Below are 114,125 nucleotides of genomic sequence, written 5' to 3'. Positions count from 1 at the left end.
GAGCGCAGCAGCAGGCCGCGTTCGAAGCCGGCGGTGGCCATGCAGACCTTCCAGCCTTCACCCTCGCCGCCGAGCCGGTCGGTCACGGGCACGCGGACCTCGTCGAGGAACACTTCGGCGAAGACCTGCTCGCCGTCCATCCGCTCGATCGGACGGCGGGTGACGCCGGGGGCGTCGAGCGGGAACAGGATCAGGCTCATGCCCTTGTGCCGCTCGCTGCCCGGTTCGCGGAACAGGCCGAAGGCCCAGTCGGCGAAGACCGCGCGGCTTGACCAGATCTTCTGGCCGCTGAGCACGTAGTGGTCGCCGTCTCGGGTGCAGGTCGAGCGCACGCCGGCCAGGTCGCTGCCCGCGCCGGGCTCGGACCAGGCCTGGGCCCAGATGTCGTCGCCCGCCGCCATGCGCGGCAGGAAGCGTGCCTTCTGCGCGGGCGTGCCGAATTCCATGAGGGTCGGGCCGAGCAGGAAGATCCCGTTCTGGTTGACCCGCGTCGGCGCCTGCGCGCGGTAGTATTCCTCCTCGAAGATCAGCCAGCGGATCAGGTCGAGCCCGCGACCGCCGAGTTCTTCGGGCCAGGTGACCATCCCCCAGCGGCCTTCGTTGAGCTTGCGCTCCCAGTCGCGGTGCGCCTCGAAGCCTTCGCGGGTGAGATCGAACGAGGGCAGCTTCTCGCGCGGGACGTTCGCTTCCATCCACTCGCGCACTTCCTGGCGGAAGGCGCGCTGGTCGGGGGTATATTCGAGGTTCATACTTCCAGATCCTCCCCCACCGGGGGAGGGGGGCCGCCGGCGAAGCCGGTGGTGGAGGGGGCGAGGGCATGCGTGAGGTTGGCGGTGGTCCGCGCCCCCTCCGTCATCGCTGCGCGATGCCACCTCCCCCGGTGGGGGAGGATCTTCATGCTCCTCATTCCCCTGCATCCTTCTTGTTCGCCGCCGCCGCCGACTTGCCGCTGACCCCGCCGATCGAACTGCCGGTGACGAGATCGTTCTGGGCGTGGGCGAAGTGGTGCATGTGGAACACGGCATCCATCGCCGCGCGCTTGCCGCGCAGTTCCTCGACGTGGTTGACCGCCTGCTTGGTCAGCCAGTTGCCGAGGCGGCCCTGGCCGGCGAGCTTCTTCGCCCAGGCCTCGGTCGCCTCGCGCAGTTCCTCGCGCGGGACGACCTTGTTGACCATGCCGAAGTCGTATGCCCGCTGTGCCTTCATCCGCTCGCCCAGCAACAGGAATTCCTTGGCGACGCGTGGCGGCAATTCATAGGCGTGGGCGAAATATTCGACCCCGGGGATGCCCATCAGCGGGTTCACCGGGTCCTGGAAGAAGGCGTCTTCGCTGGCGACGATCAGATCGCAGATCCAGGCCAGCATCAGCCCGCCGGCGATGCACGCGCCCTGGACCATCGCAATGGTCGGCTTGGGAATGTCGCGCCAGCGGCGACACATGCCGAGGTACTGTTCCTGCTCGCGCGTATAGAGCAGCTCGGCCGCGGGCTTGTTGGTGTGGCCGGGCAGAATCTCGCGCTTGTCGAACTCGTGGTGCAGGTCGCGACCCGGCGTGCCGATGTCGTGGCCCGCGGAGAAGTGCTTGCCATTACCGGCGAGGACGATCGCGCGTACCGCGTCGTCGTTGGTCGCGCGGCGGAACATGTCGTCGAGCGCATAGGTCATCTGCCCGTTCTGGGCATTGTTGAACTGCGGGCGGTTCATCGTGATCCAGGCGACGCCGTCCATCACCTCATAGAGCACGGGCTCCTCGGTCTCGTAGACGATGTCGACCTTCTGCGGCTGGACCAGATCGTCGCTCATGCCGGCTCCTCCACTTTGGCTTCGGCCTCATTGAGCAGCACCAGCGCATCGACCGCAACCGCGCCTTTCCCTTCGGGCAGGACCAGCAGCGGATTGATCTCGACCTCGCGCAGGCGCTCGCCGCCCGCGAGCACGGCTTCGCCCAGTGCCGCGATAGCTTTGGCGGCGGCGGCGACGTCGGCCCTGGGCGCGCCGCGATAGCCATCGAGCAGCTTGAACCCCTTGAGGCTGCGCAGCATGGCCTCGGCCTGTGCGGCGTCGACGGGTAGCAGCGCGTGGGTGGCGTCCTGCATCAGCTCGGTCCAAACCCCGCCGAGCCCGACCGTCAGCATCCAGCCGAACACGGGATCACGGGTGACCCCGGCCAGGATCTCGACCCCGCCCTGGAGCATGGGTTCCAGGGTGACGCCCTCGATGCGGACTCCCGACATCGACAGGGCCTTCGTCATCATTTGCCGGAAGGCCAGGGCCACGGCATCGGCGTCTTCGAGGCCAAGCCGGATGAGGCCGTGCTCGGTCTTGTGCGCGATGTCCGGGCTGACGAGCTTGGCGACGAGCGGATAGCCGATCTTCTCGGCTGCCTCGCGCGCCTCGGCTGCGGTCTGCACCAGCGCGTCGTGGACCACGGGCACGCCGAAAGCGGCAAGCGCGTCCTTGCCTTCGGTTTCGGACAGGGCGTTGCGATCGGCCGGGAGGACGGGCCAATTCGCCTTGGGCTTGGGAGAGGCGACCGTGGCGCCGCCGGCCTTCTTCCACGCGCCATAGGCGGCGATCGCCCGCGCGGCGCGGTCGAAGTCGTCGAAGTAGCCGATGCCTGCGGCCGCCAGCCGATCGCGATCGGCCATGGCGAAGGTGTCGATCACGACGATCGCCTTGTTGCTGGCCGCAGCGGCTTTCTCGACCTGGTCGAGCGCAAGGAAGGCGCCCGGGGTGTAGAGCAGCAGCAGGTCGATGTCGTCGGGGCTCAGCGCGAGGCGGATGCATTCGCTGAGGAAGTCGTTCGAATTGACGATGTTGCCGGTCATGTCGATCGGGTTCGAGACCATCGAATGGCCCGGAATCTGTTCGCTGAGCGCGGCCTGCAACTGGGCGGGCAGGCTGGGCACTTCGGCGCCGTTCAGTGCCAGCGCATCGGCCAGGATTGCGCCGGCCGCGCCCGAGATCGACAGGATCGCGCAATTGCTGCCGCCGATCTTGCCACCGAGCCCGTGCAGATAGGCGAGGTCTGCCAGCACCGACAGTTCGCCCGCCCGCGCCACCCCGGCGCGCGCAAAGGCGGCGTCGTATGCGGCGCTGTCTCCAGCGAGCGCCGCGGTGTGCGAGCGTGTCGCTTCGGCGCCCTTTTCCGAGGCGCCGACCTTGTAGACCGCGAGCAGCTTGCCCGCCGCGCGGAACTTCGCCGCGGCGGCGAGGAACTTCGGTCCGTTGCGCAGTTCCTCGATGTAGCAGAGCGCCGAGCTGGTGGCAGGATCGTCGGCGAGGTGCTCGAGATAGTCGCTGAGCTCGACGCTGGCCTCGTTGCCGGTGTTGATCACCTGGCTGAAGGTCACGCCGGCGCGGCGGGCCAGACGGAACACGGTCGCGCACATGTTGCCGCTCTGGGTGACGAGCGCGGTCGCGCCTGCGGGCTCGCCGGGCTGGAACGACTGTCCGAAGGTGGTGAACACGCCGGCCGAGAAGTTCGCGTTGCCCATGGCGTTCGGGCCGGCGATCTTCATGCCGCTGGCTCGCGCGAAGGCGGTCAGCGCCTCCTGCCGGGCCAGGCCTTCGGGCTCGTTGGTCTCGGCATAGCCCGAGGCGAAGACCAGCGCCGCGGGAATGCCCAGCGCGTGGCAGCGTTCGAGATAGGGCAGCGTGGCCTCGGCCGAGAGCGCGACGATGACGAGATCGACCACTTCGGGCACGGACTCGATGTCGGCATAGGCGGTCAGGCCCTGGACCGTCGCGTTCTTCGGATTGACCGGATAGAGCCGCGCGAAGCCCGCGCGCTTGAGCAGGTCGACCGGCACGCCGCCGATCCGCTTGGGATTGTCCGAAGCGCCGACCACTGCGATCGACTTCGGGCTCAGCAGGGCGTCCAGGCTCATGCCTCCGCTCCCGTCTTGATCTCGTATTCGTCGGTGTCGAACGTGGCGGTCATGTTGCGGTAGCGCGAGAGTCGCCAGGGATTGTTGGTCACGACGCGGCCGGCCTTGTTCTTGTACCAGTTGTTCACGCCCGGATGGGTCCAGACCAGCTTCTCGTGCTCGGCGTCGAACTCGGCCTGATAGGCCTCGAACGGCTCGCGGCGGACCTCGAGGCTGCTCGCCTCGCGTTCGATCAACTCGCGCAGCGCCAGCATCGTGTAGCGGACCTGGCATTCGGAGTTGAACACCGCGCTGCCGCCGTGGCCGCCGTTGGTGCCGGGGCCGTAGAGGATGAACAGGTTGGGGAAACCGGGCACGGTGATGCCCAGGTGCGCGCGCGGATCGTCGTCGCCCCATTTGTCGCGCAGCGATCCGTCGGTGCCGACGATCTCCATCGGGTAGAGCGGCGCCTGGGCCTTGAAGCCCGTCGCGAGGATCAGGACTTCGGCCGGATGCTCGACGCCATCCTTGTCGACCACGCCGGTCGCGGTGACCTGCTTTACCGAGCCGGTGACGAGTTCGACATTGTCGCGGGTCAGCGCGGAGAACCAGTTGCTGTCGCGGAGCATGCGCTTGCCATAGGGCGGGAAGCTCGGCGTGACCTTGGCCAGCAGTTCCTCGTCGCCTTTCAGCTGCTCGCGCATGTGCGCGATCAGCTGCTCGCGGATCGCCTTGTTGAAGGCGTTGAGCGAGGTTTCGGGCTCGGGCCAGTTCGGATCCTTGCGCAGGTGCGGCAGCATCCCGTCCGAGGTCGCGTAGAGCAGCTGGAAGCGCCACCACTTGGTGTAGAACGGGACGTGCTCGAGCCCCCATTTGAGCCCGTCGCTGACCTTGGCATAGAGCAGCGGGTTGTGCCGCGCCCAGTGCGGCGAGCGCTGGAAGATCGTCAGGTGCTTGGCGATCTCTGCGACCTTGGGGCCGAGCTGCATGCCACTGGCGCCGGTGCCGATCTGGACGACGGTCTTGCCGGTGAGGTCGATCGAATGGTCCCAGCGCGACGAGTGGAACTTCGGCCCTTGGAAATCGTCGAGCCCGGGAATGTCGGGGATCGACGGACGGTTGAGCAGGCCCGTGCCGCTGATCAGCGCATTGACCTTCATCTCGTATTCCGAGCCGTCTTTGTCCCGGATCGTCACGGCCCAGCGCTGGTCCGCCTCGTTCCAGGCGGCGCGCACGACTTCCTGTTCGAAGCGCATGTGATCGGCCAAGTCCGCCTCGCGGTAGACCGTGCGGATGTACTCGATGATCTCCGGTCCCTGGGCGAAATAGTGGTCCCAGTCGGACGAGGTGCGGAAGGAGTAGGAGTAGAAGTGGTTGGGCGTGTCGACCGCGACGCCGGGGTAGCTGTTCTCGTACCAGGTCCCGCCGACGTCGTCGTTCTTCTCGATGACGGTGAAGGGAATGCCGGCTTCCTTGAGCTTGATCGCCATGGCGAGCCCCGAATAGCCGGCGCCAATCACGAGAACGTGATAGCCATCCATCACCACCGGCGGGACGGGCTTGCGCCAGGCTACCGACTTGGCGTCGCCCGTGCCGAAGTTCAGCTCCTCGAGCACCATCGGCAGATATTCGGGCGGGACCTCCTGGCCGACGGCGACGTCGCACATGCGCTGGAGCATTCCGGCATCGGGTGCGGGCGGCAGCGGGCGGCGGTTCCGGGCGTAGTCGTGGAAGGTCGCGGTGATCTTCGAGCGCAGTTCGGCCTGCAGATCCTCGGGCACTTCGGCCTCGAAGGACCATGCGCCCTTGATATGCGGACGGAACTCTTCGAGCAGCGATTCGTCGCCCGACAGATGCGTGTAGACCAGCAGCAGCGGCACGGGATCGAGCGCGGCGAGATGGGCTTCGAGCACCTCGGGCGGGCTTGCCACGAGATCCTGGAAGGCATGGGAATCGGGATTGCTTGTCATGTCGATCCAGCTCGCGAATTCGGACGGCTCTCGCACATGGCACTAGCCGCTGCTGGACATATTGCAATAGCTCGTGTTCATTCTTTATGGGCATCGTGCCGGCGCTGGAGCAAGGTCAAGCAGGGCCGCGGCGCGAGGCAAGTCCGGGGCGGCATGAGAGTTGGTCAAACAGCGAAATACGGGCTAGGTCACGATCCTGTCGCCAAAGCGGAGCCGAGATGAAGCGATCCGAGCAGTCCCCCGTTGCCAGCCAGCGCGTCGCCGACGTCGTCGCCGAGCGCATCCTCACGGGGCAGTTGAAGCCGGGCGACCGCATCAAGCAGGACGAACTGGCGAGCGAGCTCAATCTCAGCCGCATCCCGGTCCGCGACGCACTCCGCATCCTCGAGACGCGCGGCCTGGTCTCGCTCAAGGCCAATGCCGGTGCGCGCGTCGCGAGCCTCGGTCTGCGCGACATGGAGCTGTCGTATCAGATCCGTGAAATGCTCGAGCCGATGCTGCTGGCGGAGTCGATCCCCAACCTCACCGAGGCCGATTTCGCGGCCATGGCCGAGACCAAGGCGCGGCTCGAACGCGTGACCCATGCCGACGACTACATGCCGCTCGCGCGCGACTTCCACTGGACCGCGTTTCGTGGCCACCAGGTGCCGTTGCTCGCGCAGATCGTCGAGCGGCTGTGGGACACGACGCACCATTACCGCCGCGCCTATGCCGTGGTCGTGCTGCAGAACGCCGAACTGCTCGAAGTCATGCGCGCCGAGCGCGACCTGCTGTTCGGCGCGATCCAGCGGCGCGAGATCGACCTCGCCCCGCGCATCTTGGCCGCGCACATCCGCCGCACGCACATCGGCCTGCTCGAACACAGCGAAGCGCTGGAACTGGGTGAGGCCTGAGGGCGGGCCAGTCCCTTGTTGCTCTGGAAAGCTCGATAAGCCCGCGTCTCAGAGCGACTTGAGAAGCTTGAGTTGTATTTCGGGTGTCCGTCGCCGCGAGATCGCTTCCTGGGCAGATGGCGCGATCAGGCGCTGTCGCGTGAGGCGGGGAGAGCGGAAGGTTGCCGATAACGACAGCGTCCGGCCGAAGCTGTGGGTGTAGGACAAGCTCGCCTCCGTCCAAGCCAGCTCGGTGACCTGGTAGTCGCGCGAAGCGCTGTTGTAAGACCACTGGATCTGAGCCACGTCGCCGGGCACGCTGCCCCGATCGGGCAGTGTCCACTCGAGCGTACCGTTGGTCGTGTAGCGTAAGTCGCTTTGAACCCGCGGGCTGGTGAGCGCATCGACGGGGTTCCGCTGATTGAACAGATTGACGCTCGCGCTGACCTTGAGGCGGCGATTGAGCGGCGAACTGATGTCGAACTGAGCGCCGGTGTTGCGGCGGCTGCCGGCATTCACATAGCGGTAGACGACCGTTCCTGACGGATCGACGGTATAGGTTCTGCTCCATAGATCGCTGGTATCGCGCCAATAGGCGACCACTCCGGCCTGGAGCTTGCCCGATCGAAATTGCAAGCTCAGCTCATAGGCGTGGGTGCTCTGATCTTTGAGTTCAGGGTTGCCCTGGAATATCGTGACGGGGTCCTCGACCAGGCCATAGGGACGCAGGATTTCGAGCCGCGCCCTTTCGATCCGCCTGCTGTAGCTCGCACTCAAATCCAGTTTCGTGCCGAACGAGCGCTTGACGTGGAAGGTCGGGAACAGATCCGAGCGATTGATGACTAGGTCAGCCGTCCCCGGGCTCGAAATGCGTCGGGTGTTGTGCTCCCACCGCAGGCCGGGCGTCAGGATGATCTTTCCCAGCGGGCGTTGGAACGTGGCATAGGTCGCGATCGTGCTGTTGGATCCGTTATAGGCATCGACGGTGTCCGGCCCCAGCGAGCCGCCGGCGTTACTGCTCGTGAACTGATAATTCTGAGTGGTGCCGTCGAGGCGCCAGGTGCTGCCGACCGACAGGATCTGGCCTCCGCGGATCGGTCGCTTCCAATCGATCTGGGCATCGACCGAATAGGAGGGTTTGCTGACGATGGTGCGAAAGAGCCGGCCGTCGCTGAAAAGCGCGTCGGTCGTATCCAGTACCTGAGGATTGCCGTAGAACTGCGCAGACAGGCTGAGCGTTTCGCCTTTGGCCTTCCCGCGATGGAGGATGCTGAAATCGCCGGTCACATAGCTGCCGAGGCTGCTCATGCTCCGGTGTTCGTAGAACGACGGGAAATCCGCGGTGAGGCCCAGGTATCGCCCCTTGTTCGTCACGATGTCGTGGCCGCCGCCGCCGCCCAGGTGAGCGGAGACGGTGGTCTTGGGATCGAGATCGTAGGTCACCCTGCCGCTGAGGCGACCCACGACGCCGTCATAGGTGAACTGTCCGTTTTCGGAATTCACGGTCGCCGGGCCGCCGCTTGTCGTTTCGACCGTTCGCAGCTTCCGGTAGGTCGTGCGCACCATGGTGCCGACGTTCCCACCCGCCTTGACCTCGTAGGCCCATTTCCCCCGCTTGTAGTTTATGGTCGTGTCGACGAGGCTATATCCATAGCTCGACGACTGAAGGCTGGCGTTGCCCGATGTACCGGCGGTCTCGTTCTTGCGCAGCACCACGTTTATGATGCCGCCGGTCCCTTCCGCCGAGAACTGGGCGGAGGGATTGGTAATGACTTCGATACGGTCGATGTCGCTGCCGTGGAGGGTGCGCAGATATTGTTTCGCGTCGCCGATATAGGGGCGACCGTTTATGTAGATGTTGGCATTGCCAGCGCCCAGTAGCAGGATCCGGTCGTCGGGCGTGACGGTGATGGCGGGCAGCCCCCGGAGCAACTGGACCGCGTCTTTCTGGATCGAGTGCGGTGTTTGCTGGATCTGGAAGGTCCGCCTGTCGATTTTCTCGGATTCTTCGCCCCGGGCGCCGATCACTTCGATGACGTCGGCTTGGCTCTCGGTCGGTGCACTTTCGAAGGTTTCTGGCAGATAGGCTGCGGGCATGGGTTCTCCGTCGCGACCGACGCACGTCTATACCAGCCGCGGAATGACGGCGAACACCGGAATGCTCCGATCTGACCACGAAGGGGGATAGTGCTTCGGACGCTACCGCAAAGCCAAAGGCAGAAGCCGTCGACTTTCGGAGCCTTGGCTCACCGGTAGCGAAAAATCCCGCGGTCGATCACGACGCGTTCGCCGTTGGCCAAGGTCTGGAACTGCGCGCCGCCCTCGGTCAGCCAGATCCGCGTGTCGAGCCGGTCGCCGGGAAACACGGGTTGCGAGAAGCGGCCTTCGAAGGCGCCGAAGCGATCGACGTCGCCGTCGCACAAGCCCTTGAGGATCGCGCGGCTGGCGAAGCCGTAAGTGCCGAGACCAAAGAAGATCGGTCGGTCGAAGCCATCCTCCTTGGCGATCGCCGGATCGGTGCCGTGCGGGTTGCGGTCGCCCGAGAGGCGGAAGATCAGCGACTGACCGATCGGCAGCGGCAGCGAAACGGTGAGGTCTGGCTCGCGTTCGAGCTTTTCCCAGGGCAGGGCATCGGCCGGCTGGCGCGGACCGCCGAAGCCGCCCTGGCCGCGGACGAACAGGCCCATGCGCGTGGAGCCCAGCGGCTCGCCGGTGTCGGCGAGGGTGGCGTGGGTGTCCGACACGCAGAGCGCGCCCGAGCCTTTGTCGAACACGCCGACGAGCACCTGGCGAACTTCGACCGTGCCCGCCGCGGGGATCGAGCGGTGCAGGGTGACCGACTGCTCGCCGTGCAGCAGGCCTTCGGGATAGCCGTCCCATTCGCGCGCGGGGAAGCCGAGCTGCTTGATCCAGCCGCCGCCGGCCGAGGCCATCTGCGTCATGAAGGTCGGCACGACCTGCTGTTCGACGCCGCGCGTGTTCTCGGTGGTGAACTGCAGCTCGTCGAGCGGATCGCTGAGCCCGGCACCGACGCCGATCGCGTAGAGCAGCGTACGATCCGAGGTCCAGGAGAAGGTGCCCGCGGCGACCTCCTTGCCGACCAGTTCCTCCCAGGCCGCCACGATCAGGCGGCCGGCCGGCCGAGGCGCTGCGCCACGAGCGCGGTGACGTCGCGGCGCGAGACCTTGTTCGAATGGAGCAGCGGCACTTCGTCACGCTTGATCTGCACGTAGGCGCGCGGGACCTTGTAGCTCGACAACTGCTTGCGCAGCTTGCCTTCGATCTCGGCAAAGTCGAGCTCGACGGCCTCGTCGCGCGGCACCACGGCGGCGACGAGTAGCTGGCCGCGCTCAGGATCAGGCAGGCCGACGACATAGGCGTTGTGAATCCCATCGAGCGCCTGCATTTCCATCTCGACCTCGGCGGGCGCGACGTTGGAGCCGGCGGTCTTGATCATGTCTCCGTTGCGGCCGATGAAATGGACGCGGCTGCCGTCACGCAGGCACATGTCGCCCGTGTGGTAATAGCCGTCGGCGGTGTAGTAGACCGACTGCTCGACCTTGTGCAGTGAAGATGCCAGCGGATAGCCGCGCACCTGCATCTCGCCGATATTGCCGTCGCCGACCTCCTGGTCGTTCTCGTCGGCGATGCGGATCTCGTAGCCGTCGGCGAAGTGGTCCATCGGCGAACAGACCGGGCGGCCCGGCGCGCGCACTTCGTCACCGAAGGAATAGGGCCCGAGCGTCTCGCTCATGCCCAGGCCCCAGAATGGCGGCTTCTGGTTCTTGAGCATGGCCAGATCGTCGTCGGCCAGGGTCGAGCCCATGGCGATACGGCTGTTGCTCATCGTGCGCTCGGTGCAGGTGGTGGTGGCGCCGACTTCCCAGTTGGGCAGCAGCGACATCATCAGGCCGCCGACCCAGAACATCGGCAGGAAGGCGCTGTATTCCTTGCCGCGTTCCTGGCCGATCATGCCGCGCAGGTAATGCGTGCGGAACAGCACGGGGCCGTGGTGGTGCTTGACGCCCTTGGGCAGCGCCATCGAGCCCGAGGTGTAGATCTCGACCATCTGGTCGGTCGGGTGGACCTCGCTCTCGATCTCGCGGAGGAAGTCTTCGCCGATCGCAGCGCCTTCGGCGATCAGGCCGTCGAGCGTGCCGAAGCTCGCGGGCAGGCCCTCACCGGTCGAGGCCAGCCAGCGCAGGTAGGGGGTCTTGGTCAGGCGCAGCGCCGGGCCGCTCTCGCGCAGCTCGGGCAGCGCGTCGCACAGGCGCTCGACATAGTCGGTGTTGAGGAACTTGCGTTGGACGATCAGGCCCGAGACGTCCGACTGGCGCAGCACGCGCACCAGCTCGTTGGCGCGGATCATCGTGGAGATGGGAATAGCGATCGCGCCGATGCGCGCCGCGGCCGCGAGCATGATCGCGAAGCCCGGGCCGTTGCCGTAGATGAAGCCGACGCGCGCGCCCTTGCCGATGCCGCGCGCGATCAGGCCGCGGGCGATCTCTGCCGACTGGCGATCGAGGTCGTTGAAGCTCGCGGTCTCGTCGGGAATCGTCTCGCCGGTCAGCGTGACCGCGGGATCGTCGCCATAGGCTGCGGCCGCGGCGCGGATCAGTTGCGGAAAGGTCTTGGCTGCGCGCGGATCCGTCCAGACGTCGCTCTCAGTGCTCACCGTTCTCGTCCCTCTCGCCGCAGCATCGCGATTCGATGCCGTCGTTGCGCATCAGCACTAGCCCGTGAGGGCCGGGCGTCAATCGGGCGAGAGTGTCGAAATGGAGGATTTTTGTTCGATGAACGGAAACTTCCACCAGGCTGGCGCTTCCGCGACGCGATCGAGCGCCTTGGCGGCGGACTTGATCAGGCGCTTGCGGCTTGGGCCGTGCTGATCGAGCAGGGTGGCTAGCTGGGCGGCGAGCCCCGCTGCGGTGATCGGCTCCCTGCCGGCGAATAGCCGCGCGCCGTTGTCTTGCGCGACCGCGAGATCGTGGACGCTGCCGAGGCAGTCCTGGACCTTGCCGAGCGCCTTGGTGAAAGCGCGGCGATCCTTGGCGCTCTTCTTGTCCGAATAGAGCGCGCCGAAGAATTCGGCGGCGTAACGCAGCTTCTTGCCCTTGATCCGGAGCGCGTGGAGCGCCTCTTCGGACAGCTTGTCGAGCGCGGGGCTCTTGGTGAGCTTGCGTCGCCGACGGCCCAGCGTGCGCGCGGCGAATTCGCCCAGCGGCTCGGACGATTGCGGCACGTCGCGCTCGATCCATTCGGCGAAACCGATCAGGAGCTGCTGGAACGCGGCGGCCGATAGCGCCGCCTGGGCCTTGCGCGTCGCCCGCTTGCGTGCGGCGTGCAGGTGCTTGAGCAGGTCGGCGGTGTCGTCTTGCGGGTCCTGTTGGGCGGCTTCGACCCGTTCGATGAGGACGTGGAGATCGCGCGCCGGGCCGAGCGTATCGGCCGCCGCCTTCCACTCGGCGCGGAACACCGGGCTGCGCTCGTCGGCGACATGATCGCCGAACAGGCTGAAGGCCGCGCGCAGCCGGCGGATCGCGACGCGGCTCTGGTGCACGGCGTCGGGATCGCCGCTGGCCAGGACCTCGCGGTAGTTGCCGAGCAGCTGTGCCAGGCAATTCCAGGCGATCGCCTGGAAACCCTGGGTGACGGTCATGTCGGGCGTCAGCGCCACCTCGCTCGCGCGCGCCGCGGCGAAGGGCAGGCGCAGCGCCAGGACGTGACCGCGCTCGCCCTTGCTCTCGGTCGACCAGCCGAGCTCGGGCCCGAGCGGCAACTGTCCGGCCAGCGCGAAGAGGTCGGCAGCCGCTCCGCCGATCAGTTCGAGCTCGAGTTCGGAGATCGGCTGGCTGCGTCGGCCGGCCTCGACCGTTCCGGCATCGAACGCCGCCTCGATCGTCGAAGCGCCGAACTTGAGCCGCCGTGTCGTACGTTCGATGCGCGTGGTCGCCAGCGGGCGGAGCTTGGCCTCGCCCAGCAACGGTTCGATCAGTCTGCGCGCGGTCGCGGGGAAGGCCTGCGGATCGGGCGTCTCGCCATCGACCTTTGTGTTCCATTCGCCGCGGCGCAGGCTACCGCTGCCGTTCTTGAAGGTCTGCTCGCGCTTGACGCCAGCCTCGGGCATGGCCCCGGTCTCGCGGATCCGCAAGGTGGCCCCCTGCGCGTGGAGCGCGGCATCGGCGGTATCGAAATAGCGCGTGACCAGCGTCAATGGCTTGTCCTTACCGGCGAGCAGCGGATGGTCGCGCAGCTGCGCGAGCATGGCCGGCGAAGCTGCCAGCTTCAGTTCGGTTTCCTGGCCATCGGCCATGTGAATTCGCACCCCATCTGGCCGATGCCCCGGCCGCCTTGGAGACCCGATTGTCCCGATGCGCGCCTTAGGAGGCGCTCCCAGTCCGCCTCCACAGATAACCCATGTTGTCACGAAAGCGTAACAATGATGCGGAAGGCTTCATCGTATTGACTTGCGCGGCGTCCATTCTGCGCGCTGAATGTGCCCGTGGAGAGAGCCATGAAACCGTCGCTTCCGATCGCCGCAACCGTCGCGGCGCTGTTCCTTGCATCGTCCGTGCCCGCTTTCGCGCGAGCCGATCAGCTCGCGGTGACGCGCGTCGCGCCCGACAAGGTCAGCGTCACCTGGTCCGCCAAGGGCCAGGTCGACCTGTTCCAGGCCGATCGACCGGTGACCGACCCCGCCCAGGCCAAGCTGGTTTCGGCCGGAGATCGCGACGGCAAGCAGGAGGTCTCGGTCGATGTCGCGGCACGTCCCTATTTCCTCGTCCGCGACAAGGCCGACGGCAGCGTGGTCGACGTCGCCGAGCGGCTGGTGCCGCTCGATCAGGGATCGAACTTCCGCGACATCGGTGGCTATCGCACGGTCGACGGCAAGGCGGTCCGCTGGGGCCGAATCTACCGCTCGGGCGCTTCGGCGATGCTGACGCCGGGCGATCTCGCGCGGGTCCAGGCGCTGGGTCTCGCCGACATGGTCGATCTGCGATCGAGCGAGGAACGCGTGCTCGCGCCGACGAAGATCGAAGGCGTGCGCTATGCCGCAGTCGGCTATTCGATGCAGGAGATCCTGCGGATGACCATGCAGGGACCCTCGGGCGCGCTCTATGCGAACCTGCCCACCATGCTGAAGCCGCAACTGCGCATGGTCTTCGATCTGCTCAAGCGCCACGAGGGGCCGATCGCCTACAATTGCTCGGCCGGGCAGGACCGCACGGGCTTCACCACGGCGATGGTGCTGTCGGCGCTCGGCGTGCCGCGCGAGACGATCCTCGCCGACTATCACCTGTCGACGACCTATCGCCAGCCGCGCTGGGAAATGCCGCCGATCGACCTCGCCGCCCATCCCAACGATCCGGTCGCGCAGGTCTTTTCGCGTGGTGCCGCGGCCGGCGATCGCAAGCCGACGCCGCTCTACGACGCCGAGGGCAAGTCGCTGCTGCTCGGCTCCTTCGCCTCGATCGACGCGAAGTACGGTTCGGTCGAGGGCTACCTCGAAAAGGAGATCGGCGTGACCGCGGCCGATCTCGCCGCGCTGCGCGCCACCTATCTCGAATAGCCACCTATCTCGAATAAACCGTCATCGAAGCATAATCGGACTGCAAGCGGTGTGTCACAGCCGCTTGCTATCGAGGCCGAATGCAGCGGGACTTGTGTTCAGTCGTAGGCCAGCGTCGGTTGTCGCTGCGTCTCGTGCAGGACGAGCGGGAGCTCAACGCGGTCCAGCGGCTGCGCTGGCGCGTGTTCTACGCCGAGATGGGGGCGGATGCCGGGGCTCCCCGGCCCGAGCATCTCGACGCCGACGTCTACGATCCGCTCTGCGACCATCTGCTGGTGATCGACGAGGATGCATCCGCGGGAGAGCAGGTGGTCGGCACCTATCGCCTGCTGCGCGAGAGCGTCGCCAAGCGCAGCTTCGGTTTCTATTCGGCCGGCGAATTCGATCTCGCGCCGCTCGCGCATTTGGGCGGCTCGGGCGAACTGCTCGAACTCGGTCGCTCCTGCGTGCTGCCGCCCTATCGCACCAGCGGCACGATCTCGCTGCTGTGGCGCGGCATCGCCGACTATATCGCGCGGCACGACATCGCGCTGATGTTCGGCTGTGCTTCCTTCGCGGGGACGGACGTCGATGCCCACGCCGCGGCACTGTCCTATCTCCACCATCGCCATCTCGCGCCGGCCGAGTGCCGGCCGTCGGTGCTGCCGGGCAAGGGTGTGGCGATGGATCGGCTGGCGCCCGGTTCCTACGACGAACGCCGTGCGTTGATGGAACTGCCGCCGCTGGTGAAGGGCTACATGCGCGTCGGCGCGAAGTTCGGTGAGGGCGCCTATGTCGACCATGCCTTCAACACGATCGACGTCTGCGTGGTGATGCCCGTCGAGGCGATCGCCGACCGCTACGCCGCGCGTTTCAGCGCCGCCGCCTGAACCTCCACCAACCGCGCGGCAATGCGGCGGCGGCTCTCCTGGGCCGCGTGCTTGCGGTCATGCGGCGCGAAGCTCTCTTCGAACCAGACGTCGACGGTGATCCCGCCCGATGCCGCCAGCGCTAGGGCGTGCGGCAGTAGCGCGTCGTCGTCCACCCAGGCCACGGCGCGACGCTCGGCTGGAGACAGCGGCGCCCCGTCCGCGCGGCGATAGGCGATCGTCACCGGCTGGACGCGCGGCCAGCGCTCGCTGGCGGCGAAGAGCCCGCTGTGGAACGGCAGCACCACGTCGCCAAGCCCGGTGGTACCCTCGGCGAAGAGCACGAGGCTGTGGTCGGCCGGATAGGCGTTCATGTCGGCGGCCAGACGGTGCGTTGCGGTGCGGCTGTCGCGGGCGATGAACGGGCAGCCGTAGCGCCGTGTCAGCGCGCCGATGATCGGCCAGCCGGCGATCTCCGACTTGGCGACGAAGCCCGCGTCGAGCAGGCGGCCGAGAACGGCGATGTCGGTCCACGAGATGTGGTTCGCCACGGTCAATGCGCTGCCCGTCGCGTCCGGGGTGCCGTGGCAGCGCAGGCGCACGCCGAAGCCTGCGAGCAGCAGCTTCCAGGCCAGGCATTCGATCCGACGCGAGCGGATGCAGAGCCAGGGCAGGGCAAGGAGCAGCAGCGCCAGGACCGCCGCCACGGCGCGTGCCTGGCGGAGCGCGCGGTCAGGCAACGCGGCGCTCGCCCTGCACGATCCGCTCGTAGTCGGCGAAAAGCGCGGCGAAGTGATCGCGCATCGAGCGTGCATGCGGTGTGCAAGGCGGCTGCGACTGGCCGAGCAGCGCGAGGATCGCTTCGGCCGCGGCCAGGGCATTGCCCGCGCGGTAGGTGAGGCCGGCGCCGCCCTCGGCATGGTCGGCCGCGCCGCCCTCGTCGGGAACGATGACCGGCACGCCGCTGGCACGCGCTTCGGCCGGCGCCATGCCGAAGGTCTCCGAGGTGCCCGCGTGGATCAGCGCATCGGCGCTGGCGAGGATCGTGGCGAAGCGCGCGCGATCGCGCTCGGGTGCGAGCAGGCGGATGTGCGGGTTGCCGGCGATGTGCTTGGTCAGCCGCTTGGCTGCGCCGCCCTCGCCGAGCAGGACCAAGCCGATCGGCCGGGTCAGGCTGGCGCGCATGACCGCGTCGATCGCCACCGGCCAGCGCTTCTCCGCGCAGAACCGGCCGACGCCGATCAGCAGGTGCGCGTCTTCGGGCAGTTCGCAGAGCGCGAGCAGTTGGCGCCGCACTGCGGGATCGCGCCGCTGCGGCCCGAACAGCGCGGTGTCGACCCCCATCGGGTGCAGCGCCGTACCCGCGACCCCGCCGCGCGCGAGGCGGCTGCGCAGTTCGCGGCTGGCGCAGACGACGCGGTCGTAGTCGTGCCCGAGCGCGCGCATGTGCTGCCAGAGGAAGTCGATCCGGCGGTCGATCGTCTCGCGCCGTAGCCAGGGCTCGAGCCAGCGGTACGCGTAGACCGAGAACGGATCGTTGTGCATCACCAGCGCGCGCGGGACCTGGCCCTGCCAGCGGGCGACGTAGGACGGGCTGCGCCAGGGCGAGCCGACTTCGACGAAATCGGGTTCGAGCGCGTCGAGCGCGGCGTGCAGCGCGGGCTCGTCGCCGAAATACCAATACTTGCGATCGAACGCGAGCCGCGGCGAGGGGATCGTGACGATCCGTGCCATCGGCCCGCGCTCGATCACCGTATGTTCGTCACCGGGGGCGAGAATGACGATCTCGTGGCCGAGTTCGGGCCCGATCGCCAGCTTCTGTTCGACATAGGTTCGGACGCCGCCGCCGTGCGGCGAATAGAAGGCGCAGACGTCGACGATTTTCAACGCCGCCTCCAGGATTCGACCAGATCCGACGTGGCGAAGCTCGCGCCGACCACGAGATGGCCAGCGAGGACCAGTCCGCCCATCATCGCCAGCAGCGCCGCGACCTGCTCGTGATGGCCGAGCAGGACCACCGAGATGCCGGCGAAGACCACGTCCTTGTTGGGCACGAGCGGCAGGCGCGAGACCAGCATGCGCAGGGTCGAAAGCACCAGCCAGAGCCCGACCGCGACCTGCGGCAGGACCAGGTACCAGAGCAGCGCGCCGAGCCCGGTCTTGGTGGCGATGCGCGCCAGGTGCAGCGCGGCGATGAAGCGCAGCTCGCGCCCGGGCAGGGTGAAAAGCTTCTGGCGGAACAGCAGGATCACGAAGGAACTGACCAGCACCACGCCGAGCGAGACGAAGGTCGATTGCATGCCCAGGCCGATCTTGCCCGAGAAGACCAGCGGCCAGGCCACGGCCAGCATGACCAGGGTGGTGACGTTGCCGGTCAGCGCCGAGAGAATCGTCACGTCCTTGATCGCGCCGAACGGCGCTGCGGCAAGCTGTTGGCGCGCGCGCACCCAGGCGTAGAACTGCGCCTCGCCGAGATAGCCGAGCAGCAGTTCGTTCGAGACCATCTTGCGCATCAGCGCGCCGATGCCGGTGACCGGGATCTGCCAGAGGCGGCGATAGATGATCCATTCGCTGACCGGCCCGGCCAGGTACCAGACCGCGAAGACCGTCCAGAACAGCGGGCTCGTCGGGATCAGCGCGACGACGTGGCGCATGTCCATGTCGCGGAGCTGGGCGGCGACCGCGACGAGCAGCGCGAGCGAGACGAGAGCGCTGAACCAGGCCGCCAGGCGGCTGTTGCCGATGCCGTCGGCCTTATGCAGTTTCATATCCGGGCCTGCCGTCAGCTCGCCCGAAGCGAAGCTGTCTTTGTACATGGATCACGGCCCTTCGACTGCACGCGAGGCCCGCTCCTGCACCCCGGGTGTTACAGCCCGATGCCAGAGCGATGACGGTTTTGTTATGCCGACCCATCCCTTTGGCGGTCATCCGCGCGTCATCTGGCAGACCTAGTTCGTGCGACATGCACGAAGCCTTCGAGCCGCGCTGGTCGGTGGTCATCCCCGTCTACAACGAGCGCGATTTCCTGCCGCGGACCCTGTTGTCGCTGGCCGCGCAGACTGTGCCGTTTCGGCTGATCGTGGTCGACAACGGCTCGACCGACGGCTGCATCGCCGAGGCGCGGGCGCTGGCGGCCGAGCACGGGCTCGATGTAGAATTCCTCGACGAGCCGCAGCCGGGCCAGGTCCATGCGCTGGCGCGCGGGATCGCCGCCGCGCGCGGCGAGCTGATCGCGATCTGCGATGCCGACACTTGGTATCCGCCCGACTATCTGGCGCGCGCGACCGCGCTGTTCGACGCGCGCGGGCCCGATTGCGTCGCGGTGGCCGCCTGCAATCCGCCGACCGAACGCGGCTGGCGGGCGCGGCTGGCGATCTGGCACAAGGTCCTCGCAGGCCGGGTGCTGCCGTGGCAGAACCACACGAGCGGCGCCTGCCATTGTTTTCGCCTCGACGCGCTGCGCCGCGCCGGCGGCTACGACGCGCGGCTCTGGCCCTATGTGCTCAAGGACCACGAGCTGATGAACCGCGTGCTTCGGCTTGGCTCGCAGGCCTATGACCGCAGGCTTTGGTGTGTACCTTCGGACCGGCGCCGCGACCGCGGCGGCGTGCGTTGGACCCCGGGCGAGCGGCTGCTCTACCACGTCACCCCGTTCCGCTGGCAGGACCGGTTGTTCCACAGGATCCTGGCGCCGCGCTTTGCCGCGCGCGGTCTCGGCGATACCGTGCTACGCGCCCAGCCTTGGCAATCGATGAGTGAGTGACGAATGCGAAAACTGATGCTTCTCGCCCCGGCGGCCGTGCTGCTGACGGCGGCGGGTCCCGTGCCGCCCTACGAGCAGCGCGGGCGGCAGGATGCCGACTGCCGGGCGAACGAGCCGGGGCCGGCGCTGCGCGTCGAAGTGGTCGGCCTCAAGGATACGCGCGGCAGGCTGCGGCTCGAGCTCTATCCGGCGAACCAGCAGGACTATCTGGCCGACGACACCGATCTGATCGCCGCGGGCAAGGTGTTCAAGCGCATCGAGGTGCCGGTGCCGCACCAGCCCAATCCCGTGCTCTGCATCCGTGCGCCGCGGCCAGGCACTTATGCGATCGCCGTGGTTCACGATCGCGATTCGAACCGAAAGTTCAGCCCTTTCACCGACGGCGTCACTGCGACGGGCAATCAGCCGAACCTCGGCCGCAGCAAGCCGCGGCTTGCCAATTCTACCGTGCAGATCGGCCAGGGCGTGGCTCAGGCGCGCGCGACGATGCAGTATCTGCGCGGCTTCGGCTTCGCGCCTCTGTCCCGCTAAAGCCCGTGTCCCGCTAGCTTCGTTCGCTAGCCCAGGAGCCGCCGCGCCGCGGCGACGACATTCTCGACCAGCGCCGGCTTGTCGATGAACACGCTGTCGCTGACGTCGCGGCCAGGGGCGGGGGGATTGGCCGAGACGTAGATCACGCCGATCGCATCGTCGATGTCGCGCGCCTCGGCGGCGAGATCCCAGCCGGTGAGCATGCCGGTCAGACGGATGTCGGTGACGAGGAGGTCGATCCGCACGCCGCCGCCGTGGCTCGCACGCAGCACGTCGCGTGCGTCCTCGGCAGAAGCGGCCTCGACGATAAGGCAATGCTCGTCTTCGAAGGCTGTCGCTAGTTCCATGCGGACGAGCCATTCGTCCTCGACTATCAGAACCCTTCGGTTCGCGAGTCCCGTCACCTGTGCCCCCGGCCCTTCCGCCCTGTATCTTGCGGTCCTGAATCTTGTATTCGATAGGAAACCATCTGGGCGCTTGATCGTTCCCGAACCGGCGCGCAAATCAAAATGCGCTTGGGGGTCGCGGATGAACGATTTGTCGCAGGGCGGCGCAGACGCGTGTAACGATCCGGGGGTGATCGACATCAAACAGGAATCCGCCCTCGAGGCTGCGCTGCTCTTGGCCGCGATCGTCGAGAGTTCGGACGATGCGATCGTCTCCAAGCTGCTCGACGGCACGATCACGAGCTGGAACGGCGCGGCCGAGCGGCTGTTCGGCTATCGCCCGCAGGAAATCATCGGTCAGTCGATCCTGACGCTGATCCCCGACGATCGCCGCAGCGAGGAAACCGACATCATCGATCGCCTGCGTCGCGGCGAGCGGGTCGAGCATTTCGAGACGAAGCGCCGGCACAAGTCGGGCCGGCTCATCGACATTTCGTTGACGATCTCGCCGATCCGTCGGCCCGACGGCGCGATCGTCGGTGCTTCGAAGATCGCGCGCGACATCACCCAGAAGAAGCAGGCCGAAGAACTGCTCCATCGTCAGGCCGGCCGGCTCGAGATCCTCAACCGCGTCGCGCGCATCATCTCGCAGGATCTCGATCTCGAACGCATCGTCCAGGCCGTCACCGACGAGGCGACGGCGCTCAGCGGCGCGCAGTTCGGCGCCTTCTTTTACAACGTGCTCGACGCCGAGGGCGAAAGCTACGTGCTCTATGCGCTGTCGGGCGTCCCGCGCGAAGCCTTCGACAAGTTCGGCATGCCGCGCAACACCGCGGTTTTCGCGCCAACCTTCGAAGGCCGCGGCATCATCCGTTCGGCCGACATCCGCAAGGACCCGCGCTACGGCCTGAACACGCCGCACAAGGGCATGCCCGAGGGGCACTTGCCGGTGGTCTCGTACCTCGCCGTCCCGGTGATCTCCTCATCGGGCGAGGTGATCGGCGGGCTGTTCTTCGGCCATGCGGAGCCCGACCGCTTCGCCCCCGAAACCGAGGCGCTGATCGCTGCCATTGCCGGCCAGGCCGCGGTGGCGATCGACAATGCCCGGCTGCATAGCGCCGCGCAGACCGAGATCGTCAACCGCAAGGCGGCCGAAGACGCGCGAGAGCTGCTGCTGCACGAGGTCAAACATCGCGTGAAGAACACCCTGGCGACGATCCAGGCGCTGGCTTCGCAGACGCTCAAGGGCACGCCCCCGACCGAGAAGGAGGCTTTCATCAGCCGCCTGCACTCGCTGTCGGGCGCGCACGACCTGCTCACGCTCAGCGATTGGCAGGAGATCGGCATTGCCGCGCTCGCGCAGCGCTCGCTGGCGGCCTTCTCGGCCAAGGGCGCGCCGCGCGTGTTTTTCGAAGGGCCCGATGTCGGCCTCTCGGCCAACAAGGCACTGCTGCTGACGATGGTGCTGCACGAGCTCGGTACCAATGCGGTCAAGTATGGTGCGCTGTCGGTCGAGCAGGGGCAGGTGGCGATTACCTGGTGCCTGGCCGAGGCCGATCGGCCGACCTTGCGGCTCGAATGGTGCGAGAGCGGCGGCCCGCCGGTCGTGGCGCCGAGCCACCGCGGCTTCGGTTCGCGGATGATCGCCGCCGCGCTCCACGGTAGCGACGGTCATGTCGCCTTCGACTACCGCCCCGAGGGCCTGCTGCTGACGCTCGATCTGGTGGTTTAGGGGGGGCGAGCCCCGAGTTCCTCCCCTGCAAGGGGAGGTGGCATCCCGGAGGGATGACGGAGGGGTGTCACCGTCACCGAGAAGGTGACACCCCTCCACCACCAGCTACGCTGGCGGTCCCCCTCCCCTTACAGGGGAGGATCGCTTCATCGTCAGAACTTGACGCGGACCCCGCCATAGGCGGCGGCACCCGGCGTGGCGTAGCTGAACACCTCTTCGTAGTTCTCGTCGAACAGGTTCTCGACGCGGCCGAACAGCGTGATCGCGCCGGTCAGCTTGTATTCGGCGTTGAGGTTGACCAGCACGTAGTCGTCCAGGGTCACGTTGACCGGCACGAAGCTCGGATCGGTGAAGGCGACGTCCTGCTGGCGGCCGTTGTAGCGCACGGTCAGCGTGGCCGAGAGCTTGTCGTCGGCCGTCGTCCAGGTCGAGTTGAAGCTGGCGATGTGCTTGGCGCGGCGCACTTCGACCGTGCCGTTTTCGTCGGCGTCGAGCCAGGTATAGGTCGCGTCGATCCGCCACTGTGGCACGGGCTGGGCCGAGAGTGCCACTTCGATGCCGCGCTGGCGCGACTTGGTCGTGCGGTTGGCCGGCGTGGCGATGAAGGTCGGCGCGGGGAAGGTGGTGAAGATCTCGCCCTTCAGGCGGTTGTCGGACCAGGTCGCGCCGATCGTCGCCACCGTGCCGAACCGCTGCTCGAGCCCGGCTTCCCAGCCCTCGGACTTCTCGGGGCGCAGGTTCGGGTTGCCGATGTACTGGCCGTCGACGAAACCGTAGAGTTCGAAATAGCCGGGGTTCTTGACGCCCGTGCCATAGGCCGCGTGCACGCGGGTGTCGGTGGGCAGCGTGTAGGAGCCCTGGACACGCCAGGTCGTGGAATCGGCGAAGCGATTGTTCCAGTCCTGGCGGATCGAGGCGCCGAAGCTGGCGTTGTCGTCGACGGTCAGCTCGTATTGGCCGACCAGGCCGACATTGGTCGTGTTGCGCCGGCCGGTGAAGGCGAAGCCGCCGGGCGTGGTGTTCTGGAACTCCTCGCGCTCGACGTCGAGCGCGCCGGTCAGCTTGTGGACCACGACCTCGTCGCCGAAGCGCAGGCTCGATTCGAACGAGCCCTTGTAGCGGCGGCCGTTGCTGCCGCTGTCGCGCAGCGCGCCAGCATAGCCCTTGCGCGTGACGTCGGCGTACTGGCCGGTCAGGGCATTGACCCAGCGGCCGTCGAGCGCGGTCAGTTCGGCGCGCAGCAGGCCGTAGAGGCTTTCCTTGGTGGCGCGGGCGCCGGGGCTGTCGACGACATAGCCGAACAGCGGGCTGGCCGGGTTCTGCTCGGTGTTGGCGACGTCGTAGTCGTTCCACATGTAGCGGGCGACGCCGGTCAGCTTGAAGCTCTCGCTCGGCGTCCAGGCCAGCTTGACGTTCGCGCCAGCGGTTTCCGAGCCGACGTCGAGCTTGCCGTTGCGCGCCACGGGCGTGCCATCGGTGCGGTAGTAGCCGCCCGAGACGACGTAATCGAGCTGGTCGGTCGCACCGGCGAAGCGCGCGGCGCCGTCGAAGGTGTTGAACGAACCGCCCTCGGCGCGCGCGGTGAAGCCCGGGGCCTCGGCGCCGCTCAGGGTCAGGTAGTGGACCACGCCGCCGATCGCGTCGGAGCCGTAGAGCGAGCTCTGCTGGCCGCGCAGCACTTCGATGCGCACGTCTTGGTCGGCGATCAGGCCGTTGAAGTCGAATTCGCCGTTGAACGGATCGCTGGCCTCGATGCCGTCGATCAGCACCAGCGCGTGGTTGGCCTCGCTGCCGCGCAGGCGGATCTGGGTGAGGCCGCCGATCGCGCGGCTGACCGCCACGCCGGGGACGTCGCGCAGCACGTCGGAGACGACACGCGTCTGGCGCTGCTCGATCGCCTGGGCGTCGAGGACGGTAACCGAGGCGCCGAGGCGATCGGCGGCGATGCCCTCGTTCGAGCGCGAGGCGGTGACGACGATCGTCTCGCCTTCGGCATTGGTGGCGGGCTGACTCGGGTTCGAGCTGGCGAAAGCGGGCGTGGTCGCGGCGAGCGCGAGCAGCGAAACAAGAGTGGTCCTCATGGGTATTCTTCCCTCCGCGCCGGGCAACGAGGGCGGGGGCTGCCGGGGCGTTGATGCCCTCGACCGACGTGCCGGGCACGGACTGGCGCAATCGGCCCATCCCCGGCGCACCACAGCGGCCCCGCCGCTTGGTCGTCGCTCAGACGGAGAACCGTGCCGCGACCGATCCCTGGGCCGGGGCAAGAGCGACCATGCGCCGGCCGGTCTCCTGGCTTGCGGGTCACGGCACGATGCACGGCCTTCCCAAGCGTTTCGGCTCAGTGGCGGCTCCAGGGGGAGCCTCGTGCATCGCGCTATCCGCTCACAGTTGCAGGGACAGCCTCGGCTTGGGCGGGCCAAGAAACGCTTGGGTCCGCCTTACCGTGTTCCCGGATTAAGCCCCGTTGGGGCACCGGCGCGATCTTCGACGCGGTTTCCCGCGATCGGCGCGCGCCTTAGGCCGCTTCGCTGCCCGTGCCAACGTCGTGGGCTCCGTCTCGGAGCATTGATCCTGCCGGTGCGGTATAGGCGCCACACTTTACCGCCACCGGGAGCGGCAGCATCCTTCGCGGAAACAAGGAAGGCACATGCCATGCCGATGGGAGCCGAACTCGACCTGCCCTACCTGACGATGGAGGAGGACGCCTTCGCTGCCGATCCATTCCCGCACTTCGCCAGGGCACGGGCGCAGCACCCGTGGTTGGCGCGCTGGCAACTCGGCTATGTCGTCACCGACTACAAGGCGATGCGCGATCTATTCGCGCGCGAGGATCGCATGCGCATGATGTACGACGACATCGTCGCGATCATGGAGGCGGAGGATACGCCCTGGGGCGACTTCCAGCAGCGCCACATGCTGTCGATGGCAGGCGCGACGCACAAGCGCGTGCGCGATGTGCTGGCGCCGGCCTTTACGCCACGCCAGGCCAATGCGCACCGGCCGCTGATGCGCGAGGTGATTTCCGACCTGCTCGATGAATGGGCGCCGAAACGCGCGTTCGATTTCGAGGAATTCGCCTCCTACTTCCCGATCACGGTCATGTGCCGGCTGATCGGCGCTTCGCCCGACGTCATTCCCGGCCTGCGCTCGGCGATGGAGGCGATCGGGCTCTCGACCTCGATGGACAAGCGCTGGCTGCCGGCAATGCAGGAGGGCGTCGTCACGATGGAGCGCTTCGTCGACGGGCTGATCGCCGAGCGCCGTGCGGAGTCGCGCGAAGGTATGGAGCCAGACCTGCTCGACGTGCTGCTACGGAGCCAGGGGGGCGAGGCGAAAGAGGGCAGGCTCACCGATCGCGAACTGGCCGACCTGCTGATCTTCCTGTTCGTTGCCGGCTACGACACCTCGAAGAACATGCTGACCCTGACCTTGCGACTGCTGCTCGACCGGCCCGAGGTCTACCAGCGCTGTGCCGAAGACCATGCCTTCGCCCGCCAGGTGATCGAGGAGTCCTTCCGTTACGGCAGCACCACCTCGAACCAGCGCGTGCTTAACGAGGAAGTCGAATATCGCGACGTCGTGCTCGAGAAGGATGCGATCGTCTGGTTCCCGCTGAGTATCGCCGCGCACGACCCGCGCTATGCCGAAGCGGCCGATCGCTTCGATCACGAGCGCGAGCAGAAGAGCCCGCACATCGGCTTCGGCCTTGGCGCGCACATCTGCCTCGGCCAGTACATCGCCCGCGCGCAGATCCACGAAGGCCTGCACCTGATCGCCCAGCGCCTGCTGAATCCGCGCTCGCCGGGACCCGAGGGTTTTCGTCCGTTCCCCGGCACCTGGGGCCTGCGCGGGCTGCCGATCCAGTTCGACCTGCCCGGCGATTGAATAAAAACCAAGCGTTTGCTACACATCGATGATGATCGAGATTGCCGACCTCATCGACAGCACCGCGCTGATCGGCGATGCCCAGGCCTTGCGGCGGCGCTACCTCGACGACGGCGTGGTCTATCTGCGCGGGGTGATCGATCCCGAGCTGATCGCCTGGGGCCGCGAGAAGTACCGCGAAGCGCTCGCCGCCGAGGGGTTGATCGATCCCGCGGTTGAGGCACCGGTCTGGACTGGACGGAAGACCGAGACCTGGCGGCCCTGCGACGCGATCGGCACGACCGTCTGGCACGAGGTGGTCAAGCAGCCGCGGCTCAACCAGGTCATGCGCGACGTGCTGGCCGACGATCCGGTGTGGATCCCGATCGCCGCGCACCGTTCGGGCATGCCGACGGGGCCGATCGCGGAGGGGCAGGATCTGTTCGCCGGGCGTCACCAGGACGGTTTCTACAACGAGGGTATGCTGTTCACGATCTGCTGGATGCCGATCCGCGATGTCGACCGCGATCACGGCAGCTTCGCCGTGGCGCCGGGCACGCATCACCGCGGCAGTCTTCACGACACCACGCTCAAGGGCAATGCCATCCCGCGCGAAGCGATTGCCGACGACGCCTGGCGCTCGGCCGATTTCCGCGTCGGCGACGTGCTGATCTTCAACTACCTGACCGCGCACACGGCGCTGCCAAATCCCTCGAACGAGATCCGCATGTCGCTCGACGTGCGCGCGATTCCCGCCTCGGCACCGCAGCCGGTGATCGGTGCGGTCGAGCGGGTGGAGGCCCGTGACGTGACGATCCGCACCGAAGAGGGTGAACGCGTCACCGTCCACCTCTCCGAAGAGACCTTGATCCGCGACATGAACCCTTGGCCGCGCGTGCCGCTCGCCGAGGTCGAGAAGATCGCCTATCCGGGCGCGCACGTCATGGCGATGGCGCGGCCCGATCGCAGCGTCACCGTGCTGCGGCGCAATTTCTACTGAGCGCCGCGCAGCTTCAGGTCGAGCAGCGCGAGGGTCGAGGCCCAGGACAGCCGGTCCGCCAGCGGATCGTAGGCGCGGCCGTGTTTCGGATCGTCGGCTGCGGGGTCGGTGAAGGCGTGGTAGGCATTGGCATATTCGGCGATCTGCCAGTCGGCCTCGGCGGCGATCAGTTCGGCGCGCAGCGCGGCGACGTCGGTGGCGGGGACATGCGGATCGCGCCCGCCGGTGTGGACCGCGACATGGGCTTTGACCGCGCCCCTGGCCGCGGGTGCGCCCGTGGTGAGGATGCCGTGATAGCTGACGACCGCGCGCACGTCGCCGCCGCCGCGCGCGAATTCGAGAACACACATGCCGCCGAAGCAATAGCCGAGCGCGGCGATCCGATCGGCGGCCACCTCGGGCCGCGCCTTGAGCGCTTCGTGCCAGGCGCCCATGCGCGCGCGCAGGCGCTCTGAATTGCCCCAAAGCGGCGCGACGAAGCCGCCGACTACGCTCTCGTCCTCGCTGTAGACGCCGTCGCCGTACATATCGACCGCGAGCGCGACATAGCCTTCGCCGGCGAGGTCGGCGATCACCTGCCGCATGTGCGTGCCCAGACCGAAGGCGTTGTGCACCACCAGCACGGCGGGATGCGGCCCCGCGCCGGAGGGCAGTGCCAGTTCGCCGCGCAGGGCCCGACCTTCATGTTCGCAGATCACGATCTCGAATTCGCTCACGGACCCCATTTCCTCTCCGCCGGTAAGATTTCGTTTACCATGTAAGCCTAGCTAAAAGCCCATGGAAACTGCCAAAGCGCTCCCGCTCCCGATGCCCGGAATCATCACCCCCGCGAACGCGGTGAAACCGCCGGTCGTGGTTGATGAGACGCCGCCGTGGCTGATGGAAGAGACGACCCCGGTGCCGCGTCCGCGCAAGCCTGCGGTCGCAGTGGCTCGGGCGCGCAAGGCCGAGCCACTGCACTGGGGTGTGGTCGCGCTGACCGCCTTCACCGCGATCGGCGTGCTGTTCGGTTCGCATGGCCCCTCGCAATCCAAGGAACTGCTGCCGGTGATGATCAAGATCCCGGTGCGCTGAACCCTGCCGCTCAGGGATCGACGAAGTTCGCCGGCCGCTTCTCGGTCTGGCTCATCATCGCCTCGATCTGATTGCGCGTGCCGAGCAGTCGCTGCTGCTCGAAGCTTTCCGCGGCAAGAATGTCGTCGAGCGGCAGGTCGCCGCTGCGATTGAACAGCGATTTCGCTGCGCGCACCGCGCTGGGGCTACGTCGTGCGATGTCCTGCGCCAGCGCCACGGCTCGGGCCACGGGATTGGCGTCGACCACTGTCGCGAAACCGAATTCGAGCGCTTCTTCGCCCGAGAACTCGCGGTTGGTATAGGTCAGCTTGCGCAGCACGTCCTCGCGCACGCAGCCGCGCCACAGCGCGAAGCCGCCCATGTCGGGCACCAGCCCCCATTTCATTTCGAGCACGGCCATGCGCGTTTCGGGCGCGACGACGCGGATGTCGGCGCCGGCGGCGATCTGCAGTCCGCCGCCCATGCAGACGCCGTGGACCGCGGCGATCACCGGCACCGGCAGCTTGCGCCAGACCAGCGCAGCTTGCTGGAAGTGGTTGGCATTGCCGTGGGTGCGCTGGGTCAGCGGCAGGGCCTTGCCGCCGAGTGCGGCCTCGAAGGTCGCGAGATCGAGGCCGGCGCTGAACGCCTTGCCTTCGCCCGAGAGCACCACGCAGCGCAGCCCGGGCAGGTCGAACAGCGCCTGGCCGGCGGCGATCGGCGCTTCGAACATCGCGGGGTCGAGCGCATTGAGCTTGTCGCCGCGGGTCAGGGTGACGCGGGCGACACCGTCTTCGTCGACGAGGATGGCGACCCGGTCGCTGACGGGCAGGGGGTGGGTCATGGGCCGTGGTCTCCGATCGCTATCCCGTCGGGGCTGCCGACGATGAGATCATGCCAGCGCCGATCGATGATGGCCATCGGCACGGCCGCCGTTTCTGCTTCGCCTGCGACGGCCAGCATGTAGCCGCCGCCGGGCGCCGTGCGAACCAGGTCGCGCAACCCGGCGGCAGCCAGCTTGGCGCGCAGGCGGAAGATGTGGACCGCCAGGCTGTTGGTGTCGGGGACGTGGCCCAGCCGCCAGACCTCGCGCAGCAGCGTGCGCTTGCCGACGGGCTGACCCGGGCTATCGGCCAGTCGCCAGAGCAGCGCGAACTCGCGCGGATGCAGCGCCAGCGGACGATTGGCGACGATGCCGTCGCGCGTCAGCAGGTCCAGCCGCAGCGGTCCGATCGCGCGGCGGCCGGGCAGCATCTGCGCGTGTCCGGCAACCCTTGCCGCGCGCGCTTCGACTTCGGTCAGCGCGGGGGCTTCGCCGAGCACGTCGCCAAAGCCGAGGCCGAGCAGGCGCGCGCGCTCGCCGCTGTCGGCGACGCCGAGCAGCAGCACGCGATCATGACGCGGCCGGGGGTAACTGCGATGGAGCTGGGACCAGGCGTGCTCGTCCATGCCCGCGACATGCGCGAGCGCCACCGACTCGCCGGGTTCGGCGGCGGGCTCCGGCCGGGTCAGGTGCCAGCCGCAGCGCCGCAGATCCCAGGCGGCCGGGATTTCGGTTGCGCACAACCAGTGAAAGTGGCGCACTCCACGCCCCCATCGGCCTTATGTTCTTTGCTGTCCCGAGCCATGGCGCGTCGAATCGGCGCCATGACCGGGAAAGAACACCGCAAGTCGGATGCGTTAACAATACCGACGGGGGTGGGGTGCGGCCATCAGGCGGCCGAGCTGTTCACACCCATACTGGACAGGTAGCGCTTGATGTTGCGCGCGGCCTGGCGGAGGCGCTGCTCGTTCTCGACCATGGCGATGCGGACGAAGCCTTCGCCGTCCTCGCCATAGCCGACGCCGGGGGCGACGGCGACTTCGGCATGGGTCAGGAGCTGCTTGGAAAACTCCAACGATCCCATATCCTTAAGTGCCGGCGGCAGCGGTGCCCAGGCGAACATCGAGGCCTTGGGGGCAGGGATTTCCCAGCCCGCGCGACCGAAGGCCTCGACCATCACGTCGCGGCGCTTCTGGTAGAGGTTGCGGTTCATCTCGACGATGTCCTGCGGGCCGTTCAGCGCCGCGCAGGTGGCCGCCTGGATCGGCGTAAATGCTCCATAATCGAGGTAACTCTTCACGCGCTTGAGCGCGGCGATCAGCCGCTTGTTGCCCACGGCGAAGCCGACGCGCCAGCCGGCCATCGAGAAGGTCTTCGACATCGAGGTGAATTCGACCGCGACGTCCTTGGCGCCGGGCACCTGCAGGATCGAGACGGTCGGGTTGCCGTCGTAGTAGAGCTCCGAATAGGCGAGGTCGGACAGGATCCAGACCTTGTTCTCCTTGGCCCAGGCGACGAGGCGTTCGTAGAAGGCCAGGTCGACCGTCTCGGCGGTCGGGTTCGACGGATAGTTGACGATCAGGATCGACGGGCGCGGCACGGTGAAGGCCATCGCACGGTCGAGCGCACGCCAATAGTTCTCGTCGGGCGTCGTCGGCACCGAGCGGATCGTCGCGCCGGCGATGATGAAGCCGAAGGTGTGGATCGGGTAGCTCGGGTTCGGTGCGAGCACGACGTCGCCCGGCGCGGTGATCGCAGTCGCCATCGAGGCGAGGCCTTCCTTCGAACCCATGGTCATCACGACCTCGGTGTTGGGATCGAGATCGACGCCGAAGCGGCGGCCGTAATAGTTGGCCTGCGCCTTGCGCACGCCGGGGATGCCCGCCGAGGCCGAATAGCCGTGCGCATCGGCCTTCTGCGCGACTTCGCACAGCTTGTCGACGATGTGCGCGGGCGGCGGCAGGTCGGGATTGCCCATGCCGAGGTCGATGATGTCCCTACCGGCGGCGCGGGCTGCGGCTCGCATGTCATTCACTTCGGCGATGACATAGGGCGGCAGTCGCTTGATGCGGTAGAACTCGTCTTCCATGACTTCTGGCAATCCAGTTTCCATGCGGCGGAATTGCCGCAGGGAAACGCTCTAGGCGGATAAACGGGCGCTGGCAAATGGCTGTCGCCGGGCTATCTTGCAAAGCGGATGGAGAGGACTCGATTGTTTCCCGCGGGTCACACCACGGGGCTAGCGGAATGCCAAAAGGAGTCCTGTGGTCATGGCAGACAAGTCGCGTTCGGACGGGGGCGCGCCGGACATTTTCGCTGAACTTCTGCGCAGCCAGACCGAGGCGGCCTCGCAGGTGTTCGGCCAGCTCTTCGCGCCGGTTCTGCCCAAGGGCACGGCCGAGGCCGCGCCTCCGCCCTGGGGGGACGTGACCGAATCCCTGCAGGCGATGTGGGGGCAGTTCCAGAACGTGCCCGCGGCCGACTATGCCGATCCCGCGAAGTTGACCGGCTTGCTCGAATCCTGGCACCGTCAGGTGCCCTTCGCCGACCTCGATAACCAGAAGCGCCTCTGGGGCGATAGCCTCCAGCTCTGGCAGTCGGTGCTGGGCCAGTACGGCATCGGCCCGCTGACGCAGGACGACAGCCCCGACGGCGAAGCCAAGCTGCCGCGCAGCGACCGTCGCTTCGCCGATCCCAAGTGGCGTGAGCAGCCATTCTTCGCGCTGATCCACCAGGCCTATCTGCTGTTCGCCGAACAGGCCGAGGCTCTTGCCGACGGCGTCCAGGGGCTCGACCCCGCCCGGCAGCAGCAGCTCCGCTTCCTGACGCGCGCGATCGTCGACGCGCTGAGCCCGGCGAACTTCGCGCTGACGAACCCGCTCGCGCTCGAACGGGCGATCGAGACCCAGGGCGAGAGCCTGACCAGGGGGCTCGAGCACATGATGGCCGATCTCGGCCGCGGCCAGCTGACCCACACCGATCCCGAAGCCTTCAAGCTCGGCGAGAACATCGCGGTGACGCCGGGCAAGGTCGTCCACGAGACGCCGCTCTACCAGCTGATCCAGTACAGCCCGACGACCGACAAGGTCTTGGCGACGCCGCTGGTGATCTTCCCGCCGTGGATCAACCGCTTCTACATCCTCGATCTCAACCCGGCGAAGAGCTTCGTGCGCTGGGCGGTCGAGCAGGGCGTGACCGTGTTCATGGTATCGTGGAAGTCGGCCGACGCGAGCATGGCCGAGGTCGTTTGGGACGATTACGTCCGCGCGCAGATCGACGCGATCGACACCGTCCGCGACCGGCTCAAGGCGCCGTCGACGCATGTCATCGGCTATTGCGTCGCGGGCACGACGCTGGCCGCGACCCTAGCCGTGCTCGCGCGGCGCGGCGAGGCCGACAAGGTCAAGAGCGCGACCTTCTTCACCGCCCAGGTCGATTTCGCCGACCCCGGCGACCTCAAGCACTTCGTCGACGACCAGCAGATCGAGACGATCGGCACGCTCGCGCCAGAGGGTTTTCTGGATGGCCGCTATATGGCGGCAACCTTCAACCTGCTGCGCGGCAACGACCTGATCTGGTCCTACGTCACCAAGAACTACCTGATGGGCGAGGACTATCCGGCCTTCGACCTGCTCCACTGGAACGGCGACGTCACCAACCTGCCGGCCAAGTGGCATTGCGCCTATCTGCGCGACCTGTATCGCGACAACCGCCTGGTCGAGCCCGATGCGCTGAGCGCCGACGGCACCCCGATCGACCTGCGGCTGATCGCCACGCCGGCCTATATCCAGGCCGGGCGCGAGGATCACATCGCCCCGCCCGAGAGCGTCTGGAAGCTGACGCGCCAGCTCAAGGGCCCCTGGACCTTCCTGCTCGCCGGCTCGGGCCACATCGCCGGCGTGGTCAATCCGCCCAGCTCGAAGAAGTACGGCTTCTGGACCAACGACGCGCCGGGCGACACGCTCGAAGGCTTCATCGCCGGGGCACAGGAGCATCCGGGATCGTGGTGGCCGCACTGGCTCGGCTGGCTGCGCGGGCAAGACTCGGCGGAGGTCAAGGCCACCGGCAAGCGCGTTCCGGGCGCACGCGGCGACAAGGTCATCGAGGATGCCCCTGGGCGCTACGTCAAGACGCGGTGAGCCGTGGCGGGCTAGCGACGGTTATGTTGCTGCTATGTTGCACTGCACAATAATAGCTTGACCGGCTCGCTGCCGAGTTTATTGTGCAATGCAGCAGGGCTGTCGCGCGCCAGTGCGGGGCTCCTGTCGCATCAGCCGAGGATTCCTACCGCATGGCCGATTCAGACGAGACCAAAGCCGAAGCCTCGGCCGAGAAAGCCTACGCCGCCGCCTCCGAAGCCGTCGGCGAGAAGATCGCTCCCGAAAGTCCGCTCGAAACCGTCGCCGTGCCCGAACAGGTCGTGCCTGAAGCGGTTGCGCCTGCAGAGACGAGCATCGCTCCCGTCGAATTTCCGGCCAAGTCCAAGCGCGAACGCAAGCCGCGTCCGGCTGCAGTGGTCACGCCCGAGCCGGTCGAGGCCGCCGCGCCGCCGGCCCTCGTCAAATCGGCCGCCAAGCCGGCCCGTCCCCGCGCGCCCGCCAGCAAGACGATCCGCGCGACGAAATCGGTGGCCAAGCCCGCGCCGAAGCCGGCGATCAAGCGCGCTGCCGCCAAGGCTGCGGCGCCGAAACCGAAACCCGTTGTCGCGAAGACGGCCAAGCCTGCCAAGGCGCCGGTCCGTCCCGCTGTGAAGCCGAGCACCCCTTTCCTCGCCCAACTCAAGGAAATCCCCATGGACGTGACTGCATCGATCAAGGAAGCCGTCAACGGCGCTCAGGAAAAGGCCAAGGACGCCTTCGCCAAGACCAGCGCCGCCGCCAGCGAATACGGCGAATTCGCGAAGGGCAACGTCGAGGCTTTCGTCGAGTCGGGCAAGATCCTCGCCTCGGGCCTCCAGGAAATGGGCAACACCTTCGTCGCCGACAGCAAGGCGGCCTTCGAGACCGCCACCGCCGACGTGAAGGCCTTCGCCGCGATCAAGTCGCCGACCGACCTGTTCAAGCTGCAGACCGAACTGCTGCGTCGCAACTTCGACACGGCCGTGGCCTACAGCACGAAGACCGGCGAAGCCGTCGCCAAGCTGACCAACGACGCTTTCGCGCCGATCTCGGGCCGCGTCAGCCTTGCGGTCGAGAAGCTGAAGAAGGCCGCCTGATCCTCCGAACCCGCGCCTCGGCGCGCGGTTCGACGTAAAAAACGGACCGGGCGGCGCGTGGCCGGCCGGTCCGTTTTGCGTTTACCACCTTCGATGGCTTGTCGTTTGCCCCTGGCTTGCGATATTCTCCCGCGATGCATCACGATTTCGGCTTTCTTGATTCCCTCTCGCCGCTGCGCGTGCGCGCCGGCGATGACGACGATGCGGGCGGCAACGGCGATGCCGGCGGCCAGGACCAACTCGGTGTCGCCACCAAGACCCGCGCGAAGCCCAAGAAGCCGAGCCAGTTCAAGGTGCTGATGCTCAACGACGATTACACGCCGATGGAATTCGTCGTGATGTGCCTCAAGCGCTTCTTCAACATGGACCTCGAGCAGGCGACGCGCGTCATGCTCCACGTCCACCAGAAGGGCGTCGGCGTCTGCGGTATCTTCCCTTACGAGATCGCCGAGACCAAGGTTAACCAGGTGATGGATTTCGCCCGGCAGAACCAGCACCCGCTGCAGTGTACGCTCGAAAAGGCCTGACCCGACCGTTCCGGGCGCCGCTCGGCAGGCCCGTCTTGGCCTAAGATATTGGCACCGAAGGCGCAGTTCGCGCGTTTTGGCGCGATGGTACGGCTTTCCGCATGCAAAACCGCTTCCGCCCGCCGCCTGGCGGCGATAGGGGTTTTGCGCAAAGGCTCATCATCCCGGCCGACGGAATCGCCACACCCGTGAAATTCTTCACCGCCATTGACCGCTACATCTTCAAGTTGACCTTGATGCCGATGCTCGCGGTCTTCGCGATCGCGGCCTCGCTGCTGATGCTCGACAAGATGCTCAAGCTGTTCGACTTCGTCGCGGCCGAGGGCGGACCCGTGGGCGTCGTGTTCAAGATGCTGGCGAACATGCTGCCCGAATATGCCAGCCTGGCGATCCCGCTGGGGCTGATGCTCGGCGTGCTCTTCGCCTTCCGCAAGCTGGCCACGTCGAGCGAGCTCGACGTCATGCGCGCGGTCGGGCTCAGCTATACGCGGCTGCTGCGTGTGCCTTATCTGATGGCGCTGGTGCTCGTCGCGGTGAACTTCGCCAATGTCGGCTATCTCCAGCCGCTGGCGCGCTACTACTACGAGCAGCTCCAGTTCGAGCTGCGCTCGGGCGCGCTCGGAGCGGCGATCAAGGTGGGCGAGTTCACCACATTGCAGGACAAGATGGCGCTGCGCATCGAGCAGAGCCGCGACGAGGGCCGCCAGCTGATCGGCATCTTCGCGCGCCTCGCCGACGACAAAGGCCAGGTCCTGTCGATTTCTGCGCGCGAAGGGCGCTTCCTCGCGTTGCAGGGCCGGCCCGACACGATCATCCTGCGCCTCGTCCAGGGCCAGATCGTCCAGGAGGTACCGAACGAGACGCCGCGCGTGCTCAGCTTCACGCGCCACGACCTACCGATCGACCTGCCGGCGATCGAGCAGTTCCGCGCCCGCGGCGAGAAGGACCGCGAATATATCCTGCCCGAACTGCTCAAGATCGGCTGGAACGATACCCTGCCCGAGGACGTGAGGATCAAGAGCCAGGCGAGCTTCAATTACCGCATGGTCGAGGTCGTGATGATGCTGCTGGTGCCGCTGCTGGGTCTCGCCCTGGCGATCCCGCCCAAACGATCGAGCTCGGCACTCGGCATGTTCGTCTCGGTGGTGATGGTGACCGTCTACCACAAGATCAACGAGTACGGGCAGAATGTCGCCTCGCTCGGCCGGATCGACCCGACCCTGGCGCTGTGGGGACCTTTCGTGATCTTCGCCGCGCTGATCGTGTGGATGTACTGGCGCGTCGCCTATGTCCCCGGCGGCCAAGCCATCGGCTGGCTCGAGACCGGATCGCAGAAGCTGGTCAAGCGCGTCCAGGCGCTGATCAAGCGGCGTCAGCGACAGGCGGCCTGAGGAACATGGTGCAGCTCGATTTCTTCCCCTCGCGAACCCTGACGCTCTATCTCGCGCGGCTGTTCATCACGCGCGTGCTCGGCGTGCTGCTGATGCTCGTGCTGGTCCTGCAGATGCTCGACCTGCTCAGCGAGAGCGGCAAGATCCTCGAATACCAGGGCAACGGCCAGGCGCAGCTCTGGACCTACGTGACCCTGCGCGCGCCGCAGCTGATGGCGCGCTTCCTGCCCTATTCGGTGCTGCTGGCGACGATCGTCACGCTGTTCACCCTGAACCAGAACAGCGAGGTCATCGCGATGAAGGCGGCGGGGCTGTCGGCGCATCAGGTGCTGGCGCCGCTGTTCCTCACCGCGATCGTCGTCGCGGGCCTCAGCTTCGCGTTCAACGAGCGCGTGGTGACCCGCGCCAATGCCACGCTCAAGGTCTGGCAGAGCGCCAACTATGGCCCGTTGCCCAAGGACTCGGGGGTGCGCAGCAACGTCTACGTGCGCGACGGCGCGAACATCCTGATGGCGGGGACGGTGACCGGCACGGGGCGCGACATGGTGCTCCAGAACGTGTCCTGGTACCGCCGCGACGCGCAGGGGATGGTGGTCGAGCAATTGCGCGGGCCGCGCGCCACTTTCGTCGGCCCGGGCTGGCGACTGGAAAATCCGGTGCGCTTCGACGTGAAGACGACGATGACCCAGACGCTCGCCTCGCAGGTCATCGCGCAGAGCGTCGAGCCCGGTCAGATCGCGATCAGCGCGGTCGATGCCGATGCGCAGAGTCTGTTCGAACTGTCGGATTCGATCGCCGATCTGCGCGCCGCCGGACGCCGCACGACCGAGCTCGAGGGCAAGTGGTGGCACAAGATTTCGGGACCGCTGTCCTCGGTGCTGATGCCGCTGCTCGGTGCGCTCGCGGCCTTCGGTCTCGCGCGTTCGGGTCAGGTATTGATCCGCGCGATCATGGGCATGGCGCTGGGCTTCACCTATTTCGTCATCGACAACGCCGCGCTCGCGATGGGCAATTTCGGCGGCTACCCGCCGCTGGTCGCAGCCTGGGCGCCGTTCCTGCTGTTCGCGCTGATCGGCGAGACCGTGCTCATCCGCACCGAGGAATAGGCGCTGTCCTTGCTTCCGCCGTGAGGCGGGCGGATTCTAGCCGTCAGGCGGCCTTGCGTCCCATCGTGCTGCGCACCAGCCGCGCCATCAGCGGCCACAGGCCGGTATAGCTGGCCTTGTGATAGGTCCCGTCGAGGTCGAAATGCGCCGATATCCGGCGGTGCGCCTCGGCCAGCGAGTGGTAGGGCATCGACGGCAGCAGGTGGTGCGTGGCGTGATAGCGCAGGCCGACGGGCGCCCACAGCTCGGCGATCGGGCCCGGCGGCGGGACGTCGACCGAATCGAGGAACTGCGCGGTCACCGTCATCGGCTCACCCTCGTTGACCCAGAGGTGCGCGACGAGCGTACGGATCTGGTTCAGCAGCGCGGTGGCCGCGACGACGGCGATCGCGATCAGCAGCGGTCGCCAGCCCCAGGCCCAGGAGGCGGCGATCACGGCAATCGCCCAAGTGCTGGCGCCCAGCTCCAGCCAGAAGACCCGTCGCGCGAAGGCACCTTCGGGCGGACGGCGGCGAAAGGCGGGGTTGATCGCCAGCGCCGAGGCGCTTTCCCACACGCGTTTGCGCAGCGCCGGAAAGATCGCACCCAGCGGCACCAGCAGCGCCGATCGCAGCAGCAGACCGGGCGGCAGCAGGATGGCCAGCAGCGCGAAGGTCGGCAGCGAGGCCGGCTTCATCCGCGCGAGCGGCAGGTATTCGGGATCGTCCAGGGTGCCGTAGCGGGTGCGGGCATGATGCAGCGTATGCACGCCCTCGTACATGAACGAGGGGGTGAGCAGCGGGATACCGACCAGCAGGTTCCAGCCCAGGCGAAAGCCGGGCAGGGCGTCCTTGTGGATGTGGGTCAGCTCGTGGATGAACAGCAGCGCGCGGTACAGCGCCAGCGCCGAGATCAGCCCGGCGGCGGTCGCCGCCCAGGGATTGTCCAGCAGGATCGCCGCCGCCAGCGCGGCATAGCCGAGCGCGGCCGAGCCCAGCATGTCGGTCCAGTAGATGGCGGGACGCGCCTCGGCGATGTCGCGGGTCAGCTCGACCGCAGCCCGGAGCATCGGCATGTCGTCGGCAATGCGCGACGAGCTTTCATCTGTCTTGGGGCTGGTCTCGATCGCTTGGTATGCCGTCATTCAATCAGTTCCGGTGGGTCCTAGGGCCTGTCGGGATTGAGCACGTACCCACTCTTTGCGCCGAAATTGCGGCCCGGCTGGAATTCGCTGCCGGGATGGTCCACAACGCAGGCCAATGCAAGGGCCAAGGGGCAAAGGCGCAGCTCGCCCGCTTCCGCGTGCCTCGATCGCAACAGAGAAAGTGATATAGTGGCCTCTGCCGAAGTTTCCATCCTCCCGGTGACCACCAAGGCCGATCGCAAGGCGTTCATCGATCTTGCCTATCGGCTCAATGCGAGCGATCCGCACTGGGTCCCGCCGCTGCGCGCCGACGTCGAGGAACTGCTCAACCCCGCGAAGAACCCGTTCTTCGAGCATGCCGAAGTCCAGCTGTTCCTCGCCTACCGCGGCGGCCAGGTGGTAGGCCGGATCTCGGCGCATTTTGACCGGCTGGCCTGGACCCTGCCGCCCGAGCAGGGGATGGGGCCGGGCACCGGCAACTGGGGCCTGTTCGAGGCCGAGGACGAGGCGGTCGCCGCCGCGCTGATCGAGACCGCCGAGGAATGGCTGCACCAGCAGGGCATGACGCGCGTGCTCGCGCCGATCAGCCTGTCGATCTGGGACGAGCCGGGCCTGCTGGTGAAGGGGTTCGATCACGATCCGGTGATCATGATGGGCCACCATTCGCCGCGCTATCGCGCCTGGATCGAGGCACGCGGCTATGGCCATGCCAAGTCGCTGCTGACCTACGACCTGCCGATCGCCGACGGTTTCCCGCCGCTGATCAACCGCATCGTCGCCTCGGGCGAGAAGAACCCGCGCATCCGTATCCGCCGCGCCGACAAAAGCCGCTTCAAGGAAGAGGCCGAACTGGTCTTCCACATCCTCAACGATGCCTGGTCGCAGAACTGGGGTTTCGTGCCGATCACCCAGCGCGAGATCGACTACGTCGCCAAGAAGATGAAGCCGATTATCCGCGAGGACCTGCTGATGATCGCCGAGGTCGACGGCGAGCCGGTCGCCTTCATGCTGACCTTCCCCGACCTCAACCGCGTGATCAAGCCGTTCGGCGGCAAGCTGTTCCCGTTCAACTTCATCAAGCTGTTGCTCTGGGCGCGCAAGCCGGTGTCCGACCGGATGCGCGTACCGCTGATGGGCGTGGTCAAGAAGCTGCAGTCGTCGCGCCTCGCCAGCCAGCTCGCCTTCATGATGATCGAATACATCCGCCGCGAGGCGGTGTCCGAACTCGGCGCCAAGACCGCGGAGATCGGCTGGATCCTCGACGACAATCAGGGGATGATCGCGATCGCCGATGCGATCGACAGCAAGGTCAACCGCGAATACGTGATCTACCAGAAGGGGTTGTAGGACCGCCGCCGTCAGCCCTCTCTTTTGGTTCGTCATCCCCGCGAAGGCGGGGATCCATCACCGATGCTGGCGATAAAAGGCGTCGGTGCGAGGGGGCGGAACCTTGGGAGATGGATCCCCGCCTTCGCGGGGATGACGAAAAGTAGGTAGTAGTGGCGGTCGGCCTACTGCACCGGCTCTGCGGCGATAGACGGCGCCGCCGCCGGTGCCGGGGCTTCGCTGGCCGTGCCGGCTTCCTCTTCACCCGCGGCGGCAGCAGCGCCGCTCGCCGTCCCCTTGCCGCCCTTGCCCGCGGCCTCGGTCGGGGGCGGGGCCAGCGGCGGTTTCGACTGTAGCGTGTCGTAAGGCAGCATCGCATCGCTGGCCGAGCCGGGCAGGATCTCGCCCTGGGCCGTGGCGGCCTCGGGCGTCTTCTTCTCGCCCTGGCAGGCGGCGAGCGCGAGCGGGATCAGGCACAGCGCGGCGCGAACGACGGCAGGGCGCAAAGGCGGTTTCATTCGGCGGCCTCACAGGAATCGGAAGGGCAGGGCTTGTCGAGCGCGGCGAGGAAGTTCCCCGCTTCGGCCAGCAGGGCTTCGTCCCAGGTCGCCTGATCGACGGTCACGCCCAGCCGCTCGAGGCTGGTCACGCCGTATTCGGCGATCCCGCAAGGGACGATGCCGTTGAAGTGCGACAGGTCGGGCGCGAGGTTCACCGCGAAGCCGTGCATCGTCACCCATTTGCGGATGCGCACGCCGATCGCGCCGATCTTCGCCTCGCGGCCGTCGATGTCCTGGGTCCAGATGCCGATGCGGCCCTCGCTGCGGAAGGCTTCGACCCCGAAGCGCGCGAGCGCGGCGATCACCCAGCCTTCCATCGCGTGGACGAAGCCGCGTGCGTCGCGCGCGCGCTTCTTGAGATCGAGCAGGACATAGCCGATGCGCTGGCCTGGGCCGTGGTAGGTGTAGCGCCCGCCGCGCCCGGCCGAGACCACCTCGAACCGCGGATCGAGCAGTTCGGGCGCCGCGGCGCTGGTGCCGGCGGTGTAGACGGGCGGGTGTTCGAGCAGCCAGATCAGCTCGCGCGCGCTGCCTTCGGCGATCGCCGCATTGCGCTCGGTCATCTCGTCCAGCGCCGTGCGATAGAGCACCAGCGCCCGATCGACGCGCAGTTCGATATCGCCGGGAAGCTCGCCGGGGAATCTCTCAGTCATCGCGCGTTGCGTGGCGGCATTTGCTGCGGTTATCAAGGGGACATGACAACGAAGTTCGACGGCAACCTCGCCTGGAAGCAGGCCTCCTCCGCTCTCGCGGCCAATCGCGAGCTGCTGCTCGCGCTGGCCGGGGTGTTCTTCCTGCTGCCCAGCCTTGCCTTTGCGCTGTTCCTGCCGCAGCCCGAGCCCACGCCGGGGGCGGGCCCCGAGCAGATGGTGGCGGCGATGCAGGGCTATTACCTGTCGGTCTTTCCCTACATGCTCGGCACGGCGCTGATCCAGGCGACGGGCACGCTCGCCGTGCTGACCCTGTTCACCGATCGCACGCGGCCCACCGTCGGCCAGGCCATCAAACTTGGGCTCGGCGGCCTGCTCAGCTACCTGGCGGCGCAATTGCTGCTCGGTATCGGCCTCGGTGTGGTCGGTAGCCTGGTGCTGGGTCTGGGGGCGCTGACGGGCTCGCAGGTGCTGGTCGGTCTGCTGATCGTCGCGCTGCTGGTCGGCGTACTCTATGTCGCGGTGAAGACCTCGCTGGTCGCGCCGATCGTCGCGGTCGAGCGCGAGCGCAATCCGGTCTCGGCGCTGCGGCGCTCGTGGCGGCTGACGCGCGGCAATTCGGTGCGCGTGGCGCTGTTCTACCTGCTGTTCCTCGTCGCCTTCGGGCTGATCTTCATCGTCGCGATGGCGCTGGTCGGTATCGTCCTGGCGCTGGTTGCCTCGGGCAGCACGGCGACGACGATCGCCGCAGTCGTGTCCTCGGCTGTGGGTGCGGTGATGACGGTCTATTTCGTGGCGATTCTCGCCGCGGTCCACCGCCAGCTTGCCGGCCCGTCAGCCGAACGCGTCAGCGCGCCGTTTGAGTGAGGTAGAGGACGTCGCGCTCAGGCGTCGGCGTCTTCGTCCTTCCAGCCCCAGAACAGGAAGGCCGGCGGCACGTTCCAGTATTCCATGCCGTTGTCGATGCGGCGGAAGTGGCGTTCCATGAAGGCGCGCGCGCGGGCGGTGAACTGGTAGACCAGGAAGGCGCCGCCGGGCCGCAGGATGCGCCAGGTGCCCGCGGCGATCGCCGGGCCGACCCCGTCGGGCAGCGTCGAGAAGGGCAGGCCCGAGAGCACGTAGTCGGCATGGTCGTGCCCGTGCGACAGGACGATGTCCTCGACGTCGGCGGCCGAGCCGAGCACCGCGGTGAAGCGGCTGTCGGTGATCGTCTTGCGCAGGTAGTCGATGAACAGCGGGTTGGTGTCGATCACGATCAGCGCACCATCACGGCGCAGCCGGTCGAGCACCGGGCGGCAGAAGGTGCCGACGCCGGGACCATATTCGACGAAAAGCTTGCACTCGTCCCAGTCCACCGGTGCGAGCATCTTGGCGATCGTGCGGTCGGACGAGGGGATGATCGAGCCGACCATCACCGGGTTGCGTACGAAGCCTTCGAAGAACACGCCCCAAGGCCCGAAGAATTGCTTCACCCGGCGCTTGAGCTTCTGCGGCAGCGCCTCTTCGGCATACTGTCTGGTGGTCATGCGGGAGACGGGCCTTGCTTATGTGGCAGTTCGATGTCGTGTTTCGGGTATCCCGATTTGCCCGGCCAATGCAAGCCGGGCCAGACGGGCGTCACAGGATTTCCAGAACCTTGTCCTGCGGACGGCACAGGCGAGCGCCTTTGTCGGTTTCGACGAGCGGGCGCTCGATCAGCTTGGGTTCGGCGGCCATGGCGGCGAGCACGGTCGCGTCGTCGGCCTGCGGCAGGCCGCGTTCCTCGGCGTCGGTGCCCTTGAGGCGCAGGCCCTGCTGCGGGGTGATGCCCGCGTCGCGGTAGACTTGGGCCAGCTTCTCGGCGCTCGGCGGGGTCTTCAGGTATTCGACGACGGTGACCTCGACGCCCGGCGTTTCCTCGAGGATCGCCAAGGTCTTGCGCGAGGTGCCGCAGCCGGGGTTGTGCCAGATCGTCGCTTTCATGGGGTATTCTCCTTATTCGGTGTCAACGCCGGCACCGCGCGTCGCGCGGCGGCCGGGCGGATGTTCGGGGCGGGGGCGGCGCTCACGACTTCGAGCCCGCGCGCCATGCGACCGGCGCGCTGGATCGCGCGGACCAGCCGCGGATAGACGCCGCAGCGGCACAGGTTGGTGATCGCCGCCTTGATATCGGCCTCGCTCGGATCGGCGTTGCGCGACAGCAGGCCGGCGGCGGCCATGACGATGCCCGGCGTGCAGAAGCCGCACTGGATCGCCTGTTCGGCGACGAGCGCCTGCTGGACGGGATGCGAGCGATCTTCCGAAAGCCCCTCGACCGTCACCACGACGCGCCCCTCGGCCTCGCCGAGCGTGATCAGGCACGATCGCGTGGCCTCGCCGTCGACCAGCACCGTGCAGGCGCCGCAATCGCCGACGCCGCAGCCGTATTTGGTGCCCGTGAGATTGGCCGCGTCGCGCAGCGCCCAGAGCAGCGGGGTCTGCGGATCCAAGCGGAACTCGACCGGACGCGCGTTGACGGTGAGGGCGGGCATCGGCCTTACTTAACGCGTACCTTGACGCCTGCCCATAGCGTACGCGGCACGCCGACATCGATTGATCCGGCCTGGTTGCGCGTGACGATCTCGGTGTCGGTCAGGTTCTCGCCCCGCAGGACCAGACTGAACGGGCCGGTGACGGGCAGCTCGACATAGGCATCGAGCGTGGTCGCGGCGCGCAGGGAATCGACCTGGAGATCGTCCTCGAACTGCGCGCCGACGTGACGCAGGGTAGTCGAGAAGGTCCAGCCCGGCTGCGGCCGCCAGGCCAGGGTGGCGCTGGCCGCGACCTTGGGGGTCTGCGCCGGACGCAAGCCGTCGAGCGCTGCCTGGGCGCCGCTTGTCTGGACCTCGGCATCGGTCAAAGCCAGCGAACCGTCGAGGCTCACGGTGCCGAAGCGCAGCGCCGCGCCGAATTCGAGGCCCTTCGCGCGCACCGCGCCGACGTTCTGCCGCTGGCGCGTGTTGGTCGCGATGGTGACATTGGCGATCGCGTTCTCGACCTTGTTGTAGAAGGCCGTGACCGAGAGCGTGACCGCGGGCGAAGGCGTGAAGTCGATCCCGACGTCGACGCCGCGCAGATCCTCGTTGCGTAGCGCGGCATTGGCCTGGGTGGTCACGGGGAAGACCACGAAAGGCCGGTAGAGCTCGTTGACCGTGGGCATGCGGATGCCGCTGTAGCCGGCCGCGCGCAGCGCCAGCCCGCCGCCGGCGTTCCATACGGCACCGCCGCGCAACGAGGTGTCCCAGCCCTGGCGATCGCCGAACAGGTTGTTGGTGGTGACCACGCCGGCCGGGCTCGTCTCGCGCAGGAAGCCCTCGCGGATCGTCCAGCGGTCGGCACGCAGGCCCGCGGTCAGCACCACGGGGCCCAGCGTCCAGTCGTCCTCGACGAACAGGCCCACGTCGGTGTTGCGCCCGCCCGCGCGGCGGCGGACGGTGACCGCGCCGGTCGTCGCGTTGTAGCCTTCCTCCTGCAGTTCGGCATCGCCCACGCGCAGGTCGGCGCCGAACCGGAGGACGTGGGCGTCGCCCACGGGCGGCCGTAGCTCGATCTTGCCACCGAGCCCGGTCGAGGGCGTGCGCCGCTGGTCGAGCGTCTTGCGGAAGGCGGTCGAGCTGATCACGACGTTCGAGAAGTCGCGCGCCTGGACATAGGCGAGCACGTCGAACTGCCAGTCGCCGCGGCCGACCAGGCGGATCGAGGCGTCCTGGCCGCTGGCGCTGGTCGTCGCACCGGCGAAGCGCAGCACGCGGTTGTCCTCGAACAGCAGGCCGCGCGCCTGGACCTCGATGTCGTCGGTCAGCGGCGCAACCATGCGGACCGATGTCGACCAGCTGTCGTACTTGGCCTTGACGCTGGCGGGCACGCGCTGGCCCTTGGGCGTGGTCCAGAAGCCCTGGCCGCGATCCCAGCGGCCCGAGACCACGGCGAAGCCCTGGCCGAGCTCGGGCGCGAGCGTACCCGAGAGCGTGGTCTCGCCGCGATCGTCGACCAGCGCCTCGCCCGAGAACAGGCCGAGCTCCTGGGCATTGGCGCTGGTCAGTTCGATCGTGCCGGCGACCGCGCCCGAACCGAAGGCGCCCGAGCCGCCGCCGCGCGTGACGCGCACCGCGCCGAGCCGTTCGGGGGCGATCGCCGAGAGCGGGATATAGCCGAACATCGGATCGGCCATCGGCACGCCGTCGAGCAGGACCAGCGCGCGGCTGGTGGCATTGCCGCCGAGCGCGCGCAGGGTCACGCCCTGCGCCGAGGGGTTCGACGAACGGCTGTCCGAGCGGCGGAACTGCTGGAAGCCCGCGACCGACGACAACAGGTCCTCGATGCGGCCCGAGGCGGTCGAATTGATCCGCTCGCGGTCGATGCGCACGACGTCGTAGGCGGGCGTCGCCGGCGTTTCCGCGAGCCCGCGGCCGGTGACGACGATGGGTTCGTCCTCCGCCAGCGCAACGGTGGGCGCCAGCAGGCATCCGGCGAGTGCCGGTGCGATCCAATAGTGGGCACGGATCATAGCGTCGCGGAATCCTTCAGGCGCGTAGCGATCTCGCGCATCTCCGGCGCCAGCGGATACATGTGCTGGTACTGGAGGATCTGCTTGCCGACGAGCGCGAGACGTCCGGCGAAGCCCGGCACCGAGTTGGGCTTCATCAGCGGCGTGTTGTAGGGCGGCACGTCGGCCGACTGGAACTCGAAGGCGGCCGAGACGCGCGGCTTGGTCTCGCGCGGGCTGCCGTGCGAGCCCCAGTGGAGCACGGCCTGGTTCCACATCAGGATCGAACCCGCCTGCGCCGGCAGCGCACGGACGTCCTGGTAGGCGAACTTCCACTCGCCGTTCTGCGGCGTGTTGTAGGTCGGGTCGCGATCGGCAGGGACCATGTACATGCAGCCGTTGAGCGTGGTCGCATCGGACAGCGGCAGCCAGACGGTCAGCGAGGTCGGCGAGCCGTCGGCGCGCAAGGTCGGCTGGACCTTGTCGCGGTGCGGTTTCCAGCCGCTGTCGTCGCGGCGCGGATCGACGAACCAGACCCAGAAATCGGGCATGCGCAGATAGCCGGGGCCGAGGATCGGCTCGATCAACTGGTGCAGCTTGATGAACAGCGCCCAGAACTCGTCGTAGAGGAAGGCGAAGGGGACGGGGATGCCCTGTGCGTCGAGCTTGGCGACCAGCGCGACCATCTCTTCGAGCGGCAGGTTCCAGCCCACCGGCGGCAGCTGGAAATAGCCTTCCTTGCGCATCAGTCCCTGCAGGGTCTGCTTGATCGCGTCGTCGACCGCGAAAAGTTGCAGAGAGGCGAGGAAATCGACGTCCTCGATCCGTAAGGTCGGCGCCAGTTCGCGCCAGAATTCGGGGCTGGACCACTCATCGCTTCTCGGGACACTTGCCGTGGTAGCCATTCTTCACCTTGTCCGATCGCGGCCGCCGAGCTGCCGGTGCGTGTTTCGCGCCCGATTTCCACGCATCGCGCACCAAAGGCAAGCCTCGATCGGCGCGCCGGCGGCCGCAGGTTTGACACGAGCGCGTTTCAAATATATGATACACTATATATCACAATGGGATGGCTCTCCATGACCACCGAAAGCGCAACCGCTTGTCCCGTTCTGCACAACCGCGACGATCGCAAGTCCGCGGAGCTCGCCGATGCCGAGGCGCGGCCCGAAGCGGGCTTCGCGCCGATCCACCAGTTCGGCTTCGCGCGCGACATCATGCGCAGCGCCGCGGTGCGGCAGGGCATGGAGGTCGACTATTTCAAGGACAAGGAGCCGAGCAAGGTTCCGGTGATCTTCCTCGATGGCGAGGTCCACAAGAAGCGCCGCGCCCAGTTGGCGCGCTATTTCACGCCCAAGGCGATCGCCGGGCGTCACCGCCAGGTGATGGATCGTACCACGGCCGAGGTCATGGGCGAGCTGCGCCGCGCGGGCCGCGGTCAGCTCGACGTGATGAGCCTGCGGCTCGCCTGCGACGTCGCGGCCGAGATCGTCGGGCTGACCAACACCGATGCCGCGGCCATGTCGAACCGGCTGCGCAAGAAGTTCACCGCCAGCGGCAAGCGCAAGCGGGCTGGGTTGCTGGGGCGCTTGGGCGCGCTCGAGGATACGCTGCGCACGATCTGGTTCTTCAAGCGCGACGTCGTCCCGGCGATCCGCCATCGCCAGACGCACGACTGCGACGACGTGATCTCGTTCCTCGTGCGCGAGGGTTTCTCCGATCAGGAGATCCTGGTCGAATGCATGACCTATGCGACCGCGGGCATGATCACCACGCGCGAGTTCATCGTCATGGTGGCCTGGCACCTGCTCGAGAACGAGGCCCTGCGCCGCCAGTTCCTCGACGGCGGCGAGGAGGTCCAGTTTGCGATCCTAGACGAGATCCTGCGGATCGATCCGGTCGCCGCCTATGTCTACCGCAAGGCTGAGGAGGACCTCGTCACCTCGGACGGACGCCAGGTGAAGGCGGGCGAGCAGTTCCTCGTCGACATTCGCAACATCAACGTCGACGAGGCGGCGACGGGCGCCTGTCCTTTCGCGATCGACGCCGAGCGTTCGAAGCGCGAGCGCATGCCCTCGAACTGGCTGAGCTTCGGCGACGGCCCGCACCGCTGCCCCGGCGCGCAGGTGGCGATGCACGAGACGCGGGTGTTCATCGACGCATTGCTGCGCGTGCCGGGCATCCGCCTCGCCCGCAAGCCGACGATGGGCTGGATCGAGGACATCAACGGCTACGAACTCCACGGCGCGATCGTCGAGTGCGATCGCGCCTGAGGACGGTCACCCCATCGTCACGCCGCCGTTGACGTAGAGGTTCTGGCCGCTGACGAAGCGGCTGGCCTCGGAGGCGAGGTAGAGCATGGCATAGGCGATGTCGCTGGGCTCGCCGATGATGCCGAGCGGCGCGGCACCGCGGCGCAGGCGCAGGGCTTCCTCGCGCTTGGCCTCGTCGAGGCTGCCGTCGGGCTTGCGGTAGGACCAGGTCGCCAGCGTGGTCTCGACGAAGCCCGGCGAGACCGTGTTGGCGCGAATGCCAAAGGCGCCCATTTCCTTGGCGACGTTGCGCGTGATCGCGGAGACGCCCGACTTGGTCATGGCATAGACCGACATGCCCGGCGGGGCGGAAATCGCGCCGGTCGAGGAGATGTTGATGATCGAGCCGCCGCCGGTCTCCTTCATCGCCCGCGCGGCTGCCTGGCTGCCCCAGAACACGCCCTTGAGATTGATCGCCACGACCTTCTCGAGCAGGTCCTCGGTCACGTCGAGGAAGGGACAGGGGCCGGCCGTGCCCGCGACATTGGCCCAGACGTCGATCCGGCCGTGCAGTTCGAGCGCCTTGGCCGCGAGCGCGTCGATGTCGGCCTTGCGGCTGACGTCGGTGTGCAAGGTCGTCGCGGCGGACCCGATCAGCCGCGCGGTTTCGGCGAGGCCCGCCTCGTCGACGTCGCCGATCACCAGCTTGGCGCCGGCCTCGGCGAAGGTCTGCGCCGCCTGCCGGCCGATCCCCGCCGCCGCCCCGGTCACCACCGCCACGCGGCCTTCGAGGCTGAATTCGTCCATCAGTGCCATCGTCTTCTCCCAAGTCCTTGCCCGCCGCTTATGGGCCCAGGTGCAGGCGCCGGGCAAAGAGGCGCCGGCACTTCCATATTTACGGCAATCGGGACGAGCTCCCGTTGTCGAACCGCGGCGGCGAAACCATATCGCGCGGGCCAACCTGCGGAGGGTAATTCATGAGCTTCCAACTTTACGACGCTTCGGCGCCGGTCTTCGTCGCATCGCTGCGCAACATGAGCGCCTGGCTCGACAAGGCCGCGGCCGAGAAGGACGAACGCCTGCTGATCGACGCGCGGCTCGCGCCCGACATGCGGCCGCTGTCCGCGCAGTTCCAGATGGCCTCGGACAGCGCCAAGAACGCCATGGCGCGGCTGGCCGGGATCGAGGCGCCGTCGATGCCCGATACCGAAGCGAGCTTCGCCGAACTCCGCGATCGCTGCGCGCGCACGATCGCCTTCGTCGAGAGCGTCGACGCCGCAGCGGTCAACGCCGGCGAGGACCGCGAGGTGACGCTGAAGTTCCCCAACGGCATGGGCTATGCCTTCACCGGTCGCGCCTATTTGACCGGCTTCGCGCTGCCGAACTTCTTCTTCCACGTCACCACGGCCTACGCGATCCTGCGCGCGCAGGGCGTGACGATCGGCAAGCCCGATTTCCTCCAGCACCTCGGCCCGCCGAACATCACCGCGGGCTGAGGCGCCGGTGGCCAATCAGCCCCCCATGAAGGCGGGGCTGATCGCGCCGGTGAAGACGCCGCTGGCGAAGCCCTGGTCGGTGTAGAGGAACGATCCCGTCACCGCGCCGCACAGCGGGCTGTTGATCAGGATCAGCGGCCAGGCCTGCTCCTCGGCCGTGGCCATGCGGCCCAGCGAGGGGAAGGGCCAGGCGGCGATGAACTCGTCGGTCATGATGTCCTTCGAGGCATCGACGAAGGCGGTCTTGGTCGGGCAGGGGCCGATCGCGTTGAGGCGGATGCGGCGCGTGTTGCCGAGCTCGACCGCCTTGTTCTGCACCCAGATCACCAGCATTTCCTTCGAGCTGGTATAGCCGTCGCGAACTCGGCTGGTGGGATCGGCCTCGCACCAGGCATAGGCCTCGTCGGGGTCGGAGATCGCCAGCATTTCCAGGCTCTGCGCCAGGTTCTTCTGCCAGCCCATCGCCGCGTCCGAGCTGATCAGCGCGATGCCCGCGCCGTCGCGCACCGAAGGCAGCACACTTTCGACGAACAGCCGCGTGCCGATGTAGTTGACGCGCATGCAGTACATCGGCCCCTTGATGTGCGGCGGCAGGCCGGCGCAGGGGAAGACGAAGTCGATCGGGCCGACGTCGGCGAGGCCCGCCGCGGTGGCGCGGACCTGGTCGAAGTCCGACAGGTCGCACTGGCGAAAGCTCGCGTGCGGCACCTTGGGCTGCTGGATGTCGACGATGTGCACCTTGGCGCCGAGTTCGCCGAGGATTCGCGCGACCTGCTCGCCCATGCCCGAGGCGCCGCCGGTGACGACGATCGTCTTGTCCTTGTAGCCTAGGCCCTGGCCCAGCCCGTCGAGATTGCTCATTGTCCTCTCCTCATTGTCCGTAAGCTGTGAAAACCGGTCGTCCGTCGACCTCGCGCAGGTGGCCGACATGCGGCGCCACGAAATGCGCGGGGATCACCAGCGCGCCCGTTGCGACGAAGCGATCGATCAGCCGCCGTCGCGTGACCAAGGTCTGCGCGAAGTCGTCGCAGGTGCCGGCGTCGATCTCGGGGTGGATCAGCTCGATCGGGTGATGGAACACGTCGCCGGTAAACCAGGCCTCTTCGCCCGCCGAAGCCAAGTGCACGACCGAATGGCCGAGCGTGTGGCCATAGGCGGGCCGCGTCTCGAGGCTCGGCGAGATGCGGTGGTTCTCGCCCACCGCGTCGACCAGCCCGGCCTCGATCACCGGCTGGACGCTGGCGGCGAAGATGCCGGCGTTCTCGGGTACGTGCTGGTAGCCGGGCAGATCGGGGTTCCAGCGATCGAGCTCGCGCTGGGCGAGCAGGTAGCGTGCGTTCGGAAAGGTCGGCACGAAACGGCCGTCGCGCAGGCTTGTGTTCCAGCCGCAGTGATCCGAATGGAGATGCGTGCAGAACACATGATCGACATCCTCGGGCCGGATGCCGGTGGCGGCGAAGCGCTCGATGAACGGCGTGTCGAGGTTGTCGAACAGCGCGAAGTGCGGCAGCTGGCGGCCGTTGCCGACGCAGGGATCGATGACCACGACCCGCCCGTCGACCACGACGATCCAGCTCTGCACGACCATGTCCCAGGTGCCGTCGGGATTGGCCCATTGCGGATAGAGCCAGTCGGCATTGCGCGCGACCAGGTCCTCGCCGAACATCGCCAGGGGCATCGGCGCGGTCATTTCCTCGATCCGATGGATCGTCGCCTCGCCGACGGTGAACCTGTTCATCGCGCGCTCCTCAGGGAATCGTCCGGCCCTCGGCCTCGATCTCGGCGAAGGCTTCGAGGATAGCGTGCTTGGCCGTGTTGGCGATGGGGAAGCCGCCGTAGAACACGGCCGAGTAGAAGATCTCCTCGAACTCCTGGCGGGTCAGACCGTTGGCCAGGCCCATGCGGACATGGGCCTTGATCTCCTCGGGCTGGCGCAGGCCGATCAGGATGCCGAGCACGGTGAAGCTGCGCAGCTTGCGCGGCAGCTGCTCTTCGCGCGTCCACAGCTCGCCATAGGGCAGGTCGAGCGTCCACTTGGCCTGGAGCGGGCCGAAGGTCTCGCGGTTCTCGCCCAGCGCCTCGACGTCTTCGGTCATCGCCCGGCCGAAGCCCTCGGCGAAGATCGCGTGGCGCGGGTCCCCGCCGGCGGTCACTTGGCCGCGGCCTCGTCGAGGTCCTTGAACGCGGCCAGCATCGCCGCCTTGGCGGTGTTGGCGATGGGGAAGCCGCAATAGGGCAGCGCCGAGTAGAACACCTCCTCGATCTCCTGCCGGGTCAGCCCGTTCGCGAGGCCCATCTTGGTGTGGTAGCGGATCTCTTCGAAGCTCCTCAGGCCGATCATCATGCCCAGCACGGCGAGGCTGCGGTCGCGCCGGGCCATCTGCTCCTCGCGCGTCCAGACCTGGCCGAACGGCCATTCCATCGACCATTGCGCCTGGAGCACGCCGAAGCCTTCGCCGCCCTCGACGTGGTCGCGCAGGCCCTGCGCCTGCTCGGGGCCATAGACCTCCTCGAAGACCTTGATGCCCTTCTCGAAATTCTCGTTCATCGACTCATCCTACCTTGGTCACGGCGCCGCCATTGGCGGACGAAGCGCGCATCGCGTCAAGGATCTGCATCGAGGCGAGGCCGTCGCGGAAGGTCGGCACGGGAACGGCAGAAGGCGAGGGCTTGCCCTCGATGCCCGCGTGCAGCGCCTCGCAGAAGCGGGTGAACGGCCCGATCTCGAAGTGCGACATGCGCCGCGCGCCTTCTTCAGCGGGCGGTGCGGGCGGCAGTTCGAGGTCGGGCGTGACTGCCAGCTCGCGCGTGCCCTGCTTGTCGGCGACGAAGACCTTGCCGGCCTCGGTCCAGACCGTGCCCTTGGTACCGGCGCAGCGCCACAAGGTCGCCGAAGGGCCCCAGGCGCCCGCGGTCTGCTGCATCGAACCTTCGACCCCGCTCTTCATGCGGAAGCGCATCGAATAGGAATCCTCGACATCGGCCTTGCGGTCCGAGGTCAGGAACAGGTTGGCGCTGACGTCCTCGAATTCGCCGAGCCAGGCGCGGATCTGGTCCATCAGGTGTGAGCCGCCGGCGCCGAGCCAGCCGCCGCCCGATGCCTTGTCGAACCACCACTTGGGCAGCGGCGTCTCGGGATCGGCGCAGAACGGGATGAACTGGTCCATCACCAGGAAGCGCGGATCGCCGATCATGCCCTCGGCGATGGCGCGGCCGAACAGCGCGCGATCGGGCAGCCAGCGGAACTCGTGCGCGACCATGTGGAACACGCCGGCCTTCTCGGCGGCATCGAGCATGGCCTGGCCTTCGGCGGCGTCGAAGGCGAAGGGCTTTTCGCAGACGACGTGGCAGCCGTGGGCGATGGCCTTGAGCGTCAGCGCCGCATGGGTGCTCGGCGGCGTCGCGATGGTCACCACCTTGGCGCTCGTCGCCGTGATCGCCTCGTCGAGGTCGGTGAAATGGCGTGCGATGCCGTTCTGCGCGGCGCGCTTGGCCAGCTTCTCGGGGGTGTTGCCGACCAGGCCGACGACCTCGAAGCCGGTCGCGCGCAAGGCGGGCACGTGGATACGGCAGCCGAAGCCGGTGCCGACCACGAGTGCGGGGATGGGGGCGGTCATTGTGGGTCTCCCAATTCGTATCAGCCCGTCCTCCCCGCGAAAGCGGGGACCTTTGGCCGGTGTGTCTCCGCGATCTCGGACAAGACCGAGAGAGGTCCCCGCTTTCGCGGGGATGACGGTTTTCCTTACGGCCTGTTCCTCACATCACGACGTGGACCTTGGTCTCGTCGTTCGGTCCGCGCAGCTTTTGCATCGTTCCGGCCAGGTCCGCGAGCGGCACGGTGTTCGTAACGATCGCCTTAGGATCGCAGTGGCCCTTGTCCATCTGGTCGGCGATGTAGAGGAACTCCTTCATCGAATAGCCGACCGCGAACTGGATCGAGGCGCACTTGTAGCTGGCGAGGCCCGGGATCACCGGATCGGGCGCGGTGCAGAAGCCGAGGCTGACCACCTTGCCGAACTGGCCGACGTGCATGACCGACTTCATCAGCATGCCCTCGGCGCCGACGCATTCGAACACGATCTGCGGGCTGCCGCCGAGCGCCTCGATCACCTCGCCGATCTCGTTGTCGCCATAGGCGATGAAGGCGTCAGCGCCCATTTCGAGGCTCAGGTCCTTGCGCCGCGACGATCGCGACATGGCGACGATCTTGCCCGCGCCGAGGCGCCGCGCCCAATAGATCGCATAGAGCGCGACGGTGCCGCCGCCGAGCACGAGCACGCGGTCGCCGGGCTGGATCTGCGCGAGCTTCACGCCGTAGAGGCTGATCGCTAGCGGCTCGATCAAGGCGCCGTCCTCCATCGACAGCACCGAGGGCAGCCGCGTGGCGACGCTGATAGGCACGCGTGCCAGTTCGGCGAAGCCGGCCATGGCCGAGCCGGGGCTGGCGTTGCACAACACGTTATTGCCATGGCCGCGGCACGACTGGCATTCGCCGCAAGCGACCGAGGGCAGCACGGCGATGCGCTCGCCGACCTGGAAGCTCGTCACCTCCTTGCCGACCTCGACGATTTCGCCGGCATATTCGTGGCCGAACTGCACGCCCGCGCCGAAGTCCCACATGCCGCCCTTGGTCATCGACAGGTCGGTGCCGCAGATGCCGCAGCGCGCGACCTTGATGATGAGGTCGTTCGGCCCGGGTTCGGGATTGGGCAGGTCCTCGATCGTGATCGCCCCGCCCTGTCCGGCATAGATCGCGGCCTTCATGCCTTCTTCTCCAGCAGATCGAAGCGCTGGACGTAGTCGCCGAAGGGCTCGCGTGCCTGTTCTTCGGTCATGCCGTAGTCCTTGATGCTGTAGCGGTGCGCGCCGCGCGCCAGTTCGGGCTTCTCCTCGATCCGCTGAGCCATGGCCGCGCGGGTGTCGTCGGGGATGTCCATGTCGATGAAGGCGTAGATCCGTTCGAGCACGCCCATCGGATCGCGGTGGAAATCGGCGTGGACCACGTCGAGCACCTGGCCCGGATGCTGCTCGCGCACCTTGTCGCAGCGGCGCACGGCGTCGGACCAGACGTCGACCTCGCGCACCAGCATGTTCTCGGCGCGCTGGTCGTAGCGGCCTTCTTCGTAGATCGGGTGCAGGTTCATCAGCAGCGAGACCAGGCTGGGGATCGCCTTGGCCGGATCGCGGTGGGTCTGGATCACCTTGGCGTCGGGATAGACCGCGAACAGCAGGTCGAGGTTCTCGATGTGCCCGGGATTCTTGAGCAGCCAGCGCTTGTCGGGATCGTTCATGCCGATCAGCTGCACGCACTTGTAGTAATAGTCGTAAGCAGCGCGCTCGTCCTGGTGGCGCTGCCAGGCGTCATAGGTGGCCGAGGACCAAGAGCACGACAGGATGTTCGAATTGAAGCTTTGATAGAGGAGCATGCAGCATTCGTGCACCTCCTCGGCGGCGATGTGGTGCGCGGCGCGCTTCTGCGGTGCGGCGGCATAGCGCGCTTCGATCACCGCCATCGACTTCTGGAATTCGGGATAGCTCGCCCAGGTGTCGAGCGGCGGGCGCGGCATCGGGCTGTCGAGCAGCCAGGTCTGCAGCCCCTGGAAGCGCGGATCGACCGCCATCAGCCGGTGCAGCGCGGTGGTGCCCGTGCGCGGCACGCCGGTGATGACCACGGGACTGACGATCGGCTTCGTATCGAAGCCCGGGTTTGCCTTCATCGCCTTGACCGCGTGGGCGCGGCCCTTGAGGACGTGGACCACCTGGCCCCAGGCAGCGCGGTGGCCGTGCTCGGTGAAGCGCGGGTCGTAGTCCATCGACTGGAGGAAGACCTTGAGGCCGGGCAGGTAGTCTGCCGGGCCGAAGTCGTCGCTGCCGACCTCGCGCGCGACGAGCTCGTGGAGCTGGTCCGCAGCGTGGCGGAACTGGGCGGGGGGATCGTAGGTCAGGTCCATGTGGTCAGGTCCCTCATTGGTTTCTTAGATCCTCCCCCAGCGGGGGAGGGGGACCAGCCGAAGGCTGGTGGAGGGGGAGCGGCAGCAGAACGAGGTTGCGTTTGCTCGTGCCCCCTCCGTCAGTCGCTGCGCGACTGCCACCTCCCCCGGAGGGGGAGGTTCAGCCCTTGCATCACACATCGGGCATGCCCCCCAGCGCCGGGCCGCCGTTCACGCCGATGGTCTGGCCGGTGATGTAGGAGGCGGCGTCGCTGGCGAAGAAGACGATCATGTTGGCCATCTCGTCGGGTGTACCCGTGCGGCGCAGCGGGATCGCCTTGCCCATCTCGTCCGGCTCGAGCCCCGCGACCTGCCAGGCGTCGAGCACGCGTGGGCTGGCGATCGCGCCGGCGGCGACACAGTTCACGCGCACGCCGTGCTTGCCCCATTCGGCGGCGGTCACGCGGGTGAACATCTGCAAGGCCGCCTTGGCCGCCGAATAGTGCGCGCCGCCGCGCACGCCGTTCTCGCCCGCGCCCGAGGATATGTTGACGATCGCGCCGCTCTTCTGCGCGATCATGTGCTTGCCGACCTCGCGCGTGGCGACATAGGCCGAGCGCATGTTGAGATCGAAGATCGAATCCCAGCCCTTGCTCGGGATCGTCTCGAGCGGGCCCATGCGCGTGCCGCCGGCGTTGTTGACCAGCACGTCGATGCGGCCGAATTCGTCGACCGTGCGCTCGACCAACGCGATCACGGCATCCTCGTTCTTGACGTCGGTCGGCACGGCCAGGCAGCGCTGGCCGCTCTCCGCGGCGATCCGTGCGGCGGCCGCTTCGAGCTCGTCGACGGTGCGGCTGCAGATGACCACGGAGGCGCCGAGCTTCGCCAGCTGCAGCGCGGTGGCATAGCCGATGCCCGTGGCGCCGCCGGTGATGATGGCGACGCGGCCGGTGAAGTCGAGCTGGTCGCGGATCACCACCGGCGCCTCCGCTGGCAGGCGCGGACGCGCGTGCGCAGCTCCTGGTCGCGTTCCTCGGGGGTGACGACGGGCGTGTCGGCGGGCAGGTGGTCGCGCAGCTCGGCCAGCTTCACGCGCTTGATCGTCGGCAGCGGCTCGCTGTCGCAATCGTACCAGCGGCCGTAGATGCCGCCCTCGGTGAAGCCCGCAGGGTCGAGCCAGTTGGGCACGCCGGGGTCCTCGAGCGCGATCACCGCGCGGAACTTGCCGTCGGACGACAGCTTGGCCATCGCGCCGTTGGTGCTCGACAGGCGGTAGACGTATTCGAGCGCGTTGAAATAGGGGTCGTTGAGCTGGATGTTCCAATAGGGCGCATGCGCCGGAATCTCGGTCTCGACGATCAGCGCCTCGTCGGGATCGAACTGGAAGTTCGCCGGCCAGTAGACCTGCTTGACCAGTGCGCCCTGCATGCGGATCGGTTCGAACACGTTCCAGCCGACGCGCTCCATCACCCCGTTCTGCATGGCGAAGTAGAGATTGGTCTTGCGCTTGGGGAACTTCGCCATCTCGCGGATCTTGTCGAGGATCTGCTCGGGGGTGAGGCGCGGCTTGGGCGGCACCGGGCTCAGGCATTCGATCGACAGCTCGGGATCGGTCTCGCCCGCCCAGTCGTAGCGGCGATAGCGCAGGTACATCGCCCCGGCCTGGGGATCGATCTGCGCCCACTTGCCGGTATAGCCTTCGGGCCGCTCGGCGCTGAACACCACCTCGAAGTCCTCGCCGAGTGCGAGGCCGAGGTCGGTGTCGTCGTAGTCGTTGTGCGCGTTGGGGCGCGGCATCTCGTCGACCGTGCCCGACATCTTGCCCTGGATCGTGAACGACAGGATCTTGCAGGTGCCGCGGTTGCCCGAGACGCGGTAGACAAGGTCGCCGCGGATCGGGGTGAAGACGTAGATGTCGTCGGGGTTGGGCTGGAGCGTGTAGACCGGGTTCCACAGCGGCCCCCAGTCGGGATGCTCGGGCGTGGCGTGGAAATACATGAAATAGGCGAACGACAGGCTCGTCATCGTCTGGCGGTAGAGATCGGCGCGATAAGCCGGATCCTCGGGCCGCCAGGTCTGCGCGAGGTTGTCCACCGCGCCTTCGAGGTCCGCCAGATAGGGCAGGATCGCCCGCTCGATCTCCAAACTCATCGCACTCTCCCGCACCCGGTCCTGCCGGGATTCGTCATTAGATAGTATACGCTATCTTTTATCTGGCAAGCGCGGAATGATCAGACCGACCAACTCTCCCGCGCGTTGAGCAGTTCGGGATCGAAACCGGCGAGACGCTTGTAGTCCGCCGAGATCGCCGCGCGCTCGTCGACCGGCAGCAGCGCACCGAGATCGGCCGCCGGATCAGCCGCGCGCTGGCGTGCGAGTTCGAGGACCTTGTCGGGCCCCTGCGCGCGGTTGCCGAGGACGATGCGGCTGGTCGGCTCGCGCCGGGCCGCTTCGTAAGCGGCGAGGCCGGCGGCGGGATCGGCGCCCTTGGCCAGGTGCCAGGCGAGCGCGCGTGCATCGATGATCCCCTGGGTCGCGCCGTTCGAGCCGATCGGGTACATCGGATGGGCAGCGTCGCCGGCGAGGGTCACGCGGCCGAACGACCAGCGCGGCCGCGGATCGCGATCGACCATCGGGAATTCGAAGACTTCGCCGCTGGCCGCGAGGATCGCGGGCACGTCCGTGCCTTCCCAAGCCCAGCCGGCGAACCGCGGGAGCAGCATGGCCTTGTCGGCCGCGCGATTCCAATCCTCGAACGGCTCCGCGCCCGGTTCGCCGGTGCGCAAGTCGCAGACCCAGTTGAGCAGGATCGTCTCGCCCTCGCGCCGGATCGGATAGGCGATGAACTTCTGGTCGGCGTGGCCGACCCAGAGCATGCGCGGGCCGAAGCGTCCGGCGGGCAGGCGCGTGGTGCCACGGAACAGCGAGACGCCGTTCCACTTGGGCCGCCCCTCATGCGGATAGAGCTGGCGGCGGACGACCGAATGGATGCCGTCGGCACCGATCGCGACATCGGCGCGGACCTGGCCGCCGCCGCGGAAATCGAGCCGCACGTCCTCGACCTCTTCGGCAAAGCGCTCAAGCGGCTGGCCGGTGCGGATAGCCTGGCTGCCCAGTCGCTCGACCACTTTGTCGCGCAGGAACAGTTGCAGCGCGCCGCGGTGGATCGCCACCTGCGGCCAGCGATAGCCGGCGGGCAGCCCGCGCGCCTCGCTCCACACCGCGCGGCCGTCGGCCATGTGGTAGTCGAGCCCTTCGATCGCGACGCCGATTTCCGTGAGTTCATCGAGCAGGCCCAGTTCGGCCAGTTCGCGCACCGCATGCGGCAGCAGGTTGATGCCGACGCCGAGCGGACGCAATTCGGCCACCGCCTCGTAGACCGTCGGGCGGAAGCCTGCGGCATGGAGACTCAAGGCCGCGGTAAGCCCGACGATGCCGCCGCCGACGATCGCGATGTCCATCACAGCACCGGGTAGATGTCGAGCGTGACCTGGCGTGGGAAACGCTCGCCCACGGCAATCGCGATGATGTCGTTGAGCCGCGCCAGCGCCGGGCTGGCGGTGACGAAGCGCATGGCCGTGCGGAAGTAATACTGGTCGCCGGGCACGATCTCGCCGGCGGCGATCCGCGCGAGCACTTCGGGTGGGCCGGCGCGAAGGCCATCGGAGCGAACTTCGACGTTCCCCTCTTCGAGCGCGAGCACATAGCGCGCCGAAATCTCGAGCCGGCCGTCGGGCAGGATCGTCTGCCAGTCCATGCCGCCGGGCACCACCGTGCCTTTCCAGGCGCCGGCGACCGTGCCGCCGAGCAGCGGGACATAGCGCCGGACCTGGCCGCCGGTTTCGCCGACCATGACGGGTTCGCCGACATCGACGGTGAAGGTCATCAGCTTCTCGCCGGTGACGGTGCCATTCATTCGGCGGCGCCGATCGCCAGTTCGACCGGGGTGAGCCCGTCGATCGTGCCGACCAGCCTGTCGCCCGCAGCGATCGGACCGACGCCGGCGGGGGTGCCCGTGTAGATCAGGTCGCCCGGTTCGAGGTGGTAGAAGGTCGAGAGGTAGGCGATCAGCTCGGGCACGGTGAAAATCAGCTCGGTCAGGCTGGCGTCCTGCTTGACCGCACCGTTCTGCGTCAGGCGGATCGCCTGGTCGGAAGCCGCGCCGAAATCGGCAGCGCGGGTGATCGGGGCGATTACTGCGGCGTTCTCGAAGTCCTTGCCGAAGTCCCAGGGGCGGCCCTGGTCGCGCGCGGCGTTCTGCAGGTCGCGGCGGGTCATATCGAGGCCACAGGCATAGCCGTAGACCACTGACAGCGCGTCGTCCTCGGCAATGCGGAAGGCCGGCGCGCCGATCGCAAGGACCAGTTCCATCTCGTAGTGGCAGTTCGCCGTGCCCAGCGGATAGGGAATTGTCGCGCCGCTTTCGCAGAGCGCCCAGGGCGACTTGGTGAAGAAGAACGGCGCGTCCTTGTCGGGCGAGAAGCCCATCTCCTTGGCATGCGCGGCATAGTTGCGGCCGACGCAGAAGATGCGGCGCACGGGGAAGCGCGCGGCCTCTCCGAGCACGGGAACCGAGGGATTGGCGGGCAGATCGAACAGCTTGGTCATGCCACAGGAGGTGCCGCAGGCGAGACCGGCAGGCAAGAGCCGCTTGTCGTGCCCCGCGCGAATGGCCATTATCGCCTCAACTATGACGGAAGCGCAGTATCTATCGGGGCGTTTGCTGCTGGCGATGCCGGGGATGTTCGATCCGCGTTTCGACCATTCGGTGATCGCGATGTGCATGCACGACGAGAACGGCGCCTTCGGCGTCGGGGTCGGCCACGTGCGCGAGAACATCCGCTTCCACAAGCTGCTGCGCGAACTCGACATCGATCCCGGCGTCGCGCCCGACTGCGACGTTCACCACGGCGGGCCGGTCGAGCCGGGCCGCGGCTTCGTGCTCCATTCGACCGACTGGGGTGGGCAGGGCACGGTCGAGATCGACGGGCTTTGCGGACTGTCGGCCTCGCTCGACATCCTGCGCGCGATCGCCGAGGGGCGCGGTCCCCGGCACTGGCTGATCGCGCTCGGCTATGCCGGCTGGGGCGCGGGCCAGCTCGACGAGGAAATGCGCCACCACGGCTGGTTCGCCGCCGAGCCGCATAGCGAGATCCTGTTCGGTACCTCGTGGGAAGATCGCTGGACGGGGACCTGGAAGGCCGAAGGGATCGATCCCGCACTGCTCGCGAGCGAGACCGGGCACGCCTGAGGGGCTTCGGCAAATTTTTCTGCGATAACGGCCTCAACAACTCGTCGCATTGCGCTCGTCGCTCCGGCCGATGACTGGTATTTTCAATTTCGGGAAGTGTGTCGGTTGGCCAATAGCAGAGCCGCCGCCCCTACCCGGAACCCCCGGGGGCGGCGGCCATCGCCGACATAGCGGTCATAGCGCGCTACCGCTGATTGCCTCGATAACAGACTCTTCTCACATACTCTCCGTCACCCCGGGCTTGACCCGGGGCCCCGCTGTTCTTCAGCGCGGCGGTACGGGCAAAGCGGGACCCCGGGTCAAGCCCGGGGTGACGAACGAGGAATGGCGAAGATTCCACCTTTCAATCGTTGACCCTCCCGTCCGCTCCCCACGACAAAGCAGGCTTCCGTCATCCCAAACGAAAAAGGGCCCGCCGCAGCGAGCCCTTCCCCTGTTCGGCGCAAGGCTGTCGGTCAGAGACCGACCACGCCGCCGTCGTTCTTGGTGATCGCGATCGTCGCCGAGCGCGGGCGGCCCGAGGCGGTGCCCGCCTGGCTCTGCGGCCAGTTGCTGGTGATGTTGCCCGGATTGCCGTTCTCGCCCGGGTGCTGGATGTTGACGAAGACGGTGCGGCCATCGGGCGTCGAATCGATGCCGGTGATCTCGCATTCCTTCGGACCGACCAGGAAGCGGCGCAGGTTGCCGCCCGGCGCGGCGCCGATGCGGGTGGTCTGGGTACCGCTGGTCGCACCGATCGTGTTGGTGATCGTCTTGGTCGTGCCGTCGCCGACCGTGCCCGGCTGCGAACAGAGCAGCATGCAGTTGGTCACGTCGGTATAGGCACCGTCGTCGGTTTCGATCCACATCAGCGGCTTGACCAGGCCCGAGGCGTTCGACGGACGGCCGAACCACAGACCGTCGCACGACGAGAAGTCGTTGTCGGCGGTCAGGCCCGAGAGGTTGATGTTCGTCGCGTCGAGATCGGCGCCGGCACCGAAGACGTAGATGTCCCAGGTGAAGGCGGTCGCCTCGGTCGTGTCGCCGGTTTCCTTGAGGCGGATGATGTGGCCGTTGGCATTGCCGTTGGTCGCGCCCGAGGTGACTTTGGGATCGGTGTAGGCGCGCGGGTTGGCGGCATCGGTGGTGGCGACCGTGCGCGACGAGTTGTTGGTCAGCGTCAGGTACATTTCGCCGTTGGCCGGATTGACCGCGGTCCATTCGGGACGGTCCATCTTGGTCGCGCCCAGCGCGTCGGCGGCGAGACGCGCGTTGATCAGCACGTCGGCCTGGTCGGCGAAGGCGTAGGTCGTGTTGGCGGCGGTCAGCGGACCCTGACCGAACACCAGCGGCAGCCACTGGCCCGAACCGTCGGCATTGAACTTGGCGACGTAGAGCGTGCCGGCGTCGAGGTACTTGTCGCCGATCGCCAGGCGGTTGGTGGTATTGGCGTCGGCCGCGGCCCAGGCCGTGTTCGACACGAACTTGTAGAGGTATTCGTTCTGCGCGTCGTCGCCGAGGTACCAGGCGGGCTTCTTGCCGTCGATGAAGCGGCCCGGCCAGGCGCCTTCGTGGTTCATGCGGCCCAGCGCGGTGCGCTTGCGCGGGATCGAGGTCGGATCGTAGGGATCGATCTCGACCACCCAGCCGAGCTGGTTGATCTCGTTGCGGAAGTCACCCGTGCCGTCGGCGGGCTTGCTGGCGTCGATCGTGATGTTGAACTTGGCGATCGAGGTGTCGCCGGCCGGCGCGGTCGCCGTGGTCCAGCCGTAGTTGCCGGCATTGGCCGTGCCCTTGCCGTAGCGGGCGAGCGAGGTCTGCGACTTGGTGCCCGCGCGTGCGGTGACGTCGCTGGCGTCGCGGCGGAAGTAGCCGACCCAGTTCTCTTCGCAGGTCAGGTAGGTCTGCCAGGGGGTATAGCCGTTGGCGCAATTGTTGATCGTGCCGCGGGCCTGGGTGCCGTCGGCCGAATAGAGCGTCTTGAGCTGCGCATTGCCGCGCGCCGGGCCGTTGATCACCATCGGCGTGAACGGCGTGATGCGGCGGTTGAAGGTCGAGGCCTGGACATAGCTCCAGGTGCCGCTCGATGCGCGGGCGAATTCGACGACGGCGACGCCGTGGCACTCGATCTCTTTGATGACCTCGGCATAGGGGCGGTTGCCCGCGGTCGCGCCGGCCGGGTGGAGATAGGCCTGGTTGATGTTCTCGTGGTTGATGCACATCACGCCGCGCGTGTTCGACGTGGCGTCGGGCGTACCCGTGGCCGACAGGCCGAAATAGGTCATGCCGTCGTGGTGGTCGCCGCCGCGCTGGGCGTAGTTGCTGTCGGTGCCGTCGTTGGCATAGGCGGTGACGCCCGAGGCGAGCGGATCGCCAAGGCGGTAGACGACCGTGGCGGTGTAGCCGGCGGGGACAGTGACGAGGTCGGCCAGGCTCTTCGGCACGGCGGTGAAGCCGAGCGCGGCCGGGCTGACCGTCACGGTCGTGTCCGAGGTGGTGACCTTGCCCTTGTCGTCGGTGACGGTCAGCGTGAACTTGAGTTCGGTGGCGGCGCTGACGCTCGGCGCGAGGAAGGTCGCCGTGGCGGTGTTGCCGTTGGTCAGGGTCACCGTCGGGCCGGCGGTCTGGGTCCAGCTGGTGCTGACGATCGTGCCGTCGTCGGTGGCGGTACCGCTGAGCGTGACGACGCGGCCCGAGTTCGAGGTGCCGGCCGTGCCGGCGCTGACCACGGGGGCCTTGTTGTCGTCACCGCAGGCGGCGAGTAGCGAGGTGCCGAAGAAGGCGGCGGTCGCGGTAGCCATGCCGCCGAACAAGGTCTGCCGGCGCGAATAGCGCTCGTTGACCATCTCGTTCAGCGAGGGATTCGCCGAGCGGTTGGTGTCGACGTCGCCGTCGGTATAGCTGATGTGTCCCAGATTGTCTGTCATCGCCCGTTTCCCCAAGGTTTGTGTTTGGCGGGCGAGTCGTTAACGGCGCTCGATGACAGCCGTGTTCCAGCACGGTGGCAGAAAGGTTTCGAATTGTTGTCCGGTTTGTGACGGCTATGCTGCGTAGGCGCGCAGGAAGGTCGCCATCGCGCGATCGACCTCGGCCTCGATCGCTTCGGGTGTCAGCGCGTCGATTAAACCCATCAGCATCTGCTGGTGTCCGCCATACATCACCAGCGCCGTGAGTTGCCGCGCCGCGGTCAGGGCGTCGTCGCGACGCAGTTCGTCGCGTTCCATCGCGCCTTCGATGAAATCGGCGAGCAGACGCTGGGTCTGCTGCGGCGCGCGCGCATAGAAGATCCGGCCGATCTCGGGGAAGCGATTGGCCTCGCCGACGACGAGGCGGTGGATCGCAATCGCTTCGGGCGAGGTGACCTTGCGCAGGAATTTTTCGCAGAACCGGCGCAGCGCCGCCTCGACCCCGTCATCGGGGTTGAGGATCAGCGAGAGCTGGGCGCGAAAGGCGTCGGTCACGCGCTCGATCACGGCGCCGAACAGCACCTCCTTCGATTCGAAGTAGGACCACAGGGTACCTTTCGAGCCGCCGAGCGTTGCTGCGATGGCGGACATCGTGGTTCCGGCGTAACCCTGCTCGAGAAACGACTGTGCCGCGACGTCGACAATGGCTTCGCGCCGCGACTGGCGATTGGCTTCGCGGCGGCTCGGGGCAGGGCAGGAAGGCGTCTTCATATCTTCGTACTATAGAGTACGGTTTTTGGGTTGACAAGGTCGGGGCGCAGGCTCATCTAGCGCTCCATACCAACTGGTACGGTTTTTATGTCGCTGCCGAGTCTCTCCCAATCCCTGCGTCTTTCGGTGCCCCTGGCCGCGCTCGTCGCGGCCGCTTGCGCGCCGGTTCCCCAGCTCGGCCCCAAGCCGCTGCCACGCACCCCCCAAAGCGTGGCCGCCAGCCAGAGCCTCCCCGGCCAGCCCTCTGCGGTCTGGCCGGGAGACGGCTGGTGGCGCGGGCTCGGCGATGCCCAGCTCGATTCGCTGGTAGACGAGGGGCTGCGCAATTCGCCCGACGTCGCCGCCGCTGCCGCGCGCTTCCGCCGCGCTTCGGCCATGCGCCAGGAAGCCCGCGGCGCGACCCTGCCGACGCTCGACGTCGGCGGCTCGGCCAACTATCGCAAGCAGTCGCTCGAACTCGGCTATCCCGACGAGTTCAAGGCCTTCCTGCCCAAGGGCTGGAACGATTTCGCCGATATCAACGCCAGCCTCGACTACGAGCTCGACATCTGGGGCAAGAACCGCGCGGCGCTGGTCGCGGCGACGTCCGAACAGCGCGCCGCCGCGATCGACGCGCAACAGGCGCGGCTGATGCTCGCCGCGGGCATCGCCTCGGCCTATGTCGATCTCGCGCGGCTGTTCGAGGAACGCGACGTCCGCCAGGGCGAGCTCGACATCCAGCTTTCGACGCAGAAGCTGATCTCGCAGCGCCGGATCAACGGGCTCGAGACGCGCGGCAGCGAGCGCTCGACCGACGCCGAAGTGGCGACCGCGCGCGGTGCGCTCGCCGCCACCGACGAGCAGATCGCGCTGCGCCGCAACCAGCTCGCCGCGCTGCTCGGCGCCGGGCCCGACCGCGGGCTCACCATCGAGCGGCCGACCTTGCCCGTACCCGCCACGCGCGGTCTGCCCGAGGACGTCACGACGAACCTCGTCGGCCGCCGTCCCGACGTCGCCGCCGCGCGCGAGCGGGTCGAGTCCGCGGCCAGCCGGATCAAGGTCGCGCGCGCCGATTTCTTTCCGGCGATCCGCCTCTCGGCGCTGTTCGGCGTCCAGGCGCTGGGCGTGGGCAACCTGTTCCGCGACGATGCCACCTATGGCAGCGCCGGCCCGGCGATCAGCCTGCCGATCTTCCACGGCGGCGCGATCCAGGGCCGCTATCGCGGCGCCCGCGCCACCTATGACGAGGCCGTCGCGACCTACGACCAGACCGTGGTCACCGCCTATCAGCAGGTGGCCGACGCCGTGACCAGCCAGCGCGCCACCGAGCAGCGGCTGGCCCAGGCGCGCGAGGCGCTCGCGGCTTCGCAGGATGCCTACGACATTGCCCGCCAGCGCTACGAAGGCGGGCTTTCGAACTACCTCGATGTCCTGACCGTGCAGGACCGGCTGCTCCAGGCGCGGCTTGCCGTCGCCGGGCTCCACGCCGGGCTGCGTTCGGTCGACATCGCTCTCATCCGTGCTCTGGGCGGCGGTTTCGAACCCAGCCGCGCCCCTTCCAAGGACCTTCCCAATGGCTGACGCCAATCCTTCCGAAATCCGCGCCGACGACGCTGCGCCGATCGCCGCCGAGAACCACGCCGCTGCCGAGGAAGAGGCCGCGATCAAGGCCGCGAGCCGCAAGGCGCAGCGCCGCGTCTGGCTGACCCGCCTCGCGATCGTCGTCCTGGTCGTCGCGGTCGGTTATGGGCTCTGGTACTTCCTGATCGGTCGCAACCACGTCAGCACCGACAACGCCTATGTCAACGCCGAGGTCGCACAGGTGACCCCGCTCGTCGCGGGCCAGGCGATCGAGGTCAACGTCAAGGACACCCAGGCGGTCAAGCGCGGCGACATCCTCGTCAAGCTCGACCCGTCGAACCAGAAGATCGCGGTCGCCCAGGCCGAGGCCGAACTGGCCGAGGCACGGCGCAAGTTCCGCCAGAGCGTCGCGACGAACGCCGCGCTCTCGGCGCAGATCTCGGCGCGCGGCTCGGACATCGCCGCGGCGCGGGCGCAGGGCATGGCTGCCCAGGCCGAGTTCGAGAAGGCGCGCATCGACCTGTCGCGGCGCCAGGCGCTCTCGGGTAACGGCGCGGTCTCGGGCGAGGAACTGAGCTCGGCGCGCCAGGCCTTCCAGTCGGCGCGCGCGCAGCTGGCCCAGGCCCAGGCGGCGATCGCCCAGGCCGAATCGACCCGCACCGCGGCGCAGGGCCAGTACGCAGCCAACGACGCGCTGGTGCGCGGCTCGAGCGAGGACACCGATCCCGCGGTCCAGGCCGCGCGGGCGAAGCTTGATGCGGCCCGGCTCGATCTTGAGCGCACGGTGATTCGCGCGCCGATCGACGGCACCGTCACCAAGCGCCAGGTCCAGCTCGGCCAGCGCGTCGCCCAGGGCACGCCGATCATGACGATCGTGCCGCTGACCCAGGTCTACATCGACGCCAACTTCAAGGAGCGCCAGCTCGAGCGCGTCCGCATCGGCATGCCGGCGACGGCCAAGGCCGACATCTACGGCGGCTCGGTCACCTATCACGGCAAGGTCGCGGGCATTGCCGGCGGTACCGGTGCCTCGATGGCGCTGATCCCGGCGCAGAACGCCACGGGCAACTGGATCAAGGTGGTCCAGCGCCTGCCCGTCCGCATCGAGCTCGATCCCAAGGAGGTCGCCGAGCATCCGCTGCGCGTCGGTCTGTCGATGGAAGTCGAGATCGACGTCGCGGGTAACTGACGGAAGCGCGAGGAGTCTCGCCATGGCCAGCAAGCCGCAAGCCGCCGAGGAACAGACCTGGCTCAAGATCCCGGCCTCGCGGCGGGTCCTGGCCGGGATCGTGCTGGCGCTCAGCAACTTCATGGTGGTGCTCGACATCACCATCGCCAACGTCTCGATCCCGCACATCTCGGGCAATCTCGGCATCTCGCTCGATCAGGGCGCCTGGGTCATCACCTCCTATGCCGTGGCCGAGGCGATCTGCGTCCCGCTGACCGGCTGGCTGGCCGGGCGCTTCGGCGCGGTGCGCTGCTTCATCATGGCGATGATCGGCTTCGGCATCTTCTCGGTGCTCTGCGGCAGCTCGGTGACCCTGGGCATGCTCGTCGCCTGCCGCATCGGCCAGGGGCTGTGCGGCGCGCCGCTGATGCCGATGTCGCAGACGCTTATGCTGCGTGTGTTCCCGCCCGAAAAGCGGACCATGGCGATGGGCATCTGGGCGATGACCACCTTGCTGGGCCCGGCGCTCGGTCCGATCATCGGCGGCGCGATCAGCGACAACATGTCGTGGCACTGGATCTTCTTCATCAACCTGCCGATCGCGGTGTTCTGCGTGGTCATGGCCTATCTGGTGCTGCGCCCGGTCGAGACCGAGACGCGCAAGCTGCCGATCGACATGATCGGCCTGGGCCTGCTGATCTTCTGGATCGGCTGCCTGCAGATCATGCTCGACATCGGCCGCGACCATGACTGGTTCGGCGATCCGATGATCGTGATGCTGGCGATCGGCGCGGCCATCGGCTTCTGCGTCTTCATCATCTGGGAGCTCACCGAAGAGCATCCGATCGTCGACATCCGCATCTTCCGCAATCGCGGCTTCTCGGCGGGCGTGTTCACCCTGGCCTTCGGCTTCGGCGCCTATTTCGCCTCGATCGTGCTGATCCCGCAATGGCTGCAGAGTTCGATGGGCTATACGGCCACCCAGGCCGGCCTCGTCACCGCCTTCACCGCGATCGCCGCGATCTTCGTCTCGCAGGTCGCCGCCAAGATGCTGGCCTGGGCCGATCCGCGCATGATGATCTCCTGCGCGATCGTCTGGATGGGCCTCATGACCGTGATGCGCACGGGCTGGACCACCGATATCGACTTCTGGTCGCTGTCGATCCCGCAGATCCTCCAGGGCCTGGCGATGCCGTTCTTCATGATCCCGCTGACCTCGGTCTCGCTGGCGGCGGTCAAGCCTCATGAAGTGCCTTCGGCCGCGGGCCTGCAGAACTTCCTGCGGACCATGGCGATCGCGGTTTCTACTTCGCTGGCGCTGACCGCGATGGGCGATTCACAACGCGTGTCGCGTAGCGAACTGGTCGACAAGCTCCAGCCCGATGCGACGGTCCATGCCCTGTCGGGCGCCGGCATGTCGATGGAGCAGGGACGGCAGACGATCTCGAACGTGGTCGAGCAGCAGGCGACGATGCTGGCGGTCGACCACACGTTCTGGGCCACGGCTCTCGTGCTTTTCTTCGCTGCCGCGCTCGTCTGGATCTCGCCGCGGCCGAACAAGATGGTCGGCCCCGGCGCCGGCGGGCACTAACCTTTCGATTTCCGAAAGGCCTCGGCCATCCGCGCCACGAGGTCGGGGCGGTTGACCGTTTCGAGCTGGCGCGCGGTCTCGAGCGTGATGAACTCGGTGACCGCCAGTTCCTCGGCAGAGATCAGATTGGCCTTGGCCATGCGCAGCGCAAGCGGATCGCGCGCGGTGAGCTCCTCGGCCAGCGCCAATACTTCGTCGTGCAGGCTGGCGCGTGGGAACAGCCGCGTGACCAGATCGAGTTTCAGTGCCTCCTCTCCGGTGATCTTGCCCGGGAACAGCATCATCTCGCGCGCCCTGGCGCCACCGACAATGCGCGTCAGGAACCAGGGCGGCCCCATGTCGCTCGACACGCCGACCTGGAGGAAGGCCGTGTTGAACCGCGCTTCGGGCGTGGCGAAGCGGAAGTCGCAGGCGGTGGCCCAGCCGAGCCCGGCCCCGGCACAGCCACCGTCGATCGCGGCGATCGTCACCTGCGGCATCGTGTGGAGCACGGCCGCTGCCTGGTGCATGCGCCCGACGCGCTCGGACGTCGGCGGGTCCCCACCCACATCGGCGCCCGAATCCTCCGCCGTAAGATCGGCGCCGACGCAGAAATCGGTGCCCGCGCCGCGCAGCACGACGACGCGCGCATCGCTCGCAGCCACCTCCTGGATCACGCGGTAGAACACCTGGCACATGTCGACGGTGATGCCGTTGCGCCGCTCGGGCCGGTTGAGCGTGACCAGCGTGATCGCCTCGCGCCGCTCGACGAGGACCGAATCCTCACTCATTGCGGGTTGGCCCAGTTGGGCTTGCGCTTTTCGGCGAAAGCGCGCGGTCCTTCGCGCGCATCGGGGCCGGTCAGCAGGCTGCGCACTTCGGGCAGGTGGAACATGTCCTTCATCGAATGCTGAAGGCCGTGGCCGTCGACCGACTGGACCACGGCCTTGGTCGCGGCGATCGAGGCGGGGGAGCACTGCATGATCTCATCGGCCCAGCGCCGCGCGGTGGCGAGCAACTGATCGCCGGGCACGACCTCGGCGACGAGGCCCATGGCCTGGGCTTCCTGCGCGGAGATCTTGCGGCCGGTCAGCAACAGCGCGTGCGCGCGCTTGGGGCCGAGTTCCTCGACCAGGCGCTGGATGCCGCCGCCAAGTGCGGCAAGGCCGACGCGCGGCTCGGTCAGGCCGAAGGTCGCGGTCTCGGCGGCGATGATGATGTCGGCGGCGAGCGCGGTCTCGAAACCGCCGCCCATGGCCATGCCGTTGACCGCGGCGATCACCGGCTTGCGGCGGTTGAAGCGCCAGACCAGCCCGGCAAAGCCGCTCTCGGGCACGGGCGGCCGCTCGCGCGACATGTCGGTGACGATGTCCGCGCCCGCGCAGAAGGCCTTGTCGCCCGCGCCGGTGACGATCGCGATCCACAGGTCGGGATCGCTGTCGAAGCGGTCGAACACGTCGCCGAGTTCGTAGCTGGCATCCGAATGGAGTGCGTTGCGCCGCTCCGGCCGGTTGAGCGTCACCGTTATGACGTGCCCGTCGATCGCGACGGTGCAGAATTCGGTTGCCATGTCGGTCATCGTCTCGCCCTTATTTTGGGATGATCATGTCAAAATGACATACATATTCCGACTTGGTCAACCGGCGATCGACGGGCTGGCGCGGCGGTCTTTCCTGCCTATACCGGGGCGATGCGACAGGCTTCGACCATCCTCACCGTCGCCACGCGCGGGCGCGGCTTCACCGAGATCACCCGGGAGATCGCGACCTGGCTCGGCGCGACGGGCATTCAGGAAGGGCTGCTGACCTTGCTCTGTCGTCACACCTCGGCCTCGCTGCTGATCCAGGAGAATGCCGCGCCGGCGGTGAAGACCGATCTGGCCGCCTGGTTCGAACGAATCGCGCCCGAGGGCGAGGGCTATGCCCATGACGACGAAGGGCCCGATGACATGCCCGCGCATTTGCGCGCGACCCTGACCGGGGTGAACCTGTCGATCCCCTTGCGCCACGGGCGCATGCAACTCGGCACCTGGCAGGGCATCTATCTCGCCGAACATCGCCGCGCCGCGCATCGGCGCGAGGTTGCGCTGCACGTTCTCGGCGAATGACGCCGCTGCGGTGATTGGGCACTTGTTCAGCAAGGCCGAGGCTCTATGGAATGCGCGAGCCAGTTGAGAGGAGAGACCAGGACATGAGCTTCGAGCCGAACGAGCGCGATATCGCCGCGCGCATGGCGCAGACCGTCGGCCAGGCGCCGCGCATCGCGCCGCTGCCCGAGGACAATCTCCCACCCGAGGCCGAGGAGGCCGCGGTCGAGATCCGCGCCGCCTTCGGCATGCCCGAGAACGGCTTCATGCCCGAGAGCTTCCGCCAGATGCTGGTCCATCCCGAGCTGTTCCGCGGCCAGATGGCGATCGGCATCGCGCTGGCCGCCAGCGCCATCCCGCCGCGCGAGCGCGAGCTGGCGATCCTGCGCAACGCCTGGATCTGCGGCGCGCCCTACGAATGGGGCGAGCACGTCGACATGGGCAAGAAGCGTTGCGGCGTGACCACCGAGGAGGTCGAGCGCTGCACCGTGGGTTCGAGCGCCGAGGGCTGGAGCGAGCACGATCGCGCGATCATGAAGGGCGTCGAGGAACTCCACGCCGACTACGCGATCTCCGACGAGACCTGGTCGACCCTGGCCAAGACCTGGAACGACAAGCAGATGATGGAATTCCCCGTGCTGATCGGGGTCTATACCACCACGGCAATGCAGCAGAATTCGGTGCGTTTCCGTCTCGACGGCAGCAATCCGGGGCTTACCCACCGCTAGAGTCATTCAGGGAGAGAACATGAGCAGGATCGAAACCGGCCGGATCGAGGTCGACGCGGCTGCGCGCCAGGCGCATGTCGTGGGTGACGGCCCGCGCGTGACCCCGCTCCCCAACGAGCAATGCGACGCCGAGGCCTTCGCGCTGGTCAACAAGGTGCGCGCCGGCGCCGGCGCGCCGCCGACCACCGAAATGCCCGACTACATGCGGATCATGATCAAGAACCGGCCGCTGTTCGAGCCGAACATGATCCTCGGCGATGCGCTCTACAACGGCACGATCCCGCCGCGCGAGCGCGAGCTGGCGATTCTGCGCTGCGGCCTGCTCTGCCGCGCGCCCTACGAATGGGGCGAGCACGTGCGCATCGGCCAGCGCTGCGGGCTGACGCCGGAAGAGGTCAACCGCGTGCTCGACGGTTCGTCGGCCGAGGGCTGGAACGACTTCGACCGCGCGGTGATCCGCGGGGTCGAGGAACTGATCGGCGACAGCGCGCTCTCGGAAGAGACCTGGGCGGTCCTGTCGTCGCAGTGGGACGAGCGGCAACTGATCGAATTCCCCTTCATGATCGGCCAGTACGTGGCGATCGCCTATGTCCAGAACACGCTGCGCGTGCCGCTGGCCGACTACAACGTGGGGCTGTCCGCGCGGGCTTGAGGCAGAAGGTCTGGCGAAATCACGCCGACCAACACTCCGTCACCCCCGCGAAAGCGGGGGCCCATCACCGGGGCTTTCATGCTGCACCGCGGCTCGATGGGAGAGCTCGGGAGATGGATCCCCGCCTTCGCGGGGATGACGATGAAGATTTGATGGCCTAGGCTGCGTGCGATGACCGCGGCAGCCGAACCGACCGAGCCCCAAAGCGGAGACCGCGTGCGCCGTCATCGGCTGTCGACGCGGCTGTGGCACTGGCTCAACGCGGTCACGCTCGCGGTCATGCTGATGAGCGGGCTGACGATCTTCAACGCCCACCCGCGGCTCTACTGGGGCGAGTACGGCGCGAACTTCGACAAGGCCTGGCTCGAGATCGGCGCGATCCGGGGCGAGGGCGTGCTGCGCGTGGGTGCGGTGACGATCCGCACCACCGGCCTGCTCGGCGTCTCGCAAGGCGCCGACGGGGCCGAGCGGCACAAGGCCTTCCCGCACTGGGCGACGATCCCCTCGTATTACGACCTCGCGATCGGCCGGCGCTGGCACCTGGCCTTTGCCTGGGTGCTGTCGCTGAGCCTGGCCTTCTACCTGATCTGGTCGCTCGTGAACGGCCACCTGCGCCGCGACATCCACATCACCCGCCGCGAATGGCGCCCGGCGCACGTCTGGCACGACATCAAGGAGCACGCGCGGCTGCGCTTCCCCAAGGGCGCGGCGGCGCTGCGCTACGGCGTGCTGCAGAAGCTCGCCTATGCCGGCGTCCTGTTCGGCCTGCTGCCGCTGGTGATCGTCACCGGGCTCGGCATGGCACCCGGCGTCGACGCGGCCTGGCCTTGGGTGACCGCAATCTGGGGCGGCCGCCAGTCGGCGCGCTCGCTGCATTTTCTCGCCGCCTTCGGCCTGCTCGGCTTCTTCGCCGTGCACCTGGTCATGGTGCTGCTGTCGGGACCGCTCAACCAGCTGCGCGGCATGATCACCGGCTGGTACAGGCTGCCGCGATGAGCGGGCTCGTCACCCGCCGCGGCCTGCTCGTGGGGACTTCGGGCCTGCTGCTGAGCGGCTGCGACCGGCTCAGCGAGAGCCCGGGCTTCCGCTCGCTGCTGACCGAGGCCGAGGCGCTGCACCAGCGCTCGCAGCGGCTGATCGGCGGGCACGAGCCGCTCGCGCGCGAGTTCTCGTCCGCCGACGTCTCGCCCGTGTTCCGCCCCAACGGCAACCGCGGCGTCGGCGGCGCCGACTACGAACGCCACGCCGCCGAGAATTTCGCGAACTGGACGCTGACCGTCGACGGCCTCGTCGCCCGCCCACTCGCCCTGCCGCTCGCGGCGATCCAGGCGCTGCCCCAGCGCCGTCAGATCACCCGCCACGACTGCGTCGAGGGCTGGAGCGCGATCGGCGTCTGGCAGGGGCCGCAGCTCGCCCATATCCTAAAGCTCGCCGGCCTGCTGCCGCGCGCGCGCTATCTCGTGTTCCACTGCGCCGACCGCTTCGACACGCGGCCCTATTACGAATCGATCGATCTGCTCGACGCCTTCCACCCCCAGACGATCCTCGCCTGGCGGATGAACGATGCCGCCCTGCCGGTGGCCAACGGCGCCCCGCTGCGCCTGCGGGTCGAACGCCAGCTCGGCTACAAGCACGCCAAATTCGTCCAGCGCATCGAGGCGCGTGCCAGCCTGGCCGGGCTCTACGGCGGCAAGGGCGGCTACTGGGAGGACGTCGGCGACTATGCCTGGTACGCGGGGATTTAGCCCAAGCCCTACTGCGCGCTCAAGGTGATCCGCTCGGTGCCCTCGCCGGTGGGCAGGGTGACGAACTTCTCGAGCACCGCCTCGCGCGGTAGGCCGGTCTTCGCGTCGAATGCGATCGTGTTGGCGAGCCGCGCCTTGAGGCCGGCCAAGCCTTTGCGCACCGCCGCGCCGTCGACCGGGCCGCCTTTGGGCGCGGACTGCTCGACAGCGCGCGCCATGCCTTCGACCAGCGCTTGCGTGGCTTCGGCGGTCGGCTCGGACTTGCGGACGAGGCTCAGCATGCCGGCGGGATCGCGCGTCCAGGTCGCGGTCGTGCGATAGTCGATCACGCCGTCGGCGAAGGGTGAGGGCATGGCCATGACGCTGGTCTCGGCGCGCCCGAGCGGCACGGCATGGCCGAATTCGGCGAGCACCTGCGGCCAGCCGACGACCAGCGCGACCGCGGCGTTCTCGGCCGACATCGCGGTGTAGCGCGACAGGAAGCGGCGGAAGAATTCCTCGGCCGCGGGGCGCTTCTTGGGATCGGGCTCGGCCTCCTGCGCCATCAGCGGCACCACGTCGACCAGCGCCTTCTGATAGCGCGGCCAGTCGCGTAGACGCAGCGGGCGGCCCTGGGGATCGAGCTCGATCGTCATCGGCAGAACGAAGGGCCGCACCGTCGACGGCAGGCCGGCCATGTCGCCGCGGGTGAGGTCGAAGGTCTTGCCGTCCTGCTCGAGCCGCAGCCAGCGCAGGCTCATGGCGTAGCCGGCATCGGTCTTGGCGAAGGTCACCTCCTGATCGAACACGGCCTTCTCGGTCGTGACCTGGGTGACCTTCTCCTTGGTCAGCCGATAGGCGATCGGGCGATCGAGCGGCGGGCTCAGCCGCGGGGTGATCGTCGCCGGCGCGGCGGCCTCGATCGGCGGGGCTTCGGCGGCGGCGGGAGAACCGGCGAGAAGCAGCAGCGGGAGCAGGAGATGTCGCATCGCCCACGATCGTGCGCGGCGTGTGTGGCGATGGCAAGTCAGGCCGGGAGCGGCTGATCGTTCCTCAAACTCCCGTCATCCCCGCGAAGACGGGGATCCATCACCGGGGCTTTCGTTCTGCCCGGCGGTTCGAGTGGATAGCTCAGGAGATGGCCCCCGCTTTCGCGGGGGTGACGAAAAAGGGAGGGGAGCGATCAGCTCGCCAGCCGCAGGCCGGGCTTGTCCTCGCCTGCCGGCTTGGGCTGGTCGGGCCAGATGCCGCGGGTGTCGTAGACGAGCTTGTTCGCGCGCTCGGCCAGCGGCACGACGCGGAACACGTCGTGGTCGACCAGCGCGATCAGAACGTCGCAGTCCTCGAGCGCGGTGTCGATGTCGATCAGGCTCGCGCCCGTGCCCTCGAATTCGCGCGGCAGCTCGGCCGCATAGGGCTCGACGACGAGGATGCGCTCGCCGAACTTGCGCGCCAGGGTCGCGGCGACGAGCCGCGCCGGGCTCTCGCGGAAGTCGTCGATGTTGGCCTTGAAGGCGAGGCCGAGGCAGGCGACCTTGGCCCCCGGATGCGCCGCGACCAGCGCTTCGGCATGCTTGATGACGTGGCGGATCTTGCCGTCGTTGACGCCGCGCGCGGTGCGGATCAGCGGGGTCTCTTCGGGCGCGCCGTGGACGATGAACCAGGGGTCGACCGCGATGCAGTGGCCGCCGACGCCGGGGCCCGGCTGCAGGATGTTGACGCGCGGGTGGCGGTTGGCCAGCCGGATCACCTCCCAGACGTCGAGCCCCATCTTGTCGGCGACGATCGACAGCTCGTTGGCGAAGGCGATGTTGACGTCGCGATAGGCGTTCTCGACCAGCTTGGTCATCTCGGCCGAGCGCGCGTCGGTGGTCACGCAGGTGCCGCGCACGAAGCGCTTGTAGAAAGCCAGCGCCTTGCGCGCGCAGCGCGGGGTGATGCCGCCGATCGAGCGATCGTTGTTGGTCAGCTCCTCGAGGATCTTCCCCGGCAGCACGCGCTCGGGGCAATAGGCGATCGACACGTCGGGCGTGCCGGCCGAGGCGCCGGGCACCTTGAGGTCGGGGCGCAGCTCGGCGATCAGGTCGCGCAGCTGTTCGGTCGTGCCGACGGGCGAGGTGCTTTCGAGGATGACGACGTCGCCGGCCTTGAGCACCGAGGCGACCGAGCGGCCCGCGGCGAGCACGTAGGACACGTCGGGCGCGTGGTTCTTGTCGAACGGCGTCGGCACGGCGATGACGAAGACGTCGGCCGGGGCGATCTCGGTCGAGGCCGAAAGCAGCCCGCGCGCGACGACGCCCTGGACCAGGCCGTCGAGATCGACCTCCTCGATGTGGATTTCGCCGCGGTTGATCGTGTCGACCACCGATTGCGTCACGTCGACGCCGAGCACCCGGCTGCCCGAGCGGGCGATGATCGCGGCGGTGGGGAGGCCGATATAGCCTAGGCCGACGACGCAGACGTCAGGCTTGGTCTCGAATTTCATTCCCCAGAATCTCCACGATTCGGCGCGCCGACGTCCCATCCCCGAAGGGATTGTGCGCGCGCGCCATGGCCTCGTAGGCGGCCTTATCGTCGAGCAGGGCTGAAATTTCCGTTACGATCCGGTCGGCATCGGTGCCGACCAGCTTGGCCGTGCCCGCGGCGACGCCCTCGGGCCGTTCGGTGGTCTCGCGCATGACGAGCACGGGCTTGCCCAGCGCCGGCGCCTCTTCCTGCACGCCGCCCGAGTCGGTCAGCATGATCTCGGCGAGGCCGAGCAGGCGCGCGAAGTGCGGATAGTCGAGTGGCTCGATCAGCGCGACGTTGTCGAGCCCGGCCAGCGCATCGTTCATCACCGCGCGCACGTTGGGGTTGGGATGGACCGGGAAGACCAGCGCCACGTCGGGCCGCGCGGCGATCCGGCGCACGGCCTCGGCGATGTTCTCCAGCCCGCCGCCGAAGTTCTCGCGGCGGTGGCTGGTGACGCCGATGATCCGCTTGCCCGCGAAGCGCGCTTCGAGCGGCGCCAGCCCCGCGGCGAGCGCCGGCTCGGCTGCGATCTTGTCGGAGACCCAGTGCAGCGCGTCGATCACCGTATTGCCCGTGACGTGGACGCGCGCGGGATCGACATTCTCGGCATGCAGCGCCGCGGCCGAGGTTTCGGTCGGCGCGAAGTGCAGGCTGGCCATCGAGCCGATGATCTTGCGGTTAATCTCCTCGGGCCACGGGTGATAGATATTGCCCGAACGCAGCCCCGCCTCGACGTGATCGACGGGTAGCTTGCGGTAATAGGCCGCGAGCGCGCCGGCCATCGCCGTCGCCGTATCGCCCTGGACCACCACGCGATCGGGCCGGACCTCGTCCATCACCTTGCCCAGCCCGACGAGCAGGTTCGCGGTCAGCGCGTCGAGCGTCTGCCCGGGTTGCATGACGTTGAGATCGTAGTCGGGCACGATCCCGGCGATGCTGAGCACCTGGTCGAGCATCTCGCGATGCTGCGCCGAGACGCAGACCACGGGCCGAAACCGCGGATCGGCCTCGAGCGCCGCGACGACCGGGAACAGCTTGATCGCCTCGGGGCGCGTGCCGAAGACGACGAGGATGGTGGCGGGGCTAACGGCGGTGCTCATGGGCGCGGGTTTAGCGGGTGGGGGTTAAGGGGGGGTTAGGTGGGGCGGGGTAGCTGCCTTCACCGGAGAGGTTCCACTAAGTCCGTCAATCACCCTTGCGAAAGCTGAAGGGTGTTGGGGGTCATGCCGCCAGTCCTTTTAATGTCTCAACCGCTGCATCATCTTGAATGACGTTGGCGGCCTGCGCGAGGATGCGAAGATAGTCACCCATGGCGCGCTTATCTCTTACCACGGCGATTGGAATGGGCTTTCGATCTAGTAGCGAAAGATCATGAAACATGGTTGCGGAGGAATAGACTGAGCTATGATGGTTGGAGACGGCCTCAAATGCCATTTGACGACCATCAAGATGCACTAATGCTGAGACACGCCATTTGTGCGCAGATGCCCCCGAAATGGTCGCATCTTGCTCGACCTTAGGCTTGCCGAATACATCAATCAGTTTCCTGTAAAGACGCTCTTCGATCTCGGACTCGCTGCGTTGCGAAATGCGCTCGCAAACACGGTGTGCCACTTGGACGGATGCCGCTGCCACATCTGCCATGGCTCCTGCCAGTTGGGCTAGGTTGGCTGTGAAATAGATCGTGCGCTTGCCAGCGCTGACCTCAAAGCGTTGGGCAACAGCAGCAGCGTTGCGAGCAAACAGGTGTTCACCCCCAATCATCTCCGTTTCAGCATGAGCGAGGCCACAGTCGGACAGCTCAAAAATGTCTGCCCCAACCTGAGTAATCTCGACCGCAGCGACCGTCCCGCTGGGATAGACCATAGGTAGCGAAACGGTGCTTCTGCCGCCTGCATGCACGACGCTCACAAGGGAACGAGCAGCAGCTTCTACCGCTTCCTGAGGGTTTCCTGCGAGAAAAGAAAACGTCGCCATATCAAAACAAAGTGCTCGACCATTCCGGTATCGGAATGAGGTCTATATCATTGATTCTAAAAAGATTCTTAGCGTAGTCAAGCACTTCGCTAAACGCATGAAATTCCGCAACTTTCTCCGCCCATGGAAGATTTCCTCTTCGCATGCGTTGTTCGCCTTCTAACCAATTGGCTTCAAATGGATGGGCGTGTGTGCCGGAAATGCGCGTCTTGTTCGGGTTCTGGTGCCATTGAGACCTAGGTTTCCAATCTAAGCGAATTAGTGGAACACGAGTCCGCATCCCGTCTTGTCCGACCTCGAGTTGAAAGGTCACTGCCATATCAGGTAGGTGGCCGTACGCTTTCCCGCGTAAGGCTAAACCGGCAACAGTTGTTTCGCCGATGTCTAGGGGGACGTTGAAGTCGATCGCGCCATCTTCCGACGCAGGCGGCGACGACCACTCAACTGTTCCAGCAATGGTCTTCCACTCTTCTACGAGTGGATGATAGGGCCCCGGCATTAAACCTGCATACCGCGACTGAATCGATTTGGCGAGCGTGCGTAGCAATACTGTCGGTCCTTGGCGGGTATTTCCTACACCCGCAAACTCCACCATATTCCTCGCGCTCTTTGACATCGTCGAAACCTCGCGCAAACCCGCAGAAAACCGCGGTCTTCGCGCGACTCACCATAATAAAACTCTCCATGCGCCACACGCGCGAAGTTCGTGAAGTTCCGGCCGGGCCTTCGCCAAGCTCGGGCCGAGCGGATCGCGGGCTCGCCACCCGCATTAACCGCCTAAAAACACCCTCCCGCTAAACCGGCTCCGCGCAAACCAGCGAGGCCGCCTTTGACCTATATGTATTCGCCCGCCCAGACCGCCCAGGCGACGCCGCTCGCCCCGGGCGAAGCGCTGACCACGCGCGTCGCCGTGGTCGGGCTCGGCTATGTCGGGCTGCCGCTCGCCGTGGCGTTGGCCGGGCGGTTCGAGACGATCGGGCTCGACGTCGACACGCGCCGGATCGAGGAACTCGCGCGCGGCCACGACCGCACCGGCGAGATCACCCCCGAGCGGCTCGAGGCTTCCGAGCTGGCGCTGCTCTCCGATGCCGCGCGCTGCCCGCCGGCCGACTTCTACATCGTCACCGTGCCCACCCCGATCGACGGCGCCAACCGGCCAGACCTGCGCATCGTCGAGGCCGCGAGCCGCACGATCGGCGCGCTGTTGCCCGCCGCCTGCGCCGAGGGGCGCGTGCCCGTGGTGGTCTATGAGAGCACCGTCTATCCCGGCGTCACCGAGGACGTCTGCGCGCCGATCCTCGAGGCCTGTTCTGGCCTCGAATGCGGCAAGGACTTCTTCCTCGGCTACAGCCCCGAACGCATCAATCCCGGCGACCGCGAGCACACGATCGACAAGATCACCAAGGTCGTCTCGGGCCAGACCCCCGAAGTGCTCGAACGGGTCGCCGAACTCTACGACGCGATCACTTCGGGCGGCGTGTTCCGCGCCAAGTCGATCAAGGCCGCCGAGGCCGCCAAGGTGATCGAGAACGCCCAGCGCGACATCAACATCGCCTTCATGAACGAGATCGCGCAGATCTTCTCGAAGATGGACCTCTCGGTCTGGGACGTGCTCGCCGCGGCGCGGACCAAGTGGAACTTCCTGCCCTTCGCCCCCGGCCTCGTTGGCGGGCACTGCATCGGCGTCGACCCCTACTACCTGTCGCACCGCGCCGAGCAGCTCGGGCTCGACCCGCGCGTGATCCTGTCGGGCCGCGGCATCAACGATGCGATGGCGGGCTGGGTCGGCAAGCAGCTCCACGAAGCGCGCGGCGGCAAGCCGGGCTCGGTGCTGGTGCTGGGGCTGACCTTCAAGGAGAACATCCCCGACCTGCGCAATTCGAAGGTCGCGGACCTGGTCTGCACCCTGGGTCGGCTTGGCCACGGCGTCACCGTGCACGATCCCGAGGCCGACGCGGCCGAGGCTTTGCACGAATACGGCATCCCGCTGGTCGGCGATGCGCTGAGCCGCAAGTACGACATGGTCGTCCTCGCCGTGCCGCACCGCGCCTATCTCGACATGGGTGGCAAGGCTCTGCGCAAGTTGCTGGCCAAGGGCGGGACTCTCGCGGACCTCAAGGGCGAACTCGGCGCGGCGGCGGACTGGACGCTTTAGGCCTCTTGCGATCCTCCCCTGCAAGGGGAGGTGGCAGCGCGAAGCGCTGACGGAGGGGTGTCCCCTTAGCCGGTGAGGGTTACACCCCTCCACCACCAGCTGCGCTGGCGGTCCCCCTCCCCTTGCAGGGGAGGATCCTGATTACCGCGCGATCCCCGCCAGATGCTCGACCAGGGCCTCGGGCAGCGCCGGCTTCATGAAGGTCGTCGCCCCCGGGAACAGCGCGCCGATCTCCGAGCGCGAGCCGTGGCCGGTGTGGAAGGCGAAGGGCACGCCGCGCTGGCGCAACAGGTCGGCGACCGGGTAGATGTTCTCGCCGGCCAGGTCGACGTCGAGCAGCGCCACGTCGATCTCGCGATCGTTCGTTACCGTCTCCAGCGCGCGCGCCAGGGTCTGCGCCGGGCCGACGATCTCGGCGCCCTCGTCCTCGAAGGCATATTGCAGTTCGAGCGCGACCATCGCCTCGTCCTCGACGATCAGCACGCGCTTGCCGAGCAGGCGCTCGCCGGGGCGGCCCGCAGGCGCGGCGTGGCTATCGGTCGGCGGCGTGCCGGCGGGCGCGAAGAGCACCGGATAGCTCTGAGCCGGCACCGGTGTCAGGGCGGAGGTCTGGAGAATCATCGTTTCCGATCAAGCCTTTCCGATCTCGTCCCTGTCCGAGGGCAGGGGGAATTTCAACCGCGCGATGGCGCCGCCGGCGGGCCATTCGCGTTCGATCGTGCCGCCGAGCTGGCTCGCCGCCAGGCTCGTCATCTGCGAGCCGAAACCGGTCGAGGGGGCGGCGTTTGCGCTCGCGCCGGTGACCTCGGGCCCGCCGATCTCGGTCCAGACCAGTGCCAGCTGCGCGCCGTCCTCGACCGCCCAGGCGATCTCGACCGTGCCCTCGGGCTCGGACAGTGCGCCGTACTTGACCGCATTGGTCGCAAGCTCGTGGACGATCAGGCCGAGCGGGGTGATCATCCGCGCGGGCAGTTCGAGCCGTGGGCCGCCGACGCGCACGCGCGTGCCGGCCCCATCGGCATAGGGCTCCATCGTCTTGACGATCAGCGGGCCGAGCTCGGTCGTCGAAGTGCCGTAGCCGCCCTGGCTCGCCGAATGGGCCAGCGACAGGGCGCGGATGCGCGCGCGGATGTCGTCGACCACCTCGCGCGCCGAGGCCGGCTTGCGGCCCGACAGCGCGACGATCGACAGGATCACCGAGAACAGGTTCTTGACCCGGTGGTTGAGCTCGCGTGCGAGCAGCTCGACCCGCGCGTTGGCCTCGCGCAGCGCGGCGGCCTGGTCGGCTTCGGCCTGGGTCAGCGAGCGGCTGCGCTCGGCGCGGAAGCCCGCGTAGATCAGCGCGAGGATGGCGAGGCTCAGCACGCCGATCAGCGGCAGCAGCCGGCCCTCGAAGGTCTCGGCGCTGGCGAAGGCGACGCGCCGGCGTTGTGCCTTCTCGAGGCTCATCCGCGTGATCTCGCGACGGATCGCATCCATCTGCATCTTGCCGAAATCGGCCTGGATCAGCGCCAAGGCCTGGTCGCGGTAGCCGGCGCGGGCGAGCGCGACCGAGCGGTCCATCTCGGCGAACTTGGCGTCGGTCATGCCGTCGAGGCGCTTGAGATCGGCCTGGAACCGCGCGTCGCCGGCCCGCACCGAGATGTCGCGCAGCCGCTGCATCGCGCGGTCGCGACCGGTCTTGGCGCTGGTATAGGGCGCGAGGTAGTCGGGGCGCTGGGTCAGCAGATAGCCGCGCTGCCCGGTCTCGCCGTTGAGCATGGCCGACATCAGCGCGTTGAGCGCGAGCAGCGTGTCGCCTTCGGTCATGGCGAGGTCACGCGCGTCGCGCTGGGCGACGATCGTCTGGCCGATCACCAGTGCCAGCGCGAGCAGCGCGGCGGTGAGGCCGGCGAAGACCGGCATCATCGACTTGCCCCACCACGGTGGGCGGCGGACCGGAACGGAAGCCGAAGCGGTCGCGCTGTCGTTCAAAATCACCGATCCCCTGTCTTGCGGTGATTGGCTATAGCGATCGGCGCGGCATGGCAATCTGCGAAAGCGTCCATGGCCGGTGGACAAGCGCGGTGCCGCCGCTTGCCCGCTCCGCCGGCTTGCGCGATCACGCGGGAATGGCGATTCTCAGCGACAAATGGATCCGGCGCAACGCGCTCGAAAACGGCATGATCGAGCCTTTCGTCGAGGCGCAGCGGCGTGACGGCTGCATTTCCTATGGCCTGTCGTCCTACGGCTACGACGCGCGCGTGGCCGACGAGTTCAAGATCTTCACCAACATCGACAGCTCGATCGTCGATCCCAAGAACTTCGACGGCAACAGCCTGGTCGATCGCCAGACCGACGTCTGCATCATCCCGCCCAACTCCTTTGCGCTGGCGCGCACGGTCGAATACTTCCGCATCCCGCGCGACGTGCTGGTGATCTGCCTGGGCAAGAGCACCTATGCGCGCTGCGGCATCATCGTGAACGTGACCCCGCTCGAGCCGGGCTGGGAAGGCCACGTCACCCTCGAGTTCTCGAACACGACGCCGCTTCCGGCGAAGATCTACGCCAACGAGGGCGCCTGCCAGTTCCTGTTCCTCCAGGGCAACGAGCCTTGCGAGGTCAGCTATGCCGACCGCGCGGGCAAGTATATGGGCCAGCAGGGCGTGACCCTGCCGCGCCTCTAGCAACCGGGCCGGGGAGCACAGCATGGCCAAGGGCACTGCCACGATCGGGCGCGATCGCTACTTCACCCGTATCGCGATGAGCGGCCATCCGCTGACCGCCGACGAGCCGTCGAGCAACGGCGGCGAGAACCGCGGCCCCGCGCCTTACGACCTGCTGCTCGCCTCGCTCGGCGCTTGCACCGCGATTACGCTGCGGATGTATGCCGATCGCAAGCAGTGGCCGCTCGAGTCCGTCGAGGTCGATCTCGAACTCGTGCGCAATGCGGACGGTGCCTTCGAGATCGAGCGTCGGCTGAAGCCCGTAGGGCTCGATGCCGAGCAGGCGACGCGCCTGGCCGAGATCGCCGAGAAGACCCCGGTCACCCTGACGCTCAAGCACGGCCTTCCGATTCACACCTCGCTGGCCGACTAGGCCGGCCTACTAGCTTCTGACGAAGGCCAGCAGATCGGGGTTCAGCACCTCGGCGTGGGTCGTCAGCATGCCGTGCGGATAGCCGCGATAGATCTTGAGCTGGCCGTTGGGCAGCAGCTTCATCTGGCGTAGCGCGGCGTTCTCGTAGGGCACGACCTGGTCGTCGTCGCCATGCATGACCAGGGTCGGCACGGTGATCGCCTTGAGATCCTCGGTCTGGTCGGTCTCGGAAAAGGCGGCGATGCCCTCGCAGTGCGCCAGTGCGCTGCCCATCATGCCCTGGCGCCACCAGTTGCGGATCGCGCCTTCGGATACTTTCGCATCGGGGCGGTTGAAGCCGTAGAACGGACCCGAGGCGACATCGAGGAAGAACTGCGCGCGGTTGGCGGCCAGCGCCTTGCGGAAGCCGTCGAACACGGCGATCGGCGTGCCGCCGGGATTGTCGGCGGTCTGGACCATCAGCGGTGGCACCGCGCTGACCAGCACCATCTTGGCGACGCGCCCCTGCGGCTGGCCATATCGCGCGACATAACGCGCGACCTCACCGCCGCCGGTCGAGTGGCCGATGTGGACCGCATTGCGCAGGTCGAGATGCTCGGCCACCGCCGCCGCATCGGCGGCGTAGTGATCCATGTCATGACCGCCGTCGATCTGCGACGAACGGCCGTGGCCGCGGCGATCATGGGCGACGACGCGATAGTCGCGCGCGAGGAAATAGAGCAGCTGCGCATCCCAGTCGTCGGATGACAGCGGCCATCCGTGGTGGAATACGATCGGCTGGGCGTCGCGCGGGCCCCAGTCCTTGTAGAATATGTCGGCACCATCGTGCGTGGTGACAAAGGCCATGATGTCCTCCGTGAGGGTGGACGCGGCCAAGGCCGGTCCGATGCGCCGCATATCGGCATGGCCGGGGGGTATCGGTATCATACGCAGGTTTAGGGCTGCGGGCTATGATTCGATGGGCCTAGGCATTTGCGGATCGATCACGCGGCGGACTGGTCGGGTCATGCCCGGTTGCGGTCTCGGTCGTATGCGGTCCCAGACAAATCACAGGTGCGCTAACGGATTGGTCAACAGGCTTTCTGCCGGGCGGCGACCTGGCGTAGCTTCCCGCAAAACAACGAAACGAGCGGGATGCCCATGGGGAGGATTTTCGTCTGGCTTTTTGCCGCGGTGCTCGGCTTGGTCGGGGCCACACTCGCGATCGGCGGGGCAGTGCTCGTCGCCGCGGGCGGGAGCTTCTACTACGTCGTGACCGGCGTCGCGGTGCTGGTCTCCGCCGTGGGGCTGATCCGGCGCGCGCGCTATGCGGCCGCGATCTTCGGGGCGATGCTGGCCGCGACGATCGTCTGGAGCCTGTGGGAAGTCGGGCTCGACAGCTGGGCGCTGATGCCGCGACTGGTCGGGCCAGCCGTGGTCGGCCTGCTGTTCCTGATCCCGGCGATCCACCGTGCCGTCGGCGCACCGCGATGGTGGGTGGCAGCGCCCGCCGCTGCGGCCTTGTTGCTTACCGGTGGTGCGATCGTACGCGCAGAGCGGGCCGAGAGCGGCCTTCCCGGCGCGGGCAAGGTCGCCGCGCTCGCCGGGGCGGCGCAGGACTGGCAGCACTGGGGCAATGGCCTCGCGGGCACGCGCTATGCCGCGATCGACCAGATCGACACGGCCAACGCGAGCAAGCTCGAACTCGCCTGGCGCTATGATTCCGACATCAAGTCGGGCGACCTGGTCAGCCTGGAAGCCGCGCCGCTGGCGATAAACGGCCGGCTCTACATGTGCATCGAGTCGGGCACCGTTGCCGCGCTCGACCAGGAGACCGGCAAGCGCATCTGGCAGTATCGTGGCCTGCCGCCGGGCTCCAAATTCCACGGCTGGAAGTGCCGCGGTGTCGCCTATCATGCGGCCAAGACCGCCAAGGCCGAGTGCCAGCACAGCCTCTACATGACCACGGCCGAGGGCCAGCTCATCGCCATCGATGCCGATACCGGCAAGCAGTGTTCGGGCTTCGCCAGCAACGGCGTCGCCGACCTGCGCCTCGGCATGGGCGCGATGAAGCCTGACGACGCCCTGCCGACTTCGCCGCCGACCGTGGTGGGCGACGTGGTCGTCGTCGGTCAGTCGATCTCGGACTATGGCTCGTTCGATGCGCCCTCGGGCGTGATCCGCGGCTACGATGCCGAGACCGGCGCGTTGCGCTGGGCCTGGGATGCGGGGCGTCCGGGTCAGACGCAGCTCAAGCCGGGCGAGACCTACACGCGCGACACCCCCAACGCCTGGGGCGTGTTCAGCGGCGACGAGGCGCTGGGCCTCGTCTACGTCGGCACGGGCAACAGCCCGCCCGACTACTATTCGGCCTACCGCTCCAAGATCGCCGACCAGTTCACCGACAACGTCGTCGCGATCGACGTCAACACTGGTCTGCTGCGCTGGTCGTTCCGCACGGTGAACCACGATCTGTGGGATTACGACATAGCCGCGCAGCCGACCCTGGTGGACCTGCCGGGCGGGCCGAAGGCCGTGCTCGTGCCGACCAAGCGCGGGCAGATCTTCGTGCTCGATCGCGCGACGGGCAAGCCGATCGATCCGGTGGTGCAGAAGAAGGTGCCGCAGGGTGCGGTGAAGGGCGATTGGACCGCACCGACCCAGCCCTACACCACGGGCTTCCCATCGGTGTCGGGCCCCGACCTGACCGAAGCCGACATGTGGGGGCTGACCCCGCTCGACCAGATGGCCTGCCGCATCCAGTTCAAGAAGGCGCGCTATCAGGGGCAGTTCACCCCGATCACGACCGAGCGGACGATCACCTATCCGGCAGTGGCCGGCGGCATCAACTGGGGCGGCGTCTCGGTCGATACGCAGCGCGGGCTGCTGGTGGTCAACTCGCTGCACCTCGCCAACATCAACCGGCTGGCGCCGCGCAAGGAGGGCGAGACGCCGCGCAGCGGCTTCGAGGGCGGGGTCATCATGTTCCCCCAGGCGGGGACGCCTTACGGGTTCGAGTCCTATCCGTTTCTCTCGCCGATCTTCGCGCCGTGCCAGAAGCCGCCCTACTCGACGATCAGCGTGTTCGACATCAAGACGCGCAAGCTGCTCTGGTCGAAGCCGTTGGGCACGGCCGAGGGCTCGGGACCGCTGGGCATCGAGAGCCACGTGCCGCTGCGCATGGGCGCGCCGACCTTCGGTGGTTCACTGACCACGGCGGGCGGCCTGGTGCTCATCGCCGCGGGCCAGGACCGCCGGCTGCGCGCCTTCGACATCGCCAACGGCAAGGAGGTCTGGAGCGCCAGGCTTCCCGCGGTCGGCGCGGCCATGCCGATCAGCTACGTTTCGCCGAGCGGGCGCCAATTCGTGGTGATCGCCGCGGGCGGGCATTTCGCGATCCCCGGCCCGAAGGCCGCGGCGATCATGGCCTATGCGCTGCCGAAATGAGCAAGGCGGCACCAGCCCACGCCCCCACCCGGCCTCCCTACGATGGTACCTTATGGGAGGTCGGGTGGGGGTGTGGGCTGGTGCCGCACCTGGTTCAGCGAAGCTGAAACAGACAAGGAGAGAAACATGGCCGACGACATCGCGAGCATCATCAACGTCACCAACCTCTATGCGGTGGCGGTGGATTCGCATCGCTACGACCTGTTCGAGAAGGTCTTCGCCGCCGACATCCATTGCGACTTCGGCGGCGGTCCCGGGGCGGCTTTCACCGACCTCGCGACCCTGCAGGCGGTGTTCAAGGACATCCACGCGGTCTTCTCGGCGACGCAGCACATGGTGCTGGGGCACACGGTCACGGTCGATGGCGATAATGCGCACTGCTTCAGCTACGTCTCGGCGCGCTTCCGCCGCGGGCTCGAGGATGGCGAGGGCGTGTTCGAATCGACCGGCTGGTACGACGACGTCCTCGTCCGCACCGCGGACGGCTGGCGCATCCGCGAGCGCGTCTCGCGCATGGTCACCTATGGCGGCGATATCCGGGTGATGCAGGCCATGCCCGGGGTCGATACCAATTACGTCTTGCTGTCGCTGGCCGAAGAAGCCGCGGGCGGTCGGATCAAGTTCCTGTCGCAGGTTTGACTGGACCCGATTGCTCACATGGGAGCGAGATTGCCGATCCTCCCCCTCTGGGGGAGGTGGCAGACCGTAGGGCTGACGGAGGGAACGCCACGGCTGTGCCGTGCCGCGCCCCCTCCACCACCCGCTACGCGGGCGGTCCCCCTCCCCCAAAGGGGGAGGAGCTGAGTTGCTTTCCTACTTTGCGATCATCGTCACTAGATCAGAAGTTGATGTTCGCGTTCACGCCGAAGTAGCGATCGTTGTCGCGCGGGACGAAGCGCGAGACGCCGGCGACCGAGCCATAGGCCAGGAATGGCGAATAGTGCTTGTTGGCGATGTTCTTGACCACGCCGCGCACTTCCCAGCGATCGTCGCTCGCCAGTGCGATCGACGCGTTCCAGATGCCATAGGCGGGCTGGATCGTGTCGGGCGTCTGGGTGATCGAATACTGGGTGTCGTCCTTCCAGCTGAAGTCGCTCTGCAGCTCGAGGCTCAGGCTCTCGGTCAGCGCGAAGCGATAGGCGCCGTCGACGTTGAACTTCCACTTGGGCGCGAAGGGAAGCGGCTGGCCGTTGACGAAGGCCTGGCCGCTGGCGTCGGCGCAGCCCGCCGCCCCGGCGGGGCAGCGGAAATTGTCGATCTTCGCGTCGTTATAGGCGAAGGCGCCGGTCAGGCGCAGGCCCTGGACAGGGCGCAGGGTCACGTCGCCCTCGATGCCGCGCGAGGAGACCTGGCCGGCGTTGATCAGGCGCGTGACGATCGAGCCCAGATAGGTGTCCTGGAAGTTCGACTGGAAGCCCTTGAACTTGGTGTAGTAACCCGCAAGGCTGAAGCTGCCGAGGCCACTGCCGAAGCTGCCCTTGATGCCGGCCTCGAAGTTGTCGGTCGTCTCGGGCGCCAGCGGTGTCGTGTCGAAGGCCTGCATGTTGAAGAACACGTTGTAGGCCGGCCCCTTGTAGCCGCGCGAATAGGTCGCATAGGCGTTGAGATCATCGGTCAGGTCGTACTGCAGGCCGGCGCGCAGGCTGTAGTCGGTGCGGTCGGTCTTGCCCGAGGCCGAGAAATTCGGACGGATGCCCGGAACGCCGGCGGCGGTGTCGGAGACGCGGTTGTGCGTATATTCGAGCTCGTCGTGGATCAGGCGGCCGCCTAGGATCGCGCGGAAGCTGTCGGTGAAGTTGACGTTGGCTTCGCCGAACACCGAGTAGTTGCGCAGCTTGGTGCGATAGCGCGCGGTGCCGGTGTTGTTGACCGGGACGCCCGCGAGCAGCTGGGTGATGTCGCGGCGATAGACCTCGTTCGCGGTGGTCTGGAAGTAGTAGAGCCCGACGACGTAGTCGATCAGTCCGCCCTTGGGCGAGGTCAGGCGCAGTTCCTGGCTGAACTGCTCGGAGTCGACGGTGCCGAGGTCTTCGCCGCGCGTCACGCCGGCCGCGAGAGTGCCGGTTGCGTCCCAGTCCTGGTGCTGGACGTTGTCCCACCAGCGATAGGCGGTGATCGAGGTCAGGCGATGCTCGCCGAGGCCGGCCTCGATCGTCAGCGAGACGCCGCCGTTCTTGTCGCGCACGTCGGCGTCGAACGAGGGCGAGACGCGCGTGTTGTTCGGGCCGGCAACGATGCCCTCGCTCGCCAGCACGCCTGCGAGGGCCGCGTTGGGCGTGACCACGCCGGTCGGGAAGGCGACGCGGCTGGTCGCGGCGAAGACGCCGGTCGGCACGTCCTCGAAGGTGTAGGAGTAGTCACCCGAGAGCGTGACCGAGACGTCGGGCGAGGCTTCCCACAGCAGCTTGCCGCGAATGCCGCGACGCTTGTAGCCGTTGACGTTGTCGCCGGTCTTGATGTTGCGGACGTTGCCGTCGAAGCCGGCGATCAGACCCGAGAGGTTGAGGTATAGGCCTTCGGCGAGCGGGGCCGAGCCGGTCAGCTTCACACGGTACTCGTCGCCCTCGTAGTAGCCGAGCTGGGCGTTGAACTCGAGGTCCTTGGCCGGCGGGCGCGAGACGATGTTGATGACGCCGGCCGAGGCGTTCTTGCCGAACAGCGTGCCCTGCGGGCCGCGCAGAACCTCGATGCGCTCGACGTCGAGCAGGTCGAGCGTGCCCTGGCCCGGGCGTGCGAGGACGACGCCGTCGATCACGGTCGCGACCGAGGGCTCGACGCCCGGCGAGGTCGTGATCGTGCCGACGCCGCGGATGAAGGTCGAGCGGTCCTTGTTCGATGCGCCGGCGCGGAAGTCGAGCGTCGGCACCGAGCGGGCGATGTCCTGCACGGTGTTCTGCCCGCGCGCGGCCAGATCGTCGCCCGACAGCGCGGTGATCGCGATCGGCACGTCGATCAGCGATTCGTTGCGGAAGCGCGCGGTGACGACGATCTCGCCATCCGCGGACGCATCGGTGGGCGCCTCTTCGGCGAAGGCCGGGGTGGTCAGGCTGGCCATGGCGGCACTGGCCAGAAGCAGGCCGCGCGCGCTGAGAATCTGGATCATCTGTTTCCTCCCTGATGATGCCTCTTGAGGGGCGTTAATACTCTATCGATTTGGTAGGGAAATACAGTTTCGCTTTAGGCGGGCGAGGCAGAGCTATTCGTATCGGCCAAGGGTTCGGCGCGGCGGATGCGCGGCAGCAGCAGGTGGATCCAGCCGAGCGCGAGAAGATAGGACACCGACGCGAAGAGGAACAGCGGCCCGTAGCCGAGCCCGGCGGTGAGCACGACACCGGCGATCTTGGCGATGGCCATGCCGCCGAGGTTGCCGCAGAACGCGCCGAAGGCGGTAACGCGGCCGACCTTGGCCTGCGGCGTGACGTCGGAGATGACCGCGAACAGCGTGGTCGAGAAGCCCTGATGCCCGGCCAGTGCCAAGGCCAGGATGGCCGTCGCGAGCCAGACCTCCTGCGCGTGCAGCGCCAGCGGCACGGGGACGACGACCAGCGCCGAGGCCAGCATGGCCCCCTTGCGCACGCGGTTGAGCGGCATGCCGCGCACCAGCAGCCGCGTTGCCAGGCTGCCGGCAATGATCGAGCCGATCGCCGCGCCGGTATAGGCCACGGCCAGTGGCGGGCCGAGTGCGGTGCCCGAAAGTCCGAACTGGCGGTTGAAGAAGTCGGGCATCCAGAACAGCATCAGCCACCAGGTCGAATCCGACAGCACCTTGGCCACGGCGATCGCCCAGGTGCGGCGGTCGCGGACGATCGGGCCGTAGTCGGGCGCCACGTCTTCCTGCCCCTCGGACACGGTGCGCGTTACCACTGACGTATCGAAGCGCAGCCCGCGCGTCGCGATCAGCCACAGCGCCGCCCAGACCACGCCGAGCAGGCCGGCAATGACGAAGGCCGCGCGCCAGCCATAGAGCGCGGCGAGCAGCGGGATCGCCAGCGGTGTCAGGATCGCGCCGATCGAACCGACCGCGTTCGACAGGCCGAAGGCGGTCGAGCGCAGGTGCGGCGGGAAGATCGTCGCGATCGTCTTGACCCCGCTCGGCGTGCCCATCGCCTCGGTCGCGCCCAGTGCCGCGCGGACGAGGATGAACTGCCCCATCGTCCAGGCCCAGGCATGGGCGATCGCGGCAAGGCTCCAGGTGACGACACCAAGTGGGTTCGCCCATTTCACGCCCAGCCGGTCGACGATCCAGCCGGTGAACAGGAAGGCGAAAGCGGCGGCGCCCTGGAACCAGGCGGCAAGCGTGCCGTAGTCGTTGTCGCTCCAGCCGAGGTCGGCGGCGATCACCGGCTTGAGCACGGCGATGATCTGGCGATCGACGAGGTTGAGGATGGAGGCGGTCAGCGCCAGCGCGAAAAGCAGCCAGCGGCGGCGGGGAGACAGGTTCACGCGCCCAGACCCTTCACGCAAAAGTGACCTGCCGGCCGTTCTGCACCAGCGGGATCGCATTGCGCCGCAATTGCCGCGTGCCCGGATTGAGCATCACCTCGGGCGTGTATTGCGCCAGGTAGACGCGGCGCGGCCGGTCGGTGCGATTGGCGCCGGTGGCGTGGAGCGTGCGGCTGGAAAAGGCGACCACGCTGCCCGCGGGGACTTCGAGTGCGACGGCGTGGCTCTCGTCGACCTTGAGTGCCAGATCGTTGGTGCCGGCCTTGCGCTCGTGCGACAGTACGCCGCCGCGGTGGGTGCCGGGGACGACGCGGACCGTGCCGTTGTCGAGCGTCGCATCGTCGAGCGGGCACCAGCAGGTCAGGTAAGGGGCGTGGTCGGTAGGGCCGCCGTTGCCGACGACGTAGCCCGAATCCTGATGCCACGAGAACGGCATGCCGCCCTCGGGGCCTTTGACGACATATTGGTCGAAGAAAAAGTAGGCGGTGTCGCCCAAGGTCGCGCGGCAGATCTCGGCCATCGTCTCGCTGAACAGCATGTGCCGCAGCCGCGGTTCCTCGCGCTGGCATTCGTTGGCGAAGTAGCGTTTGCCGCGATGGGTGATGCCCAGGGTGTCTACGCCCGCCGCGTCCATCCGCGCATCCTCGCGCGCGACGAAATCGTCGCAGCAGGCGCGCAACAGGTCGAGCAGTTCGCCCGAAAGGACGCTCTCGAACACAGTGTAGCCCAGTTCGTCGAACTGGCGGCTTTGGCTCGCGAAGCCCATGTCTTGTCCCTCGATCGGCATGGCTGCCGGCAAGAGAGCTTCCTGACGGGAATGTCAACTATACTAGTTGAGTATTATGTTCCCGCTTCCGTCTCCCAATGACGATAGTGCACGCAACGTGGCGCGGAGGAAAGCGGGCGATTGCGGACTAGCCCAGCGGCCCGTGATCGAGCCGTGGCAGGACGTGGCGGGCGAACAGATCGGCCTCGGCCGCGTGCGGATAGCCCGAGAGAATGAAGGCCTCGATGCCCTCGGCGCGATAGGCCTGAAGCTTGGCCAGGACCTGGTCGGGATCGCCGACGATCGCCGCACCGCAGCCCGAGCGGGCGCGGCCGATGCCGGTCCACAGGTTGTCCTCGACGAAGCCGTCGCCGCCCGCCGCCTCGCGCAGTTGCGCCTGACGCGCGACCCCTGCCGACTGGCTGTCGAGCGACCGCGCACGGATCGCGCGGCCGATCTCGTCGTCCAGCTTTGACAGCAGGCGATCGGCTGCGAGGCGCGCCTCTTCCTCGGTCTCGCGCACGACGACGTGGACGCGATAGCCGAAGCGCAGCGTGCGGTCCTGACGCGTGGCGCGAGCGCGCATGTCGGCGATGATTTCGCGCACCGCGGGCAGCGTGTCGGGCCACATCAAGTAGACGTCGGCGCCCTTGGCCGCGGCCTCGCGCGCGTCTTCGGAAAGTCCGCCGAAGTAGAACTGCGGGCTGCGACCCGAGACCGTGCTCAGTCGCGGCGGATCGAGCTTGAGCTTCCAGAACTCGCCCTGGTGATCGAGCGAGCGCCCGTCGAGCAGTTCGCGCAGGATATGCATGGCCTCGACCGTTCGCGCATAGCGCGGGCCGCTCGCCAGGGTCTCGCCGGGCATCTCGCTCGAGATGATGTTGATCGCCAGGCGGCCTCCCAGCATCTGGTCGATCGTCGCGATCTGACGTGCGAGCTGCGGCGGCCAGCTTTCGCCGACGCGCACGGCCATCAGCAGGCGAATGCGCTTGACCCAGGTGGCGATCGCCGCGGCGAAGGCCGTAGTGTCGATGCCCAGGGCATAGCCCGAAGGAAGCAGCACGTTGTCGAAGCCAGCGCTGTCGGCCTGCAGCACGATGTCGCGGCAATGCTCCCAGCTCGACTGGAGCATGGCATCGGGCTGGCCGAGGAATTCGTAGTCGTCGTCGCAGAGCGCCGAAAACCACGAGACCTCGCAGGGCGGAAGCGCCGTCACGGCAGGCGTTCGCCGGTCGAAGCCTGGAGCACCTCGTACCATTCGGCGCGGGTCCATTCGACTTCGAAGGCCGCAGCGGCTTCCTTGATCCGCGCGGGCTGCTGGCTGCCGACGATCGGGATCGGGCGCGCCGGGTGCGCCATGACCCAGGCATAGGCCGCGGCCGCCGGGGTGACGCCGCTGGCCTCGGCCTTGGCCTCGATCAGGCTGGTGACCGTTCCGGCCTGGCTGATCCGCCCGCCGCCGAGCGTCGACCAGGCGAGCACCGAGGTGCCCAGCGCCATCGCTTGGTCGAGCACGCCGTCCCAGACGGGACCGCTGAACCAGGGCGAGAATTCGGGCTGCACCGAGGCGAGCGGGAACGGCAGGTGGGTCTGCAGCGCGGCGACCTGCGCGGCGGTGAAGTTTGACACGCCGACCGCGCGGACCTTGCCGCTCTCGACCATGCGCGCGAGCGTCTTCGCCAGATTCTCGGGATGGGTGAGGATGTCGGGCCGGTGGACCTGCCAGAGGTCGACATGATCGAGCCGCATGCGGCGCAGCGAGGCGTCGAGTGCGGCCTCGAGATAGGCGGCGCTGGAATCATAGGGCACGCCCGGAATGATCCCGCCCTTGGTGGCGATCACCATCTGCTTGCCGAGACCCGGCGCCTCGGCCAGGACCTCGCCGAACAGCTCCTCGGCCGAGCCGAAGCCGGGGCCGTCGACGCCGTAGATGTCGGCGGTGTCGAACAGGGTGATGCCGATCTCGAGCGCGGCCTCGATGCGCGCACGCGCGGTCGCGACATCGACGCCGGCGAAGCGCCACATGCCCCAGGCGATGGGCGAAACGGAAATCCCGCTCTTGCCGAGCGGCACGGGTTCGGGTGTAGGGGCGGTCATACCCCACCTATTGGCACAGGGCTCATGGCACAGACAATCCGCTATGGCATCCTCGGCACCGGCATGATGGGCTGCGAGCACATCCGCAACATCAAGCTGATCCCGGACGCAGAGATCACCGCGATCGCCGATCCGGTCGAGACTTCGCTCGGCTGGGCCCAAGAGTCGCTCGGCGATGCGAAGCCGGCGCGCTTCCGCAATGCCGAGGAACTGGCCGAGAAGGGCGAGATCGACGCGGTCGTCGTCGCCTCGCCCAATTTCACGCACCGCACGGTGCTCGAACCGCTGTTCGATGCCGGCGTGGCGATCCTCTGCGAAAAGCCGCTGGCGACGACGGTCGCCGACGCGCGCTGGATGGTCGAGCGCGCCGAAGCCGGCGCCAAGAGAAATGGGGCGCCGTTCTGGACCGGCATGGAATACCGCTACATGCCGCCGATGGCGCGTTTCGTCGAACAGGTTCATGGGGGTCGCGTGGGCCGGCTGCAGATGCTCTCGATCCGCGAGCATCGCTTCCCCTTCCTCGAAAAGGTTGGCGACTGGAACCGCTTCTCGCGCAACACCGGCGGGACGATGGTAGAGAAGTGCTGCCATTTCTTCGACCTGATGCGGCTGATCGTGCGCAGCGAGGCGGTGCGCGTGTTCTGCTCGGGCGCAATGGACGTGAACCACGTCGACGAGCGCTACGACGGGCAGAAGCCCGACATCATCGACAACTCCTATACCGTGGTCGACTTCGCCGACGGCACCCGTGCGCTGCTCGATCTCTGCATGTTCGCCGACGGTGCCGAGCACCAGGAGGAGGTTTCGGCTACGGGCGACAAGGCGCGGCTCGACGTGCTGATCCCGCCGGGCGAGCTGGTTTTCAGCCCGCGCGTCGGTTTTCGCGCCGACAAGAAGGTTGTGCGCGAGATGGTCGAGGTTGACGAGGCGGCGATGTCGGCGGGTTCGCACCACGGCGCGACCTTCCACCAGCACGAGGCTTTCGCCCGCGCGGTCCGCGGCGAGGGCCCGGTCGAGGTCACTGCGCGCGACGGCCTGATGGCGGTGGCGATCGGTGCTGCCGCCGAGATCAGCGCGCGCGAGAAGCGCGTGATCGAGATGCGCGAACTGCTCGGCTGAGGTCTTTGGCACGGCGCTGCCGGCGGAGGGCTCGCAACGTTTTGTTACAGGGGGTTGCCGCAGCAGCAATCCGGGGCGGGGTACCGCGAAACATACAGCCCGAAAACGGGCTTTTCGCAGGAGTATGCCGTATGAAAATCGCCTTGCCGCTGCTTGGGCTCGTGGCGGCCCTGGCCGCGTCGCCGGCCATTGCGAGCCCCGAAGCCGCGCACCGGACTTCCGTGGTCCATAATGGCCAGGCCGTTGCAATCACCTACGAGCCGCAGGTCGAGACCAAGCTGCGCCAGATTGGCCTGGGGTCGCGTTCCTTCCCGCCTGCATGTGGACCAGCAAGCTCTTGGTCCAGCGTACCGCGATCGCGCCCGATGGCCGTCCGATCGCGGCGCTGTCGCGCGTGATCCCGGGGGACAAAACGCGGTCCGGCCAGCGCGCCGGTCATTGCAACAACCTGTCCGAGCGCGAAAAGGCGCGCCTGGCTGGACCGGTCGAGGCGATGCGCGCACGCGTGATCGCCGCCGCCGAGCGTGACGGGCATGGTCTGCGCACCGAACTGGCCAGCCTGGAGGCGCTCCGCGAAGGGCATTCGCACGCGCGCTGATTGGGACGAGGCGCTGGCAACACTTTGCAACATAGTGGAGCGGATCGGGAAATCGCTGGGCAATACGAATTTGGCCATTCCGCGCTTCGCTGGCGCGTTTGAGGAATCCTGCTGCGATGTTCCGATCCTTACCCGCCTTGTGCATCGCTCTCGCCTTCGCCGCCCCTCAGGCGGCGGGGGCCTACGAGCAATTGCCCCGGCAACTTGCGAGCCTTTCTCCCGCGGACTTCGCGCGCGAGATCGACGTCGTCGACGATCCGCTCGAACCCGCGGTCGTCCTGTCGACGCACCAGGGCTATGCCCGTGGTCGCGCGATCAAGGGCGCCCATGCCAACAACGTTCACCTGCGCGCGTTGGTCGATCGCGCCAGCGGCCGGGTGACCTGGCAGGTCTGGCACGAACTGATCAGCGTGCGCGGACACAAGCAGGTGACCGCGGTGCACTTCCTCGCCGACGGCGGTCTGCGCCAGATCGCACCTTTCGCCGTCGATCACTGGCTCGATCAGTGCCCCGCGACCGACGCGGTGGGCTCGTGCAACCAGTTCACCCGCATCGGTTTCGAGCTGACCGAGGACATGGTGCGCGAGATCGCCGCCGCCTATGCGGCCGGTTCGCGCGAACCCTGGCGCCTGCGCTTCAAGGTAGAGACTGGCCGCGACGTTACCGGCGGGCTCGCCCCGGCGGAAGCCGCTGGCCTGCTCCAGGCCGTCGAGGCCTGGCGCGGCGGTCCGCAAGCGCGAACAGCCGCAAGGTAGATTGCAGCCAGGGCCGGCAAGGCCTATCTGGCGTCAGAAGCGAGTTAGCCATTATCTGATGACTGCCCCCTCCATCGTCCTGGTCGAGGACGACCCGCCCTTGCGTAACCTCACAGCCCGCGCGCTCCGCGAGCACGGGTATACCGTGCGCGCCGTCGCCACCGGTGCCGAGATGTGGGTGGTGATCGAGAACGAGCCGGTGGACCTGCTCGTTCTCGACATCATGCTGCCCGGAACGAACGGCGTCGACCTGCTGCGCCGGCTGCGCCAGACCAGCGACGTGCCGGTGATCTTCGTCAGCGCCCGCGGGGCCGAGGAAGATCGCGTGGTCGGGCTCGAGCTGGGCGCCGACGACTATCTGGCCAAGCCCTTCTCGACGCGCGAGCTGATCGCCCGCATCGGCGCCGTCCTGCGCCGCCGCGGCGGGGAAGTGATCGCCGGCAAGCCTTCGTCGAGCAACGAGCTGAGCTTCGAGGGCTGGCGCCTGTCGCCGGCGCGGCGCGAACTGCGCTCGCCCGGCGGCGCGATCGTCGACCTGACCGGCGCCGAGTTCGACCTGCTCAGCGTGTTCCTCGGCCAGCCGCAACGCGTGATCGGCCGCGAGCGGCTGATCGAGCTGTCACGCACGCGCCTGGCCGACAGCTCCGACCGCAGCGTCGACGTGCTGGTCAGCCGCCTGCGCCGCAAGCTGTCGACCACCGAGCAGCCCGCGCCGATCAAGACCGTGCGCGGCGTCGGCTATATCTTCGCGGCCGAGGTCAGCCGACTTTGAGGATCTGGCAGCGCGTCGGCCTGGGCGGGCGCCTGCTGGCGATCGTCGTGGTCGTCGTACTGATCGACTTCTTCGTCAACTCGGTGCTGTTCGAGCGCGCGCGCCTGTTCATGCTGCGCGAGGACGAGACGGCCTGGATGGCCGAGCACGTCGTCATCGCGCATCGCGTGCTCGATCGCACGCCGATCGACGAGCGCAAGCTCGTCGCGGGCGAGCTCAGCACCGAGCGCTTCGTCATCCGGTGGTCGCGCTATCGTCCGCCGGCCGCGAACGCCATCGAGCTGTCGACCCTGCATCGGCAGATGCTTTCGGCCGAACCCGACCTGCGCGGCGCCGACCTGCACCTGCGGCTGATGCCGCTGTCGCACGGTGGCAATATCGGCGGATCGTCGACCTTGCAGGACGGCTCGATGATGAACTTCCGCTTCCATGGCCAGGCGCCGTGGTCGCTGAATTTCGGTCGTTTCGTCGGCATGGCGCTGCCCTCGGCGCTGCTCCTGGTACTGGCCTGGTTGCTGTTCCGATTGATGCTGCGGCCACTGCGCGCTTTGGTGAAGGCGACGTCGGAAGTCGGTGCGGCCAATCCCCAGCCGCTGGCCGAGAGCGGCGAGGGCGAGGTGCTCCACCTGATTCGCGCCTTCAACGCGATGCAGGAACGCATCCACCAGCTGCTGGCTAGCGGTTCGCAGACGCTGCTGGCGATCGGTCACGACCTGCGCACCCCGCTGGCGCGGCTGCAATTGCGCATCGAAGAGGCGCAGATCAGCGATCAGCTGCGCTACGAGATCGGTCAGGACATCGACGAGATGCGCGACCTGCTCCAGTCGCTGCAGACCTATGTCGAATCGGGGCGCGATGGCGGCCCGCTCGAGCGGATCGACATCGCCGTCACCGCCCAAACGCTGGTCGACAATGCCCAGGATCGCGGGGCCGAGGCGGGTTACGACGGGCCCGATCACCTCGAGGTGCTGGCGCGGCCGGTGGCGATCCGTCGCGCGCTGTCGAACCTCGTCGAAAACGCGCTGGCCTATGCCGGCAGCGTGCAGGTTAGCCTGGCCCAGCAGGGCGGCGAACTGGTGATCTCGGTCGAGGACGATGGTCCGGGAATCCCGGAGGCGCGGATGCAGGAAGTGTTGCGCCCCTTCATCCGCCTCGACGATGCGCGCTCGCGCAATACGGCGGGGATGGGGTTGGGCTTGCCGATCGTCGACCGGCTGGTCGCGGCCGAGGGCGGGACGCTCCATCTCGCCAACAAACCGACCGGCGGTCTCAAGGTGACGATCCGGCTCCCGCTTGCGGCCGGCTGACCGCTCATGCCGCAGTGCAACATTTCCTTACAAAGCATACCAACTCAGGAAAAGCCGACTCTCTAGCTTGTGACGATCCGCGGCCCCTGTGCCGCGATTTTGTTTGAATAAGCGAGAGGTAACAACCGTGAACGAGCTGATCGGCCGGGTCTTCAGTTTCGAGAAGACCATCTTCCCCGATAGCGGCGAGCTGTTCGCCAAGCTGTCGACCCAGGGCCAGTCGCCCAAGGCGCTGATGATTTCCTGCGCGGATTCGCGCATCGTCCCCGAGCAGATTCTCCAGGCGCAGCCGGGTGAACTGTTCGTCTGTCGCAACGCCGGCAACATCGTCCCGCCCTTCGCGACGATGAACGGCGGCGTCTCCTCGACCGTCGAATATGCCGTCATGGCGCTCGGCGTGCGCGACATCATCGTTTGCGGGCACTCGGGCTGCGGCGCGATGGCCGCGGTTGCCGATCCCACGGGCCTCGAGGCCATGCCCAACGTCGCCGCCTGGCTGCGCCATTCAACCGCGGCGCAGAAGGTCGTCGACGATGGCTATCCCGAGCTCGAAGGCACCGATCGCATCCGCGCGGTGACCTTCGAGAACGTGGTGGCCCAGCTCAACCACCTGCGCACGCACCCGTCGGTCGCCTCGGGCATCGCCCGCGGCGAGATCTCGCTGCACGGCTGGTACGTCGACATTCACGCGGGCCAGGTGCTGGGCCTCGATGGCGAGACCGGCCAGTTCGTGCCGCTGCGCGAAGATACCCCGCTGCCCGTCGCGCTGCCCGCGCAGCGTCGCGTCTGGGCCCAGGCGGAAGCGGCCGAATGACGACGGCCGCCGCCGGCCGGACCGGTCCCTTCGCCCATTTCGCCAGTGACTTCACGGCGTCGATCGTCGTGTTCCTGGTGGCCATGCCGCTGTGCATGGGCATCGCCGTCGCTTCGGGCGTTCCGCCCGAAATGGGCCTGGTAACGGGTATCATCGGTGGCATCATCGTCGGCTTCTTCGCCGGCTCCCCCCTGCAGGTCAGCGGCCCGGCCGCTGGCCTCGCGGTCATCGTCTTCGAATTCGTGCGCGAGCACGGCATCGCGGCGCTCGGCCCGATGCTCGTCGTGGCGGGCGCGATCCAGCTCGTGGCCGGCATGCTCAAGATGGGCGGCCTGTTCCGCTCGATCTCGCCGGCCGTGGTCCACGGCATGCTCGCGGGCATCGGCGCGCTGATCGTCATCGGCCAGTTCCACACCTTGTTCGACGCCAAGCCGATGTCGAGCGGTCTCGAGAACCTGGCGGCCATGCCCGGCCGCGTGCTCGGCCTGTCGCTCGACGTGCAGGCGACCGAACTGGCGCTGGCCATCGGCCTGCTGACGATCGTCGTCATGCTCGGCTGGGAAAAGCTGCGTCCGGCCTCGATGAAGCTGGTTCCCGGCGCCTTGCTGGGCGTCATGGCCGCGACCTTGGTCGCTTTCGGCCTCGGCCTCGACGTCGCGCGCGTCACCGTTCCCGAATCAATCGGCGCAGCGTTCAGCGTTCCCGCCGATGGCTTCTTCGGTCCGCTGACCACGCCTGCGATCCTGATCGCCGCGGTCGCCGTGGCCTTCATCGCCAGCGCTGAGACCTTGCTTTCGGCCGCTGCGGTCGATCGCATGCACGACGGCGTGCGCACCGATTACAACAAGGAACTGCGCGCCCAGGGCATCGGCAACTTCCTCTGCGGCGTGCTCGGTGGCCTGCCGATGACCGGCGTCATCGTCCGCTCGTCGGCCAACGTCCAGGCCGGCGCGCAGACGCGCCTGTCGACGATCCTGCACGGCGCCTGGATCCTCGGTTTCGTCGCGCTGCTGCCCTGGCTGCTGCGCGAGATCCCGATGGCCGCGCTCGGCGGTGTCCTGGTCGTCACCGGCTGGCGGCTGGTCAGCCTCGACCACGTCAAGCACCTGCTCCAGGTCCATGGCCGTCTGCCGGCAATGATCTGGGCGGTGACCTTCGTGCTCGTCGTCGCGACCGACCTGCTGACCGGCGTCCTCGTCGGCCTGGCGCTGTCGCTGATCGAACTGCTGCCGTTCTACCGCAACCTCAAGCTCAAGGTGGCGCAGAAGGACCACGAGGACGTCACCCACGTCGAGCTCGGCGGTGCGGCGACCTTCCTCAGCTTGACGCGGCTGAACTCGGTGCTCGAGGCGCTGCCCGACAACCGCTCGGTCAAGCTCGACCTCGATGGCCTGCACGGCATGGATCACACCACCGCGCAGACGCTCAGCGAGTGGCTCGGCCGGCGCAAGAAGCGCGGCGTGCCGGTCGAAGTGACCGGGCCGTCGGAGATCATGCGACCACTTGCCCTGGCGCATTGATCCAGGCTCCCGCGGCTGTTTCGTCCGTGAGGCCACTGGAACTGTGCAAGGGATCGTGATTTGATGCTGCCGTCCCCCGTCAGCGAAAGTCACGGTCCCTTGTCCCATTATCTCAACGCCTTTCCGATCACCGAACGCTGGCCGGCCCAGCATCCGGATCGGCTCCAGCTCTATTCGCTGCCGACGCCCAACGGCGTGAAGGTGTCGATCATGCTCGAAGAGATCGGGCTGCCCTACGAGGTCCACAAGATCGACTTCGGCCAGGGTGATCAGCGCAGCGACGCCTTCCTCAGCCTCAATCCCAACGGCAAGATCCCGGCGATCCTCGATCCCGACGGACCGGGCGGCCGCCCGCTGCCGCTATTCGAGAGCGGCGCGATCCTCCATTACCTGGTCGAGAAGACGGGCAAGCTGATGCCCGCCGATCCCGCCGAGCGCTGGCACGTCAGCCAGTGGGTCTACTTCCAGGTCGGTGGCCTGGGGCCGATGTTCGGCCAACTCGGCTTCTTCAACAAGTTCGACGGCCGCAACTGGGAGGACAAGCGTCCGCTCCAGCGCTATGTCGACGAGAGCAAGCGGCTGCTCGGCGTGATGGATAAGCACCTGACGGGGCGCGAGTGGTTCGTCGCGGATGAATTCTCGATCGCCGACGTGTCGATGCTCGGCTGGGTGCGCAACCTGATCGGCTTCTATGAGGCCGGCGATCTCGTCGGCTTCGACAGCTTCGCCGCGGTCAAGGCCTGGCTCGAACGCGGCCTCGCCCGGCCGGCGGTGCAGCGCGGGCTGACGATTCCGTAGCTCCTTGGTTCCTCCTCTTGCAGGGGAGGAGCTGTCCCTTACCTCAACCCCGACATCGCCTGGCGGTAGAGCAGTACCGTCAGGCCCGCGAACAGCACGACACCTCCGCCGAGCGCAAACGGTGTGAAGTGCGCGCCGACCAAGGTCAGCGGGCTGTCGCTGCCGGACCCGGCGACGATGCCGGCGAAGGCGACGCCCCAGAGGCTGTCGCCGACGATCATGCCCGTCGCGGTCAGCACGCCGATGCGCTTGGCCAGTTCGGGGTCGCCGCGGCGGTCGGCCCACTTGTCGTAGAACCAGCCGATCACCGCGCCGATCACCACGGGCAGGATCACCGCCATCGGCAGGTAGATGCCGATGCCCACGGCCAGCGGCGGCAGGCGGACCAGGCCGAGCTTGCCGAGAATCTCGTCGAGCGCGACGAAGCCAAGCCCGGCCAGGGCGCCCCAGCCGAGCATCGGCCAGTTGAGATCGCCGCCGAGCACGCCTTTGGCCAGCGCCGAGATCAGCCCGGCCTGCGGGGCGGACAAGGCGTTCGGGCCCGCGCCCGGTGCACCGGCGAAGCCGAAGGCGGTGTTGAGCAGGTCGAGTACCGGCGGGATGATCAGGCTGCCGAAGACCAAGCCGATCACCAGCGCGACCTGCTGCTTCCACGGCGTCGCGCCGACGAGCTGGCCGGTCTTGAGGTCCTGCAGGTTGTCGTTGGCGATCGTCGCGACGCCGAAGACCACACCGGTGACGATCAGCGCATAGGCGATCAGCGCCTGGGTGGTGTCGGCGTCGTTGTCACGCCCGAACAGCCCGGCCAGCATCAGCGAGGCGGCGAGCACGGCGAGGATGCCGATCGCCGAAACCGGCGAATTCGACGAGCCGATCAGCCCGGCCATGTAGCCGCAGACCGCGGCGACGAGCAGGCCGACCACGAGCACGAAGACCAGGGCCCCGGCGAGCAATAGCCCCGTCGCGCCGGCCAGCGGCCCGCCGGCGAGCACGCTCCACAGCAGCCAGGCGATCGGCAGCATCATGGCCACGGCACCGCCGATGACCACGCCGATCGGCATGTCGCGTTCCTCGAGCGCCAGCACCTCGCCGCCGTGGCGCGCGCGGCTGGCGGCAAAGGCCGAGCCGATGCCGCGGACCACCGGGCCGGCGATGCGGATCAGCGCCCAGATCGCGGCAACGCCGATCACGCCGGCGCCGAAGAAGCGCACGTCGGCGCGGAACACCGTGTTGGCCCAGACCTCGACCTCGCCGCCCATGGGCTGACTGGCGGTCAGGATCGGCAGTAGCACCCACCAGCCGGTCACCAGGCCGACGAGCTGCGCGAGACCGACCGAGATGCCGACGAGATGGCCGACGCCGAGCAGCGCGAACGAAAGCCCGCCGGCGATCCCGGTCGCGCCGGCGCCGGCGCGGAACCAGGTCGCCGCCTCGGCCGCGACGAGCTTGGTCTGGGTCAGGATCGCGAAGCCGGCCGAGACGAGGCTCGACCAGACCAGCGCGCGCAGGCCCTTGGCGCTTTCCTCGGCGCCGGCGCGGCTGTCGGAACCGACCTGGAGCACCTCGGCGGCGGCGCGGCCTTCGGGATAGGGCAGGTCCGAATCGATCACGAGCGCGCGGCGCAAGGGCACCGAGAAGAACACGCCGAGCGCACCGCCGAGCGCGGTGATCGCGGCCGTGGTGATATAGGGGAAGCCCTGCCACCAGCCGATCATGATCAGGCCGGGCAGGACGAAGATGATCGAGGCGATCGTCCCCGCCGCGCTGGCGATGGTCTGGACGATGTTGTTTTCGAGGATGTTCGAGCCGGGCAGGTAGCGCAGCACCGCCATCGAGATCACCGCGGCGGGGATCGAGGTGGCGAAGGTCAGGCCGACCTTGAGCCCCAGGTAGACGTTGGCGGCGGTGAACAGCAGCGTGATCACGCCGCCGAGCACGATGCCGCGCAGGGTCAGTTCCGCGAGCGGCTTGGATGCGTCGCTGGCCATATATTCGAATGCTCCCGTATGCCCGCCGGCGCTGTATGACGGAGGTGTCATACAAGGCTTCCGCCGGCGGGCATACGGGGTGTTTTACAGCAGCTTGAGGTGCCTGAGGTCGGCCACGTACTTCGCGATAAGCGCGGACGAGACCGGCGGGATCTCGTAACCCGCAGCCTTGGTCGCCGATTGGAAGCGATCGGCGGGCAGCATCGACTTGTTGGTCGCGCGCTGCGGCTGGCGATAGGGATCGAGGATCGCCAGCATCGATTCCGCGCGCTGCTCCTCGGGCAGCAGGCGCATCGCCGTCTCGAAGCGCGAAAGCCAGTCGTCGTAGCCGTCGATCCGCTCGATCGTGCAACCCTCGGCGATCATCCAGTCGACGAAATCGTCGAGCGAGACGCCGTCGTCGTGCTGGCCCGACAGGTTGTAGCTGCGAAAGCCGGACAGGTCCTGCGCGTCGATCGCGGTCAGCGATTCTGCGAGGAAGTCCACCGAGAGACCGTCGTAGCGTGCGCGGGGGCGGCCGTTCGACAGGTCCTGCGCATAGAAGGTCGCGGGCGCGATGCCCGTGGCGGCCAGGCTGAACAGCAGGCGGGTGAACATGTCGGGCACGTTGATCTGGCCGGCATAACGGCTGTGCGCGAGGATCATGCCCGGGCGGAAGACCGAAACGGGCAGGCCGGTCAGGTCGTGCGCCTCGCGCAGCAGCACTTCGCTGGCCCACTTGCTGATGCCGTAGCCGTTGGCATAGCCGTCATCGAGGCCACAGCGCGGCATCAGTTCGCGGATGTCGCCGTCCTCGTCGACGATCCGCGTCGCCACCGAATTGACCCCCAGGGTCGAGACGTAGTGAAAGCGCTTGAGCTTGCCGGTGATCGCCAGGCGGATCAGTTCGGCCGTGCCGGTGACGTTGGCGGCGAAGAGCTGGTTGTAGGGCAGAACGTGGTTCACGTGCGCGCCGGGGTGGACGATCAGGTCCACGCTCTGCGCGAGCCGATCCCAGGTCGCCTCGTCGAGGCCGAGCCCCGGCAGGCCGAGATCGCCGGGCAGGACTTCGAGATGCTTCTCCGCGAGCGCGCGGAAATGGGCGAGGAGCTGCGGATCGCTCTCGATCGCCGCCTCGACGCGGGCACGAGCTTGCGCGGCATCGGCGCCGCGCGCGAGCAGCAGCAGCTTGCCACCGGTCTCAGCCAGGCGTTCGAGCCAAGCGAGCGCCTGGAAGCGGCCGAGGAAGCCAGTCGCGCCGGTCATCAGCACGGTGCGGATCGGGCCGTCGACCGCGGGAAGGGCGGCCGCCTTGGCGAGGATGTCTGCATCGATGAACTTGTCTAGCGTCAGGTCCGAAGCCTTTGCCTCGCCGCTGTCGGCCTGGTGGACCGTGGCGAAGCTGGGGCGCTTGCCGCCGGCGCCGCGCGCGGTCTCGACGTAGTCGGCGAGGCCCCGGATATCGCCAGCCGGGTTGATGATGACGCCGACCGGAACCTCGATGCCGAAGATCTCTTCGAGCAGGGTCGAGAACGACAGCGCCGCGAGTGAATCCCCGCCGAGGTCGATGAAGCGCAGGTTCGGCTGCACGTCGGAAGCGCCGAGGCCGAGCGTCGCCTGGACCGCCTCGATCACGGTGTCGAGCACCGGCCGCTCGGCCCCGCCGCCGCGCAGGCGGCGCAAGGTGTCGAACTGGTCCTGCGCGAGCTGCGCATACATCGCCTCGAGGCTCTCGCCGTAGCGGTCCTTGAGTTTGGGGCGCTGGTGCTTGCCGATCTCGGAGAGCAGCCCGTTCTTGAGGCTGAACGGATCGGCCTCGATGATGAAGTCGCGCGGGATTTCCCAGCCGTTGAGCTGATCGTGCTCGGCCACCTCGTTGAGCGCGCGGCGCAGCGCGGACTTCACCTTTTCGGTGCCGCCGTCCTCGCCGAGCTGCGCGACCAGTTCCTCGTTGGGCACGATCACCGCAAGCAGGAAGGCGCGCTCGCTGGTGCCATAGACGTAGATTTGGCGGATCGCGGCGTGGTGCGCATAGGCCGCCTCGAGCTTCTGGATCGCGACGAATTCACCCTGCGAGAGCTTGATGACGTTGTTGCAGCGATCGACGAAGACGAGGTGGTCGGGGCCCAGTTCGGCCATGACGTCGCCGGTGCGGTAATAGCCGTTCTCGAACTTCTCGGCGGTCAGGTCCGCGCGCTTGTAGTAACCGCCCATGAAGCGTTCGGACTTCACCAACAGCTCGCCGCGCGGATAGGGCTTGTCGGTGGAGAAATAGCCGAGCTCTGGCACATCGGCGAGCTTGTAGTCGATGACCGGCGGGCGCTGGATCTTCCAGTCGACCAGCACCGTGCCGCCGGCGATCTCGGTCGAGGAATAGCCGATCGGCATGTGCAGATCGAGCATGTCCTCCATGAACACGTAGGTCTCGGGCGCGAGCGAGGCCGAGCCGCAACCCACCGAGAGCAGGCGCCCGCCGAGGATGGTCTCGCGCATCTCGCGCTTGATCGCTTCGGCTGCGCTCGCCTCGTCCTCGCCCGCGGCGACGCGCAGGTCGAGTTCGCCGAGATAGCGATGATGGAACAGCTCGCAGACGCGGGGAACGATCGAGGCCATCGTCGGCCGCGCCAGCGAGAAGTCCTCGAACATGGTCGAGAGATCGGCCTTGGGTGCGCAGTAGGACGTGCCGCCATTGGCCAGGGCCATCAGCAGGTAGCCGTTGCCGACGAGGTGGGCCATCGGCATGAAGCTCAGGGTGATCGACGGGATGTCGTGATCGTGCAGCCAGGTGCCGATCACCAGGCTCTGCGTGAAGATCGCACCCTTGGGCGTGCCGGTCGAGCCCGAGGTGTAGAACAGCCAGGCCAGCGGATCCTCGCCCTCGCCGGGCAGGTAGAGCGGCGGCGTCTCGAGCTTGCTGCCGCGCGCGATCACCTCGTCGAAGGTGTCGACGACGATCGGGCAGCCGGCATCGGACAGCGTCATCCTGGCGGCGGCGAGGCGTTCGCGCTGGTCGTCGTCGCGCAGGTCGTAGTCGAACACGACGAGGCGGTCGGGCACGGCGGTGTTCAGTGTCTGGCCGAGCAGCACGGCTTCGGCCGCGGCTTCGACATAGTCGATCGAAGTGGCGAGGATGCGCGGCTCGGTCTCGGCGATGATCGCCTGGTGCTGTGCGGGCGGGGCGCTCGTCTGCAAGGGCACGTTGACCGCGCCGAGCGAGATGTCGGCGAGCAGGATCGTCGCATAGGCCGGGCTGGTGAAGCCGAGGATGCAGACGAAATCCCCGGCCTTCAGCGGCGCCTGTGCGTCATGGTGCCAGGTGCTGGCGGCGGCGCGGGCGCGGCCCCATAGTTCGCGGTAGGTGATCGTGTCGAAGCGCGGCAACAGGCGCAAGGTGGCACGGCCGGTCGCCGGATCGTTGACCAGTTCGCGCGCGCGCTGGCCGAGCGCGGGGCGATCGGCATAGCCTTCCATCACGGCCTCGACGACTTCGGCGAGCCGAACGTTCGGGCGGCGTTTGGCCGCCTTGACCGAATCGAGCTGCTTCGAGGCCGCGAACTGCGGGTCGTCAGCCCAGAGCTGCTCGAGCCGCTGCGCCTTGCGCTGCTCGGGGGTGTCTCCGAAAACCTCGCTCGGCCTGTCGATCGTCGCCATGTCTCTCTCCCGTTCGGCTTGGTCGCCGCGCTTCTGTTTGCGAATCGCACTATGAAGCGTGCTGACGACCAATTCAACCAAACGGTTGGTTGTATTTTGCTGGCGCGGTTTGACCTGATCGGAAACGGCCGCGTGCGCTTCGGGGAGAGGAAGGTGGGGACACGCCGAATGCCGCGAGCTAGGCACTCGCGGCATTCGGTTTCGTTCGGGGACGAAGCCCAGTCGAAATCGAGGCTCAGTCGAAATCGAAGCTGACGTGCGGGATGTCGCCCTCGATAGCGCCGTGCGGTGTCCGGTAGTCGGTCACCGTGACACCGAGATCGCGGCCGATGTCGAGCGTTTCGCCGTTGCCCGCGGCGAGCAGCATGGAGGTCGGGATCTGCAGCTTGGCGAGTTCGGTGCCGTCCGCGCTCAGCGTCACCATGGCCGGGCCGGCCATTTTCTCGACCGCGAAGCGCAGGGTCAGCTTGCTCACGCCTTGGGGCAGGGCCTTGTCGGCGATCACGCGGCTGATCTCCTTGGGATCGGTCGAGCGCGCGGCGACGAAGGCTGGGCGGCCCTGGTCGAGGTAGAGGCTCCAGCCGCCGAACTTGCTGCCATAGGCCGTCACGGCGCCCGAGGCGGTGGGGCTGGCCAGATTGAGGTCGGCGGTCAAGGTGAACGACCGGACGATCGGGGTCGGCTCGGCATTGCTCGGGATCGAGACGTCCTTGCCCCAGAAATCGAAATGCTTGCGGCCGCTGCCGCGCATCGCCGCCGCGCCGCGCGCCATGGCGAAGCGATGGTCGAGCGGGAACACATTGTTGCGCTTGGCCTCCTGTTGCCACAGCGCGAGCATCGCCTGGAGCCGCGCGGGCTCCTTCGCGGCGAGATCGGTCGACTGCGAGAAGTCCTTGCTCAGGTCGTAGAGCGACCACTGGATATTCGGTCGTGCGCCACCGGGCGGCAGGTTTTCCCAGGCCAGGCGGCCATCGTCGCCCGACAAGAACCAGCCGTCGTGGTAGAGACCGATCTTGCCGCCGATCTCGAAATACTGCGTACGCGGCTTGGCGCCGTCGCAGGCGGCCAGGCTGGGCAGCAGGCTGCGCCCGTCCATCGGTTTCTGCCGGGCGCCGAGCACCATGTCCGGCGCCGGCAGATGCGCGGCTTCGAGCAGGGTCGGCGCCATGTCGTTGAGGTGGGCGAACTGGCTGCACACCGCGCCGGGACGCGCGACGTGGCCCTGCCACGATAGGATCATGCCGTTGCGGATGCCGCCGAGCATCGAGGCATATTGCTTGGTCCAGCGCAGCGGCGTGTTCATCGCCCAGGTCCAGCCGGCGGGGTAGCTCTCGTAGGTGTCGGGCCCGCCAAGCTTGTCGGTGTTGGCCTGCATCCAGGCCTCGTCCTCGTCATGCCGGCCCATGCCGCGGAGCTCGTTGATCGTCCCTTTGGGCCCGGCCTCGGCGCTGGCGCCATTGTCGCCGAGCACCATGGCGACGAGCGTCTTGTCGAGTTCGCCCATGCGTTCGAGTTCGGCGATCACCCGGCCGATCTGCTCGTCCTGATAGACCAGCTGGGCCGCGGCGACTTCCATGGTGCGCGCGGCGAAGGCTTTTTGGCCTGGTGTCAGGCTGTCCCAGGCCGGCACCTCGGCGGGACGAGCCGTGAGCTTGGTGCCGCGCGGTACGATCCCGGCGGCGAGCTGGCGGCGGAAGGTCTCCTCGCGCACGACGTCCCAGCCTTTGTCAAACTTGCCCTTGAAGCGCGCGATATATTCGGGGGGTGCCTGATGCGGCGCATGGGTCGATCCCGGCGCAAGATAGATCAGGAAGGGCTTGTCGGGGGCGCCAGCCTTCTGGTTGTGCACCCAGCGGATGATATCGTCCGACAGCCGCGCATCGAGCAAGCGGCCTTCGCCGGGATCGGGCTCGACGCGCTGCGTGTCGCGATAGAGGATCGGCGAATACTGGTCGCTGTCGCCATAGGGAAAGCCGAAGAAGTATTCGAAGCCCAGGCCGGTCGGCCAGGTATCGAAGGGGCCGGCGGCGCTGCGTTCGCCCGATGGCACGTTGTGGTGCTTGCCGAACATCGCCGTGTTGTAGCCGTTGAGCCGCAGGACCTGAGCGATCGTCGCGGTCTCGGGCGAGATGCGGCCGGTGTAGCCGGGGAAGGGGGCGGGTACGTCGGAAAGCCAGCCGACGCCGGCGGCATGGTGGTTGCGCCCGGTCAGCAGCGCCGCGCGGCTCGGCGAACAGATGCCCGTGGTGTGGAAGCGGTTGTAGCGCTGGCCCTGCGCCGCCAGTCGATCGAAGTTCGGTGTCGGCACCGGCCCGCCAAAGGCGCTCGACATGGCGAAGCCGACGTCGTCGCTCATCATCAGGAAGACGTTGGGTGCGCCTTGCGGTGCGCGGATCGGAGTCTCGGGCGCGCCTTTGGCGTCGGCGATGTTTTCCGCGATCGTCCCGGTGAAAGGCGCTGCGGGCACGGGCAGGACGCTGCGGTCCGTGTTCTGCGCGCTGGCCGGGGCCGCAGCCGCCGATGCCAGGGTCGTGGCCGCCAATAGGAATCCGATCCGCCGCTTCATCGCTCTACCTCTCTCGGTTTGAAGCCGAGCAGATAGGAGGTGCACAAAAATGCTGTCCAATGCATATCAATGACTATTTCCATGCACTATGGGAATGATCATGGATCTGACCCGCCTGCGTCACATCGTCGCCGTCGCGCGCAATCGCAGCTTCTCGCGCGCGGCCGAGGAGGAGGGGATTACCCAGCCAGCGCTCAGCCGATCGATCGCGGCCTTCGAGCAGCGCCATGGCGTGGTCCTGTTCGACCGCGGCCGCGGCGGCGCGCATCCGACCGCAGCGGGCCTCGCCGTCATCGAGCGCGCCCAGGCGCTGCTCGCCGCGGCGGGCGATCTCGAGCGTAGCCTCCGACGCTATCCGGGCGGCGAGGTGGTGCGGGTCGCGTTCGGCCTCGGCCCGCTGCTGACCGCCTTGATGCTCCCGCGGCTGGCGGGCTCGCTGCTCGACACCTATCCGGGGATCCAGATCAAGACACTGGTGGGCACTTCGGATCAGCTCGTGTCCGAACTCCTCGGGGATCGCATCGAGATGATCCTCGGCAACAACTGGAACCTGGGGCGCGTTGCGGGCACCACGATCGAGCGGCTGGGCACGCTGAGAGTGGCGGTCATGGCGCGCGGCAACCATCCGCTGGCGCAGGCCGGGCGTATCGACGCTTCGGCGATCGAGGCCTTTCCGATCGCGAGCGCCGTCGAATTGCCGAGCGGCGGGATCAGCGGCCAAGCCGGCGGCTTCGTCTGCGGCAACTTCCACGTCCTGCGCGAGACCGTGTTGCGCAGCGACTGCGTCTGGATATCCTCGCCGGCTTTCGTTGCCGAGGATCTACGCGCCGGACGCATGGCAATGCTCGACGTGGCCGACATCGCGCCGACCGACAGCGAGATATGCCTGGTGCTCAAGCGCGGGCGTACGCGTTCGCCAGCGGCGATCGCGGTCGCCGGCGAAGTTCGAGCAATGCTGGAGGACATGGCAGCGGCCACCTGATTCGAATTCGCCAATTCGAATCATCTTTCACTCGGTGATTCGAAGCCTGGCGGCGGATTTGGGCGTGGGAATAATGCAACAGTCCGCTGCCCATTCGTTCTCCCGCGCCAAAAAAAGCGATCACCCCCGTCAAGAACTGTGTTCGCATGGCGGCAGTCGGCCAGCGTGGCGCGCGCTGTCGTCACAGTGCGAATATCCCCGCGAGCGCTTGCCGCGGCGATATTGGCGGAGATCGGCAGAAAAGCTCGCATGAGAGATCAGCGGTAGTCGATCACTCGTGCCACGAGAGCGATGCTCATGATCGCCATCGATCGTGGGAACGCGGTTCTCCAGTCTTGCCTGTCAATGCAAAGGATCCGTGGCAATTCTTAATGTCGTGGCAGGTTCCTCGCGGCGATTCCGAGGCGCTTGGTTAACGAGATTGTTAACCAGTGCCGACCAACCAGACCCCCGTTTCCGATGAAGCAAACGACAAACGGGGGTATCTGTGAAGGCTTTTCATCTTCTTCTGACCATCGCGCCGATCGCGCTTGCCACGCCCGCCTGGGCCGACACGGCAGCCGAGACCGCCGAGCAATCCGCCTCGGCACAGGAGGCGCCGGCTTCGGCGCAACCGCAGCGCGAGGTGTTCAGCACCGGTGTCGCCAAGGGCCGCGACATTCTCGATTCCGCCATCTCGACCAGCTCGATCCGCGAAAGCCAGGTTCAGAAGCTCGGCGCTCGCTCGCTGTTCGAGATCTTCCACAACATCGCCGGCGTCCGTTCCGAGCTGTCGAATGGTGAAGTGAACAACAACGTCACCGTTCGCGGCCTGCCGATGGCCTCGACCGGTGCCAAGTTCTTGCAGGTTCAGGAAGACGGTCTGCCCGTCGTGGAATTCGGTGACATGCTGACCGGCGGCGCCGACATGTTCATCCGCGCCGACCTCAACCTCGCGGCGATCGAAGCGATCCGCGGCGGTTCGGCCTCGACCTTCGCCTCGAACTCGCCGGCGGGCATCATCAACCTGATGTCGAAGACCGGCGATGTCGAAGGCGGCTCGCTGATGCTGTCGTCGGGCATCGACTACGAGGAATACCGCGCCGACTTCGACTATGGCGCCAAGATCAGCGACACCCTGCGTTTCCACGTCGGCGGCTACTACCGCCAGGGCGAAGGCCCGCGCAAGGTCGGCTACGACGCGGTCAAGGGTGGCCAGTTCAAGTTCAACATCACCAAGGAATTCACCGGCGGCCACATCCGGCTCTACGGCAAGTTCCTCGACGACAGCACGCCGGTCTATCTGCCCGCGCCGATGTCGCTGACGGGAACCAACGACAGCCCGAAGTATGCGGCGCTGCCCGGCTTCGACAACAACCACGACACGCTGCTGTCGCGCTATCACACCAGCAACCTGACGCTCGATGGCGGTAACAACGTCGTCACCAACGATCTGCGCGAAGGGGCACATTCGAAGGTCAAGTCGGTCGGTGTCGAGGCGCAGTTCGACATCGCCGGTTGGACGGTGACCGACCGCTTCCGCTACTCGCAGATCTCGGGCCGCTACAGCGGCGTCTATCCGGCCATCAGCGGATCTCTCGCGACGGTCGCAGCCACATTCGGCGGTCCCGGCGCGACGCTGCGTTACGCCAGCGGCCCGAGCAAGGGGCAGCTCGTTCCGGCCAACGCCAACGGCAACGGTCTGGTCGCGGCGCTGATGACCAGCGACATCACGCTCAACAGCTTCGACAACATCACCAACGACTTCCGCGCCAGCAAGGTGTGGAATCTTGGCGGCGGTGAACTGACCACGACCGCCGGCTTCTACAAGTCGCGCCAGTCGGTCGACAACTTCTCGACTGCCAACTCGAAGCTTTCGGACATCGTCGGCGGCGGTAACGCGGCGCTGGTCGACATCACCACGGCCACCGGCGTGCCGCTCAGCGAGAACGGCTACTACACCTATGACGGCACGTTCTTCGGCGTCTATCAGCGCCGTGCGCTCAACGTCGACTACGACACCAACGCCGCCTTCGGCTCGCTGAACTTCAAGACTGGTCCGCTCGCGATCGGCGGCAGCCTGCGCTACGACTTCGGCGGTGCCAACGGTTACGTCCAGAGCTACAAGCTTTCGAACAACCCGGGCTCGTTCACCAAGGACATGAACGGCAACGGCGTGATTTCGGCGCCCGAGCGGAAGGTCGGCTTCCTCGAACTCGGCAATCCCTCGCCGGTCGACTACACCTACAACTATCTGTCCTACTCGGTTGGCGTGAACTATCGCGTCGCGGAGCCCTTCGCGGTCTTTGCCCGCTACAGCCGCGGCGCTCGCGTCAACTCGGATCGTCTGCTGTTCAGCTCCGCGATCAACGCCAACAGCGGCAGCCTGGCCAACCGCGAGGCGCTGATCGACTACGTCAAGCAGGCCGAGGCCGGCTTCAAGTACCGCACGGCGAACTTCAGCCTCAACGGTACCGCCTTCCTCGCCAACACGCTCGAGCACAACAGCTACTTCGGCCCGACGATCGACCGCAAGTACAAGGCCTATGGTCTCGAGCTCGAGAGCAGCTTCCGTGCGGGCATCTTCAGCCTGACCGCGGGCGCGACCTATACCAAGGCCGAGATCACCAACGACAAACTCGACCCGACCGTGATCGGCAACAAGCCGGTGGGTTCGCCTTCGCTGTTCGGTTACGTCACGCCGGAGATCTCGACCGATCTGTTCAGCATCGGCGCGAACTTCTACGGCATCTCGAGCCGCTATGCGTCCGACTCCAACCTGCTCAAGATGCCGGGCTACGTGCTGGTCAATCCTTTCGTCCAGGTTCGCCCGGTCAAGGATCTGACGGTGTCGCTCAACGTCAACAACCTGTTCGACGCCAAGGGCATCACCACGGTTTCGACCGCGACGATCCCGGCCAATGGCATCGGCACGGGCACGGTGATCAACGGCCGCACCGTCTCGGCGTCGGTCCGCTTCGACTTCTGATCCCTGACTAGGGGAACATCGATCCGGTCCCGCGACGACCGGATGGGTTCTTCGCGGCGCCCGCGATCTCGATCGAGATCGCGGGCGTTCGCGCGCCGGTGGCAGGCTGCAAAGTATTCGGAACGGATTGACGTTGACTGTTTTGTCAGTAGACCAGGTAACTCCAAAATGGAGATAATTAGCATGGTCGAAGATAGCGCCGACAACAGTCTTCTCGAATTCGCGACCGAACTGACGATTGCCTGGCTCGCCAATCCGAACACCCGCGCTTCGGCCGACGAAGTTCCCGCCTTCCTTCGGACCATGCACGAAGCCGTGACGGGCCTTGCCGCTGGCGCTGCCACGTCGGAAGAGGCCGAGGCTTCTCCTGAATTCACGCCTGCGGTTTCGGTGCGGCGTTCGCTGGCCTCGAAGGATCATCTGATCTCGATGATCGACGGCAAGCCCTACAAGACGCTCAAGCGTCACTTGTCGACGCACGGTCTGACGCCGGCGCAGTATCGCGAACGCTATGGCCTCAAGGCCGACTATCCGATGGTGGCCGAGAACTATGCGGCGATGCGCCGTGGTCTCGCCAAGAAGATCGGGCTGGGGCGCAAGCCCGGTGCGAAGGTCGCGGCGCGGGCGAGCGACGTTTCGGGCGAGGCTGCACCCAAGCGTCGCGGTCCGCGCGCCAAGAGCGCCGACTGACCGATTGGAAATCACCTCGATCGTGCGGGCCCCGTTTCGGGGCCCGTTCTTTTTTGGCCCTGGGCGCGGAGATGGCGGGAATTCGTTCGGTGGTGAGGCACCTCCTGCCGAATCCGGCTCGAATCGTGGAATGCGGGTTTGCGGAAGCTCACCTTGTCCGGCCCGGTCCGAACGGAGAAAATGATCGGGCCGGGTGGCCGATCGACCCAAAACCCCCGGCACCGGGCGGTTCGGGCGACTGTCACAGAGATTGCGCGGGGCTGTAATAAAATTTCGAAAATTGTTCTTGACCGACTCGGACCCCCTCCATATATGCCGCTTCACCGGACGGGACGCTGCCTCTAGCGAGACGCGAAACGCTCGGTCGCCACCATCGACGGACAGCAAGTCCCCCGAAGTAAAAAGCGGG

101 protein-coding genes and 1 riboswitch (1 of these 102 running past the window's edge) are annotated in these 114,125 nt (G+C 67.3%); of the genes, 43 read left to right on the top strand and 58 right to left on the bottom strand.

What is annotated here, in order from left to right:
- The 4 genes from OLX23_RS06380 to OLX23_RS06365 form a co-directional block, all read right to left on the bottom strand.
- Positions 1-749: the 5' portion of an acyl-CoA dehydrogenase family protein gene (locus tag OLX23_RS06380; RefSeq protein ID WP_264443858.1), read on the bottom strand. The gene continues 400 nt to the left of window position 1, outside the view; the window shows 749 of its 1,149 coding nt (coding positions 1-749); the start codon lies at positions 747-749; the stop codon falls past the left edge of the window.
- A gap of 154 nt (positions 750-903) precedes the next feature.
- The gene (locus OLX23_RS06375) at positions 904-1,803 is read right to left on the bottom strand and encodes an enoyl-CoA hydratase (protein ID WP_264443857.1); all 900 of its coding nucleotides are present in this window, start codon (positions 1,801-1,803) and stop codon (positions 904-906) included.
- A complete protein-coding gene (locus OLX23_RS06370; RefSeq protein ID WP_264443856.1) occupies positions 1,800-3,890 on the bottom strand; it encodes an acetate--CoA ligase family protein in 2,091 nt (696 codons plus the stop codon). The genes OLX23_RS06375 and OLX23_RS06370 overlap by 4 nt, the downstream gene beginning before the upstream one ends.
- A complete protein-coding gene (locus OLX23_RS06365) occupies positions 3,887-5,839 on the bottom strand; it encodes a flavin-containing monooxygenase (RefSeq protein ID WP_264443855.1) in 1,953 nt (650 codons plus the stop codon). The genes OLX23_RS06370 and OLX23_RS06365 overlap by 4 nt, the downstream gene beginning before the upstream one ends.
- 218 nt (positions 5,840-6,057) lie before the next feature.
- On the opposite strand from OLX23_RS06365, the gene OLX23_RS06360 reads away from it, so the two are divergent.
- Positions 6,058-6,732: a GntR family transcriptional regulator gene (locus OLX23_RS06360; RefSeq protein ID WP_264443853.1), complete on the top strand. Its 675-nt coding sequence runs from the start codon at positions 6,058-6,060 to the stop codon at positions 6,730-6,732.
- Between the two features lie 48 nt (positions 6,733-6,780).
- On the opposite strand, the gene OLX23_RS06355 is transcribed toward OLX23_RS06360, so the two are convergent.
- From OLX23_RS06355 to OLX23_RS06340, 4 genes are all read right to left on the bottom strand, one after another.
- Positions 6,781-8,808, bottom strand: coding sequence for a TonB-dependent receptor (locus tag OLX23_RS06355; RefSeq protein ID WP_264443852.1), 2,028 nt, complete (start codon positions 8,806-8,808; stop codon positions 6,781-6,783).
- 149 nt (positions 8,809-8,957) lie between these two features.
- Positions 8,958-9,833 carry a MaoC/PaaZ C-terminal domain-containing protein gene (locus OLX23_RS06350; RefSeq protein WP_264443850.1) on the bottom strand — a complete coding sequence of 292 codons (876 nt, stop codon included), beginning with the start codon at positions 9,831-9,833 and terminating at the stop codon, positions 8,958-8,960.
- Positions 9,834-9,835: 2 nt separating this feature from the next.
- On the bottom strand, positions 9,836-11,386 hold the full coding sequence (locus tag OLX23_RS06345) for a class I adenylate-forming enzyme family protein (protein WP_264443849.1): 1,551 nt from the start codon (positions 11,384-11,386) through the stop codon (positions 9,836-9,838).
- 78 nt (positions 11,387-11,464) lie between these two features.
- Positions 11,465-13,024, bottom strand: coding sequence for a CHAD domain-containing protein (locus OLX23_RS06340; protein ID WP_264443848.1), 1,560 nt, complete (start codon positions 13,022-13,024; stop codon positions 11,465-11,467).
- Positions 13,025-13,225: 201 nt separating this feature from the next.
- On the opposite strand from OLX23_RS06340, the gene OLX23_RS06335 reads away from it, so the two are divergent.
- Both OLX23_RS06335 and OLX23_RS06330 read left to right on the top strand, forming a co-directional pair.
- Positions 13,226-14,281 carry a tyrosine-protein phosphatase gene (locus tag OLX23_RS06335; protein ID WP_264443847.1) on the top strand — a complete coding sequence of 352 codons (1,056 nt, stop codon included), beginning with the start codon at positions 13,226-13,228 and terminating at the stop codon, positions 14,279-14,281.
- A gap of 92 nt (positions 14,282-14,373) precedes the next feature.
- Entirely contained in the window at positions 14,374-15,150 is a 777-nt protein-coding gene (locus tag OLX23_RS06330; RefSeq protein ID WP_264443846.1) for a GNAT family N-acetyltransferase, read from the top strand.
- Here OLX23_RS06330 and OLX23_RS06325 read toward each other — a convergent pair.
- The 3 genes from OLX23_RS06325 to OLX23_RS06315 are packed head-to-tail and all read right to left on the bottom strand — an operon-like array spanning position 15,120 to position 17,897.
- On the bottom strand, positions 15,120-15,869 hold the full coding sequence (locus OLX23_RS06325; protein WP_264443845.1) for a lysophospholipid acyltransferase family protein: 750 nt from the start codon (positions 15,867-15,869) through the stop codon (positions 15,120-15,122). The genes OLX23_RS06330 and OLX23_RS06325 overlap by 31 nt on opposite strands.
- Positions 15,862-17,016, bottom strand: a complete 1,155-nt coding sequence (locus tag OLX23_RS06320) for a glycosyltransferase (RefSeq protein WP_264443844.1) — start codon at positions 17,014-17,016, stop codon at positions 15,862-15,864. Before OLX23_RS06320 ends, OLX23_RS06325 begins: the two co-directional genes overlap by 8 nt.
- Positions 17,013-17,897 carry a hypothetical protein gene (locus tag OLX23_RS06315; RefSeq protein ID WP_264443843.1) on the bottom strand — a complete coding sequence of 295 codons (885 nt, stop codon included), beginning with the start codon at positions 17,895-17,897 and terminating at the stop codon, positions 17,013-17,015. Before OLX23_RS06315 ends, OLX23_RS06320 begins: the two co-directional genes overlap by 4 nt.
- Before the next feature lie 194 nt (positions 17,898-18,091).
- Here OLX23_RS06315 and OLX23_RS06310 point away from each other — a divergent pair, with 194 nt between their 5' ends.
- Together OLX23_RS06310 and OLX23_RS06305 are read left to right on the top strand one after the other, a co-directional pair.
- Positions 18,092-18,892, top strand: coding sequence for a glycosyltransferase family 2 protein (locus OLX23_RS06310; protein WP_264443842.1), 801 nt, complete (start codon positions 18,092-18,094; stop codon positions 18,890-18,892).
- A 15-nt stretch (positions 18,893-18,907) separates the two neighbouring features.
- Entirely contained in the window at positions 18,908-19,423 is a 516-nt protein-coding gene (locus OLX23_RS06305) for a DUF2141 domain-containing protein (protein WP_264443841.1), read from the top strand.
- 26 nt (positions 19,424-19,449) lie between these two features.
- On the opposite strand, the gene OLX23_RS06300 is transcribed toward OLX23_RS06305, so the two are convergent.
- Complete coding sequence (locus OLX23_RS06300; RefSeq protein WP_264443840.1) at positions 19,450-20,010, bottom strand: response regulator; 561 nt, start codon at positions 20,008-20,010, stop codon at positions 19,450-19,452.
- On the opposite strand from OLX23_RS06300, the gene OLX23_RS06295 reads away from it, so the two are divergent.
- Positions 20,000-21,541, top strand: coding sequence for a sensor histidine kinase (locus OLX23_RS06295; RefSeq protein ID WP_264443839.1), 1,542 nt, complete (start codon positions 20,000-20,002; stop codon positions 21,539-21,541). The two genes, OLX23_RS06300 and OLX23_RS06295, sit on opposite strands and share 11 nt — an antisense overlap.
- Before the next feature lie 152 nt (positions 21,542-21,693).
- Here OLX23_RS06295 and OLX23_RS06290 read toward each other — a convergent pair whose 3' ends face one another.
- A complete protein-coding gene (locus OLX23_RS06290; RefSeq protein ID WP_264443838.1) occupies positions 21,694-23,622 on the bottom strand; it encodes a TonB-dependent receptor plug domain-containing protein in 1,929 nt (642 codons plus the stop codon).
- A 180-nt stretch (positions 23,623-23,802) separates the two neighbouring features.
- Positions 23,803-24,033, bottom strand: a riboswitch (cobalamin riboswitch).
- Between the two features lie 160 nt (positions 24,034-24,193).
- Between OLX23_RS06290 and OLX23_RS06285 the strand changes: the two genes are divergently transcribed.
- Both OLX23_RS06285 and OLX23_RS06280 read left to right on the top strand, forming a co-directional pair.
- Entirely contained in the window at positions 24,194-25,426 is a 1,233-nt protein-coding gene (locus OLX23_RS06285) for a cytochrome P450 (protein ID WP_264443837.1), read from the top strand.
- A 28-nt stretch (positions 25,427-25,454) separates the two neighbouring features.
- A complete protein-coding gene (locus tag OLX23_RS06280) occupies positions 25,455-26,405 on the top strand; it encodes a phytanoyl-CoA dioxygenase family protein (RefSeq protein ID WP_264443836.1) in 951 nt (316 codons plus the stop codon).
- On the opposite strand, the gene OLX23_RS06275 is transcribed toward OLX23_RS06280, so the two are convergent.
- Positions 26,399-27,121, bottom strand: coding sequence for a dienelactone hydrolase family protein (locus tag OLX23_RS06275; protein WP_264443835.1), 723 nt, complete (start codon positions 27,119-27,121; stop codon positions 26,399-26,401). The genes OLX23_RS06280 and OLX23_RS06275 overlap by 7 nt on opposite strands.
- Before the next feature lie 91 nt (positions 27,122-27,212).
- On the opposite strand from OLX23_RS06275, the gene OLX23_RS06270 reads away from it, so the two are divergent.
- Positions 27,213-27,479 carry a hypothetical protein gene (locus OLX23_RS06270; protein ID WP_264443834.1) on the top strand — a complete coding sequence of 89 codons (267 nt, stop codon included), beginning with the start codon at positions 27,213-27,215 and terminating at the stop codon, positions 27,477-27,479.
- A 10-nt stretch (positions 27,480-27,489) separates the two neighbouring features.
- Here the strand turns inward: OLX23_RS06270 and OLX23_RS06265 are convergent, their stop codons facing one another.
- The 3 genes from OLX23_RS06265 to OLX23_RS06255 all read right to left on the bottom strand — a co-directional run bounded on the left by OLX23_RS06265 (position 27,490) and on the right by OLX23_RS06255 (position 30,370).
- A complete protein-coding gene (locus tag OLX23_RS06265; protein WP_264443833.1) occupies positions 27,490-28,302 on the bottom strand; it encodes a crotonase/enoyl-CoA hydratase family protein in 813 nt (270 codons plus the stop codon).
- Positions 28,299-29,042 (bottom strand): winged helix-turn-helix domain-containing protein, encoded by a 744-nt coding sequence (locus OLX23_RS06260; RefSeq protein WP_264443832.1) that lies wholly within the window; start codon positions 29,040-29,042, stop codon positions 28,299-28,301. The genes OLX23_RS06265 and OLX23_RS06260 overlap by 4 nt, the downstream gene beginning before the upstream one ends.
- A gap of 128 nt (positions 29,043-29,170) precedes the next feature.
- On the bottom strand, positions 29,171-30,370 hold the full coding sequence (locus tag OLX23_RS06255; RefSeq protein WP_264444897.1) for an LL-diaminopimelate aminotransferase: 1,200 nt from the start codon (positions 30,368-30,370) through the stop codon (positions 29,171-29,173).
- A gap of 181 nt (positions 30,371-30,551) precedes the next feature.
- On the opposite strand from OLX23_RS06255, the gene OLX23_RS06250 reads away from it, so the two are divergent.
- The 5 genes from OLX23_RS06250 to lptG all read left to right on the top strand — a co-directional run bounded on the left by OLX23_RS06250 (position 30,552) and on the right by lptG (position 36,520).
- Positions 30,552-32,420 (top strand): PHA/PHB synthase family protein, encoded by a 1,869-nt coding sequence (locus OLX23_RS06250; RefSeq protein ID WP_264443831.1) that lies wholly within the window; start codon positions 30,552-30,554, stop codon positions 32,418-32,420.
- Between the two features lie 152 nt (positions 32,421-32,572).
- Positions 32,573-33,496, top strand: a complete 924-nt coding sequence (gene phaP, locus OLX23_RS06245) for a phasin family protein (protein ID WP_264443830.1) — start codon at positions 32,573-32,575, stop codon at positions 33,494-33,496.
- 134 nt (positions 33,497-33,630) lie between these two features.
- Entirely contained in the window at positions 33,631-34,023 is a 393-nt protein-coding gene (gene clpS / locus OLX23_RS06240) for an ATP-dependent Clp protease adapter ClpS (protein WP_264443829.1), read from the top strand.
- A 188-nt stretch (positions 34,024-34,211) separates the two neighbouring features.
- Positions 34,212-35,414, top strand: a complete 1,203-nt coding sequence (gene lptF / locus OLX23_RS06235) for an LPS export ABC transporter permease LptF (RefSeq protein ID WP_264443828.1) — start codon at positions 34,212-34,214, stop codon at positions 35,412-35,414.
- An 8-nt stretch (positions 35,415-35,422) separates the two neighbouring features.
- Complete coding sequence (lptG, locus tag OLX23_RS06230; RefSeq protein WP_264444896.1) at positions 35,423-36,520, top strand: LPS export ABC transporter permease LptG; 1,098 nt, start codon at positions 35,423-35,425, stop codon at positions 36,518-36,520.
- 43 nt (positions 36,521-36,563) lie between these two features.
- On the opposite strand, the gene OLX23_RS06225 is transcribed toward lptG, so the two are convergent.
- On the bottom strand, positions 36,564-37,643 hold the full coding sequence (locus tag OLX23_RS06225; protein WP_264443827.1) for a fatty acid desaturase family protein: 1,080 nt from the start codon (positions 37,641-37,643) through the stop codon (positions 36,564-36,566).
- Positions 37,644-37,832: 189 nt separating this feature from the next.
- On the opposite strand from OLX23_RS06225, the gene OLX23_RS06220 reads away from it, so the two are divergent.
- Positions 37,833-38,990 carry an N-acetyltransferase gene (locus OLX23_RS06220; protein WP_264443826.1) on the top strand — a complete coding sequence of 386 codons (1,158 nt, stop codon included), beginning with the start codon at positions 37,833-37,835 and terminating at the stop codon, positions 38,988-38,990.
- Between the two features lie 164 nt (positions 38,991-39,154).
- Here the strand turns inward: OLX23_RS06220 and OLX23_RS06215 are convergent, their stop codons facing one another.
- Positions 39,155-39,487 (bottom strand): hypothetical protein, encoded by a 333-nt coding sequence (locus OLX23_RS06215; RefSeq protein ID WP_264443825.1) that lies wholly within the window; start codon positions 39,485-39,487, stop codon positions 39,155-39,157.
- A complete protein-coding gene (gene lipB, locus OLX23_RS06210) occupies positions 39,484-40,182 on the bottom strand; it encodes a lipoyl(octanoyl) transferase LipB (RefSeq protein WP_264443824.1) in 699 nt (232 codons plus the stop codon). Before lipB ends, OLX23_RS06215 begins: the two co-directional genes overlap by 4 nt.
- Positions 40,183-40,224: 42 nt before the next feature.
- Between lipB and OLX23_RS06205 the strand changes: the two genes are divergently transcribed.
- Positions 40,225-41,046: a hypothetical protein gene (locus OLX23_RS06205; RefSeq protein WP_264443823.1), complete on the top strand. Its 822-nt coding sequence runs from the start codon at positions 40,225-40,227 to the stop codon at positions 41,044-41,046.
- A gap of 17 nt (positions 41,047-41,063) precedes the next feature.
- On the opposite strand, the gene OLX23_RS06200 is transcribed toward OLX23_RS06205, so the two are convergent.
- From OLX23_RS06200 to OLX23_RS06180, 5 genes are all read right to left on the bottom strand, one after another.
- Positions 41,064-41,705, bottom strand: a complete 642-nt coding sequence (locus OLX23_RS06200) for a class I SAM-dependent methyltransferase (protein ID WP_264443822.1) — start codon at positions 41,703-41,705, stop codon at positions 41,064-41,066.
- Between the two features lie 91 nt (positions 41,706-41,796).
- Positions 41,797-42,141, bottom strand: coding sequence for an arsenate reductase (glutaredoxin) (arsC, locus tag OLX23_RS06195; protein WP_264443821.1), 345 nt, complete (start codon positions 42,139-42,141; stop codon positions 41,797-41,799).
- Positions 42,138-42,689, bottom strand: a complete 552-nt coding sequence (locus OLX23_RS06190) for a (2Fe-2S)-binding protein (protein ID WP_264443820.1) — start codon at positions 42,687-42,689, stop codon at positions 42,138-42,140. The genes arsC and OLX23_RS06190 overlap by 4 nt, the downstream gene beginning before the upstream one ends.
- A 5-nt stretch (positions 42,690-42,694) precedes the next feature.
- Complete coding sequence (locus OLX23_RS06185; protein WP_264443819.1) at positions 42,695-44,704, bottom strand: TonB-dependent receptor; 2,010 nt, start codon at positions 44,702-44,704, stop codon at positions 42,695-42,697.
- The gene (locus OLX23_RS06180) at positions 44,701-45,588 is read right to left on the bottom strand and encodes a phytanoyl-CoA dioxygenase family protein (protein WP_264443818.1); all 888 of its coding nucleotides are present in this window, start codon (positions 45,586-45,588) and stop codon (positions 44,701-44,703) included. Before OLX23_RS06180 ends, OLX23_RS06185 begins: the two co-directional genes overlap by 4 nt.
- Before the next feature lie 171 nt (positions 45,589-45,759).
- On the opposite strand from OLX23_RS06180, the gene OLX23_RS06175 reads away from it, so the two are divergent.
- On the top strand, positions 45,760-46,953 hold the full coding sequence (locus OLX23_RS06175) for a cytochrome P450 (protein ID WP_264443817.1): 1,194 nt from the start codon (positions 45,760-45,762) through the stop codon (positions 46,951-46,953).
- Positions 46,954-46,959: 6 nt separating this feature from the next.
- Here OLX23_RS06175 and OLX23_RS06170 read toward each other — a convergent pair whose 3' ends face one another.
- The gene (locus OLX23_RS06170; RefSeq protein WP_264443816.1) at positions 46,960-47,748 is read right to left on the bottom strand and encodes an SDR family NAD(P)-dependent oxidoreductase; all 789 of its coding nucleotides are present in this window, start codon (positions 47,746-47,748) and stop codon (positions 46,960-46,962) included.
- Between the two features lie 161 nt (positions 47,749-47,909).
- On the opposite strand from OLX23_RS06170, the gene OLX23_RS06165 reads away from it, so the two are divergent.
- Positions 47,910-48,428 (top strand): DUF1993 family protein, encoded by a 519-nt coding sequence (locus OLX23_RS06165; RefSeq protein WP_264443815.1) that lies wholly within the window; start codon positions 47,910-47,912, stop codon positions 48,426-48,428.
- 15 nt (positions 48,429-48,443) lie between these two features.
- On the opposite strand, the gene OLX23_RS06160 is transcribed toward OLX23_RS06165, so the two are convergent.
- From OLX23_RS06160 to OLX23_RS06105, 12 genes are all read right to left on the bottom strand, one after another.
- Entirely contained in the window at positions 48,444-49,289 is an 846-nt protein-coding gene (locus tag OLX23_RS06160) for an SDR family oxidoreductase (protein ID WP_264443814.1), read from the bottom strand.
- Positions 49,290-49,299: 10 nt separating this feature from the next.
- Positions 49,300-50,166: an MBL fold metallo-hydrolase gene (locus OLX23_RS06155; protein WP_264443813.1), complete on the bottom strand. Its 867-nt coding sequence runs from the start codon at positions 50,164-50,166 to the stop codon at positions 49,300-49,302.
- A gap of 10 nt (positions 50,167-50,176) precedes the next feature.
- Positions 50,177-50,581 carry a carboxymuconolactone decarboxylase family protein gene (locus tag OLX23_RS06150; RefSeq protein ID WP_264443812.1) on the bottom strand — a complete coding sequence of 135 codons (405 nt, stop codon included), beginning with the start codon at positions 50,579-50,581 and terminating at the stop codon, positions 50,177-50,179.
- The gene (locus tag OLX23_RS06145; RefSeq protein ID WP_264443811.1) at positions 50,578-50,976 is read right to left on the bottom strand and encodes a carboxymuconolactone decarboxylase family protein; all 399 of its coding nucleotides are present in this window, start codon (positions 50,974-50,976) and stop codon (positions 50,578-50,580) included. Before OLX23_RS06145 ends, OLX23_RS06150 begins: the two co-directional genes overlap by 4 nt.
- A gap of 4 nt (positions 50,977-50,980) precedes the next feature.
- Positions 50,981-52,045: a Gfo/Idh/MocA family protein gene (locus OLX23_RS06140; RefSeq protein WP_264443810.1), complete on the bottom strand. Its 1,065-nt coding sequence runs from the start codon at positions 52,043-52,045 to the stop codon at positions 50,981-50,983.
- A 139-nt stretch (positions 52,046-52,184) separates the two neighbouring features.
- Positions 52,185-53,192: an alcohol dehydrogenase catalytic domain-containing protein gene (locus OLX23_RS06135; protein ID WP_264443809.1), complete on the bottom strand. Its 1,008-nt coding sequence runs from the start codon at positions 53,190-53,192 to the stop codon at positions 52,185-52,187.
- Positions 53,189-54,379, bottom strand: coding sequence for a sulfotransferase family protein (locus OLX23_RS06130; protein WP_264443808.1), 1,191 nt, complete (start codon positions 54,377-54,379; stop codon positions 53,189-53,191). Before OLX23_RS06130 ends, OLX23_RS06135 begins: the two co-directional genes overlap by 4 nt.
- Before the next feature lie 172 nt (positions 54,380-54,551).
- The gene (locus OLX23_RS06125; RefSeq protein WP_264443807.1) at positions 54,552-55,337 is read right to left on the bottom strand and encodes an SDR family NAD(P)-dependent oxidoreductase; all 786 of its coding nucleotides are present in this window, start codon (positions 55,335-55,337) and stop codon (positions 54,552-54,554) included.
- Positions 55,334-56,506: a hypothetical protein gene (locus OLX23_RS06120; RefSeq protein WP_319641309.1), complete on the bottom strand. Its 1,173-nt coding sequence runs from the start codon at positions 56,504-56,506 to the stop codon at positions 55,334-55,336. Before OLX23_RS06120 ends, OLX23_RS06125 begins: the two co-directional genes overlap by 4 nt.
- A gap of 86 nt (positions 56,507-56,592) precedes the next feature.
- Positions 56,593-57,822: a flavin-dependent oxidoreductase gene (locus OLX23_RS06115; RefSeq protein ID WP_264443805.1), complete on the bottom strand. Its 1,230-nt coding sequence runs from the start codon at positions 57,820-57,822 to the stop codon at positions 56,593-56,595.
- Entirely contained in the window at positions 57,822-58,277 is a 456-nt protein-coding gene (locus OLX23_RS06110) for a DUF3237 family protein (protein WP_264443804.1), read from the bottom strand. Before OLX23_RS06110 ends, OLX23_RS06115 begins: the two co-directional genes overlap by 1 nt.
- Positions 58,274-58,969 (bottom strand): fumarylacetoacetate hydrolase family protein, encoded by a 696-nt coding sequence (locus OLX23_RS06105; RefSeq protein WP_264444895.1) that lies wholly within the window; start codon positions 58,967-58,969, stop codon positions 58,274-58,276. Before OLX23_RS06105 ends, OLX23_RS06110 begins: the two co-directional genes overlap by 4 nt.
- Positions 58,970-59,051: 82 nt before the next feature.
- Here OLX23_RS06105 and OLX23_RS06100 point away from each other — a divergent pair, with 82 nt between their 5' ends.
- Positions 59,052-59,612, top strand: a complete 561-nt coding sequence (locus OLX23_RS06100; protein WP_264443803.1) for a YqgE/AlgH family protein — start codon at positions 59,052-59,054, stop codon at positions 59,610-59,612.
- A gap of 455 nt (positions 59,613-60,067) precedes the next feature.
- Here OLX23_RS06100 and OLX23_RS06095 read toward each other — a convergent pair whose 3' ends face one another.
- Together OLX23_RS06095 and OLX23_RS06090 are read right to left on the bottom strand one after the other, a co-directional pair.
- The gene (locus OLX23_RS06095) at positions 60,068-62,518 is read right to left on the bottom strand and encodes a PhoX family protein (protein ID WP_264443802.1); all 2,451 of its coding nucleotides are present in this window, start codon (positions 62,516-62,518) and stop codon (positions 60,068-60,070) included.
- Positions 62,519-62,632: 114 nt separating this feature from the next.
- Positions 62,633-63,268: a TetR/AcrR family transcriptional regulator gene (locus OLX23_RS06090; protein ID WP_264443800.1), complete on the bottom strand. Its 636-nt coding sequence runs from the start codon at positions 63,266-63,268 to the stop codon at positions 62,633-62,635.
- Positions 63,269-63,355: 87 nt separating this feature from the next.
- Here OLX23_RS06090 and OLX23_RS06085 point away from each other — a divergent pair, with 87 nt between their 5' ends.
- The 3 genes from OLX23_RS06085 to OLX23_RS06075 are packed head-to-tail and all read left to right on the top strand — an operon-like array spanning position 63,356 to position 67,587.
- Positions 63,356-64,828 carry an efflux transporter outer membrane subunit gene (locus tag OLX23_RS06085; RefSeq protein WP_264443799.1) on the top strand — a complete coding sequence of 491 codons (1,473 nt, stop codon included), beginning with the start codon at positions 63,356-63,358 and terminating at the stop codon, positions 64,826-64,828.
- Positions 64,821-66,017: an EmrA/EmrK family multidrug efflux transporter periplasmic adaptor subunit gene (locus tag OLX23_RS06080; protein ID WP_264443798.1), complete on the top strand. Its 1,197-nt coding sequence runs from the start codon at positions 64,821-64,823 to the stop codon at positions 66,015-66,017. Before OLX23_RS06085 ends, OLX23_RS06080 begins: the two co-directional genes overlap by 8 nt.
- 22 nt (positions 66,018-66,039) lie before the next feature.
- Complete coding sequence (locus OLX23_RS06075) at positions 66,040-67,587, top strand: DHA2 family efflux MFS transporter permease subunit (protein ID WP_264443797.1); 1,548 nt, start codon at positions 66,040-66,042, stop codon at positions 67,585-67,587.
- On the opposite strand, the gene OLX23_RS06070 is transcribed toward OLX23_RS06075, so the two are convergent.
- Both OLX23_RS06070 and OLX23_RS06065 read right to left on the bottom strand, forming a co-directional pair.
- Positions 67,584-68,357 carry an enoyl-CoA hydratase/isomerase family protein gene (locus OLX23_RS06070; protein ID WP_264443796.1) on the bottom strand — a complete coding sequence of 258 codons (774 nt, stop codon included), beginning with the start codon at positions 68,355-68,357 and terminating at the stop codon, positions 67,584-67,586. The two genes, OLX23_RS06075 and OLX23_RS06070, sit on opposite strands and share 4 nt — an antisense overlap.
- Positions 68,354-69,145, bottom strand: coding sequence for an enoyl-CoA hydratase-related protein (locus tag OLX23_RS06065; protein WP_264443795.1), 792 nt, complete (start codon positions 69,143-69,145; stop codon positions 68,354-68,356). The genes OLX23_RS06070 and OLX23_RS06065 overlap by 4 nt, the downstream gene beginning before the upstream one ends.
- 111 nt (positions 69,146-69,256) lie before the next feature.
- On the opposite strand from OLX23_RS06065, the gene OLX23_RS06060 reads away from it, so the two are divergent.
- The 5 genes from OLX23_RS06060 to OLX23_RS06040 all read left to right on the top strand — a co-directional run bounded on the left by OLX23_RS06060 (position 69,257) and on the right by OLX23_RS06040 (position 72,777).
- Complete coding sequence (locus OLX23_RS06060) at positions 69,257-69,673, top strand: secondary thiamine-phosphate synthase enzyme YjbQ (protein WP_264443794.1); 417 nt, start codon at positions 69,257-69,259, stop codon at positions 69,671-69,673.
- Between the two features lie 83 nt (positions 69,674-69,756).
- A complete protein-coding gene (locus OLX23_RS06055; protein ID WP_264443793.1) occupies positions 69,757-70,380 on the top strand; it encodes a carboxymuconolactone decarboxylase family protein in 624 nt (207 codons plus the stop codon).
- A gap of 19 nt (positions 70,381-70,399) precedes the next feature.
- Entirely contained in the window at positions 70,400-71,032 is a 633-nt protein-coding gene (locus OLX23_RS06050; RefSeq protein WP_264443792.1) for a carboxymuconolactone decarboxylase family protein, read from the top strand.
- Between the two features lie 171 nt (positions 71,033-71,203).
- The gene (locus OLX23_RS06045) at positions 71,204-72,028 is read left to right on the top strand and encodes a cytochrome b/b6 domain-containing protein (protein WP_264443791.1); all 825 of its coding nucleotides are present in this window, start codon (positions 71,204-71,206) and stop codon (positions 72,026-72,028) included.
- A complete protein-coding gene (locus tag OLX23_RS06040) occupies positions 72,025-72,777 on the top strand; it encodes a molybdopterin-dependent oxidoreductase (protein ID WP_264443789.1) in 753 nt (250 codons plus the stop codon). The genes OLX23_RS06045 and OLX23_RS06040 overlap by 4 nt, the downstream gene beginning before the upstream one ends.
- Before the next feature lie 8 nt (positions 72,778-72,785).
- Here OLX23_RS06040 and OLX23_RS06035 read toward each other — a convergent pair whose 3' ends face one another.
- From OLX23_RS06035 to OLX23_RS06015, 5 genes are all read right to left on the bottom strand, one after another.
- Complete coding sequence (locus tag OLX23_RS06035) at positions 72,786-73,745, bottom strand: hypothetical protein (RefSeq protein ID WP_264443787.1); 960 nt, start codon at positions 73,743-73,745, stop codon at positions 72,786-72,788.
- Between the two features lie 194 nt (positions 73,746-73,939).
- Positions 73,940-75,241: a UDP-N-acetyl-D-mannosamine dehydrogenase gene (gene wecC / locus OLX23_RS06030; RefSeq protein WP_264443785.1), complete on the bottom strand. Its 1,302-nt coding sequence runs from the start codon at positions 75,239-75,241 to the stop codon at positions 73,940-73,942.
- Entirely contained in the window at positions 75,219-76,367 is a 1,149-nt protein-coding gene (gene wecB, locus OLX23_RS06025; protein ID WP_264443783.1) for a non-hydrolyzing UDP-N-acetylglucosamine 2-epimerase, read from the bottom strand. The genes wecC and wecB overlap by 23 nt, the downstream gene beginning before the upstream one ends.
- A gap of 121 nt (positions 76,368-76,488) precedes the next feature.
- A complete protein-coding gene (locus OLX23_RS06020; protein ID WP_264443782.1) occupies positions 76,489-77,244 on the bottom strand; it encodes a hypothetical protein in 756 nt (251 codons plus the stop codon).
- A 1-nt stretch (position 77,245) separates the two neighbouring features.
- Entirely contained in the window at positions 77,246-77,839 is a 594-nt protein-coding gene (locus OLX23_RS06015) for a hypothetical protein (protein ID WP_264443781.1), read from the bottom strand.
- A gap of 243 nt (positions 77,840-78,082) precedes the next feature.
- Between OLX23_RS06015 and OLX23_RS06010 the strand changes: the two genes are divergently transcribed.
- On the top strand, positions 78,083-79,399 hold the full coding sequence (locus tag OLX23_RS06010) for a nucleotide sugar dehydrogenase (RefSeq protein WP_264444894.1): 1,317 nt from the start codon (positions 78,083-78,085) through the stop codon (positions 79,397-79,399).
- A 141-nt stretch (positions 79,400-79,540) separates the two neighbouring features.
- Here the strand turns inward: OLX23_RS06010 and OLX23_RS06005 are convergent, their stop codons facing one another.
- Together OLX23_RS06005 and OLX23_RS06000 are read right to left on the bottom strand one after the other, a co-directional pair.
- The gene (locus OLX23_RS06005; protein ID WP_264443780.1) at positions 79,541-80,020 is read right to left on the bottom strand and encodes a response regulator; all 480 of its coding nucleotides are present in this window, start codon (positions 80,018-80,020) and stop codon (positions 79,541-79,543) included.
- Positions 80,021-80,029: 9 nt separating this feature from the next.
- Positions 80,030-81,373, bottom strand: a complete 1,344-nt coding sequence (locus tag OLX23_RS06000; protein WP_264443778.1) for a sensor histidine kinase — start codon at positions 81,371-81,373, stop codon at positions 80,030-80,032.
- 137 nt (positions 81,374-81,510) lie between these two features.
- Here OLX23_RS06000 and dcd point away from each other — a divergent pair, with 137 nt between their 5' ends.
- On the top strand, positions 81,511-82,065 hold the full coding sequence (gene dcd / locus OLX23_RS05995; RefSeq protein WP_264443777.1) for a dCTP deaminase: 555 nt from the start codon (positions 81,511-81,513) through the stop codon (positions 82,063-82,065).
- A 22-nt stretch (positions 82,066-82,087) separates the two neighbouring features.
- Entirely contained in the window at positions 82,088-82,477 is a 390-nt protein-coding gene (locus tag OLX23_RS05990) for an OsmC family protein (protein WP_264443775.1), read from the top strand.
- Between the two features lie 9 nt (positions 82,478-82,486).
- Here the strand turns inward: OLX23_RS05990 and OLX23_RS05985 are convergent, their stop codons facing one another.
- The gene (locus tag OLX23_RS05985; RefSeq protein ID WP_264443774.1) at positions 82,487-83,323 is read right to left on the bottom strand and encodes an alpha/beta fold hydrolase; all 837 of its coding nucleotides are present in this window, start codon (positions 83,321-83,323) and stop codon (positions 82,487-82,489) included.
- Between the two features lie 294 nt (positions 83,324-83,617).
- On the opposite strand from OLX23_RS05985, the gene OLX23_RS05980 reads away from it, so the two are divergent.
- Together OLX23_RS05980 and OLX23_RS05975 are read left to right on the top strand one after the other, a co-directional pair.
- Positions 83,618-85,903, top strand: coding sequence for a membrane-bound PQQ-dependent dehydrogenase, glucose/quinate/shikimate family (locus tag OLX23_RS05980; protein WP_264443773.1), 2,286 nt, complete (start codon positions 83,618-83,620; stop codon positions 85,901-85,903).
- A gap of 126 nt (positions 85,904-86,029) precedes the next feature.
- On the top strand, positions 86,030-86,542 hold the full coding sequence (locus OLX23_RS05975; RefSeq protein ID WP_264443772.1) for a nuclear transport factor 2 family protein: 513 nt from the start codon (positions 86,030-86,032) through the stop codon (positions 86,540-86,542).
- A 199-nt stretch (positions 86,543-86,741) separates the two neighbouring features.
- On the opposite strand, the gene OLX23_RS05970 is transcribed toward OLX23_RS05975, so the two are convergent.
- From OLX23_RS05970 to OLX23_RS05950, 5 genes are all read right to left on the bottom strand, one after another.
- Complete coding sequence (locus OLX23_RS05970) at positions 86,742-89,006, bottom strand: TonB-dependent receptor (RefSeq protein ID WP_264443771.1); 2,265 nt, start codon at positions 89,004-89,006, stop codon at positions 86,742-86,744.
- A 74-nt stretch (positions 89,007-89,080) separates the two neighbouring features.
- Positions 89,081-90,346 carry an MFS transporter gene (locus OLX23_RS05965; RefSeq protein ID WP_264443770.1) on the bottom strand — a complete coding sequence of 422 codons (1,266 nt, stop codon included), beginning with the start codon at positions 90,344-90,346 and terminating at the stop codon, positions 89,081-89,083.
- A gap of 13 nt (positions 90,347-90,359) precedes the next feature.
- Positions 90,360-91,145 carry a phytanoyl-CoA dioxygenase family protein gene (locus OLX23_RS05960; protein ID WP_264443769.1) on the bottom strand — a complete coding sequence of 262 codons (786 nt, stop codon included), beginning with the start codon at positions 91,143-91,145 and terminating at the stop codon, positions 90,360-90,362.
- A 115-nt stretch (positions 91,146-91,260) separates the two neighbouring features.
- The gene (locus OLX23_RS05955) at positions 91,261-92,328 is read right to left on the bottom strand and encodes an LLM class flavin-dependent oxidoreductase (RefSeq protein WP_264443768.1); all 1,068 of its coding nucleotides are present in this window, start codon (positions 92,326-92,328) and stop codon (positions 91,261-91,263) included.
- Positions 92,325-93,209, bottom strand: coding sequence for an aldo/keto reductase (locus OLX23_RS05950; RefSeq protein ID WP_264443767.1), 885 nt, complete (start codon positions 93,207-93,209; stop codon positions 92,325-92,327). Before OLX23_RS05950 ends, OLX23_RS05955 begins: the two co-directional genes overlap by 4 nt.
- 24 nt (positions 93,210-93,233) lie before the next feature.
- Between OLX23_RS05950 and OLX23_RS05945 the strand changes: the two genes are divergently transcribed.
- The 8 genes from OLX23_RS05945 to OLX23_RS05910 all read left to right on the top strand — a co-directional run bounded on the left by OLX23_RS05945 (position 93,234) and on the right by OLX23_RS05910 (position 100,892).
- The gene (locus tag OLX23_RS05945; protein ID WP_264443765.1) at positions 93,234-94,328 is read left to right on the top strand and encodes a Gfo/Idh/MocA family protein; all 1,095 of its coding nucleotides are present in this window, start codon (positions 93,234-93,236) and stop codon (positions 94,326-94,328) included.
- A 337-nt stretch (positions 94,329-94,665) separates the two neighbouring features.
- Positions 94,666-94,926 (top strand): hypothetical protein, encoded by a 261-nt coding sequence (locus OLX23_RS05940; protein WP_264443764.1) that lies wholly within the window; start codon positions 94,666-94,668, stop codon positions 94,924-94,926.
- A 116-nt stretch (positions 94,927-95,042) separates the two neighbouring features.
- Positions 95,043-95,681, top strand: coding sequence for a hypothetical protein (locus OLX23_RS05935; RefSeq protein WP_264443763.1), 639 nt, complete (start codon positions 95,043-95,045; stop codon positions 95,679-95,681).
- Between the two features lie 58 nt (positions 95,682-95,739).
- Positions 95,740-96,453, top strand: coding sequence for a response regulator (locus OLX23_RS05930; protein ID WP_264443762.1), 714 nt, complete (start codon positions 95,740-95,742; stop codon positions 96,451-96,453).
- Positions 96,450-97,760 carry an ATP-binding protein gene (locus tag OLX23_RS05925; RefSeq protein WP_264443761.1) on the top strand — a complete coding sequence of 437 codons (1,311 nt, stop codon included), beginning with the start codon at positions 96,450-96,452 and terminating at the stop codon, positions 97,758-97,760. The genes OLX23_RS05930 and OLX23_RS05925 overlap by 4 nt, the downstream gene beginning before the upstream one ends.
- A gap of 127 nt (positions 97,761-97,887) precedes the next feature.
- Positions 97,888-98,574: a carbonic anhydrase gene (locus tag OLX23_RS05920; protein ID WP_264443760.1), complete on the top strand. Its 687-nt coding sequence runs from the start codon at positions 97,888-97,890 to the stop codon at positions 98,572-98,574.
- Positions 98,571-100,094, top strand: a complete 1,524-nt coding sequence (locus OLX23_RS05915) for a SulP family inorganic anion transporter (RefSeq protein ID WP_264443759.1) — start codon at positions 98,571-98,573, stop codon at positions 100,092-100,094. Before OLX23_RS05920 ends, OLX23_RS05915 begins: the two co-directional genes overlap by 4 nt.
- 63 nt (positions 100,095-100,157) lie before the next feature.
- Positions 100,158-100,892: a glutathione S-transferase family protein gene (locus OLX23_RS05910; RefSeq protein WP_264443758.1), complete on the top strand. Its 735-nt coding sequence runs from the start codon at positions 100,158-100,160 to the stop codon at positions 100,890-100,892.
- A 38-nt stretch (positions 100,893-100,930) separates the two neighbouring features.
- Here the strand turns inward: OLX23_RS05910 and OLX23_RS05905 are convergent, their stop codons facing one another.
- The 3 genes from OLX23_RS05905 to OLX23_RS05895 form a co-directional block, all read right to left on the bottom strand.
- A complete protein-coding gene (locus tag OLX23_RS05905) occupies positions 100,931-102,880 on the bottom strand; it encodes an OPT family oligopeptide transporter (protein ID WP_264443757.1) in 1,950 nt (649 codons plus the stop codon).
- A gap of 84 nt (positions 102,881-102,964) precedes the next feature.
- Positions 102,965-106,510, bottom strand: coding sequence for a carboxylic acid reductase (gene car, locus OLX23_RS05900; RefSeq protein WP_264443756.1), 3,546 nt, complete (start codon positions 106,508-106,510; stop codon positions 102,965-102,967).
- A 235-nt stretch (positions 106,511-106,745) separates the two neighbouring features.
- Positions 106,746-109,076: an arylsulfatase gene (locus OLX23_RS05895; protein ID WP_264443754.1), complete on the bottom strand. Its 2,331-nt coding sequence runs from the start codon at positions 109,074-109,076 to the stop codon at positions 106,746-106,748.
- A 100-nt stretch (positions 109,077-109,176) separates the two neighbouring features.
- Between OLX23_RS05895 and OLX23_RS05890 the strand changes: the two genes are divergently transcribed.
- The 3 genes from OLX23_RS05890 (at position 109,177) to OLX23_RS05880 (ending at position 113,716) form a co-directional block, all read left to right on the top strand.
- Positions 109,177-110,058, top strand: a complete 882-nt coding sequence (locus tag OLX23_RS05890) for a LysR family transcriptional regulator (RefSeq protein ID WP_264443753.1) — start codon at positions 109,177-109,179, stop codon at positions 110,056-110,058.
- Positions 110,059-110,545: 487 nt separating this feature from the next.
- A complete protein-coding gene (locus OLX23_RS05885) occupies positions 110,546-113,026 on the top strand; it encodes a TonB-dependent receptor domain-containing protein (RefSeq protein ID WP_264443752.1) in 2,481 nt (826 codons plus the stop codon).
- 183 nt (positions 113,027-113,209) lie between these two features.
- Complete coding sequence (locus OLX23_RS05880; protein WP_264443750.1) at positions 113,210-113,716, top strand: MucR family transcriptional regulator; 507 nt, start codon at positions 113,210-113,212, stop codon at positions 113,714-113,716.
- Positions 113,717-114,125 lie beyond the last annotated feature (409 nt).

It is taken from the genome of Novosphingobium sp. JCM 18896, assembly GCF_025938095.1.
GTDB lineage: Bacteria > Pseudomonadota > Alphaproteobacteria > Sphingomonadales > Sphingomonadaceae > Novosphingobium.
This window is presented reverse-complemented; position numbering and strand designations above follow the sequence as displayed.

Coding starts and splice junctions, on each gene's coding strand:
- OLX23_RS05980 (WP_264443773.1), top strand. CDS start 83,618: ATGGGGAGGATTTTCGTCTGGCTTTTTGCCGCGGTGCTCGGCTTGGTC.
- OLX23_RS05985 (WP_264443774.1), bottom strand. CDS start 83,323: ATGGCCTTTGTCACCACGCACGATGGTGCCGACATATTCTACAAGGAC.
- OLX23_RS05990 (WP_264443775.1), top strand. CDS start 82,088: ATGGCCAAGGGCACTGCCACGATCGGGCGCGATCGCTACTTCACCCGT.
- phaP (WP_264443830.1), top strand. CDS start 32,573: ATGGCCGATTCAGACGAGACCAAAGCCGAAGCCTCGGCCGAGAAAGCC.
- OLX23_RS05880 (WP_264443750.1), top strand. CDS start 113,210: ATGGTCGAAGATAGCGCCGACAACAGTCTTCTCGAATTCGCGACCGAA.
- OLX23_RS06185 (WP_264443819.1), bottom strand. CDS start 44,704: ATGATCCGTGCCCACTATTGGATCGCACCGGCACTCGCCGGATGCCTG.
- OLX23_RS06305 (WP_264443841.1), top strand. CDS start 18,908: ATGCTTCTCGCCCCGGCGGCCGTGCTGCTGACGGCGGCGGGTCCCGTG.
- OLX23_RS05915 (WP_264443759.1), top strand. CDS start 98,571: ATGACGACGGCCGCCGCCGGCCGGACCGGTCCCTTCGCCCATTTCGCC.
- car (WP_264443756.1), bottom strand. CDS start 106,510: ATGGCGACGATCGACAGGCCGAGCGAGGTTTTCGGAGACACCCCCGAG.
- OLX23_RS06300 (WP_264443840.1), bottom strand. CDS start 20,010: ATGTCGATCACCCCCGGATCGTTACACGCGTCTGCGCCGCCCTGCGAC.
- OLX23_RS06360 (WP_264443853.1), top strand. CDS start 6,058: ATGAAGCGATCCGAGCAGTCCCCCGTTGCCAGCCAGCGCGTCGCCGAC.
- OLX23_RS05895 (WP_264443754.1), bottom strand. CDS start 109,076: ATGAAGCGGCGGATCGGATTCCTATTGGCGGCCACGACCCTGGCATCG.
- wecC (WP_264443785.1), bottom strand. CDS start 75,241: ATGAAATTCGAGACCAAGCCTGACGTCTGCGTCGTCGGCCTAGGCTAT.
- OLX23_RS05950 (WP_264443767.1), bottom strand. CDS start 93,209: ATGACCGCCCCTACACCCGAACCCGTGCCGCTCGGCAAGAGCGGGATT.
- OLX23_RS05890 (WP_264443753.1), top strand. CDS start 109,177: ATGGATCTGACCCGCCTGCGTCACATCGTCGCCGTCGCGCGCAATCGC.
- dcd (WP_264443777.1), top strand. CDS start 81,511: ATGGCGATTCTCAGCGACAAATGGATCCGGCGCAACGCGCTCGAAAAC.
- OLX23_RS06005 (WP_264443780.1), bottom strand. CDS start 80,020: ATGATTCTCCAGACCTCCGCCCTGACACCGGTGCCGGCTCAGAGCTAT.
- OLX23_RS06285 (WP_264443837.1), top strand. CDS start 24,194: ATGCCGATGGGAGCCGAACTCGACCTGCCCTACCTGACGATGGAGGAG.
- OLX23_RS06340 (WP_264443848.1), bottom strand. CDS start 13,024: ATGGCCGATGGCCAGGAAACCGAACTGAAGCTGGCAGCTTCGCCGGCC.
- OLX23_RS06070 (WP_264443796.1), bottom strand. CDS start 68,357: ATGAGTGAGGATTCGGTCCTCGTCGAGCGGCGCGAGGCGATCACGCTG.
- OLX23_RS06115 (WP_264443805.1), bottom strand. CDS start 57,822: ATGGACATCGCGATCGTCGGCGGCGGCATCGTCGGGCTTACCGCGGCC.
- OLX23_RS06010 (WP_264444894.1), top strand. CDS start 78,083: ATGTATTCGCCCGCCCAGACCGCCCAGGCGACGCCGCTCGCCCCGGGC.
- OLX23_RS06250 (WP_264443831.1), top strand. CDS start 30,552: ATGGCAGACAAGTCGCGTTCGGACGGGGGCGCGCCGGACATTTTCGCT.
- OLX23_RS05935 (WP_264443763.1), top strand. CDS start 95,043: ATGTTCCGATCCTTACCCGCCTTGTGCATCGCTCTCGCCTTCGCCGCC.
- OLX23_RS06050 (WP_264443792.1), top strand. CDS start 70,400: ATGAGCAGGATCGAAACCGGCCGGATCGAGGTCGACGCGGCTGCGCGC.
- OLX23_RS06085 (WP_264443799.1), top strand. CDS start 63,356: ATGTCGCTGCCGAGTCTCTCCCAATCCCTGCGTCTTTCGGTGCCCCTG.
- OLX23_RS06355 (WP_264443852.1), bottom strand. CDS start 8,808: ATGCCCGCAGCCTATCTGCCAGAAACCTTCGAAAGTGCACCGACCGAG.
- OLX23_RS06035 (WP_264443787.1), bottom strand. CDS start 73,745: ATGCGACATCTCCTGCTCCCGCTGCTGCTTCTCGCCGGTTCTCCCGCC.
- OLX23_RS06335 (WP_264443847.1), top strand. CDS start 13,226: ATGAAACCGTCGCTTCCGATCGCCGCAACCGTCGCGGCGCTGTTCCTT.
- arsC (WP_264443821.1), bottom strand. CDS start 42,141: ATGAAAGCGACGATCTGGCACAACCCCGGCTGCGGCACCTCGCGCAAG.
- OLX23_RS06045 (WP_264443791.1), top strand. CDS start 71,204: ATGACCGCGGCAGCCGAACCGACCGAGCCCCAAAGCGGAGACCGCGTG.
- OLX23_RS06365 (WP_264443855.1), bottom strand. CDS start 5,839: ATGACAAGCAATCCCGATTCCCATGCCTTCCAGGATCTCGTGGCAAGC.
- OLX23_RS06290 (WP_264443838.1), bottom strand. CDS start 23,622: ATGAGGACCACTCTTGTTTCGCTGCTCGCGCTCGCCGCGACCACGCCC.
- OLX23_RS06375 (WP_264443857.1), bottom strand. CDS start 1,803: ATGAGCGACGATCTGGTCCAGCCGCAGAAGGTCGACATCGTCTACGAG.
- OLX23_RS06015 (WP_264443781.1), bottom strand. CDS start 77,839: ATGGTGGAGTTTGCGGGTGTAGGAAATACCCGCCAAGGACCGACAGTA.
- lipB (WP_264443824.1), bottom strand. CDS start 40,182: ATGACTGAGAGATTCCCCGGCGAGCTTCCCGGCGATATCGAACTGCGC.
- OLX23_RS05945 (WP_264443765.1), top strand. CDS start 93,234: ATGGCACAGACAATCCGCTATGGCATCCTCGGCACCGGCATGATGGGC.
- OLX23_RS06095 (WP_264443802.1), bottom strand. CDS start 62,518: ATGACAGACAATCTGGGACACATCAGCTATACCGACGGCGACGTCGAC.
- OLX23_RS06180 (WP_264443818.1), bottom strand. CDS start 45,588: ATGGCTACCACGGCAAGTGTCCCGAGAAGCGATGAGTGGTCCAGCCCC.
- OLX23_RS06280 (WP_264443836.1), top strand. CDS start 25,455: ATGATGATCGAGATTGCCGACCTCATCGACAGCACCGCGCTGATCGGC.
- OLX23_RS06310 (WP_264443842.1), top strand. CDS start 18,092: ATGCACGAAGCCTTCGAGCCGCGCTGGTCGGTGGTCATCCCCGTCTAC.
- OLX23_RS06020 (WP_264443782.1), bottom strand. CDS start 77,244: ATGGCGACGTTTTCTTTTCTCGCAGGAAACCCTCAGGAAGCGGTAGAA.
- OLX23_RS06165 (WP_264443815.1), top strand. CDS start 47,910: ATGAGCTTCCAACTTTACGACGCTTCGGCGCCGGTCTTCGTCGCATCG.
- OLX23_RS05910 (WP_264443758.1), top strand. CDS start 100,158: ATGCTGCCGTCCCCCGTCAGCGAAAGTCACGGTCCCTTGTCCCATTAT.
- OLX23_RS06200 (WP_264443822.1), bottom strand. CDS start 41,705: ATGACCACCAGACAGTATGCCGAAGAGGCGCTGCCGCAGAAGCTCAAG.
- OLX23_RS06190 (WP_264443820.1), bottom strand. CDS start 42,689: ATGCCCGCCCTCACCGTCAACGCGCGTCCGGTCGAGTTCCGCTTGGAT.
- OLX23_RS06075 (WP_264443797.1), top strand. CDS start 66,040: ATGGCCAGCAAGCCGCAAGCCGCCGAGGAACAGACCTGGCTCAAGATC.
- OLX23_RS06225 (WP_264443827.1), bottom strand. CDS start 37,643: ATGACGGCATACCAAGCGATCGAGACCAGCCCCAAGACAGATGAAAGC.
- OLX23_RS06080 (WP_264443798.1), top strand. CDS start 64,821: ATGGCTGACGCCAATCCTTCCGAAATCCGCGCCGACGACGCTGCGCCG.
- OLX23_RS06155 (WP_264443813.1), bottom strand. CDS start 50,166: ATGAACAGGTTCACCGTCGGCGAGGCGACGATCCATCGGATCGAGGAA.
- OLX23_RS06110 (WP_264443804.1), bottom strand. CDS start 58,277: ATGAATGGCACCGTCACCGGCGAGAAGCTGATGACCTTCACCGTCGAT.
- OLX23_RS06215 (WP_264443825.1), bottom strand. CDS start 39,487: ATGAAACCGCCTTTGCGCCCTGCCGTCGTTCGCGCCGCGCTGTGCCTG.
- OLX23_RS06205 (WP_264443823.1), top strand. CDS start 40,225: ATGACAACGAAGTTCGACGGCAACCTCGCCTGGAAGCAGGCCTCCTCC.
- OLX23_RS06140 (WP_264443810.1), bottom strand. CDS start 52,045: ATGACCGCCCCCATCCCCGCACTCGTGGTCGGCACCGGCTTCGGCTGC.
- OLX23_RS06160 (WP_264443814.1), bottom strand. CDS start 49,289: ATGAGCAATCTCGACGGGCTGGGCCAGGGCCTAGGCTACAAGGACAAG.
- OLX23_RS06265 (WP_264443833.1), bottom strand. CDS start 28,302: ATGACCCACCCCCTGCCCGTCAGCGACCGGGTCGCCATCCTCGTCGAC.
- clpS (WP_264443829.1), top strand. CDS start 33,631: ATGCATCACGATTTCGGCTTTCTTGATTCCCTCTCGCCGCTGCGCGTG.
- OLX23_RS06100 (WP_264443803.1), top strand. CDS start 59,052: ATGACGGAAGCGCAGTATCTATCGGGGCGTTTGCTGCTGGCGATGCCG.
- OLX23_RS06270 (WP_264443834.1), top strand. CDS start 27,213: ATGCCCGGAATCATCACCCCCGCGAACGCGGTGAAACCGCCGGTCGTG.
- OLX23_RS06175 (WP_264443817.1), top strand. CDS start 45,760: ATGACCACCGAAAGCGCAACCGCTTGTCCCGTTCTGCACAACCGCGAC.
- OLX23_RS05905 (WP_264443757.1), bottom strand. CDS start 102,880: ATGGCCAGCGACGCATCCAAGCCGCTCGCGGAACTGACCCTGCGCGGC.
- OLX23_RS06170 (WP_264443816.1), bottom strand. CDS start 47,748: ATGGCACTGATGGACGAATTCAGCCTCGAAGGCCGCGTGGCGGTGGTG.
- OLX23_RS06105 (WP_264444895.1), bottom strand. CDS start 58,969: ATGACCAAGCTGTTCGATCTGCCCGCCAATCCCTCGGTTCCCGTGCTC.
- OLX23_RS06060 (WP_264443794.1), top strand. CDS start 69,257: ATGCGACAGGCTTCGACCATCCTCACCGTCGCCACGCGCGGGCGCGGC.
- OLX23_RS06370 (WP_264443856.1), bottom strand. CDS start 3,890: ATGAGCCTGGACGCCCTGCTGAGCCCGAAGTCGATCGCAGTGGTCGGC.
- OLX23_RS06040 (WP_264443789.1), top strand. CDS start 72,025: ATGAGCGGGCTCGTCACCCGCCGCGGCCTGCTCGTGGGGACTTCGGGC.
- OLX23_RS05970 (WP_264443771.1), bottom strand. CDS start 89,006: ATGATCCAGATTCTCAGCGCGCGCGGCCTGCTTCTGGCCAGTGCCGCC.
- OLX23_RS06055 (WP_264443793.1), top strand. CDS start 69,757: ATGAGCTTCGAGCCGAACGAGCGCGATATCGCCGCGCGCATGGCGCAG.
- OLX23_RS06065 (WP_264443795.1), bottom strand. CDS start 69,145: ATGACCGACATGGCAACCGAATTCTGCACCGTCGCGATCGACGGGCAC.
- OLX23_RS06135 (WP_264443809.1), bottom strand. CDS start 53,192: ATGAAGGCCGCGATCTATGCCGGACAGGGCGGGGCGATCACGATCGAG.
- OLX23_RS06090 (WP_264443800.1), bottom strand. CDS start 63,268: ATGAAGACGCCTTCCTGCCCTGCCCCGAGCCGCCGCGAAGCCAATCGC.
- OLX23_RS05975 (WP_264443772.1), top strand. CDS start 86,030: ATGGCCGACGACATCGCGAGCATCATCAACGTCACCAACCTCTATGCG.
- OLX23_RS06315 (WP_264443843.1), bottom strand. CDS start 17,897: ATGAAACTGCATAAGGCCGACGGCATCGGCAACAGCCGCCTGGCGGCC.
- OLX23_RS06145 (WP_264443811.1), bottom strand. CDS start 50,976: ATGAACGAGAATTTCGAGAAGGGCATCAAGGTCTTCGAGGAGGTCTAT.
- OLX23_RS06255 (WP_264444897.1), bottom strand. CDS start 30,370: ATGGAAGACGAGTTCTACCGCATCAAGCGACTGCCGCCCTATGTCATC.
- OLX23_RS05930 (WP_264443762.1), top strand. CDS start 95,740: ATGACTGCCCCCTCCATCGTCCTGGTCGAGGACGACCCGCCCTTGCGT.
- OLX23_RS06130 (WP_264443808.1), bottom strand. CDS start 54,379: ATGGACCTGACCTACGATCCCCCCGCCCAGTTCCGCCACGCTGCGGAC.
- wecB (WP_264443783.1), bottom strand. CDS start 76,367: ATGAGCACCGCCGTTAGCCCCGCCACCATCCTCGTCGTCTTCGGCACG.